Origin of the sequence: Pseudomonas sp. VA159-2 (genome assembly GCF_024126635.1) — a bacterium.
Taxonomy (GTDB): domain Bacteria; phylum Pseudomonadota; class Gammaproteobacteria; order Pseudomonadales; family Pseudomonadaceae; genus Aquipseudomonas; species Aquipseudomonas muyukensis.
In genome coordinates this window covers 114699-228156 of the sequence record NZ_JAMYBV010000008.1, presented here as the reverse complement: position 1 = coordinate 228156, position 113458 = coordinate 114699, and the positions used below count along the sequence as shown (strand labels likewise).

The 113458-nt window shown below is 65.5% G+C and carries 101 protein-coding genes and 1 tRNA gene (2 of these 102 only partly in view); 51 read left to right on the top strand and 51 right to left on the bottom strand.

The features are described 5' to 3' along the window. The 4 genes from NJG22_RS10735 to NJG22_RS10720 all read left to right on the top strand — a co-directional run. Positions 1-319, top strand: the final stretch of a protein-coding gene (locus tag NJG22_RS10735) for a response regulator transcription factor (RefSeq protein ID WP_253094429.1). Its footprint begins 365 nt before the window's first position; the window shows 319 of its 684 coding nt (coding positions 366-684); its start codon lies beyond the left edge, outside the window; the stop codon is at positions 317-319. After that, positions 316-1638 carry an ATP-binding protein gene (locus NJG22_RS10730; protein WP_253094427.1) on the top strand — a complete coding sequence of 441 codons (1323 nt, stop codon included), beginning with the start codon at positions 316-318 and terminating at the stop codon, positions 1636-1638. The genes NJG22_RS10735 and NJG22_RS10730 overlap by 4 nt, the downstream gene beginning before the upstream one ends. A 196-nt stretch (positions 1639-1834) precedes the next feature. Next, the gene (locus NJG22_RS10725) at positions 1835-3232 is read left to right on the top strand and encodes an aspartate aminotransferase family protein (protein WP_253094426.1); all 1398 of its coding nucleotides are present in this window, start codon (positions 1835-1837) and stop codon (positions 3230-3232) included. Positions 3233-3349: 117 nt separating this feature from the next. Next, complete coding sequence (locus tag NJG22_RS10720) at positions 3350-4972, top strand: twin-arginine translocation signal domain-containing protein (RefSeq protein WP_253094425.1); 1623 nt, start codon at positions 3350-3352, stop codon at positions 4970-4972. Positions 4973-5086: 114 nt separating this feature from the next. Here NJG22_RS10720 and NJG22_RS10715 read toward each other — a convergent pair whose 3' ends face one another. Genes NJG22_RS10715 through NJG22_RS10705 form a run of 3 tightly spaced genes read right to left on the bottom strand, consistent with a single transcriptional unit; the run spans position 5087 to position 9632 of the window. After that, positions 5087-6484 carry an efflux transporter outer membrane subunit gene (locus NJG22_RS10715; RefSeq protein WP_253094424.1) on the bottom strand — a complete coding sequence of 466 codons (1398 nt, stop codon included), beginning with the start codon at positions 6482-6484 and terminating at the stop codon, positions 5087-5089. Positions 6485-6487: 3 nt separating this feature from the next. Then, on the bottom strand, positions 6488-8452 hold the full coding sequence (locus NJG22_RS10710) for a MacB family efflux pump subunit (RefSeq protein ID WP_253094423.1): 1965 nt from the start codon (positions 8450-8452) through the stop codon (positions 6488-6490). 1 nt (position 8453) lies between these two features. Next, positions 8454-9632 carry an efflux RND transporter periplasmic adaptor subunit gene (locus NJG22_RS10705; protein ID WP_253094421.1) on the bottom strand — a complete coding sequence of 393 codons (1179 nt, stop codon included), beginning with the start codon at positions 9630-9632 and terminating at the stop codon, positions 8454-8456. 152 nt (positions 9633-9784) lie between these two features. Here NJG22_RS10705 and NJG22_RS10700 point away from each other — a divergent pair, with 152 nt between their 5' ends. From NJG22_RS10700 to NJG22_RS10680, 5 genes are all read left to right on the top strand, one after another. Beyond that, positions 9785-10327: a sigma-70 family RNA polymerase sigma factor gene (locus tag NJG22_RS10700; protein WP_290444713.1), complete on the top strand. Its 543-nt coding sequence runs from the start codon at positions 9785-9787 to the stop codon at positions 10325-10327. 168 nt (positions 10328-10495) lie between these two features. Continuing rightward, positions 10496-10981, top strand: coding sequence for a histidine kinase (locus NJG22_RS10695; protein ID WP_253094417.1), 486 nt, complete (start codon positions 10496-10498; stop codon positions 10979-10981). Between the two features lie 58 nt (positions 10982-11039). Beyond that, entirely contained in the window at positions 11040-12365 is a 1326-nt protein-coding gene (locus tag NJG22_RS10690) for an MFS transporter (protein WP_253094415.1), read from the top strand. Between the two features lie 89 nt (positions 12366-12454). Beyond that, entirely contained in the window at positions 12455-12751 is a 297-nt protein-coding gene (locus tag NJG22_RS10685; RefSeq protein WP_253094413.1) for a type II toxin-antitoxin system MqsR family toxin, read from the top strand. A 1-nt stretch (position 12752) separates the two neighbouring features. Further along, positions 12753-13154: a type II toxin-antitoxin system MqsA family antitoxin gene (locus NJG22_RS10680; protein WP_253094411.1), complete on the top strand. Its 402-nt coding sequence runs from the start codon at positions 12753-12755 to the stop codon at positions 13152-13154. 59 nt (positions 13155-13213) lie between these two features. On the opposite strand, the gene NJG22_RS10675 is transcribed toward NJG22_RS10680, so the two are convergent. After that, positions 13214-14878, bottom strand: a complete 1665-nt coding sequence (locus NJG22_RS10675) for an electron transfer flavoprotein-ubiquinone oxidoreductase (RefSeq protein WP_253094409.1) — start codon at positions 14876-14878, stop codon at positions 13214-13216. A 544-nt stretch (positions 14879-15422) separates the two neighbouring features. On the opposite strand from NJG22_RS10675, the gene NJG22_RS10670 reads away from it, so the two are divergent. The 6 genes from NJG22_RS10670 to mqo all read left to right on the top strand — a co-directional run bounded on the left by NJG22_RS10670 (position 15423) and on the right by mqo (position 21147). Continuing rightward, a complete protein-coding gene (locus tag NJG22_RS10670) occupies positions 15423-16172 on the top strand; it encodes an electron transfer flavoprotein subunit beta/FixA family protein (protein ID WP_134691771.1) in 750 nt (249 codons plus the stop codon). Further along, positions 16173-17102 (top strand): FAD-binding protein, encoded by a 930-nt coding sequence (locus NJG22_RS10665; protein WP_253094407.1) that lies wholly within the window; start codon positions 16173-16175, stop codon positions 17100-17102. Between the two features lie 89 nt (positions 17103-17191). Next, complete coding sequence (locus NJG22_RS10660) at positions 17192-18013, top strand: transporter substrate-binding domain-containing protein (RefSeq protein ID WP_253094404.1); 822 nt, start codon at positions 17192-17194, stop codon at positions 18011-18013. Between the two features lie 9 nt (positions 18014-18022). Beyond that, positions 18023-18376, top strand: coding sequence for a DUF4398 domain-containing protein (locus NJG22_RS10655; protein WP_217853719.1), 354 nt, complete (start codon positions 18023-18025; stop codon positions 18374-18376). Beyond that, on the top strand, positions 18373-19179 hold the full coding sequence (locus NJG22_RS10650; protein WP_253094402.1) for an OmpA family protein: 807 nt from the start codon (positions 18373-18375) through the stop codon (positions 19177-19179). Before NJG22_RS10655 ends, NJG22_RS10650 begins: the two co-directional genes overlap by 4 nt. A gap of 399 nt (positions 19180-19578) precedes the next feature. After that, the gene (gene mqo, locus NJG22_RS10645; protein ID WP_253094400.1) at positions 19579-21147 is read left to right on the top strand and encodes a malate dehydrogenase (quinone); all 1569 of its coding nucleotides are present in this window, start codon (positions 19579-19581) and stop codon (positions 21145-21147) included. 48 nt (positions 21148-21195) lie between these two features. Here mqo and NJG22_RS10640 read toward each other — a convergent pair. Next, a tRNA-Pro gene (locus NJG22_RS10640) sits at positions 21196-21272 on the bottom strand. A 79-nt stretch (positions 21273-21351) separates the two neighbouring features. After that, positions 21352-21573, bottom strand: coding sequence for a YgdI/YgdR family lipoprotein (locus tag NJG22_RS10635; RefSeq protein WP_134691765.1), 222 nt, complete (start codon positions 21571-21573; stop codon positions 21352-21354). Positions 21574-21748: 175 nt separating this feature from the next. Here NJG22_RS10635 and moaB point away from each other — a divergent pair, with 175 nt between their 5' ends. Together moaB and glp are read left to right on the top strand one after the other, a co-directional pair. Beyond that, positions 21749-22288, top strand: coding sequence for a molybdenum cofactor biosynthesis protein B (gene moaB, locus NJG22_RS10630; RefSeq protein WP_253094398.1), 540 nt, complete (start codon positions 21749-21751; stop codon positions 22286-22288). A 16-nt stretch (positions 22289-22304) separates the two neighbouring features. Then, the gene (gene glp / locus NJG22_RS10625) at positions 22305-23492 is read left to right on the top strand and encodes a gephyrin-like molybdotransferase Glp (protein WP_253094449.1); all 1188 of its coding nucleotides are present in this window, start codon (positions 22305-22307) and stop codon (positions 23490-23492) included. On the opposite strand, the gene NJG22_RS10620 is transcribed toward glp, so the two are convergent. Both NJG22_RS10620 and NJG22_RS10615 read right to left on the bottom strand, forming a co-directional pair. Further along, positions 23481-24713, bottom strand: a complete 1233-nt coding sequence (locus tag NJG22_RS10620) for a glycosyltransferase family 4 protein (RefSeq protein ID WP_253094396.1) — start codon at positions 24711-24713, stop codon at positions 23481-23483. The genes glp and NJG22_RS10620 overlap by 12 nt on opposite strands. Positions 24714-24776: 63 nt before the next feature. Further along, positions 24777-26231, bottom strand: a complete 1455-nt coding sequence (locus tag NJG22_RS10615; protein ID WP_253094394.1) for a mannose-1-phosphate guanylyltransferase/mannose-6-phosphate isomerase — start codon at positions 26229-26231, stop codon at positions 24777-24779. Positions 26232-26503: 272 nt separating this feature from the next. Here NJG22_RS10615 and yegS point away from each other — a divergent pair, with 272 nt between their 5' ends. After that, entirely contained in the window at positions 26504-27391 is an 888-nt protein-coding gene (gene yegS / locus NJG22_RS10610) for a lipid kinase YegS (RefSeq protein WP_253094392.1), read from the top strand. Here yegS and NJG22_RS10605 read toward each other — a convergent pair. The 3 genes from NJG22_RS10605 to NJG22_RS10595 all read right to left on the bottom strand — a co-directional run bounded on the left by NJG22_RS10605 (position 27375) and on the right by NJG22_RS10595 (position 29801). Then, on the bottom strand, positions 27375-28034 hold the full coding sequence (locus tag NJG22_RS10605) for a response regulator transcription factor (protein WP_253094391.1): 660 nt from the start codon (positions 28032-28034) through the stop codon (positions 27375-27377). The genes yegS and NJG22_RS10605 overlap by 17 nt on opposite strands. After that, positions 28024-28920 carry a sensor histidine kinase gene (locus NJG22_RS10600; RefSeq protein WP_253094390.1) on the bottom strand — a complete coding sequence of 299 codons (897 nt, stop codon included), beginning with the start codon at positions 28918-28920 and terminating at the stop codon, positions 28024-28026. The genes NJG22_RS10605 and NJG22_RS10600 overlap by 11 nt, the downstream gene beginning before the upstream one ends. Before the next feature lie 368 nt (positions 28921-29288). Then, positions 29289-29801 carry a histidine kinase gene (locus NJG22_RS10595; RefSeq protein WP_253094389.1) on the bottom strand — a complete coding sequence of 171 codons (513 nt, stop codon included), beginning with the start codon at positions 29799-29801 and terminating at the stop codon, positions 29289-29291. Positions 29802-30141: 340 nt separating this feature from the next. On the opposite strand from NJG22_RS10595, the gene NJG22_RS10590 reads away from it, so the two are divergent. Then, positions 30142-31077, top strand: a complete 936-nt coding sequence (locus NJG22_RS10590; protein ID WP_134691757.1) for a chemotaxis protein CheV — start codon at positions 30142-30144, stop codon at positions 31075-31077. 55 nt (positions 31078-31132) lie between these two features. Next, a complete protein-coding gene (locus NJG22_RS10585) occupies positions 31133-31936 on the top strand; it encodes an MOSC domain-containing protein (protein ID WP_253094388.1) in 804 nt (267 codons plus the stop codon). Between the two features lie 98 nt (positions 31937-32034). Here the strand turns inward: NJG22_RS10585 and NJG22_RS10580 are convergent, their stop codons facing one another. After that, positions 32035-33963 carry a transglycosylase SLT domain-containing protein gene (locus NJG22_RS10580; RefSeq protein ID WP_253094387.1) on the bottom strand — a complete coding sequence of 643 codons (1929 nt, stop codon included), beginning with the start codon at positions 33961-33963 and terminating at the stop codon, positions 32035-32037. Between the two features lie 207 nt (positions 33964-34170). Here NJG22_RS10580 and NJG22_RS10575 point away from each other — a divergent pair, with 207 nt between their 5' ends. Next, the gene (locus NJG22_RS10575) at positions 34171-36099 is read left to right on the top strand and encodes an ATP-binding cassette domain-containing protein (protein WP_253094386.1); all 1929 of its coding nucleotides are present in this window, start codon (positions 34171-34173) and stop codon (positions 36097-36099) included. Positions 36100-36173: 74 nt separating this feature from the next. Here the strand turns inward: NJG22_RS10575 and NJG22_RS10570 are convergent, their stop codons facing one another. Beyond that, positions 36174-36614 carry a universal stress protein gene (locus tag NJG22_RS10570; protein ID WP_217853731.1) on the bottom strand — a complete coding sequence of 147 codons (441 nt, stop codon included), beginning with the start codon at positions 36612-36614 and terminating at the stop codon, positions 36174-36176. Between the two features lie 109 nt (positions 36615-36723). Here NJG22_RS10570 and NJG22_RS10565 point away from each other — a divergent pair, with 109 nt between their 5' ends. The 7 genes from NJG22_RS10565 to NJG22_RS10535 all read left to right on the top strand — a co-directional run bounded on the left by NJG22_RS10565 (position 36724) and on the right by NJG22_RS10535 (position 44992). Beyond that, complete coding sequence (locus tag NJG22_RS10565) at positions 36724-37161, top strand: hypothetical protein (RefSeq protein ID WP_253094384.1); 438 nt, start codon at positions 36724-36726, stop codon at positions 37159-37161. Positions 37162-37637: 476 nt separating this feature from the next. Continuing rightward, positions 37638-39785 carry a fatty acid oxidation complex subunit alpha FadB gene (gene fadB, locus NJG22_RS10560; protein WP_253094383.1) on the top strand — a complete coding sequence of 716 codons (2148 nt, stop codon included), beginning with the start codon at positions 37638-37640 and terminating at the stop codon, positions 39783-39785. Between the two features lie 31 nt (positions 39786-39816). Then, on the top strand, positions 39817-40992 hold the full coding sequence (gene fadA, locus NJG22_RS10555; protein ID WP_253094381.1) for an acetyl-CoA C-acyltransferase FadA: 1176 nt from the start codon (positions 39817-39819) through the stop codon (positions 40990-40992). Between the two features lie 78 nt (positions 40993-41070). Further along, positions 41071-41322, top strand: a complete 252-nt coding sequence (locus NJG22_RS10550; protein WP_253094379.1) for a DUF1653 domain-containing protein — start codon at positions 41071-41073, stop codon at positions 41320-41322. A gap of 100 nt (positions 41323-41422) precedes the next feature. Continuing rightward, positions 41423-44032, top strand: a complete 2610-nt coding sequence (gene topA, locus NJG22_RS10545) for a type I DNA topoisomerase (RefSeq protein WP_253094377.1) — start codon at positions 41423-41425, stop codon at positions 44030-44032. Between the two features lie 158 nt (positions 44033-44190). After that, positions 44191-44706, top strand: coding sequence for a DUF6586 family protein (locus tag NJG22_RS10540; protein WP_253094375.1), 516 nt, complete (start codon positions 44191-44193; stop codon positions 44704-44706). Positions 44707-44758: 52 nt separating this feature from the next. After that, positions 44759-44992 (top strand): hypothetical protein, encoded by a 234-nt coding sequence (locus tag NJG22_RS10535; protein WP_023630868.1) that lies wholly within the window; start codon positions 44759-44761, stop codon positions 44990-44992. Positions 44993-45055: 63 nt separating this feature from the next. Here the strand turns inward: NJG22_RS10535 and sulA are convergent, their stop codons facing one another. Next, complete coding sequence (gene sulA, locus NJG22_RS10530; protein WP_253094374.1) at positions 45056-45532, bottom strand: SOS-induced cell division inhibitor SulA; 477 nt, start codon at positions 45530-45532, stop codon at positions 45056-45058. A 13-nt stretch (positions 45533-45545) separates the two neighbouring features. Next, positions 45546-46154, bottom strand: coding sequence for a transcriptional repressor LexA (gene lexA / locus NJG22_RS10525; protein WP_253094372.1), 609 nt, complete (start codon positions 46152-46154; stop codon positions 45546-45548). A 219-nt stretch (positions 46155-46373) separates the two neighbouring features. On the opposite strand from lexA, the gene NJG22_RS10520 reads away from it, so the two are divergent. Beyond that, positions 46374-47078 (top strand): TetR/AcrR family transcriptional regulator, encoded by a 705-nt coding sequence (locus tag NJG22_RS10520; protein ID WP_253094369.1) that lies wholly within the window; start codon positions 46374-46376, stop codon positions 47076-47078. Between the two features lie 170 nt (positions 47079-47248). After that, positions 47249-48247: a beta-N-acetylhexosaminidase gene (nagZ, locus tag NJG22_RS10515; protein ID WP_177414228.1), complete on the top strand. Its 999-nt coding sequence runs from the start codon at positions 47249-47251 to the stop codon at positions 48245-48247. Positions 48248-48312: 65 nt separating this feature from the next. On the opposite strand, the gene NJG22_RS10510 is transcribed toward nagZ, so the two are convergent. From NJG22_RS10510 to mfd, 3 genes are read right to left on the bottom strand one after another with little or no spacing between them, the layout of a single operon-like run. Beyond that, the gene (locus NJG22_RS10510) at positions 48313-51633 is read right to left on the bottom strand and encodes a DEAD/DEAH box helicase (RefSeq protein ID WP_253094367.1); all 3321 of its coding nucleotides are present in this window, start codon (positions 51631-51633) and stop codon (positions 48313-48315) included. A 4-nt stretch (positions 51634-51637) separates the two neighbouring features. Next, on the bottom strand, positions 51638-52195 hold the full coding sequence (locus tag NJG22_RS10505) for a CsiV family protein (RefSeq protein WP_253094366.1): 558 nt from the start codon (positions 52193-52195) through the stop codon (positions 51638-51640). A gap of 9 nt (positions 52196-52204) precedes the next feature. Beyond that, the gene (mfd, locus tag NJG22_RS10500) at positions 52205-55654 is read right to left on the bottom strand and encodes a transcription-repair coupling factor (protein ID WP_253094365.1); all 3450 of its coding nucleotides are present in this window, start codon (positions 55652-55654) and stop codon (positions 52205-52207) included. A gap of 168 nt (positions 55655-55822) precedes the next feature. Here mfd and NJG22_RS10495 point away from each other — a divergent pair, with 168 nt between their 5' ends. The 3 genes from NJG22_RS10495 to sthA all read left to right on the top strand — a co-directional run bounded on the left by NJG22_RS10495 (position 55823) and on the right by sthA (position 60111). Beyond that, a complete protein-coding gene (locus NJG22_RS10495) occupies positions 55823-57286 on the top strand; it encodes a glyceraldehyde-3-phosphate dehydrogenase (RefSeq protein ID WP_253094364.1) in 1464 nt (487 codons plus the stop codon). A gap of 228 nt (positions 57287-57514) precedes the next feature. Next, complete coding sequence (locus tag NJG22_RS10490; protein ID WP_253094363.1) at positions 57515-58513, top strand: FAD:protein FMN transferase; 999 nt, start codon at positions 57515-57517, stop codon at positions 58511-58513. Positions 58514-58716: 203 nt separating this feature from the next. Then, positions 58717-60111 carry a Si-specific NAD(P)(+) transhydrogenase gene (sthA, locus tag NJG22_RS10485; protein ID WP_217853745.1) on the top strand — a complete coding sequence of 465 codons (1395 nt, stop codon included), beginning with the start codon at positions 58717-58719 and terminating at the stop codon, positions 60109-60111. Positions 60112-60159: 48 nt separating this feature from the next. Here sthA and NJG22_RS10480 read toward each other — a convergent pair whose 3' ends face one another. Together NJG22_RS10480 and NJG22_RS10475 are read right to left on the bottom strand one after the other, a co-directional pair. Continuing rightward, a complete protein-coding gene (locus NJG22_RS10480; RefSeq protein WP_217853746.1) occupies positions 60160-60876 on the bottom strand; it encodes a glycerophosphodiester phosphodiesterase in 717 nt (238 codons plus the stop codon). A gap of 30 nt (positions 60877-60906) precedes the next feature. After that, complete coding sequence (locus NJG22_RS10475; RefSeq protein WP_253094362.1) at positions 60907-61491, bottom strand: PilZ domain-containing protein; 585 nt, start codon at positions 61489-61491, stop codon at positions 60907-60909. A gap of 93 nt (positions 61492-61584) precedes the next feature. Here NJG22_RS10475 and NJG22_RS10470 point away from each other — a divergent pair, with 93 nt between their 5' ends. The 3 genes from NJG22_RS10470 to NJG22_RS10460 all read left to right on the top strand — a co-directional run bounded on the left by NJG22_RS10470 (position 61585) and on the right by NJG22_RS10460 (position 64833). Then, entirely contained in the window at positions 61585-62835 is a 1251-nt protein-coding gene (locus NJG22_RS10470; protein WP_253094361.1) for a lipoprotein-releasing ABC transporter permease subunit, read from the top strand. 7 nt (positions 62836-62842) lie between these two features. After that, positions 62843-63526: a lipoprotein-releasing ABC transporter ATP-binding protein LolD gene (gene lolD / locus NJG22_RS10465; RefSeq protein WP_253094359.1), complete on the top strand. Its 684-nt coding sequence runs from the start codon at positions 62843-62845 to the stop codon at positions 63524-63526. A 62-nt stretch (positions 63527-63588) separates the two neighbouring features. Next, on the top strand, positions 63589-64833 hold the full coding sequence (locus NJG22_RS10460; protein ID WP_253094358.1) for a lipoprotein-releasing ABC transporter permease subunit: 1245 nt from the start codon (positions 63589-63591) through the stop codon (positions 64831-64833). Between the two features lie 57 nt (positions 64834-64890). On the opposite strand, the gene NJG22_RS10455 is transcribed toward NJG22_RS10460, so the two are convergent. Together NJG22_RS10455 and NJG22_RS10450 are read right to left on the bottom strand one after the other, a co-directional pair. After that, entirely contained in the window at positions 64891-66237 is a 1347-nt protein-coding gene (locus NJG22_RS10455; protein ID WP_253094447.1) for a heavy metal sensor histidine kinase, read from the bottom strand. Next, complete coding sequence (locus NJG22_RS10450; protein ID WP_253094350.1) at positions 66234-66914, bottom strand: heavy metal response regulator transcription factor; 681 nt, start codon at positions 66912-66914, stop codon at positions 66234-66236. The genes NJG22_RS10455 and NJG22_RS10450 overlap by 4 nt, the downstream gene beginning before the upstream one ends. A gap of 156 nt (positions 66915-67070) precedes the next feature. On the opposite strand from NJG22_RS10450, the gene NJG22_RS10445 reads away from it, so the two are divergent. Then, the gene (locus NJG22_RS10445) at positions 67071-67589 is read left to right on the top strand and encodes a cupredoxin family protein (RefSeq protein ID WP_253094349.1); all 519 of its coding nucleotides are present in this window, start codon (positions 67071-67073) and stop codon (positions 67587-67589) included. Between the two features lie 68 nt (positions 67590-67657). Then, positions 67658-68488, top strand: coding sequence for an NADPH-dependent 7-cyano-7-deazaguanine reductase QueF (gene queF, locus NJG22_RS10440; RefSeq protein ID WP_217853753.1), 831 nt, complete (start codon positions 67658-67660; stop codon positions 68486-68488). Between the two features lie 32 nt (positions 68489-68520). On the opposite strand, the gene NJG22_RS10435 is transcribed toward queF, so the two are convergent. Then, entirely contained in the window at positions 68521-68784 is a 264-nt protein-coding gene (locus NJG22_RS10435; protein WP_253094346.1) for a DUF4404 family protein, read from the bottom strand. A 124-nt stretch (positions 68785-68908) separates the two neighbouring features. After that, a complete protein-coding gene (locus tag NJG22_RS10430) occupies positions 68909-69460 on the bottom strand; it encodes a phosphonoacetaldehyde phosphonohydrolase-related protein (RefSeq protein WP_253094344.1) in 552 nt (183 codons plus the stop codon). A 189-nt stretch (positions 69461-69649) separates the two neighbouring features. Between NJG22_RS10430 and NJG22_RS10425 the strand changes: the two genes are divergently transcribed. Next, positions 69650-70357, top strand: coding sequence for a VacJ family lipoprotein (locus tag NJG22_RS10425; protein WP_253094343.1), 708 nt, complete (start codon positions 69650-69652; stop codon positions 70355-70357). Positions 70358-70420: 63 nt separating this feature from the next. On the opposite strand, the gene NJG22_RS10420 is transcribed toward NJG22_RS10425, so the two are convergent. Next, positions 70421-70720: a PilZ domain-containing protein gene (locus NJG22_RS10420; RefSeq protein WP_217853757.1), complete on the bottom strand. Its 300-nt coding sequence runs from the start codon at positions 70718-70720 to the stop codon at positions 70421-70423. A gap of 270 nt (positions 70721-70990) precedes the next feature. On the opposite strand from NJG22_RS10420, the gene rssB reads away from it, so the two are divergent. After that, a complete protein-coding gene (gene rssB, locus NJG22_RS10415) occupies positions 70991-72175 on the top strand; it encodes a two-component system response regulator RssB (RefSeq protein ID WP_253094342.1) in 1185 nt (394 codons plus the stop codon). Next, positions 72172-72654 carry an anti-sigma factor antagonist RssC gene (gene rssC / locus NJG22_RS10410; protein WP_134691725.1) on the top strand — a complete coding sequence of 161 codons (483 nt, stop codon included), beginning with the start codon at positions 72172-72174 and terminating at the stop codon, positions 72652-72654. The genes rssB and rssC overlap by 4 nt, the downstream gene beginning before the upstream one ends. Before the next feature lie 75 nt (positions 72655-72729). Here rssC and NJG22_RS10405 read toward each other — a convergent pair whose 3' ends face one another. The 3 genes from NJG22_RS10405 to dusA all read right to left on the bottom strand — a co-directional run bounded on the left by NJG22_RS10405 (position 72730) and on the right by dusA (position 76895). Further along, a complete protein-coding gene (locus NJG22_RS10405; RefSeq protein WP_253094341.1) occupies positions 72730-74583 on the bottom strand; it encodes an alkaline phosphatase D family protein in 1854 nt (617 codons plus the stop codon). Positions 74584-74777: 194 nt separating this feature from the next. Next, positions 74778-75698, bottom strand: a complete 921-nt coding sequence (gene tal, locus NJG22_RS10400; protein WP_253094340.1) for a transaldolase — start codon at positions 75696-75698, stop codon at positions 74778-74780. 189 nt (positions 75699-75887) lie between these two features. Beyond that, on the bottom strand, positions 75888-76895 hold the full coding sequence (dusA, locus tag NJG22_RS10395) for a tRNA dihydrouridine(20/20a) synthase DusA (protein ID WP_253094337.1): 1008 nt from the start codon (positions 76893-76895) through the stop codon (positions 75888-75890). A 263-nt stretch (positions 76896-77158) separates the two neighbouring features. Between dusA and NJG22_RS10390 the strand changes: the two genes are divergently transcribed. Continuing rightward, entirely contained in the window at positions 77159-77995 is an 837-nt protein-coding gene (locus NJG22_RS10390) for an aminoglycoside phosphotransferase family protein (protein ID WP_253094329.1), read from the top strand. A 122-nt stretch (positions 77996-78117) separates the two neighbouring features. Here NJG22_RS10390 and NJG22_RS10385 read toward each other — a convergent pair whose 3' ends face one another. Then, positions 78118-78735, bottom strand: a complete 618-nt coding sequence (locus tag NJG22_RS10385) for a LysE family translocator (RefSeq protein WP_253094327.1) — start codon at positions 78733-78735, stop codon at positions 78118-78120. A gap of 664 nt (positions 78736-79399) precedes the next feature. Here NJG22_RS10385 and NJG22_RS10380 point away from each other — a divergent pair. Together NJG22_RS10380 and NJG22_RS10375 are read left to right on the top strand one after the other, a co-directional pair. Beyond that, on the top strand, positions 79400-79798 hold the full coding sequence (locus tag NJG22_RS10380) for a hypothetical protein (protein WP_253094319.1): 399 nt from the start codon (positions 79400-79402) through the stop codon (positions 79796-79798). A gap of 147 nt (positions 79799-79945) precedes the next feature. Then, positions 79946-82156, top strand: a complete 2211-nt coding sequence (locus NJG22_RS10375; RefSeq protein WP_253094311.1) for a TonB-dependent siderophore receptor — start codon at positions 79946-79948, stop codon at positions 82154-82156. 130 nt (positions 82157-82286) lie between these two features. On the opposite strand, the gene NJG22_RS10370 is transcribed toward NJG22_RS10375, so the two are convergent. The 9 genes from NJG22_RS10370 to NJG22_RS10330 form a co-directional block, all read right to left on the bottom strand. After that, positions 82287-83651 carry a SidA/IucD/PvdA family monooxygenase gene (locus NJG22_RS10370; protein ID WP_253094309.1) on the bottom strand — a complete coding sequence of 455 codons (1365 nt, stop codon included), beginning with the start codon at positions 83649-83651 and terminating at the stop codon, positions 82287-82289. A gap of 75 nt (positions 83652-83726) precedes the next feature. Then, on the bottom strand, positions 83727-84176 hold the full coding sequence (locus NJG22_RS10365) for a GNAT family N-acetyltransferase (protein ID WP_253094307.1): 450 nt from the start codon (positions 84174-84176) through the stop codon (positions 83727-83729). Between the two features lie 15 nt (positions 84177-84191). After that, on the bottom strand, positions 84192-84626 hold the full coding sequence (locus NJG22_RS10360; RefSeq protein WP_253094305.1) for a VOC family protein: 435 nt from the start codon (positions 84624-84626) through the stop codon (positions 84192-84194). Continuing rightward, a complete protein-coding gene (locus NJG22_RS10355) occupies positions 84619-86304 on the bottom strand; it encodes a non-ribosomal peptide synthetase (protein ID WP_253094303.1) in 1686 nt (561 codons plus the stop codon). The genes NJG22_RS10360 and NJG22_RS10355 overlap by 8 nt, the downstream gene beginning before the upstream one ends. Before the next feature lie 11 nt (positions 86305-86315). Further along, positions 86316-87242 (bottom strand): 3-oxoacyl-[acyl-carrier-protein] synthase III C-terminal domain-containing protein, encoded by a 927-nt coding sequence (locus tag NJG22_RS10350; RefSeq protein ID WP_253094294.1) that lies wholly within the window; start codon positions 87240-87242, stop codon positions 86316-86318. Between the two features lie 112 nt (positions 87243-87354). Further along, positions 87355-87831 (bottom strand): cupin domain-containing protein, encoded by a 477-nt coding sequence (locus tag NJG22_RS10345; RefSeq protein WP_253094292.1) that lies wholly within the window; start codon positions 87829-87831, stop codon positions 87355-87357. A 103-nt stretch (positions 87832-87934) separates the two neighbouring features. Continuing rightward, a complete protein-coding gene (locus tag NJG22_RS10340) occupies positions 87935-88507 on the bottom strand; it encodes a biliverdin-producing heme oxygenase (RefSeq protein ID WP_253094290.1) in 573 nt (190 codons plus the stop codon). Between the two features lie 110 nt (positions 88508-88617). After that, positions 88618-89403: a sulfite exporter TauE/SafE family protein gene (locus tag NJG22_RS10335; protein WP_253094288.1), complete on the bottom strand. Its 786-nt coding sequence runs from the start codon at positions 89401-89403 to the stop codon at positions 88618-88620. 260 nt (positions 89404-89663) lie between these two features. Beyond that, the gene (locus NJG22_RS10330) at positions 89664-90266 is read right to left on the bottom strand and encodes a helix-turn-helix domain-containing protein (RefSeq protein ID WP_253094287.1); all 603 of its coding nucleotides are present in this window, start codon (positions 90264-90266) and stop codon (positions 89664-89666) included. 111 nt (positions 90267-90377) lie between these two features. Here NJG22_RS10330 and NJG22_RS10325 point away from each other — a divergent pair, with 111 nt between their 5' ends. The 3 genes from NJG22_RS10325 to NJG22_RS10315 all read left to right on the top strand — a co-directional run bounded on the left by NJG22_RS10325 (position 90378) and on the right by NJG22_RS10315 (position 93055). Beyond that, positions 90378-91538: an FAD-dependent oxidoreductase gene (locus tag NJG22_RS10325; protein ID WP_253094286.1), complete on the top strand. Its 1161-nt coding sequence runs from the start codon at positions 90378-90380 to the stop codon at positions 91536-91538. Continuing rightward, positions 91528-91905 (top strand): RidA family protein, encoded by a 378-nt coding sequence (locus NJG22_RS10320; protein ID WP_253094285.1) that lies wholly within the window; start codon positions 91528-91530, stop codon positions 91903-91905. Before NJG22_RS10325 ends, NJG22_RS10320 begins: the two co-directional genes overlap by 11 nt. An 85-nt stretch (positions 91906-91990) precedes the next feature. After that, positions 91991-93055, top strand: coding sequence for a hypothetical protein (locus tag NJG22_RS10315; protein WP_253094284.1), 1065 nt, complete (start codon positions 91991-91993; stop codon positions 93053-93055). Positions 93056-93209: 154 nt separating this feature from the next. Here the strand turns inward: NJG22_RS10315 and mcpA are convergent, their stop codons facing one another. Continuing rightward, entirely contained in the window at positions 93210-95096 is a 1887-nt protein-coding gene (mcpA, locus tag NJG22_RS10310) for a methyl-accepting chemotaxis protein McpA (protein WP_217848557.1), read from the bottom strand. 151 nt (positions 95097-95247) lie between these two features. Further along, positions 95248-96126, bottom strand: coding sequence for a LysR family transcriptional regulator (locus NJG22_RS10305; RefSeq protein WP_253094283.1), 879 nt, complete (start codon positions 96124-96126; stop codon positions 95248-95250). A 102-nt stretch (positions 96127-96228) separates the two neighbouring features. Between NJG22_RS10305 and NJG22_RS10300 the strand changes: the two genes are divergently transcribed. Next, complete coding sequence (locus NJG22_RS10300) at positions 96229-96657, top strand: PACE efflux transporter (RefSeq protein WP_217848553.1); 429 nt, start codon at positions 96229-96231, stop codon at positions 96655-96657. 203 nt (positions 96658-96860) lie between these two features. Here NJG22_RS10300 and NJG22_RS10295 read toward each other — a convergent pair whose 3' ends face one another. Both NJG22_RS10295 and NJG22_RS10290 read right to left on the bottom strand, forming a co-directional pair. Further along, complete coding sequence (locus tag NJG22_RS10295; protein ID WP_253094278.1) at positions 96861-97856, bottom strand: hypothetical protein; 996 nt, start codon at positions 97854-97856, stop codon at positions 96861-96863. Positions 97857-98020: 164 nt separating this feature from the next. Then, a complete protein-coding gene (locus NJG22_RS10290; protein WP_253094277.1) occupies positions 98021-98464 on the bottom strand; it encodes a GNAT family N-acetyltransferase in 444 nt (147 codons plus the stop codon). A gap of 89 nt (positions 98465-98553) precedes the next feature. Between NJG22_RS10290 and NJG22_RS10285 the strand changes: the two genes are divergently transcribed. Beyond that, positions 98554-99120, top strand: coding sequence for an isochorismatase family protein (locus NJG22_RS10285; RefSeq protein WP_253094276.1), 567 nt, complete (start codon positions 98554-98556; stop codon positions 99118-99120). A gap of 88 nt (positions 99121-99208) precedes the next feature. Here NJG22_RS10285 and NJG22_RS10280 read toward each other — a convergent pair whose 3' ends face one another. The 4 genes from NJG22_RS10280 to NJG22_RS10265 all read right to left on the bottom strand — a co-directional run bounded on the left by NJG22_RS10280 (position 99209) and on the right by NJG22_RS10265 (position 102523). Continuing rightward, entirely contained in the window at positions 99209-99895 is a 687-nt protein-coding gene (locus NJG22_RS10280; RefSeq protein WP_217848547.1) for a GntR family transcriptional regulator, read from the bottom strand. A 20-nt stretch (positions 99896-99915) separates the two neighbouring features. Then, entirely contained in the window at positions 99916-100617 is a 702-nt protein-coding gene (locus NJG22_RS10275) for an FCD domain-containing protein (RefSeq protein WP_253094275.1), read from the bottom strand. 70 nt (positions 100618-100687) lie between these two features. After that, a complete protein-coding gene (locus tag NJG22_RS10270; RefSeq protein WP_217848543.1) occupies positions 100688-101998 on the bottom strand; it encodes a C4-dicarboxylate transporter DctA in 1311 nt (436 codons plus the stop codon). 210 nt (positions 101999-102208) lie between these two features. Next, positions 102209-102523, bottom strand: coding sequence for a helix-turn-helix transcriptional regulator (locus NJG22_RS10265; RefSeq protein ID WP_253094274.1), 315 nt, complete (start codon positions 102521-102523; stop codon positions 102209-102211). Between the two features lie 276 nt (positions 102524-102799). On the opposite strand from NJG22_RS10265, the gene NJG22_RS10260 reads away from it, so the two are divergent. Beyond that, positions 102800-104365, top strand: a complete 1566-nt coding sequence (locus NJG22_RS10260; RefSeq protein WP_253094273.1) for a PAS domain-containing methyl-accepting chemotaxis protein — start codon at positions 102800-102802, stop codon at positions 104363-104365. Between the two features lie 12 nt (positions 104366-104377). Then, complete coding sequence (locus NJG22_RS10255; RefSeq protein ID WP_253094271.1) at positions 104378-106102, top strand: GGDEF and EAL domain-containing protein; 1725 nt, start codon at positions 104378-104380, stop codon at positions 106100-106102. A 95-nt stretch (positions 106103-106197) separates the two neighbouring features. Here NJG22_RS10255 and NJG22_RS10250 read toward each other — a convergent pair whose 3' ends face one another. From NJG22_RS10250 to NJG22_RS10230, 5 genes are all read right to left on the bottom strand, one after another. Continuing rightward, complete coding sequence (locus tag NJG22_RS10250) at positions 106198-110991, bottom strand: DUF6543 domain-containing protein (RefSeq protein WP_253094269.1); 4794 nt, start codon at positions 110989-110991, stop codon at positions 106198-106200. 87 nt (positions 110992-111078) lie between these two features. After that, complete coding sequence (locus tag NJG22_RS10245; protein WP_253094267.1) at positions 111079-111570, bottom strand: Lrp/AsnC family transcriptional regulator; 492 nt, start codon at positions 111568-111570, stop codon at positions 111079-111081. 13 nt (positions 111571-111583) lie between these two features. Next, positions 111584-112402, bottom strand: a complete 819-nt coding sequence (locus tag NJG22_RS10240; RefSeq protein WP_253094266.1) for an ATP-binding cassette domain-containing protein — start codon at positions 112400-112402, stop codon at positions 111584-111586. A gap of 4 nt (positions 112403-112406) precedes the next feature. Then, the gene (gene hisM / locus NJG22_RS10235; RefSeq protein WP_253094264.1) at positions 112407-113120 is read right to left on the bottom strand and encodes a histidine ABC transporter permease HisM; all 714 of its coding nucleotides are present in this window, start codon (positions 113118-113120) and stop codon (positions 112407-112409) included. Further along, positions 113117-113458, bottom strand: the 3' end of a protein-coding gene (locus tag NJG22_RS10230; protein ID WP_253094262.1) for an ABC transporter permease. The gene runs 366 nt beyond the window's last position; 342 of the gene's 708 nt are visible here — the last part of the coding sequence; the start codon falls outside the window, past its right edge — the gene reads right to left on this strand; it ends in the stop codon at positions 113117-113119. The genes hisM and NJG22_RS10230 overlap by 4 nt, the downstream gene beginning before the upstream one ends.

The window sequence follows — 113458 nt, the reverse complement described above, 5'->3', positions numbered from 1 at the left end:
GGCGGTGAACGCCATCGAGCACGGCCCGCTCAGCTACGACCCGAGCAGTTGCCTGGCGACCCTGGCTGGGCAACCCGTCGACCTGTCGCGCCGCGAGCAGGCGCTGTTGCAGGCCTTGTTGCAGAACCCCGGGCGGGTGCTTTCCAGCGAGCAGCTCAAGGATTGCGTGTATGGCTTCGGCGACGAGGTCGAAAGCAACGCGCTGAACGTGCATATCCATCACCTGCGGCGCAAGCTCGGCAACAGCATCGTCGAGACCGTGCGTGGCCTTGGCTATCGCCTCGGCCCGGCCCAGGCCCCGCAGGAGGGCGCATCATGAGCCTGCGGGTACGCCTGTCGCTGATCCTCGGCAGCGTCTTCATCGTCATCTGGGTGCTGGCCGCCGCCTGGATGCTGCGCGACCTGCGCCAGCAGATGATGTTCTCTCTCGACCAGCGCCTGGTCGCCTCGGCGCGGATGGTTGCCGGGTTGATCGACCAGCTGCCGCAGCCCTTGGCCGCCAAGGGCCAGGATGCGCATTTCGCCGCCGATCAATTCAGCGTGCCGGACGGCATGGCGTGCCAGGTCAGTTCCCTGCGCGGCGAAATCCTCGCCAGCAACCACAAGCACGACGGCAGCATCGATGACGGGCGCAGCGGCTTTCGCGACCAGACCATCGACGGCGCCTCGTGGCGTACCTTCACCTACAACCATGGCGATGTGCGCATCACCACCGCCGACCGGCACCAGGAACGCGAGGCGCTCAACCAGTCGATCTTGCTGGCAGCCTCGGCGCCGGTGCTGATGGCCTTGCTCGGCAGCCTGGGGTTGTTGTGGATCGGCCTGGGCAAGGGCCTGGAGCCGCTCAACCGCATGCGCGACGCGTTGCGCCGGCGCCGCGCCGACAGCGTCGAGCCGTTGCAGGTGGCGGGCCTGCCCAGCGAGCTGCAGCCGCTGCTCGCCACCCAGAACCAGCTGTTCCTGCGCATCGCCCAGACCATCGAGCGCGAGCGGCGCCTGACCGACGATGCCGCCCACGAGCTGCGTAGCCCCTTGACGGCGATCAAGACCCACCTGCAAGTGGCGCGCATGACCGATGGCGCGGTGCGCGAGCAGGCGCTGGCGTATGCCGAGCAGGGCACCGATCGCATGCACCGCACCCTGGAGCAGCTGCTGATGCTGGCGCGGGTCGAGGGCAGCCTGTCGTTCGACGACGGCGTGCAGTGCAGCGCCGAGCAGGTGGCCTTGCAGGCAGTGCAGGATGCCGGTGGCGGTGACAACCGGCGCATCCGCCTGCACCTGCCGGACGAGGCTACCCAGGTCTACCTGGGCATGCCGGCACCGCTGGCGGTCGCGGCCTTGCGCAACCTGCTGGACAACGCCTTGCGCCATGGCGGTGATGCCGAGGTGGAACTGGCCGTGCAGGCGCGGGACGGGCAGGTCGGCTTCATGGTTCGCGACCATGGCCCCGGGATTGCCGAGGAAGATCTTGCGCACCTGACCGAACGCTTCTGGCGCCATGGCCAGAGCGGTGGCTGCGGCTTGGGCCTGGCGATCGTCCAGGCCATTGTCCAGCGTTGTGCCGGCACCTTGCGCTTCGACAGCCAGGCCGATGGCTTGCGGGTGTGGCTGCAAGTGCCGGCCCGCCCGGTGGTCTAGGCTCTGTTCGTACAGAGCCTGAGCAGATACAGGGCGCGGGCTTGCCCGCGCCACGGCGATCATCGCCACAATAAATCCCACGCCAAGCGCTAAATCCGCACCTCGCCAAAGCGTTCTCCAAGCGATAACAACCCGACACACATCCGGTGACAGGAAGCGTGGCGGGCACATTCGCTTGCTTGCGAGGGTTTTCCCGATGTCGACCGCTTCCAGCCTTGCCCAGGCACTGCCGGCTACCGCGCCGCGCGCCTTGTATGAGTTCGAGCCATCAGCGCTGCTGCTGCGCCAGCAACAGCAGGAGTCCAACGCCCGCAGCTACCCGCGGCGCATCCCCCTGGCGCTCAAGCGGGCCCGGGGCATCTACGTCGAGGACGTCGACGGGCGCCAGTTCATCGATTGCCTGGCCGGCGCCGGTACCCTGGCCCTGGGCCACAACCACCCGGTGGTGATCGATGCCATCCAGCAGGTGATCGCCGACGAACTGCCGCTGCATACCCTGGACCTGACCACTCCAGTCAAGGACCAGTTCGTCCAGGACCTGTTCGGCCTGTTGCCCGAGGCCTTGCGCCGCGAGGCGAAGATCCAGTTCTGCGGCCCCACCGGCACCGATGCGGTGGAGGCGGCGCTCAAGCTGGTGCGCACCGCTACCGGGCGCAGCACGGTACTGGCGTTCCAGGGCGGCTACCACGGCATGACCCAAGGCGCCCTCAGTCTGATGGGCAGCCTTGGGCCGAAGAAACCGTTGGGCGCGCTGCTCGCCAGTGGGGTGCAGTTCCTGCCCTACCCCTATGACTATCGGTGTCCGTTCGGCCTGGGCGGCGAGGCTGGCGTGCGCGCCAACCTGCATTACCTGGAGAACCTGCTGAACGACCCGGAGGCCGGGGTGGCCCTGCCGGCGGCGGTCATCGTCGAGGTGGTGCAGGGCGAGGGCGGCGTGATCCCGGCGGATATCGAGTGGTTGCGCGGCCTGCGGCGGATTACCGAGCAGGCGGGGGTGGCCTTGATCGTCGACGAGATCCAGAGCGGCTTTGCCCGTACCGGCAAGATGTTCGCCTTCGAGCACGCCGGCATCGTGCCGGACGTGGTGACCCTGTCCAAGGCCATTGGCGGCAGCCTGCCGATGGCGGTGACGGTCTACCGCGACTGGCTGGACACCTGGTCGCCCGGGGCGCACGCCGGCACTTTCCGCGGCAACCAGATGGCCATGGCCACGGGCTCGGCGGTGATGAAGTACCTGGTCGAGCAGCGCCTGTGCGAGCACGCCGAGGCCATGGGCCAGCGCCTGCGTGGGCATCTGCAGCGCCTGCAACAGGACTATCCGCAACTGGGTGACATCCGTGGCCGGGGCCTGATGCTCGGCGTCGAGCTGGTGGACCCGGCCGGCACCCACGATGCCCTGGGGCACCCGCCGGCCTGCCGCACCCTGGCGCCGAAGGTGCAGCGCGAATGCCTGCGCCGTGGCCTGATCCTCGAGCTGGGTGGCCGGCATGGCGCGGTGGTGCGCTTCCTACCGCCGCTGATCATCAGTGCCGAGCAGGTCGACGAAGTCGCCGGGCGCTTTGCCGAGGCGCTGCGCGCCGCCGTGGCGGGCTGAAGGATTCGGGGGCCGGCTGCGGCCCCGTGTTTCCAAGTTTGGGCGGTAAATTTCCATACGCCTGGTACGTCCTAGCTTGGGTAGAAGCCGCGTCACGCGGAGACGGATTGAGGCGCAATGACAATTTCTCGACGAGGATTCATCGCCGGGTTGGCCGTGGCGGGCGCCACGGGCACGGCGGCCTATTACGCGCACAAGCAACTGACCCATGACCCTGAGGACGATATCGTCACCCCTGGCGAGGCCAGCGTGGAGTTGGCCGACTACAGTGGCCAGGTGCTCGCGGACCTGCTGCGGGGGGTCTGGGACATCCGTTTCGAGGGCGCCGATGCGGGCCTGGACGGTGTGCCCGGGCAAGGTGTCGAGATGTTCCTCGACATCGCCACCAAGGGCCGCGGCCTGCGCGGCTTCGTCGACCAAGGTGAGCGCCTGCGCGGCGAGGGCGAACCCGCCTACCGGGTGCTTGGCGACCTGGTGGGGGCCAGCACCGGCGAGGTGCGCTGGCGCTTGATGAACCAGCAGGGTGGCCCCAGCTACGAATGCGTGGCCAGCCTCGACGAGGTCTGGGGCAGTTTTGCCAACGCCGGCAGTGGAACCCTGAGCGGGCGCCTGCAGCGCCTGGACCGGCCATTGACCCTGCCGTTGCCGGACAGCCGCTTCGTCGCGGTCAAGCGCCTGTTCCCCGAGGCGCGTGAGCGCATCCCCTACACCCCACAGATGCAGGCGTGGGTGATCGGCGCCGAGCACCGGCTGTTCCATCAGCTTTGGCATGCCACGCGCGACAAGTGGCACCGCTTGCCGCCAACCAAGCAAGACGCCCTGCGCGGCCTGGGTTGGCAACCTGGCCCACGGGACCGCGAGCGCGATGCCCGCGGGCCGCGCAAGCACCGCAATGGTTCGGGGATCGATTTCCTGTTCATGCACCGGCACATGCTGATGTATGCCCGCACCCTGCAGGACTTGCCATCCTGGCCACGCTTCCCGCTGCCGCAGCCGAGCGTCGAGCTCGACCGCGCAGGCTTTGCCCGTTATCACGACAACCACGACGGCCAGCGGGTGCCGCCCGGCTGGCAGGCGCCTGGTGACCAGGCCTACGGGCAGTGGGTGGGGGCGATCAAGGCCGGCGAGACCTATTGCAGCAACTTCCAGGTGTGGGAGTCGCAGTATCAGGACCCGCTGTACCTGTCGAAGCTGTCGCTTGGCGCGTTTGGTTCCGAGCTGGAGATGAACCTGCACGACTGGCTGCACATGTGCTGGGCCTCGGTGCCACGCGACCCGCTCAGTGGCGCACCGGTGCCGTTTGCCCGTGATCCGGCGGACTTTGCCGCGCGTTGGTTCGGACGCGAGAACGACTTTCTCGGCGATCCGTTCTCATCCCACGTCAACCCGGTGTTCTGGGGCTTCCACGGCTGGATCGACGACCGAATCGATGACTGGTTCCGCGCTCACGAGCGGTATCACCCTGGGCAGGTCCGGCGTTTGGAGGTCAATGGTGTGCCGTGGTTCGCGCCTGGCCGCTGGGTGGAGGTCGACGACCCTTGGCTGGGGCCGGACACCCATGGTTGCAGCACCCAGCCGGGCATGCGTGCGGGCAAGTCGGTGGAGATGGACGTCGAGGTCATGAAGCTGGCCTTGCGCATTACCTTTGGCGAGGACGACAAGATCGCGCCATTGCTGCGCAAGGTGCCCCAGCGCCCCTGGTACGCACGGCATCTGTCGCTGAAGAACATCGTGACCTGAAGCCAGGCACGCAGGAGGTTCGCCGGCAAGCCGGCGCCTTCAGGCCCGCGCCGCCCCCGCCCCTGTAGGCGCCAGCCTTGCTGGGGAACCAGGCGACGTGCTGCGCAGCCTTCCTTACTCTACTTGCCACCCCCCGCCCAGCGCCTTGTACAACGCCACGCTGCCCTGCAACCTCGCCAGGCGCAATTGGGCCTGCTGGTCCTGGGCCAGGTACAGCGTGCGCTGGGTCTCGAGCACGCTGAGCAAGGTCTCGGCGCCGGCGCCATAGCGCTGTTGGGCCAGGTCGAAGGCAATCCGCGCCTGGTCGACTTCCTGATCTTGCCACTGGCGTTGCCGCTCGACGCCGCTGATGGCGTTCAATGCCTTCTCGACATCGGCGAAGCCGGCCAGGATGCTGCCCCGGTAGTCTTCGAGCAGTTCCTGCTGGCGGGCGTTGGCCAGGTCGCGCGAGGCGCTGAGGCGGCCGTTGTTGAAGATCGGCGCGGCGAGCCCGGCGGTGAGGGTGTAGTAGGGGCTGTCGAACAGGTTGGCGAAGGTTCGCGCACCGCTGCCGACATCGGCACTCAGCACCAGGCGCGGCAGCATGGCGGCCCGGGCCACCTGGACGTTGGCGCTGGCCGCGGCCAGCCGGGCCTCGGCGGCGGCGATGTCCGGGCGGCGGCCCAGCAGCTCGCTGGGCACGCCACTGCCGATCCCCGGCCAGCGCAGGCCATCGAGCGTCTGCACGCTGGCGGGCAGGGCCTGGACCGGCTCGCCGAGCAAAGTGGCCAGGGTTACCCGGTTGTCCTGCCAGCGCTGTTCCAGCAGTGGCACCTGGCGCTCCTGGGCGGCCACCAGGCTGCGTTGCTGGGCCAGTTCCAGGCGCGTGGCCGAGCCTGAGCGTTCACGGGCGCTCACCAGATCCAGCACCTCGCGGGCATTGCCCAGGTTAAGGCGGGCGATGCGCAGTTGCTGCTCCAGGGCCAGGCCTTGCAAGTAGCTGTCGGCGACCGCGCTGACCAGGGTCAGCTCCACGGTCTGGCGGTCGAAGCGGCTGGCGTCGAGGCTGCGCAGGGCGCTGTCGCGGGTCGCGCGCAGGCCGCCCCAGAAGTCGATTTCGTAGCTGGCGCTCAGGCGCGTGCCGAACGCGGTGCTGGTGCGTTCGCTGCTGCTGGCGTCGAGTTGGTCGTTGCCGTTGCCGCGCAACAGGCGCTGGCGGCTGCCATTGAGGCCCAGTTGCACCTCGGGCAGCAAGGGCGCGCCGGCGATCACCGCGCTGGCCTGGGCCTGGCGCACCCGCGCGGCGGCGGCGGCCAGGTCATGGCTGTTGTGCCGCGCGCGTTCGACCAGGCGGTCCAGTTCGTCACTGGCGAAGGCACGCCACCAGTGCTGGTCGGGCAAGGGGCGCGCGGCGTGGGCGGGGCCCTGCCAGCTCGGCGGGGTGTCGATGTTCGCCGCCGGTGGCGGCGGGGTGCTGCAGGCGGCCAGGCACAGGCTCAAGGTCAACAGGCTGAAGCGGCTTGGAAATGTCATGGGCTATTCGCTGGTAAGGGCCTTGACCGGGTCGAGGCGGGCGGCCTTGCGGGCCGGCATGAAACCGAACACCACGCCGGTGATCACCGCGCAGGCGAAGGCGCCGAGCATGGCGGGCAGGGCGAAGGCCACGGCGATATCGGCCAGCAGCAAGCCGCCGCCGATGACCAAGGCCAGGACGATACCGGTCACCCCGCCGACCATCGACAGCATCACCGCCTCGGTGAGGAACTGGCGCAGGATGTCGCGTTGGCGGGCGCCGGTGGCCATGCGGATACCGATTTCCCGGGTGCGCTCGCGCACGGTCATGAGCATGATGTTCATCACGCCGATACCCCCGACCAGCAGCGAGATCGCGGCGATCGCCCCGAGCATCAGCGACAGGCTGTTCTGGGTGCGGGCCTCGGCCTGGATCAGCGCGGCATCGTTGGTCAATTCGAAATCGTGGCGGCCCTGGTGGCGCTGGCGCAGCAGGCGGTCGATGGCCTGTTCGGTCTCGGTCACGCGGGCGGAGTCCTGGGCGGCGATGGCAATGTATTCCGGGTCGCGGCTGCCGAACAGGCGGATGGCCGCGGCGGAGTAGGGCACGGCGATGCGCTCGTCGGCATCCTGCTGGCCGGAGCTGGCGCCCTTGGCCACCAGCACGCCGACCACCTGGAAGGGCACGTTGCCGATCAGCAGGTACTGGCCCAGCGGGTTGCTGGTGGGGCCGAACATCTTGTCGCGCACCTTGGCGCCGATCACTGCCACCGCCGCGCCGCTGGCTTCGTCGGCCTCGCTGTAGAAGCTGCCTTCGACCACCGGCCAGTTGAAGATCTCGGGGAACGCCGTGTTGTTGCCGCCGACGTAGAACTGCTGGCTGTTGTTGCCCTGGCGCACCATCAGCTTGTCGCCGATCACCGGCATGACCTGGCGGACCTGCGGCAGCTCGCCGATGGCCGCGACATCATCGAGGGTGACGATGCCGGCCGGTTCCTGCTGGGTGGCCTGCTTGCCGTTGAGGTAGAGGATGTTGGAGCCGAACGCGGCCATCTGCGCCATCACCTGGCGCTTGCTGCCCTCGCCCACGGCCAGCATGACCACCACCGAGGCCACCCCGATGACGATGCCGAGCAAGGTCAGGGCGGTGCGAAAGCGATTGATCCACATGACGCGCCAGGCCGCTTGCAGTGCCTCGAGCAGCTCGCCTTTCCAGGCGCCCCTGAGGGAAGCGCCGCGGTCCAGGCGCTGGCGCAGGTCGTCGGCTTGCAGGCGTTGGTTGGCGGTCACTGCTGGCTGGTCGGTGGCCGAGTCGCTGAGCACCTGGCCGTCGCGTACTTCGATGACCCGCTGGGCACGGGCCGCGACCTCGCGGTCGTGGGTGATGAGAATGATCACATGGCCTTGGCTGGCCAGCTCGTCGAGCAGGGCCATGACCTCGGCGCCGCTGTGGCTGTCGAGCGCGCCGGTGGGCTCGTCGGCGAGGATGATATGCCCGCCGTTCATCAGGGCGCGGGCAATCGACACCCGTTGCTGCTGGCCGCCGGACAGCTGGTGCGGGCGGTTGCCGGTACGGCTGGCCAGGCCCAGGCGCGCGAGCAGGGCGCGGGCGCGGGCATGGCGCTCGGTAGGTGGCGTGCCGGCGTATATGGCCGGCATCTCGACGTTTTCCTGAGCGGAGCCGGCGGGGATCAAGTGATAGCCCTGGAACACGAAGCCGAAGGCTTCGCGGCGCAGCCAGGCCAGCTCGTCGCTGTCCAGCTCGGCCACGTCGCGGCCGGCGAAGTGATAGCTGCCGGCGCTGGGCCGGTCAAGGCAACCAAGGATGTTCATCAGGGTCGATTTGCCGGAGCCGGACGCGCCGACGATGGCGACGAACTCGCCCGGGTGGATGCTCAGGCTGACGCCGCGCAACACCTCCACTTGCGGCGAATCGACACCGCCGTAGACCTTGCGGATGTCGCGCAGCTTGATCAGGGGCGTGGGCATGTCAACCTCCGCTGGCGGCAGGGCTGCCGATGACCAGGCGCTCACCTTCGTTCAGGCCTTCGAGGATCTGCACCCGCAGCCGGTCGCTGAGGCCCGTGCGCACCTGGCGCGCCTCGATCTTGCCCTGGCGGTTGAGCACCTGGGCCAGGCGCAGGCCATCCCCGGGGCTGTCATCCAGCGCCGCCAGCGGGGCGCTCAGCACCTGGCTGGCCTGGCCGGCGACAAAGAACACCTGGCTGGTCATCTCGGCCATCAGGGCGCCGTCGGGGTTGTCGACATCCAGCAGCACGGTGTACTGCACCACTTTGCTGCCAGTCGTGCCGGCGCTGGCGCTGGCCGGGCTGCCGCTGCCCTGGCTGGCCTGCTCCAGGGGCTTGGGCGGGATCGGCAGGATCTGCCGCACGCGGCTGGTCCAACGGCGCTTGCCGCCGGCGAGGGTGGTGAAATAAGCGGTCATGCCCGGCGTGACCTTGCCGATATCGGCTTCGGATACCTGGGCCCAGACCGTCATCGGCGAGAGCTTGGCGATGCGCAGGATCAACGGCGTCTGTTGCTGGGCGTTGAGGGTCTGGCCCTCGCGGGCGTCCACCGCCACCACGGTGCCGCTCATCGGCGCATAGATGCGGGTGTAGCCCAGTTCGGCTTCGTCGCTGCGCAGGCTGGCCTGGGCCTGGCGGATCTGCGCCTGGTACATGTCGATGCGCGCCTGGGTCACCTTGAGCTGGGCTTGCGCTGCTTGCAGGTCTTCCTGGCGGGTGGCGCCGGCCGCGGCCAGGTCGCTTTGGCGCCGGTGCTGCTGCTGGGCCAGTTGATACTGGGCGCGTTGCTCGGCGAGCTGGGCCTTGAGGTTCTCGATCGAAAACCGCCCGGCGTCGAGCTTGGCCTGCTGCGTGGATGGATCGATTTCCACCAGCAACTGGCCCTGGCGAACTTCGTCGCCGGCTTCGACATGCAGCTTGCGGATCTGGCCCGAGGCCTGGGCGCCAACGTCGACGTAGCGGCGTGGCTGCAGGGTGCCCAGGGCGGTGACGCTGCTTTCGATGTCGGCGCGGGTCACCGGCACCGTGCTGACCGGTGCGCCGCCCAGTGGCAGGCTCTGCCAGGCCACCAGGCTGCCGAGACCGAGCAGGCCAAGGGTGCCGAGCAGTATCCGGCGGCGGGGAGTGGATGTGCGTGTCATGCGGGCTTCCAGCCGGAGGGAAGGGCGAGTGCCGCGTCGAGGGCGGCACGCTCGGGGTCTGACGGTAAACGAACCCGGGCCGGCATGATTTAGCGCAAGGGAGGGGCGATCGGTGTGTTGCTGAGAATAATTATAATTTGTAAGATCGCACGCTGACATCATCCAGACCCGCTTCCCAGCCAGGTCCGCGCTCGAGCAGGGAGGCGCCAGGTGCCATCGTGGAACATTACTATCGCGAATTGGTGAACTTTCTCAGCGCCCGCCTCGGCAGTCGCCAGGCCGCCGAGGACGTCGCCCATGATGCCTACCTGCGGGTGCTGGAGCGTACCGCCGGCGAGCAGATCGAGCACCCCCGCGCGTTCCTCTACCGTACGGCGCTCAACCTGGTGGTCGATCGCCATCGGCGCCACCTGGTGCGCCAGGCCGAGCCGCTGGAAGTGCTCGACCAGGACGAGCGCTGGCATACCCCGGCACCGGTGCAAGGCATGCAGCATGACCAGCGCCTGGCCTTGATGCAGCAGGCCCTGGACGAGCTGAGCGCGCCTTGCCGCGAGAGTTTCCTGCTGCGCAAGCTCGAGGGCTTGTCCCACAGCCAGATCGCCGAGCGCCTGGGCATCTCCCGCAGCCTGGTGGAAAAGCACATCGTCAACGCCATGAAACACTGCCGGGTACGCATGCGCCATTGGGAGTCATGAGCAGGTCGCAGGACTGTGAAAATTCCGTGAGCCGGCGGCTTGATTTCTAGTTGTTTCACGACAACTATCAAGAAAGACCCTGCGCGGGCGATTCGCCCGGCGCTGCCCGCACGGGCGCAGTATGGTCATGGAGCCTCGTTCTCTCACCTCACTGCTCAGGCCCGTACGATGCCCAATAAAGCCATGCGCATTCTCATCGCCGACGAGCATCCCGAGCAGCGCTTGCAGCTGGAGCGGATGCTCAATGGCCTGGGCTACTACCGGATCGCTCCTGTCGACAGTTTCGACGACCTGCAGCGCCTGGTGCACAGTGCCCTGCAGCCGTTCAACCTGCTGATCGGCAACATCGAGCTGGCCAGCCATGCCGGCGTCGACCTGGCGCGGTTCTGCCGGGTCAGTTCGCAGATCCAGCACGCACTGCTCTACCACGCGCCGCACCTCAAGGTGCCGAAGGTGGCGCCGAACGATCGTCATGCGGTGAGCATCAGCCTGCCGCGCGCACCCGACAGCGAGGCCTTGGAGTCGTTCATGGCGATCATCGACCTGCCGGTGCTGGTTGGCCAGCTACCTGTGCCGGCGGGGCTGGCCGCCAGCCCCGGCTATGCGCGCCGGCGCAGCGGCCTGGCGCCGACGGTGTTCAGCCGCAGCTCCTGAGCCGTCAGGGCGGGCTTTTGCTATCCTCTTGGCCTTTTGCCAAGTTGCGGAACCTGCCATGACTGCCATCGATACCGCCCGCCCGCCCCGGTTCAGCCGCGGCGACCACCGAACCCTGGGTCTGGCGGCACTGGGCGGCGCCCTGGAAATCTACGATTTCATCATCTTCGTATTCTTCGCCCTGACCCTCAGCCAGCTGTTCTTCCCGCCCGAGATGCCCGAGTGGCTGCGCCTGCTGCAGAGCTTCGGGATCTTCGTCACCGGCTACCTGGCGCGGCCACTGGGCGGCATCCTCATGGCGCATTTCGCCGATCACCTGGGGCGCAAGCGGGTGTTCAGCCTGAGCATCCTGATGATGGCCCTGCCGTGCCTGCTGATCGGGGTGATGCCGACCTATGCCGACATCGGCTATGCCGCGCCGCTGATCCTGCTGGCGTTGCGAATCCTGCAAGGCGCTGCGGTCGGCGGCGAGGTGCCCAGTGCCTGGACCTTCGTCGCCGAGCATGCGCCGGCGGGGCGGCGGGGCTATGCACTGGGCTTCCTGCAGGCCGGGCTGACTTTCGGCTACCTGCTCGGAGCGCTGACCGCAACCTTGCTGGCGCAACTCTACACGCCCCAGGAAATTCTCGATTACGCCTGGCGTTATCCGTTCCTGCTGGGTGGCGTGTTCGGTGTGATTGGTGTCTGGCTGCGTCGCTGGTTGGGTGAAACGCCGGTGTTCCTGGCCCTGCGCGAGCGCCAGCAACAGCCGGTGGCATTCCCCTTGCGCAGCGTGCTGGCCGAGCATCGCCGAGCGCTGATCCCGGCGGCGCTGCTGACCTGCGTGCTGACGTCGGCGGTGGTGGTGCTGGTGGTGATCACCCCGACGGTGATGCAGCAGCGTTTCGGCATGACAGCCGGGCACACCTTCGCCTTGAGCAGCGTGGGCATCGTCTTTCTAAATATCGGCTGTGTGCTGGCCGGGTTGCTGGTGGACCGCATCGGCGCCTGGCGCGCGTTGATGCTGTACAGCCTGCTGTTGCCGTTGGGTATCGGCGTGTTGTACGCCAGCCTGGTCGGGCAGTGGGGCATGACTTGGCTGGCCTACGCCCTGGCGGGGCTGTGCTGCGGGGTGGTGGGGGTGGTGCCGTCGGTGATGGTCGGGCTGTTCCCGGCGCAGATCCGCGTGTCGGGGATCTCCTTCACCTACAACGTTGCTTATGCGTTGTGGGCGAGCACTACACCGCTGGCGCTGATTGCGCTGATGCCGTGGAGCCCGTGGGTGTGTGTCGGATTTTGTCTGATCATGGGTAGCGTGGGGTTGCTGACGGCGTTGTATTTCGCGCGTCGCGAGCCGTTGGTCTTCGCAGCGGAGCCTGTGCCGATCATGTGTGGTGACAAATGAGCCGATAACGGCTGGCGGGTGGTGGGGCAGACTTCCGGGTGGTGGCTATTGGGAATCCCTATTAGCCTAACCTTAAAGGTTAATTTCTCATGGAAAAGAGAACGCCGCATTGCCCGTTGGAGCGGGTACGAGTTCTGCTGAGGGAGGGGAAGGTGCGCTCGACACGAGCCGCGATTCAGGGCGCCCACAAGCTGGGCCTTCGACCTCGACAGATCCTCGATGTCATTCAAGCGCTATCGCCTTCTGATTTTTATAAGAGCATGACGACCTATCAGGACCACAGGGTTTGGCAGGACGTTTATCACCGACCGACCGAGCTCGGCTGGATTTACGTGAATTTAACGGTCGTCGATGACGTGCTGGTCGTGTCTTTCAAGGAGCTTTGAAATGAAATGTCCAGTGTGTGGAGGCGCGGAACTGATTGCCCAGTATCAGGACATGCCTTATCGCTATAAGGGCCAAGATACGGTGATCCCCGATGTGTTCGGGAATTATTGCCCGGATTGCGGCGAAGCGGTGCTGAGCATGGAAGAGGCGGAGCGCATAAGCGATCTGATGCAGGCATTCGACCGGCAGATCAATGCCGCGGTTATCGATCCGGGTTTCATCGTGGCCGTACGCCGAAAGTTCGATCTGGACCAGCGTGAGGCCGGTGAAATCTTCGGCGGTGGCGTCAATGCCTTTTCCCGCTATGAAAACGGCAAGACCCAACCACCGGTCGCGCTGATCAAGCTGCTCAAGCTACTTGACCGCCACCCCGAACTGTTCGAGGAAGTACGCAGCGCCTGAGACGAAAAAGCCCCCGGGCCGGATGGCCAGGGGGCATTTCGTTGCTATCAGGGCAGGGCTTACATGTTCGGGTAGTTCGGCCCGCCCGCGCCTTCAGGGGTGACCCAGGTGATGTTCTGGGCTGGGTCCTTGATGTCGCAGGTCTTGCAGTGCACGCAGTTCTGCGCGTTGATCTGGAAGCGCTTGTTGCCGTCTTCCTGGGTGACCACTTCGTACACGCCGGCCGGGCAGTAGCGCTGCGCCGGTTCGTCGTACAGCGGCAGGTTGCTGGCGATCGGGATATTCGGGTCGGTCAGCTTCAGGTGGCAGGGTTGTTCCTCTTCATGGTTGGTGCTGGAGAGGAATACCGAGCTGAGCTTGTCGAAGCTGAGCTTGCCGTCCGGTTTCGGGTACTCGATTTTCTGCGAGTCGGCGGCGAGCTTCAGGCAGGCGTAGTCCGGCTTGGTGTCGTGCAGGGTGAACGGCAGCTTGCCGCCGAACCAGTTCTGGTCGACATAGTTGAACGCAGCGCCCAGCAGCGGGCCGAACTTGTGCATCGCCGGGCCGAAGTTGCGGCTGGCGAACAGTTCTTCGTACAGCCAGCTGGCCTTGAACGCGCTGACATAGCCATTGAGCTGGTCGCCACCCTCGCTGCCGGCGATCAGGGCATCGGCCACCGCGTCGGCGGCGAGCATGCCGGATTTCATCGCGGTGTGGCTGCCCTTGATCTTGGCGAAGTTCAGGGTGCCCAGGTCGCAGCCGATCAACGCGCCGCCGTTGAACACCATCTTTGGCAGCGAGTTGAAGCCGCCTTTGCAAATGGCGCGGGCACCGTAGCTGATGCGCTTGCCGCCTTCGAGGTACTGACTCATCACCGGGTGGTGCTTGAGGCGCTGGAACTCGTCGAACGGCGAAAGGTAAGGGTTGGCATAAGACAGGTCGACGATCAGGCCGACCACCACCTGGTTGTTCTCCAGGTGATAGAGGAACGAGCCGCCGGTATTGTCCTTGCTCATCACGTCCAGCGGCCAGCCAGCGGTGTGCACCACCAGGCCTTGCTCGTGCTTGGCCGGGTCGATTTCCCAGATTTCCTTGAGGCCGATGCCGTAGTGCTGCACATCGGCTTCGTTGTCCAGGTCGAAGCGCTTGATCAGCTGCTTGCCGATGTGGCCGCGGCAGCCTTCGGCGAACAGGGTGTACTTGGCGCGCAGTTCCATGCCCGGGGTGTACAGGCCGTCCTTCGGGTTGCCTTCGCGGTCGACGCCCAGGTCGCCGGTGACGATGCCGCGGACCACGCCGTTTTCATCGAACAGCGCCTCTTGCGCGGCGAAGCCCGGGTAGATTTCCACGCCCAGGTTCTCGGCCTGCTGGGCCAGCCAGCGGCACAGGTTGCCCAGGGAAATGATGTAGTTGCCCTGGTTGTGCATGGTCTTGGGCACGAACAGGTCGGGGACCTTGGTCGAACTGGCGGCATCCTTGAGTACATAGATGTCGTCGCGCTTGACCTCGGTGTTCAGCGGCGCGCCTAGCGCTTTCCAGTCGGGGAACAGTTCGTTCAGCGCGCGCGGTTCGAACACCGCGCCGGAGAGAATGTGGGCGCCGACTTCGGAGCCTTTCTCGACCACGCAGACGCTGATCTCGCTACCGGCTTCGGCGGCCTTCTGCTTCAGGCGGCAGGCGGCAGACAGGCCCGCCGGGCCTGCGCCGACGATGACCACGTCGAATTCCATGTATTCGCGTTCCACAGGTTCTCTCCTACTCAAGGCTCATCGCTGTTGCTTGTCTTTTATGGGTGTTCACGGTCACGCGCGGCATGCAGGTGCTGTAGCTTCGCAGGTGACGGACTACACCGTCTTGTCTTGGCCGCGCATTATATCTACACCACTTGGCGGGTCCAATACAAACGTTTGTTTGAATTTGCCGGAGGCCCGTAGAATCACAGGTAGGCGGCTGGAGGCTGGCCAATTTGCCGTATTGACCGGATTGGGTGTTACGGTCAAGATACGAGCGCTTTCGCGTTCGCCGTAGGCTGACCGTCGGGCGCAGGTGCACCCCTAAAGACCAGGCGTGGAGCAAGGTTTACGGGCCGAATCGGGTGTTGTAGTGGAGTCTACACGCCGCGACAGGAAATGACCCGCGGGTTTTGCCCGGTAAAGGTCGCAACAGGACTGATCGGTCACTTGAACCTTGCCGGTGTCGACACGTTTTTAGAGGTGCCCTTGTACCCACGCGCATTCGCCGGGCAGTCCCCAGGCGATCTTCTTTTCACCGGAGAGTAACGAGGAATCCATGAAGGTTCTTGTAGCTGTCAAACGAGTGGTCGACTACAACGTCAAGGTTCGCGTCAAGGCGGACAACTCCGGCGTCGACCTTGCAAACGTCAAGATGTCCATGAACCCCTTCTGCGAAATCGCCGTGGAAGAAGCCGTGCGCCTCAAAGAGAAGGGCGTGGCGAGCGAAATCGTCGTCGTCAGCATCGGCCCGACCGCGGCGCAGGAGCAACTGCGTACCGCCCTGGCCCTGGGCGCCGACCGTGCCATCCTGGTCGAGGCCGCCGACGAGCTGAACTCGCTGGCCGTGGCCAAGGCGCTGAAAGCCGTTGTCGACAAGGAGCAGCCGCAGCTGGTGATCCTCGGCAAGCAGGCCATCGACAGCGACAACAACCAGACCGGCCAGATGCTGGCCGCGCTGACCGGTTTCGCCCAGGGCACCTTCGCCTCCAAGGTCGAAGTGGCAGGTGACAAGGTCAACGTCACCCGTGAAATCGACGGCGGCCTGCAGACCGTCGCGCTGAACCTGCCGGCGATCGTCACCACCGACCTGCGCCTGAACGAGCCGCGCTACGCGTCGCTGCCGAACATCATGAAGGCCAAGAAGAAGCCGCTGGAGACCCTGACTCCGGACGCGCTGGGCGTATCCCTCGCCTCCACCAACAAGACCCTGAAAGTCGAAGCGCCGGCTGCCCGCAGCGCCGGTATCAAGGTCAAGTCGGTGGCCGAACTGGTCGAGAAGCTGAAGAACGAAGCGAAGGTAATCTAAATGACTATCCTGGTTGTCGCTGAACACGAGAACGGTGCCGTAGCCCCGGCCACCCTGAACACTGTCGCCGCTGCCGCCAAGATCGGTGGTGATATCCACGTGCTGGTCGCAGGCCAGAACGTCGGTGGCGTCGCCGAGTCCGCCGCCAAGATCGCAGGCGTTGCCAAGGTGCTGGTCGCCGACAACGCGGCCTATGCCCACGCCCTGCCGGAAAACGTCGCGCCGCTGCTGGTCGAGCTGGCCAAGGGTTACAGCCACGTGCTGGCCCCGGCCACCACCAACGGCAAGAACATCCTGCCGCGGGTAGCCGCGCTGCTGGATGTCGACCAGATCTCCGAGATCATCGCGGTCGAGTCCGCCGACACCTTCAAGCGTCCGATCTACGCCGGCAACGCCATCGCTACCGTGCAGTCGAACGCTGCGGTCAAGGTCATCACCGTGCGCACCACCGGCTTCGACGCCGTGGCCGCCGAAGGTGGCTCGGCCGCTGTCGAAGCTGTCGCTGCCGCTCACGATGCCGGCAAGTCGGCCTTTGTCGGCGAAGAGCTGGCCAAGTCCGATCGCCCTGAGCTGACCGCCGCCAAGATCGTCGTTTCCGGCGGCCGTGGCATGGGCAACGGTGACAACTTCAAGCACCTCTACGCCCTGGCCGACAAGCTCGGCGCGGCGGTCGGCGCCTCGCGCGCCGCGGTCGACGCAGGCTTCGTGCCGAACGACATGCAGGTCGGCCAGACCGGCAAGATCGTCGCGCCACAGCTGTACATCGCCGTTGGTATTTCCGGCGCGATCCAGCACCTGGCCGGCATGAAGGACTCGAAAGTGATCGTCGCGATCAACAAGGACGAAGAGGCGCCAATCTTCCAGGTTGCCGACTACGGCCTGGTCGCCGACCTGTTCGAAGCGGTACCGGAGCTGGAAAAGCTGGTCTGATCCGCCTGCTTCACTTATAAAGAACCCGGCCCGCCCTTGGCGGTCCGGGTTTTTTCATGGCTGTCGTTGCGCAGGTGGGGAGTGGTTGCATGGTGTTTCGTTCGAGCAAGGGGATGCTGGCCTGCGCCTTGGCGCTGCTGTCGAGCCCGGTATGGGCATTGGGCAAATGCGAAACCCTGGTGGCCACCGGCAGCCCGGATGCGCCGCCGTATTCCTGGCAGGACCCGCAAGACCCGAAGCACCTGATTGGCGCCAATGTCGACTTGTTGCGCCAGGTGGCCGATGAATTGGGCCTGAAGGTCGAGGTGCTGCACGCCGGCAAGCGCGAACAGGCGCTCGACGAGGTGCGCAGTGGGCGCATCGACCTGCTGCTCGATACGCCGATGCAGGTCGCTCAGTTGACCGCCCTGGACTATATCCATCCGGCCTTGCAGCTCAACGAATACCTGGTCTGGACCCGCCACGACGCGGTACTGGAGTTCAACGGCCCGGCCGATCTGGCCCAATACCGCGGCGGGCTGTCGGACAAGGCGCGGCTGACGCCGGCCTTCGAGGCTTTCGCCAAGGCCCAGCTGAAGCTTGCGCCGGCGCAGAACCTTACCCAGGCGTTCCAGAAACTGGTGCTCGGCCAGGTCGACTATGTGCTTGCCGGCCGTTACTCCGGCATGGCCATGGCCCAGAGCCTGGGGGTGAGCGACGACCTGATCGCCCGGGGCTTGCCGGTGGACCGGCCAGGCCTGTACCTGGCGGTGTCGCATAACTCGGCATGCAACGACAGCTGGTTGCGCGGACAACTGGCGAAAAAGCTGACAGAATTGCCGATCTCCGGGGCGAGCGAGGCTGTGCTGCAGCGCAATGTAGAGCGCTGGAAAGCGCAGATGCAGGCGTCGCAGGGCGCCCCCAAACAGTAGGAAGAGTGCGTGAGAACCCAACCCCTGATGCTTGCCCTGGCCATGCTTGGCCTGGCCGGTTGTGCCAACGATCCGGCACCTAATGAACAGTTGCGCCTGTCCGAGCAGGCCCTGGAGCAGGCCAAGGCCGTCGGTGCCACCGAACAGGTGGTGGAATTCAAACTGGCCGAAGACAAGCTGGCCCGCGCCAAGAGCAACATGCTCAGCGAGCGCTACCGTGATGCGCGCATGCGTGCCGAGCAGGCTGAGCTGGATGCGCGCCTGGCCGAGGCGCGGGTGCTGAATCAGAAGAGCGAGGAGCAGCTGCAGGTCATGCAGTCGCGTATCAAGCGCCTGCGCAAGCAATTGGAGGTGCAGCCATGAGCCGCCTCAAGCCCATTGCCCTGGCGCTGTTGGCCCTGGCCGGCCTGCAGGGGTGCGCCAGCCAGCGCAGCGAGTCGTCGCTGGAAGATGCCAGTGCGGCGTTCCAGAAGGTCAAGGACGACTCCGATGTGTTGCGCAGCGCGCCGCGCGACGTAATTCGTGCGGGTGAATCCTTGGGGCGTGCCGAACGCCTGGCCGGCTATGTAGGCACCGGCAGCGACGTACGCCACTACGCTTATCTGAGCCAGCGCTACAGTGAGATCGCCCGCGAACACGCCAACCTGGCATTGAGCCAGGAGCGCCTGAGCAAGCTCGACCTGGAGCGCCAGCGCCTGCAACTGGCGCTGCGCGAGGCCAAGCTGGCCAGCGTGCAGCAGCAGGGCAAGTTCGTCGAGGCGCAAATCGCCGCGCTGGCCTCCGAGCAGACCGATCGTGGCCTGGTGATGACCTTGGGCGATGTGCTGTTCGACACCGGCCAGGCGGAGCTGAAGAACTCGGCAAGCCGCACGGTGCTCAAGCTGGTGCAGTTCCTTCAGCTCAATCCGCGGCGGGTGGTGCGGATCGAGGGCTATACCGACAGCACGGGGGCGTCCGAGGACAACCTCAAGCTGTCCCGGGATCGAGCCCAGGCGGTGGCCGATATGCTGGTCGACCTGGGTGTCGACGAAAAGCGTATCCAGGTCGAGGGCTATGGCGACCAGTACCCGGTGGAGGCCAATGCTTCGGAGCGGGGCAGGGCGCAGAATCGTCGGGTCGAAATCGTTTTCTCCGACGACAAGGGCAAGCTCGCCCCGGCGCGATGAGTCCTTTGCCGAGGCGTCGGAGCGGCCGGAAAGGGTCGCCAGGCGCCCGGCCAGTCCAAGTCGACCGCCAATTCCCAACACCTTGAAAGGGATGGCGCTCCAGGTGCAAGCAGGCCCGCAGCGGTCGGCATCGGCCCGACCTCTGCGCGCGTGTTTTCTGCCTGGAAAGAGCGTCATGCGGGCGGGGCGAACGAGTCCCCCTGCTTGTAGCTACGCGCGCGATAGTTGAGCGGGCGCAAGATACGGGGGAAACCCGCCAGCCAGGCACTCGTATCTACCTCTTGTTTGGCGGTTTATCGCCATGTCTTCCAGCGCTTCGCCCCAGCAACAGGGGCCAAAACCGGTTGGCACGATCTTCGCTGTCGCCCCCGCGTCAACACCCTCAACCGGAAAGATCCAATGAAGAAATTCCTGCTGACGCTCCTGTGCCTGGGCGTCATCGGTTGCTCCAAGCCCGCCGCCCCGGAAAAGACCGTCGATGTCCTGCTGATCGGCGGCGGTATCATGAGCGCAAGCCTCGGTACCTACCTCACCGAGCTGGAGCCTGCGTGGAAAATCGCCGCCTACGAGCGCCTGGGCCAGGTCGCCGAGGAAAGCTCCAATGCCTGGAATAACGCTGGCACCGGTCATTCGGCCTTCTGCGAGCTGAACTACACCAGCCTCGCCGAGGACGGCAGCATCGATATCAGCAGGGCCGTCACGGTCAATGAACAGTTCGAGGTGTCCAAGCAGTTCTGGGCCTACCAGGTCGAGCAGGGCGTTCTGAGCAACCCGCCTTCGTTCATCAACAACGTGCCGCACATGAGCTTTGTCTGGGGCGATGAAAATATCGCCTTCCTGCACAAGCGCGTCGCGGCGCTGCGGCACAGTTCACTGTTCCGCGGCATGGAAATTACCGAGGATCATGAGCAGATCCGCAAGTGGGCACCGCTGGTGATGGAAGGCCGTGATCCCGGGCAGCAGGTCGCCGCCACGCGGATGGCCATCGGTACCGACGTCAACTTCGGCGAGATCACCCGCCAGCTGTTCGCCTCGATGACCCGCAACCCCAACGTCACGCTGCACCTGGGCCATGAAGTGCGCGAGATCAAGCGCAACGACGACGGTAGCTGGCACGTGGTGGTGGCGGACTTGGCCAAGGGCGGCCGTGAAGCGGCAGTGAAGGCGCGCTTCGTCTTCATCGGTGCTGGTGGCGGCGCCCTCAAGCTGCTGCAGAAGTCCGGCATCCCCGAAGCAGAAGGTTATGCCGGCTTCCCGGTCGGCGGCCAGTTCCTGATGACCGACAACCCGGACCTGGTGGCCCGCCACCAGGCCAAGCTGTACGGCAAGGCGTCGGTCGGCGCGCCGCCGATGTCGGTGCCGCACCTCGACACGCGGATGATCGATGGCAAGCAGGTGCTGCTGTTCGGTCCGTTCGCGACGTTCTCCACCCAGTACCTCAAGCATGGCTCGCTACTGGACATGTTCGCCGCGCTGACCACCCACAACATCGGCCCGCTGCTGCATGCCGGTCTCGACAACGTTGACCTCGGCAACTACCTGATGGGCCAGTTGACGCTGAATTTCGATGACCGCATGGCAGCGTTGCGCGAGTACTTCCCCAACGCCAAGGGCGAGGACTGGAAACTGCTGCAGGCCGGCCAGCGCGTGCAGGTGGTCAGGAAAGACCCGGTACACGGTGGTGTGTTGCAGTTCGGTACCGAGGTGGTAGCCGCGCAGGATGGCAGCATCGCCGCGCTGCTGGGCGCCTCGCCCGGCGCCTCGACCGCTGCGCCAATCATGCTTGGCGTGCTGGAGAAGGCCTTCAAGGACCGTATCAATACCCCGGCATGGCAGGCCAAGCTCAAGGAAATTCTGCCAAGCTACGGCCAGCAGCTGAACAACGACCTCGAGCTGACCAACAAGGTTCGCGAATGGAGCAGTGCGCGGCTGCAACTGCTGCACGTACCGGTACTGCCGGAAGCTTGATGCCGCAGGCAACAAAAAGCCCGCGCGAGGCGGGCTTTTTGTTGGATGTGGTCGGAGAGACAGGATTCGAACCTGCGGCCTTCTCGTCCCGAACGAGACGCGCTACCTGGCTGCGCTACACTCCGATGTCCGAAATGCTACTGCATCGATTTTTTCAACGCAACCCCTTGTTGCAAAAAGGAGTTGCGCCGAAAAAGGCCTGGATCACAGCTCCTTGACGGTACGGATCTGGTCCTTGTTGATGCGCGCGCGCTTGCCGTCGAGCTGCTCGAATTCGTAGAAGCCGGAGTCGTCATCGTACTTCGGCGTGTCCACCGCCTGGATTTCGCGACCGTCGTTCAGGGTAATGACGGTAGGCGAGGCGCAGCCGGCGAGGGCGCCCAGGCCCAGGGCAAGCAGGAAGGCGGGTAGGGTCCGTTGGATCATCGTGTTTCTCCAGTGCAATGGTGCTAGATGACATTAAGACGCAGGGCGTCCACGCAAGTTCCTTGCAAAGTGCAGCATAGCGCCATCGCCGGGGCATTGACCAAGAACAAGGCCGCGTTCGTTGGCGCTGGCCTGTGATATAACAACGCACATTCCCCCCGCGTGACGGACCCCCATGAAAGCCAAGGCTGATACCCCCTTCGTGCCGCTGAACATTGCCGTGCTCACGGTCAGCGATACCCGCACCTTCGACACCGATACCTCCGGCCAACTGTTCGTCGATCGCCTGAGTGCCGCGGGCCACCGCCTGGCGGCGCGGGTGCTGCTCAAGGACGACCTGTACAAGATCCGCGCCCAGGTTGCGACCTGGATCGCCGATGACCAGGTGCAAGTGGTGTTGATCACCGGCGGTACTGGCTTCACCGGCCGCGACAGCACCCCGGAAGCCGTGGCCTGCCTGCTGGACAAGCAGGTCGAGGGCTTCGGCGAGCTGTTCCGGCAGATCTCGGTGGCCGACATCGGCACCTCCACCGTGCAGTCCCGTGCCCTGGCCGGCCTGGCCAACGGCACCCTGGTCTGCTGCCTGCCGGGCTCGACCAACGCCGTGCGTACCGGTTGGGATGGCATCCTCGCCGAGCAGCTGGACGCCCGCCACCGGCCGTGCAATTTCGTCCCGCACCTGAAGCAGGCAGCGGCCTGTGACAGCCGTGGTTGAGGTGGCCCGGCCCCTGATGCCGGTTGAACAGGCCCTGGAGCGCCTGCTGGCGCTGGCCGACAAGGCGCCCATCGGCGAGACCGAACACGTAGCGCTGGCCGAGGCCGAAGGGCGGGTCCTGGCCCATGAGCTGGTAGCCGGCCTCGACCTGCCGCCCTGGCCGAACAGCGCCATGGACGGCTATGCCCTGCGCCTGGCCGACTGGCACGGCGAGGCGCTGCCAGTGAGCCAGCGTATCTTCGCCGGGCATGCGCCACAGCCCCTGGAGCCTGGTACCTGCGCACGGATCTTCACCGGCGCGCCGCTGCCGGAAGGCGCCGACTGCGTCGAGATGCAGGAAAACACCGAGGTGCTCGCCGATGGCCGGGTGCGTTTCCTCGAAGCCTTGGCGGCGGGGCAGAACGTTCGCCCCAAGGGGCAGGAAACCCGTGTTGGCGAACAGGTGATGAGTGCTGGCACGCGGCTTGGGCCGATCCAGCTCGGGTTGGCCGCGACCCTGGGCTTCGGTACGCTTGAAGTGCGGCGCCGACCCCGGGTGGCGGTGCTGTCGACCGGCGATGAACTGGTCGAGCCAGGCCTGGCACTGGGGCCTGGGCAGATCTACAACAGCAACCGACGCCTGCTGGTCAGCTGGCTGCAACGCCTGGGCTGCACGGTAATCGACGCCGGCATCCTTGCGGACGATCTGGAGCGCACCCGCCAGTGCCTGGCCGGGTTGGACGATGTCGACCTGATCCTGTCCACCGGTGGCGTGTCGGTGGGCGAAGCTGATTTCCTCGGCCTGGCCCTGCGCGAGGCCGGTGAGCTGGCGCTGTGGAAGCTGGCGATCAAGCCGGGTAAGCCGCTGACCGTCGGCCATTATCAGGGTGTGCCGGTGATCGGTCTGCCGGGCAACCCGGCCTCGACCCTGGTCACCTTCGGCCTGCTGACCCGGCCCTACTTGCTGCGCCGACTGGGTGTGGCCCATGTCGCACCACTGCGCTTCAGTGTGCCGGCGGGCTTCGACTGGCCCAAGGCCGGAACACGCCGCGAGTACCTGCGGGCGCGCATCGAGGACGGTCGCGTGCGCGTCTACAAGAACCAGAGCTCCGGCGTACTGCGCAGCGCGGCATGGGCCGATGGCGTGGTGGAAGTGCTTGAAGGCACGACGCCGCAACAGGGCGATGCGGTGGCCTTCATCCCGTTCAGCGAGTTACTTGGCTAGCGCGCCGGCGGCCGCGGCGCCGGCCGGTGCCAGCTGGGTCAGGCGCATGTGCACGTTCTCCAACTGCTGGGCGGCGACGCTCCAGTCATGCCGCTGGCGGGCGAACTGGCGCCCGGCCTCGCTCAGTTGGCACATGCGCCATGGCTGGTTGAGCAGTTGGGTGACCAGCAGTGCCAGTTGGCCGCTGTCGTCGCTGCCCAGGTAATGCTCGCCGTTGTTCATGGCCAGGCCGGAGGCACCCTTGCTGGTGGTGATCACCGGCAGCCCGGCGGCCATGGCCTCGAGGATCTTCACCTTGGAACCGCCGGCATGGCGCAGCGGCGCGAAGAACAGCGCCGAGCGCCGTTGCAGCTCGCGCAGGTCGGGACGATAACCCACCCATTCGATGCGCGGGTCGTTCCAGTGCAGCTTCCAGCTGGCTGGCAGGGCGTGACCGGCAATGGCCAGGCGCACCGCCGGATTGCTCATCCACACCTGGGGCAGAATCTCCTCCAGCGCCCATTCGATGGCCTCCAGGTTGGCGCCGTACTCGAAGTTGCCGACGAACAGCAGGCGCTGGCTGTGCGGGGTGGGGCGTACATCCTGGTAGTGGTCGCAGTCCACGCCATTGACCACCACGTTCACCGGGCGTCCGCTGATCTGGCCGATCAGCTCGGCGTCGTGGGTGCTGACCGCTACCACCTCGGTGGGCTGGCGCAGCACCCGTTGCTCCCAGCGCCGGTAGCGCCAGCGGTCGAAAGCGTTCAACGGGCGTAGCCACAGGGGCAGGCGGTCATGGCAGGCGGCCCCCATCACCGATTCCAGGTAATGCTCGCTGAGCATGTAGGGCAGGCCGCGGGCCTGCAAGGCCTTCTCGAACGGCTGGAAACTGTAGCTGTGCTCGATCTGGATCACGTCCCAGGGTTCGTCCAGCAGTTGCTCGAAGCGGTGCCGCAGGCAGGGCGCCAGGCCGTTGATAATGGCGCGCATGGGGTAGTCGATGATCGGCGAGGCCAGCAGGTTGAGCGGGCTGTGCAGTGCCCGCCGGGGCAGCACGATCAAGCGTTCGACGAAGGGGGCCAGGGCCTCGCGCGCAGCCTCGCCCAAGGGGACTTTGGACTGCACCAGCAAGGTGATCCGGTGGCCGTGCTGGGCCAGGGCGCGCAGCAGGTAATATTGCCGGGTCTTGCTGCCGCTGGTGGTTGGCCAGGGCAGGTAGGGCAGGGTCCAGAGTATGCGCATGAGCCGGAGTCCTCGCGGTTGGCCGGTTGTCGGCCCTGGATGGCAAGGCGCGCCCACTGGCCGTCACCCGAGGGCGGTGGCCGGGGCGCGTCCATAGATATCAGTAAAGCGTACGATGTCGTCTTCGCCCAGGTACTCGCCGCTCTGCACCTCGATCATTACCAGGTCGATCACCCCCGGGTTGGTCAGGCGATGGCTGCGGCCGGGCTTGATGAAGGTGGACTCGTTGGTGTCCAGCAAGAACTCCTCCTCGCCGTTGGTCACGCAAGCCATGCCGCTGACCACGATCCAGTGCTCGCTGCGGTGGTGATGCATCTGCAACGACAACGATTCGCCGGGGCGCACCCTGATGCGCTTGATCTTGAACCGCGGCCCTTCCTCGAGCACGGTGAACAGGCCCCAGGGACGAGTCACGGTACGGTGCAGGCGATAGGCATCATGGCCCTGACGCTTGAGCTGCTGGGCGATCAGCTTGACCTCCTGGCTGCGCGCGGCGTCGGCGATCAGCAACGCGTCAGGGGTGTCGATGACGATCAGGTTGTCCAGGCCCACGGCGCCGACCAGGCGCCGGGGCGCATCGATGTAGCAGTTGCTGACGTCGTGCAGCACGGCTTCGCCGTTGCACTGGTTGCCTTGCTCGTCGGCCGGGCGCAGCTCGCGTACCGCTTCCCAGCTGCCGATGTCGCGCCAGCCGATGTCGCAGGGCACCACGGCCACTTGGCGGGAACGCTCCATCAGCGCGTAGTCGATGGACAGGTCGGGGGCTTGGGCGAAGTGCTCGGCGTCCAGTTCCACCTGCAGGTCGCCAGCACCTGCCTTGACCTGGCTGGCCTCCAGGCATTGGTCCATGCTGAGCATGACCTCGGGTGCGTGGGCCTGCAGTTCGCTCAGCAAGGTGCCGACGCGCAGGCAGAACATGCCGGCATTCCACAGGTGCCGACCGTCTTTCAGATAGCCGAGCGCCGTGTCGGCGTTGGGCTTTTCGACGAAACGCGCAACCTGATAGGCATGCTCGTTGAGCGCTTGGCCCTGTTCGATGTAGCCAAAGCCGGTCTCGGCGCGTGTCGGCAGCAGGCCGAAGGTGGTCAGCCAGCCCTGGCAGGCCAGTTGCCGGGCGTGTTCGACGGCCTGGTGGAAGGCATCCTGGTCCTGCACCAGGTGATCGGCGGGCAGTACCAGCAGCAGGCTGTCCTCGCCGTACCGGCGGGCACAGTGCAGGGCTGCCGCGGCGATGGCTGGGGCGGTGTTGCGGCCGAAGGGTTCGAGGATGAAGTCCAGCGCCAGGCCCTGGGTGCCAAGCTGGCGATATTCGTCCTGGGTGCGGAAGTAGCTATCGCGGTTGGTCACCGTGAGCAGGCGTTCCACGCCAGGCAGGGCGCGGGCCCGGCTGAAGGTTTTCTGCAGCAGGCTCATGCCGTCGGGCAAGCGCATGAACGGCTTGGGCATGGCCTCGCGGGACACCGGCCACAATCGGGTGCCGGCACCGCCAGCGATGATGCAAGGGATCAGGACGCTCATAGTCACAGTCTCGAATCGGGGCGCTGTCGCGCAGCGCAAATACAAGGGAATCACGACCTGTCAGGTATTCGATGACAGAAAGTCAATAAAATGACTTTTACGAGCGGCATCGTCCATGAAGGCCAAATATTTGTCGAATGATGCACCTGTGGCCGCTACCTTTCAATGGTGGTTGTAGGAATTCGCGCTGTTGGGTGTGGGTTGTGGAGCAATCTGCACGCTTGAGTTGTCGAGATTGCGGTAGGGCTTTTCCAACAACAGGGAGCATGACGATGCAGCATTCCAAGGCACTGCTGATCCTGCATGGCAAGCAGGCCGGCAACGACGAAGTGCGCCTGGCGGTGGGCCAGTTGCGCGAGCGGGGCTGGACCCTGGACGTGCGCCTGACCTGGGAGGCCGGTGATGCCCAGCGCCTGGTCGAGGAGGCCTTGGTCGCCGGTTATGGTCATGTGGTGGCCGGTGGTGGCGACGGCACCTTGCGCGATGTCGCCGAAGCCATGGGGCAGGCGGCGACCGAGGCTAGCCTGGTGTTGTTGCCGCTGGGCACGGCCAATGATTTCGCCAGGGCCGCTGGCGTGCCGCTAACGCCACAGGCGGCGCTGGACTTGCTGGAGCAGCCGGCACAGGCTATCGACCTGGGGCGGGTGGGTGACCAGTTGTTCCTGAACATGGCCACCGGCGGCTTCGGCAGCCAGGTGACCGCCAATACCTCGGAAGACCTGAAGAAGGTCTTGGGCGCGGCGGCCTATCTGTTCACCGGCCTGTCACGTTTCAGTGAACTGCAAGCCGCCTCGGTGGAGCTGCAAGGGCCGGATTTCCACTGGCAGGGGGAGTTGCTGGCGTTGGGTATCGGCAACGGCCGCCAGGCCGGGGGTGGCCATGTGCTGTGCCCGGAGGCCAAGGCCGATGATGGCTTGCTGGATATCGGCATCCTGCCGGCGCCGCAAGAGATGGCCGGCGCGCTGCGTGACCTGCTGGCCGGCGAGGGCCTGTTCGTGCGGGCGCGGCTGCCATGGGTGGAGATCAAGAGCGCCCAGGGTCTGGACATCAACCTCGATGGCGAGCCCTTGCAGGCCGACAGCCTGCGCTTCGAGGCGGTGCACCGCGCCTTGCGCGTGCACCTGCCGGCGGACTCGCCGCTGCTCAGTCGTCCAGGCTGATGATCCGTTCGCGCACGGCGAACAGCACCAGGCCCGCCACGTCGTAGATCTGCAGGCGCTTCATGATCTGCGAGCGATGGGTTTCAACGGTCTTGATCGACAGCCCCAGGCCGCTGGCGATCTCACGGGTGGACTTGCCGCGCACGATCAGGCGCAGGATTTCCAACTGGCGCGCCGTCAGGTTGTGGCGGTCGTCGCTGGGCTGCTTGCCGCTCTGGGCGCGCAGCAATGCCTGGTTGATCACGGTGTGGGCGATGGCCGGGCTCAGGTAGCGCTCGTCGCTGCGCAATGCCGCCAGGGCCTGCTCCAGCTCGGTGGCGGTGGTGTCCTTGAGCAGGTAGCCGTGGGCGCCGCTTTCCAGGGCACGCATGATCAGGTCCGGGTCGGTGTGCATCGACAGGATCAGCACCTTGCACAGGCAACCGTTTGCGCGCAGTTGCGTGAGGGCGTCCAGGCCGCTGGTGGTGCGCATGGAAATATCCAGCAGGACGATGTCCGGATCCAGGCGCAGGACATGCTCGAGCAACTGGCCACCATCATCGGCTTCGCCGATCACGGTGTAGCCGGGAATGTCCGAGACCAATGCCCGCACGCCTGCGCGAATCAGGGAATGGTCGTCTACCAGCAGTAATCTACAGGTCATCGGGGGCAGGGGTCCTGGCGCGTTCCTGGCTGCGTGGCGGCCAGGGGAAAAGTACATCGATTCGGGTGCCCTGGCCGGGCTGGCTGGTGATGCTCAGGCTGCCTTGCAGGGCGGTCACCCGTTCCTGCATGCCGGCCATGCCGCGCTGGCCGGCGTCGGCCGGGGCCGGCTCTGGCACGAAGCCGTCGCCATCGTCCTGGATCGACAGGGCCAGGCCTGCCGGCGTGCGCTGCAGGCGAACCAACAGGTTGCGCGCGCTGGCATGGCGCAGCATGTTGGTGACCGCTTCCTGGGTAATGCGGAACGCGGCCATGGCCACATCGTCGTTGATGCCGCCCAGGCGCTGCTGGCATTCCAGGCTCCAGTGCACCTCGGTGTTTTCCAGGGTGCGCAGCAGGTGCGCGCGCAGGCTCGCCTCCAGGCCCAGGCTGGCCAGCTGGCGTGGATTGAGGATGGCCGAGACGTCGCGGACGTTGCCCAGGGTCTGCTCCAGGGTGCTGCGCAGGGTCGCGCAATGCGCTTGCAGCTCTGTCGGTACCCGGCGTTGCAGCCAGTCGACCTGAAGCTTGGCGGCAGTAAGGAGCTGGCCGATGTCATCGTGCAGTTCGCGGCTCAGGCGCTGGCGTTCGCTCTCCTGGACCTGGAGCATGCGGGTGGCAAGTTCCGCCGGGCGCAGGTTGATCGAGCGCGCCCAGTGCCGCAGGTGCCAACCCGCGCCGATCATGGCCGCCAGTTGCAGCAGCAACAGGCTGGCCGAGAGCGGCAGGGTTTGCAGGTAGCACACCAGGTTCGCCACCAGCGAGGCGACGCACAGCAACACTGTCGTCCAGCGCAGCAGGGCAACTCTGGAGCGGCAACGCTGGAGAAACTTCAAGCGTGGGAGCATAGATAGGGAAGCCACTGAGTTATTGCTGATGAAAGCATTGCACATGCCCAACCCGGGTGACTGACGTCCCGTTTTGCATAAAGCACTGGGGGCGCAACCAATCGCCCGCTGTTCAACGGTGCGCATGTTCGAAAGCGCGCATGTTATCACTTCGATTGAATTTGGTCGCGCAGGGATAACTGCTTGAAACCTCGGATTTTCCGGGCTGTGGCGAATCGAATGGGCGGGTGTGAGGCTAGCAGAGTGCCATTATTAAATGATGTTTCCAAAGTGGCTGGATCAACTAAGAATCAACGCCGGAAAAACATTTTGAAAAACTTGAGTCAACTTGGCAAGTTGTGGCGCCTTATTTGTCGCGGGTCACTCGCTTAGTGCGGGCGCTCAGGTAGGGCCGGGGCGTGTGGGCTCTGTCGGTCGCCGGGGTGCGGGTGGGTGCAAAGGCTGCCCGTCGCATGGCACGGCGCGCACAATTGTCCACCCGGTTGCCCCAGCAGGCCGGCCAGTTCGCCCAGCAGCAGTTGCTGTTCCTCGGGGTCCATGTCCAGCCGGCCGCAGTGCGGGTCGACCAGCTCCAATTGCCAGGCCAGCAGGGTCAAGCAGGCTGCCAGCGCCGGCAGGGCGGGGCCGTGCAGGTGTTGTTGGGCGCAGGCGGGGGCCAGCAATTGCTGCAGGGTGCGCGTGTAGTGGGCGACTTCGACCAGGCCAAGTGCGTCGGCGCGCATGGCCAGGGTGTCGAGGCTTTCGTTGAGGCAGTGGCAGGCGTCGGCGTCGTTGTCGATCAGTTCCAGGTGCAGCAGGCACTCCTGGGCCCTGGCCAGCAAGACCTGCGCATCTTGCAGGAAGTCCTGCACGGCGCCGTTGTGCAGTGGCGTGCTATCCATCATGGCTCCCCGGCGTCAGGGATTGGCCACACCAAGATGATCGCTAGCAAAAGCCTGACTCCGTTCATGCATTGAGAATGGCGTCACATTAATGGCTAATGGATATCGCGAACATCAGGTTGCACCCGATTGCTACTAGGGGTTTCCCTGATGCAGATTCAGGTGGGCTGCTCGTCGGGGGGGGGGGGCGCAAGGTCGGCGTGGCAGCAGTAAAGCATGATGGTAAAATGATATCAATCACCCTGCATGGCTTTTTCCATCAGGGGTCAAGCTGGGGCAGCTTCCGCCGATACAGGGCTGATGCAACCACTTTTTCCGACTCAAGCCTGGGGGCTGTGCAATGGCAGGCATTCTCGACACGGTAGACCAACGTACGCAACTGGTGGGTGAGAACCGCCTGGAAATTCTCATGTTCCGCCTGGCCGGCCGCCAGTTGTTCGCCATCAACGTCTTCAAGGTCCAGGAGGTGCTGCAACTGCCCAAGCTGACCCTGATGCCACAGCGCCACGCCTTCGTCTGCGGGGTGGTCAACCTGCGTGGCCAGACCCTGCCGGTGATCGACCTGTCCCAGGCGATCGGCATGCGCCCACTGCAACCTGGGCCGGACAGCACCATCATCGTCACCGAATACAATCGCTCGGTGCAGGCCTTCCTGGTGGGTGGCGTCGACCGCATCGTCAACATGAACTGGGAAGCCATCATGCCGCCGCCGACCAGCGCCGGCCGCCAACACTACCTCACGGCGATCACCAAGGTCGACGAGAAGCTGGTGGAAATCATCGATGTGGAAAAGGTACTGGCCGAGATCGTGCCTTACAGCGCCAAGGTCTCGCGCGACAAGCTCGAGGACCCGCTGCTGGCCCGCGCGCGCGGCCGCGAAGTGTTGCTGGTGGACGACTCCAGCGTGGCCCTGGCGCAGCTGCGTGAAACCCTGTCGCAACTGGGGGTGAAGCTGCATACGGCCAGCGACGGCCTCAAGGCGCTGCGCCTGCTCAAGGGCTGGGCCGATGCTGGGGAGGATGTCTGCGAAAAACTGTTGATGGTCTTCACCGATGCCGAAATGCCCGAGATGGACGGCTACCGGCTGACCACCGAAATCCGCAACGACCCGCGCCTGCGTGGCCTGTACGTGGTGCTGCACACCTCGCTGTCGGGCAGCTTCAACGAATCGATGGTGAAGAAGGTCGGTTGCGACAACTTCCTTTCCAAGTTCCAGCCGGATCGCCTGGTGGAGGTGGTGCGCCAGCGCTTGAGCCTGGATCACGCCGCAGTGTAATCGCCGCCCGCCTGCGTATAAGCTTGGCGTTTCGACTGGCGCAAGGCGGGCAAGCATGTTTCTGAGCGCGTTGTATCGTTATCCGGTGAAGTCGGCGCAGGCGCAGAGCCTGTCGGCATCGCCCGTGGGCAACATGGGGTTGGACGGTGACCGGCGCTGGCTGGTGGTGGAGGCGGAGAATGGCCGCTTCCTCACGCAGCGGGCCTGGCCACGGCTCGGACAGATCAGCGCCAGCTATGGCGCCGAGGGTCAGTTACTGCTGGCCGCGCCGGGGCAGGCCGCGCTGGAAGTGCCGGTGCCGGGCGCCGATGACGACCTGCGCGGCGTCACCATCTGGCGTGACACGTTGCGCGTGCCCGATGCGGGCGATGCGCCAGCGGCCTGGCTCAGCGAGCTGCTGGGCAAGGCGGTGCGGCTGGTGCATTGCCCGCAGCAACGGGCCCGCTACCTGCCCAGCGGCTATGGCCTGAACAGCGACCGCGCGGCATTTCCCGATGGTTTTCCGTTGCTGCTGATTGGCCAGGCTTCACTGGACGAGCTCAGCCGTCGGGTTGGTCGGCCGATGGAGATGCTGCGTTTTCGTCCCAACCTGGTGGTCGAAGGCGCCGAAGCGTTCGCCGAGGACCGCTGGAGGCGCATTCGCATCGGTGGCATGACCTTTCGTGTGCTCAAGCCGAGCGTGCGCTGCATCCTCACCACCCTCGACCCTGCCACCGGCGAGCGCAGCGCCGACCGGGAACCCTTGACCACCCTCAAGACATTCCGCGAGCGGGAAGGGGATGTGCTGTTTGGCCAGAACCTGGCAGTGGATGGCGAGGGTGAGCTGAAGGTGGGGATGGCGGTTGAGGTTGTCGAGTAGGGCAAGGTGTTGGGCGATAGTCTTGCCGTGCTCTTGAGATCGAGCGCCGCCCGCGCGGCGCTCGATCCGATAGGTGCTACAGCGTTTACGGTGAACGATCACATATCGTCGAAATACCGCTCATGCCAATCCACCAGCGGTTGCGGTGAATTGAGCTTCTGCCCATAGATGACCGAATACGACAGCACGTTCTGCACGTACTGGCGGGTCTCGTCGAACGGAATCGACTCAACCCACACATCGAAGCTCAGGTGCTTGGCGCCCTTGAGCCACTGGCGCACCCGGCCTGGGCCGGCGTTGTAGGCCGCCGAGGCCAGTACCCGGTTGCCGTTGAACTGGCTGTGCACCTGGCTCAGGTAGGCGGCGCCGAGCTGGATGTTCTTGTCCGGGTTGAGCACCTGTGCCGGCGAGGCCAACGGGATGCTGAACTTGCGCGCGGTCTCCTTGGCGGTGCCCGGCATCAGCTGCATCAGGCCGCTGGCGCCGACGCTGGAGCGGGCATCCTCCATGAAGGCGCTCTCCTGGCGGGTAATGGCGAACACCCAGCTCGAATGCAGGCCGCGAACCTTGGCCTCGCGCACCAGGGTGTCGCGGTGGGCCATGGGGAAGCGGATATCCAGGTCGTCCCAGTACTGCGCCTGGCTGATGGTGCGAATGGCCGGGAAGTACCAGCGCATGTCGTAGGCCAGGCGCGCCTGGGCGACCATCTCGTCACGGTTGAAGTGGCGGCTGACGTGGTACCACTCGCGGCGGCCCTCGACGATCTGGCCGCGGGCATGGAACTCCAGGGCGCGGCGCACACCGGGGGTGTTGCGCACCTTGTTGATCACCGCCTGACTCAGCATCAGCGGCTTGTTGTTCAGCTGGTAAGGAGTCTGCGCCCGGTCCGCGGCGAGGAAGCCGTAGAAGTCGCGTTCGCGGGCCACGGTCTTGTACAGCAGCGGAATTTGCGGGTTGTTCGGTTGCGCCAGCTCCAGGCTGCGCGCCTGCCAATATTTCCAGCGGTTGCTACTGGCCAGGTCCTGGGGCAGGCGCTGGGTCAGCTCGTAGGCGTCTTCCCAGCGGCCCAGGCGCAGCAGCAGGCGCATGCGCCATTCGCTGACGGTGTTGTCGCGCAGCTCGGGGTCGTAGCGGGTCATCAGCTCGAGGGCGCGCGGGTCGTAGCGGCGGGCCAGGGTCAGGCCGATCTCGCGGGCGATGGCGACTTTCTCGTCGCGGGAGAAGTGCATGCGCTGGGCGTAGTCGTCGAGCAGCGCCATGGCCTGTTCGGGATTCTGCCGGGCCAGGCGGCGCAAGCCAAGGCTGACCACGTCCGACATGGCCTCGTTGACCGGGGTGAAGCGCGAGGGCTGGTTGAGCAGCTCTGGCTTTTGCGCCACGTCGAGCAGCAGCTTGCCTTGCGGACCGAGGGTGGGGAGGGTTTTCACCAGGTTGTTGGCCAGGCCGTAGTTGCGCGCCTGGGCCGCCAGTTTGGCGCGCTGCCAGCGCTTGGCCTCGGTCAGCTGGCCTTCGGCGGCCCACAGCGCGAACAGGGTGTCGCAGGCGGTGGGCTGCGACTTGCCGACGTTCCACAGTTTTTCCGCCGTGGCGAAGCCTTCGGCGCGCAGGCCGTGGCTGAGCTGGTACTGGCCGTTGAGGCAGTCCAGTTCGGTGAAGTTCAGCTTCGGGTCATAGTACTTGGTGAAAGTGTTCCATTCGCCGCGCTCGGCCAGCCAGCGCAGCCAGCGCAGCTTCATCCAGTTGGCCTGGGGCAGGTCGCCATGGGCGGCGAGGAAACCTTCGATCTCCTGGTTGCTGGCGTTTTTCAGGCGCGCGGTCAGTTCGTCGTAGGTCAGGTATGGCGTCAGTGGGTAGTCGCGTAGCGCCTGGGCGTAGCGCAGGTACGGGCCCTTGTCGCCCTTGGCCAGGGCGCGCTTGGCCTCGTCGTAGTACTGGCGTTGTTGGCTGAGGTCGGCGGCCTGTGCGGCACTCGCGGCGGTGGCGGTGAGCAGCAGGGCGGAAGCAAGTTGTAACAGGCGGCTGCGCATGATACGTCCGGGCAGTTGAACCAGTGAGAGTGACGGCGGAGCCAGCACTGTTGGGTATTACTGCCTAGCTTAGCCGGTTGCCGGGGAGCGGTGAAAGCACTGTGCTTGTATCGAGTTGTTATCCGACGCCGGGCAGCGGGAAACGTGTCGCTGATGCCGTGGCGGGGCAAGTCAGGTAGAATGCGCGCCCGGTTTTTGGAGAAGATCATGACCCTGCTCAAATTAAGCGATGTGTCCCTCGCATTCGGCGCCATGCCGCTGCTGGACAAGGTTTCCTGGCAGATCGCCCGAGGCGAGCGGGTGTGCATCATCGGCCGCAACGGCACGGGCAAGTCGAGCATGCTGCGCCTGGTCAAGGGCGAGCAGAAGCCTGACGACGGCGATATCTGGCGTGCCCCAGGGCTGAAGATCGGCGAGTTGCCGCAGGAACTGCCGGTGGCCGACGAGCGCTCCGTGTTCGACGTGGTGGCGGCAGGCCTGGACGGCGTCGGCGAGCTGCTGGCGCAATACCACCACCTGAGCCAGAACATCCACGGCGATGAAGACCTGGACAAGCTCATGCATGTCCAGCACGAGCTGGAGGCCCGTGACGGCTGGCGCTTGCAGCAGGTGGTCGAGAGCACCCTGAGCCGCCTGCAACTGCCGGCCGACAAGACCCTTGCCGAACTGTCCGGTGGCTGGCGCCGCCGGGTGCTGCTGGCCCAGGCGTTGGTGTCCGAGCCCGACCTGCTGCTGCTCGACGAGCCGACCAACCACCTGGACATCGGTGCCATCGCCTGGCTTGAAGAGGCCCTGAGCGGTTTCAACGGCGCCGTGCTGTTCATCACCCACGACCGTTCCTTCCTGCAGAACCTGGCTACGCGCATCCTCGAGCTGGACCGTGGCGGACTGATCGACTGGAACGGCGACTACGCCAGCTTCCTGGTGCACAAGGAGGCCGAGCTCGCCGCCGAGGCCACCGCCAATGCGCTGTTCGACAAGCGCCTGGCCCAGGAAGAGGTGTGGATCCGCCAGGGCATCAAGGCCCGGCGCACCCGCAACGAAGGCCGCGTGCGCGCGCTCAAGGCGCTGCGCGTCGAGCGCGGCGAGCGCCGTGAGCGCCAGGGCAAGGCCAATATCCAGATCGAGGTGGCGGACAAGTCTGGCAAGCAGGTGATGCTGCTCGAGGATGTCAGCTTCGCCCATGCCGGTGGGCCGAAACTGGTCAAGGACTTCTCCATGGTGCTGCAGCGCCAGGATCGCATTGGCCTGCTTGGTGCCAACGGCACCGGCAAGACCACCTTGCTCAAGCTGATGCTCGGCGACCTGGAGCCGACCAGCGGCAAGGTCGAGCGCGGTACCAAGCTGGAAGTGGCGTATTTCGACCAGATGCGCCACCAGCTCGACCTGGAAAAGACCGTCATCGACAACCTCGCAGAAGGCCGCGACTTCATCGAGATCGATGGCCAGAACCGCCACGTGCTCAGCTATCTCGGCGATTTCTTGTTCAGCCCGCAGCGTGCCCGTACCCCGGTCAAGGCGCTGTCCGGTGGTGAGCGCGCGCGCCTGCTGCTGGCCAAGCTGTTCAGCAAGCCGGCCAACCTGCTGGTGCTGGACGAGCCGACCAACGACCTGGATGTCGAAACCCTCGAGCTGCTCGAAGAGGTGTTGTCCAACTACAAGGGTACCGTGCTGATGGTCAGCCACGACCGGGCCTTCCTCGACAACGTGGTCACCAGCACCCTGGTGTTCGAAGGCGAAGGGCGCGTGCGTGAGTATGTCGGTGGCTACGAGGACTGGATTCGCCAAGGTGGTTCGCCCAAGCTGCTGGGCGTGACCGAGAGCAAGGGCGGCAAGTCCGAGCTCAACAGCGCGGTGGTCGAGAAGGTGGCCGAGCCGGTTGCGCCGGCCGCAGTCGCCGCGGCGCCTGACGCTTCGAAGAAGAAGCTCAGCTACAAGTTGCAGCGTGAGCTGGAAATGCTGCCGGGGCAGATCGACGCGGTGGAGCAGCGCATGGCCGAGGTGCAGGAAGAAGTGAGCGCTGCCGATTTCTATCAGCGGCCGATTGCCGAAACCTCGGCGGTGCTGGCCAAGCTCGAGAAGCTGCAAGGTGAGCTGGATGCGCTGGTGGAGCGCTGGGCCGAGCTCGAAGGCTGAGTAATGCTGTTGGCCCGTGCGCCGGCAAGCCGGCTCCTGCGAGGTTTGTGCAGGCGCCGGCTTGCCGGCGAAGCTTATTCTTTCTTCAGTAGGCGTACTGCCAGCACATCGCAAGGCGCGCCGTGCAGCACGTCGTTGGCGGTGGAGCCCAGCAGCAGGGCCAGGCCATGGCGGCCATGGCTGCCGACCACGATCAGGTCGCACTTCTGGTCCTTGGCCAGCTGGTGGATTTCCTGGCGCGGCTGGCCGTAGACCAGGTGCGAGTCGCCTTTCTTGATGTCCGGATACTTGTTGAACAGGCGCTCCATGCGTTCCTTGGCCTGGTCGAACTGTTGCTGCTGCAACTGCGACAGGTCCATCGGCACGTCGCCGCCGAAGGCCATGGCCATGGGCTCGACGATATGCACCAGGGAAACCTTGGCGCCGGTAGGTTCGGCGAGCTTCATGGCGCGCTTGATCACCGGGTCGCATTCTTCGGTCAGGTCGACAGCGACCAGAAGATGTTCGTAGGACATGTGAGTACTCCTGACAATCGCGATAGTAGAAGTATGGTCGCTTTCGTGCGGGGCGTTGGTGAAACCTGGATAACCCGCTCATTTGCAACGCTTTATAAGGTCTACAGATATGACGGTATGGCTGGTGGTGTCAATCCTTGCGGTGATGCTCAGCCCGCTTGCCTGGCTGCGCCAGTCGCGCAGGCAGGGCGAGCAGATGAACCTGCGCCTTGAAGCGCGGCGCATGGGCCTGGCCATGCAACTGGCACCCCAGCAGTGGCCGCACTGGCTCGAAAACGAGCCGCCAAGCCCCTGCCCGCAGTACCACCGGGCGCGCCGCCGTGGGCACGTGGACAGCTGGTGCTATTGGCAGATCACCCCGGGTGTGTGGTGGAACCAGTGGCGCGAGCCATGCGAGGACGCGCGTCTGGTCGAGGTCTTCGCGCGGTTGCCCGCCACGGTGTACAAGGTCGAGGCCGACAGCCGCATGATCGTCCTGTACTGGAGCGAGCGGGGCGATAAATCTGTTTTGCAGGATATTGCCTGGTTCTTCGACAGCCTCGCCTGACCCGTCCGTAAACGCACCGCGCCGCGCCAGAGCTGAACAGCTTTGGCGCGGCGCGGTGCGTTCTGCTGCGCAGAAAAAGGCCAGGCAGGCCGGAAACACTTGCAATCACAGGCAGTGTAGCCAGCGCCGTCCGGTGCGTTTAAATAATTGCAGCCGCCGTCGTTCGCCGATGGTCTATCGCTGACATGAATGATCGGCAATCACTTTCATCATGTTTCCTGCCCAGCGGGTAGAAGATGACTGGAAAGTCGCGTTTTCAAGGTGCGCGGGAGCATTTGACAACGTCGATCTTTTCGGAGAATGTGTGCACACCCAAATCAAACGGGCGTATGAATTGAGCGTTTGTATGTCAGACGGCTCTTACGAATCCCGATTAGCGCGCCGGCGGGTGTGCCTGGGGAGGGGATCGGAACCACCGGCCCTTTCGCCAGTGATCGGCGTGTACAGTTCAGCTTCCATATCGTGGAGATCAGTTGATGATTTACGAAGGTAAAGCCATCACGGTTAAGGCTCTTGAAAGCGGCATCGTCGAACTGAAGTTCGACCTCAAGGGTGAGTCCGTCAACAAGTTCAACCGCCTCACTCTGAACGAGCTGCGCCAGGCAGTGGACGCGATCAAGGTCGATGCGTCGGTCAAGGGCGTGATCGTCAGCAGTGGCAAGGACGTGTTCATCGTCGGCGCCGACATCACCGAGTTCGTCGACAACTTCAAGCTGCCCGAGGCCGAACTGGTCGCCGGCAACCTGGAAGCCAACCGCATTTTCAATGACTTCGAAGACCTGCAGGTGCCGACCGTCGTCGCCATCAACGGTATCGCCCTGGGGGGCGGCCTGGAGATGTGCCTGGCCGCCGACTACCGGGTCATGTCCAGCACTGCCAAGGTCGGCCTGCCGGAAGTCAAGCTGGGCATCTACCCAGGCTTTGGCGGCACCGTGCGCCTGCCGCGCCTGATCGGTTCGGACAACGCCATCGAATGGATCGCCTCGGGCAAGGAAAACCGCGCCGAAGACGCCCTGAAGGTCGGCGCCGTCGATGCCGTGGTCACCCCCGAGCTGCTCCAGGCCGGTGCCCTGGACCTGGTCAAGCGCGCCATCAGCGGCGAGCTCGACTACAAGGCCAAGCGCCAGCCGAAGCTGGAAAAACTCAAGCTCAACGCCATCGAGCAGATGATGGCCTTCGAGACCGCCAAGGGCTTCGTCGCCGGCCAGGCCGGCCCGAACTACCCGGCCCCGGTAGAAGCCATCAAGAGCATCCAGAAAGCCGCCAACTTCGGCCGCGACAAGGCCCTGGAAGTCGAGGCCGCCGGCTTCGCCAAACTGGCCAAGACTTCGGTCGCCGAAAGCCTGATCGGCCTGTTCCTCAATGACCAGGAGCTCAAGCGCAAGGCCAAGGCCCATGACGAGATCGCCCGCGACGTGAAGCAGGCCGCCGTGCTCGGCGCCGGCATCATGGGGGGCGGCATCGCCTACCAGTCGGCAGTCAAGGGTACCCCGATCCTGATGAAGGACATCCGCGAGGATGCCATCCAGCTGGGCCTGAACGAAGCCTCCAAGCTGCTCGGCAAGCGCGTCGAGAAGGGTCGACTGACCCCGGCGAAAATGGCCGAGGCACTTAATGCCATCCGTCCGACCCTGTCCTACGGCGACTTCGCCAACGTCGACATCGTCGTCGAAGCCGTGGTCGAGAACCCGAAGGTCAAGCAGGCGGTGCTGGCCGAGGTGGAAGGTCAGGTGAAGGATGACGCCATCCTCGCCTCCAACACCTCGACCATCTCCATCAACCTGCTGGCCAAGGCGCTCAAGCGCCCGGAAAACTTCGTCGGCATGCACTTCTTCAACCCCGTGCACATGATGCCGCTGGTGGAAGTGATTCGTGGCGAGAAGTCCAGTGACGTGGCGGTCGCCACCACCGTGGCCTACGCCAAGAAAATGGGCAAGAACCCGATCGTGGTCAACGACTGCCCGGGCTTCTTGGTCAACCGTGTGCTGTTCCCGTACTTCGGCGGCTTCGCCAAGCTGGTCAGCGCGGGTGTCGACTTCGTGCGCATCGACAAGGTCATGGAGAAGTTCGGCTGGCCAATGGGCCCGGCCTACCTGATGGACGTGGTCGGCATCGACACCGGCCACCATGGCCGCGACGTGATGGCTGAAGGCTTCCCGGACCGCATGAAGGACGAGCGCCGCTCGGCCGTCGACGCCCTGTACGAGGCCAACCGCCTGGGTCAGAAGAACGGCAAGGGCTTCTATGCCTACGAGACCGACAAGCGCGGCAAGCCGAAGAAGGTCGCCGACGCCACGGTGCTCGACGTGCTCAAGCCGATCGTCTTCGAACAGCGTGAAGTCAGCGACGAAGACATCATCAACTGGATGATGATCCCGCTGTGCCTGGAGACCGTGCGCTGCCTGGAAGACGGCATCGTCGCCACTGCCGCCGAAGCCGACATGGGCCTGGTCTACGGCATCGGCTTCCCTCCCTTCCGCGGTGGCGCGCTGCGCTACATCGATGCGATCGGGGTCGCCGAGTTCGTCGCACTGGCCGACAAGTACGCCGACCTGGGGCCGCTGTACCACCCCACTGCGAAGCTGCGCGAAATGGCCAAGAACGGCCAGCGCTTCTTCAACTGAGCGCCCAACGAGCTAGAGCGAGAATACTGATATGAGCCTGAATCCAAGAGACGTGGTGATTGTCGACTTCGGTCGCACGCCGATGGGCCGCTCCAAGGGTGGCATGCACCGCAACACCCGTGCCGAGGACCTGTCCGCGCACCTGATCAGCAAGCTGCTGGAGCGCAACGACAAGGTCGACCCGAAAGAGGTCGAGGACGTGATCTGGGGCTGCGTCAACCAGACCCTGGAGCAGGGCTGGAACGTCGCGCGCATGGCCTCGCTGATGACCCAGATCCCGCACACCGCCGCGGCGCAGACCGTCAGCCGCCTGTGCGGCTCGTCGATGAGCGCGCTGCACACCGCCGCCCAGGCGATCATGACCGGCAACGGCGACGTGTTCGTGGTCGGTGGCGTGGAGCACATGGGCCACGTCAGCATGATGCATGGCGTCGACCCCAACCCGCACCTGTCCTTGCACGCCGCCAAGGCTTCCGGGATGATGGGCCTCACCGCCGAGATGCTCGGCAAGATGCATGGCATCACCCGTGAGCAACAGGATCTGTTCGGCCTGCGTTCGCACCAGCTCGCCCACAAGGCAACGATCGAAGGCAAGTTCAAGGACGAGATCATCCCGATCCAGGGCTACGACGAGAACGGCTTCCTGAAGGTCTTCGACTACGATGAGACCATTCGCCCGGAAACCACCCTTGAGGGCCTGGCGTCGCTGAAACCGGCGTTCAACCCCAAAGGCGGTACCGTCACTGCTGGTACCTCGTCGCAGATCACCGACGGTGCTTCGTGCATGATCGTCATGTCCGGCCAGCGCGCCATGGACCTGGGGATCCAGCCGTTGGCGGTGATCCGTTCGATGGCCGTGGCGGGTGTCGACCCGGCGATCATGGGCTACGGCCCGGTGCCAGCCACGCAGAAAGCCCTCAAGCGCGCGGGCTTGAGCATCGCTGACATCGACTTCTTCGAGCTCAACGAAGCCTTTGCCGCACAGGCCCTGCCGGTGCTCAAAGACTTGAAAGTGCTCGACAAGATGGATGAGAAGGTTAACCTGCACGGCGGCGCCATCGCCCTGGGCCACCCGTTCGGTTGCTCTGGTGCGCGGATTTCCGGCACCCTGCTCAACGTCATGAAGCAAAATGGCGGTACCCTGGGCGTTGCCACCATGTGTGTCGGCCTGGGCCAAGGCATCACCACTGTCTTCGAACGCGTCTGATCGCGTTGCGGGACAGCAGCCGGGGCCTCGTGCCCCGGCTTTTGTTTTTTACAGGATTTGTTCAAGAGGGCGAGCGACATGCAGATACAACCTGGTGTGTACCGGCATTACAAAGGCCCTGAGTATCGCGTGTTCAGCGCGGCGCGCCATTCCGAGAGCGAAGAGTGGATGGTGTTCTACCAGTGCCTGTATGGTGATTACAGTTTCTGGGTCAGGCCGCTTTCGATGTTCCAGGAGTCCGTCGAGGTTGACGGCGAGCAGGTGCCACGCTTTGCTTTGGTCAAGGCCGAAGAAGGCTTGCCTGAGCAGCATGGCAAGGCGCACGAGTGATAGACCGCGCTTGACCTCACTCTTTTGCCACTATATATAGCGGTGCCGCGTCTGGCACCTGACGCGTTTTTCATCTTCAGATTCAGGAATACTCCGATCCATGGGCAAATCGCTGGTCATTGTGGAATCCCCGGCCAAGGCCAAGACCATCAACAAGTACCTGGGCAGCCAGTACGTGGTGAAGTCGAGTATCGGCCATATCCGAGACCTTCCCACCAGCGGTTCCGCCAGTGCGAGCAAGGAACCGGCGGCCAAGCGTGGCAAGGCGGCGGCCGAGGCCCCGGCCCTGTCGCCGAAGGAAAAGGCCCGGCGCACCCTGGTCGCGCGCATGGGCGTCGACCCTGAGGCGGGCTGGAAGGCCAAGTACGAGATCCTTCCTGGCAAGGAAAAGGTGATCGAAGAGCTGCGCCGCCTGGCCAAGGATGCCGACACCATCTATCTCGCAACCGACTTGGATCGCGAGGGGGAAGCCATTGCCTGGCACCTGCGCGAAGCCATCGGGGGTGACGACAGCCGCTACAAGCGCGTGGTGTTCAACGAGATCACCAAGAAAGCCATCCAGGAGGCGTTTTCCCAGCCGGGCGAACTCGATATCGATCGGGTCAATGCCCAGCAGGCTCGGCGCTTCCTTGATCGCGTGGTGGGCTACATGGTCTCGCCGCTGTTGTGGGCCAAGATCGCCCGCGGCCTTTCGGCCGGCCGCGTGCAATCCGTGGCGGTGAAGCTGGTGGTCGAGCGTGAGCGCGAGATCCGTGCGTTCAACCCGGAAGAATACTGGGAAGTCCACGCCGACCTGGGTACCGCAAAGAACGCCAAGGTGCGTTTCGAGGTGGCGCGCCAGCAGGGCGAGGCCTTCAAGCCGCTCAACCAGGCGCAGGCGATGGCCGCGCTGGAGCAGCTCAAGTCGTCGAGCTACAGCGTCAGCAAGCGCGAAGACCGGCCGACCAGCAGCAAGCCTTCGGCGCCCTTCATCACCTCCACCCTGCAGCAGGCCGCGAGCAATCGCCTGGGCTTCGGGGTCAAGAAGACCATGATGATGGCCCAGCGTCTGTACGAAGCCGGCTACATCACCTATATGCGTACCGACTCGACCAACCTGTCGACCGACGCCGTCGAGATGGCCCGCAGCTACATCGAGAACGAATTTGGCAAGCAATACCTGCCGGCCGCGCCGATCGTCTACGGCAGCAAGGAAGGGGCACAGGAGGCGCACGAGGCGATCCGCCCGTCCGACGTCAACACCCACCCGACCAAGCTCAGCGGCATGGAACGTGACGCCGAGCGCCTGTACGAGCTGATCTGGCGCCAGTTCCTGGCCTGCCAGATGCCGCCTGCGCAATACCTGTCGACCAGCGTCACCGTGGTGGCCGGCGACTTCGAGCTGCGCGCCAAGGGCCGTATCCTCAAGTTCGACGGTTATACCCGTGTACTGCCCCAGCAGAGCAAGCCGGGCGAGGACGACGTGCTTCCGGAAATGGCCCAGGGCGAGGTGCTCAAGCTGATTCAGCTGGACCCGAGCCAGCACTTCACCAAGCCGCCGGCGCGCTTCACCGAAGCCAGCCTGGTCAAGGAGATGGAAAAGCGCGGTATCGGTCGCCCGTCGACCTACGCGGCGATCATCTCGACCATCCAGGACCGCGGCTACGTGACGCTGCACAACCGTCGCTTCTACTCCGAGAAGATGGGCGATATCGTCACCGAGCGCCTGTCGGAGAGCTTCGCCAACCTGATGGACTACGGCTTCACCGCCGGCATGGAAGAGAACCTCGACGATGTGGCCCAGGGCGAGCGTGACTGGAAGAACGTCCTCGACGAGTTCTACGGCGATTTCAGCAAGAAGCTGCTGACCGCCGAGTCCAGCGAACACGGCATGCGTGCCAACCAGCCGACCCTGACCAATATCCCGTGCAAGGAATGCGGCCGGCCGATGATGATCCGCACCGCGTCCACCGGTGTGTTCCTTGGCTGCTCGGGCTACAGCCTGCCACCGAAGGAGCGTTGCAAAGCCACCGTCAACCTGGTGCCGGGCGACGAGATTGCCGCCGACGACGAGGGTGAGTCGGAGTCGCTGGTACTGCGTGGCAAGCACCGTTGCCCGATCTGCGCCACGGCGATGGACGCCTACCTGCTCGACGAAAAGCACAAGCTGCACATTTGTGGTAACAACCCGGACTGCGCCGGCTACGAGATCGAGGAAGGTAGCTACCGCATCAAGGGCTACGAAGGGCCGAGCCTGGAGTGCGACAAGTGCGGCAGCGAGATGCAGCTCAAGACTGGCCGCTTCGGCAAGTTCTTCGGCTGCACCAATCCTGCGTGCAAGAACACCCGCAAGCTGCTCAAGAGCGGCGAGGCGGCGCCGCCGAAGATGGACAAGGTGGACATGCCCGAGCTCAAGTGCGAGAAGGTCGATGACACCTACGTGCTGCGCGATGGTGCCTCGGGGCTGTTCCTGGCCGCCAGCCAGTTCCCGAAGAACCGTGAGACGCGGGCACCATTGGTGCTGGAGATCGTGCCGCACAAGCATGAGATCGATCCGAAGTACCACTTCCTCTGCGACGCACCGCAGAAGGATCCGGATGGTCGTCCGGCGGTGATCCGCTACAGCCGCAAGACCAAGGAGCAGTACGTGCAGTCCGAGGTCGATGGCAAGCCGACCGGCTGGAAGGCGTTCTTCGATGGCAAGGCCTGGAAAGTCGAAGACAAGCGCTGATCCAGGCTTCACGCTAATCGCGGGGCAAGCCCGCTCCCACAAGGCTCGAACGAAGCCTGTGGGGGCGGGCTTGCCCCGCGAGCGTTTGTGCTTGCGGTAGGGCGGGCCAATCCCCGACACTGCGGTATCGCCTTGCTGCTCATGGGAGGTCATCGAACATGGCCCAGGAACGCTACACCCGCACCAACCAGAAATTGTTCTTCGCCGGCCTTGCCCTGGAATCCATGGCCAGGGCCGAACAGAGCCAGGCGCTGAATGCCCAGGGCCTGATCCAGGCCGAGCGCGAGTCGGCGCTGTTCCACCTGTACGGTGGGCTGTTGGGCCTGTGCCATGAGATCGCGGGTTTCTACCGCTTGCCAGTGGCGGCCACGGTCGAGCAGGCCCTGGCCGAAGAAGCACTCAACAGCATCGCCATTCCCGAGGTAGGCGAAATGCTCGAGCTGGTCAGCCAACGGGAAACCTGGCTGGCGCAGCTGCTGGCGGCTTATGCCGATTTGTTCCGACCACCGGTCGCGAAGAAAACCGTCAAAACCGACGTCACCCAGCCGCTGATACAAGCCGTCAGCCTCGACGAACCCGAGCCGGTCGCGCTTTCCCGGGACGCGTTGCAGGCTTGGCGACAGGACCTCAAGGACTTGGTAAGGCGATTCCGCGACGCGCTCAGTGAGTGCTGACAGCTTCCATGGCTGGTACAATGCTGGCCTTTCGTGAAAAGCAGGCCCCTATATGTCAACGTCCTTTCTAGAAATTGTCGAGTTACCTGATGGCCGCATCGAGCTGCGCCGCGCCGAGGATGAAGGTTCCCTGGTAACCCTGGATTTCTCAGAGGATGCCAAGGCATTCCTGCAAGGACAGCATGTGGAAGTGGCCAAGGCCATGCTTAGCGTTGGCGTACAAATGGCGGGGCGCCTGGTGGAGGGCGACTTCGAGCGTGAAGAAGGGCCGCGCGTGCTTCACTGAGTCGCTGCAGACGCCACGTCAGCGGCTGCGGATTTCAAGCATTTGACAGGCAAAGCCTGAACATCAGCCGAGGCGGATGTTCAGGCTTTGTGCGTTTCCGAGGGCGGCGGCGCGCAGCAGTTGCTGGCGTGCGCTGCTGCTGACGCTGGGGAACCAGCTGACCACGGTATGGCTGTGGCCCAGGCGCAGGGCTTCGCAGGCCAGTTGCAGCGGGGTTTGCTTGCCGCCGGGTTGCAGGATGAGGATGCGCTCGCGGTTCAAGCCCGCCTCGCGCAGCCAGGCTTGGGTCAGGCTGCCAGGCGGGGCGATCAGGGTCAGCCAGCGGCTGTCGTCTTCTTCGCTGAGTTCGCGCAACACGGGCGCCAGCAGGCTCTGGCAATGCCCCGGGGCGCCGCGCAGGGCCAACTCGCTGTACAGCTCCGGCTGGCTGCTTTTGCGCGGCGTGCTGCCGGGCTTGAGCCCCGGCAGCACCGGCTGGGCGAGGAAGGCCTCGAACAGCGGCAACTGGGCGGGTGTGTGCGTGTGGGTGAAAGGCTGCATGACGCCTCCTGGATCAGCGGCGCAGAACGCCGACGCTCAAGCCCTCGATCACCAGCTCCTGTTCCTTCAGGTCGACTTCGATGGGGGCGAATTCGGGGTTTTCGGCGATCAGCCAGACCTTGTTGCCTTCGCGCTTGAAGCGCTTGACGGTCACTTCATCGCCGATACGGGCCACCACCACCTGGCCGTTGCGGGCTTCGCGGGTGGTGTGCACGGCGAGCAGGTCGCCGTCGAAGATGCCGATGTCCTTCATGCTCATGCCGTGTACGCGCAACAGGTAGTCGGCGCGGGGATGGAAGAAGGCCGGGTTGATGTTGCAGGATTCCTCGATGTGCTGTTCGGCGAGGATCGGCGCACCGGCGGCGACCCGGCCGATGATCGGCAGGCCGTTGTCTTCGTCCTTCGGCTCCAGGCCTGGGATGCGGATGCCGCGCGAGGCGCCGGGGGTCATCTCGATGGCCCCTTTGCGAGCCAGGGCCTTGAGGTGCTCCTCGGCGGCATTGGGCGACTTGAAGCCCAGCTCCTGGGCGATCTCGGCGCGGGTCGGCGGGAAGCCGTTGGCCTCGAGGCAGCGTTTGATGAAAGCCAGAATCTCGGCTTGGCGTGGCGTCAGTTTCAGCATGGGCGAGGGCTCTGTCTTTTTATACAGTGACTGGGATTATATACAGTGCCGGGCGCTCTGCAAGCTACTTGCTGCAAGAAATAGCCAGCCCTGGGCCTGTCGTGTCGCTTGCAGCTTGCAGCTTGGCGCATTTAAATGGCGACCGGCCGGTCATCCCACCTTGACAGGGACAGCCTTGAAACGTATGTTTCAAACAACTGTTTGTCAGGCGGAGTAGTCATGGCCCAATCGGAAACCGTAGAGCGCATCCTCGATGCGGCGGAGCAGCTGTTCGCGGAGCGCGGGTTCGCGGAAACCTCGTTGCGCCTGATCACCAGCAAGGCCGGGGTCAACCTGGCGGCGGTGAACTACCACTTCGGCTCCAAGAAGGCCCTGATCCAGGCGGTCTTCTCGCGGTTCCTCGGCCCGTTCTGCGCCAGCCTGGAGCGTGAGCTGGAGCGCCGCCAGGCGCGTCCGGAGCAAAAGGCCAGCCTTGAAGAGCTGCTGGAAATGCTGGTCGAGCAGGCGCTCGCCGTGCAGCCGCGCAGCAACAACGACCTGTCGATCTTCATGCGCCTGTTGGGCTTGGCCTTCAGCCAGAGCCAGGGCCACCTGCGGCGGTACCTCGAAGACATGTACGGCAAGGTGTTCCGTCGCTACATGCAGCTGGTCAACGAAGCCGCCCCGCGTATCCCGCCACTGGAGCTGTTCTGGCGCGTGCACTTCATGCTCGGCGCGGCGGCATTCAGCATGTCTGGCATCAAGGCCCTGCGCGCCATCGCCGAGACCGATTTCGGCATCAATACCTCGATCGAGCAGGTGATGCGCCTGATGGTACCGTTCCTCGCCGCCGGCATGCGCGCCGACAGCGGCGTCACCGACGAGGCCATGGCCTCGGCGCAGCTGCGCCCGCGCAGCAAGACCAGCGCCCCGGCCAAGGTCTGAGCACTGGGCGGGGCAGGGCGCTTCGGCTAAGCTAGCGTCCATGCCTGAAACGCCTCGCGCCGCACGACCTGCCGGCGCGCTTCCCGCCACACTGAACCATCGGGCCCAACGCGGTCCGATGGCAGTGTGCGCCCTGGATTTCCAATGAAGGACTCCCTATGACTGTCAGCCTGCAAGGCTCCCTGATGGTGGATATCGCCGGTAAATGGCTGACCGCCGAAGATCGCCATCTGCTGCGCCAGCCCGAAGTGGCCGGCTTGATCATCTTTGCCCGCAACATCGACAGCCCGCGCCAGGTGCGCGAGCTGTGCGCGTCGATCCGCGCCATCCGTCCCGAGCTGATCCTGGCGGTCGACCAGGAGGGTGGGCGGGTCCAGCGCCTGCGCCAGGGTTTCGTGCGCCTGCCCGCCATGCGCGCGCTCGCCGACAACGCCAACGCCGAGTACCTGGCCGAGCAGTGTGGCTGGCTGATGGCGACCGAAGTGCTGGCGGTGGGCCTGGACCTGAGCTTCGCCCCGGTGCTGGACCTCGATCACCAGCGCAGCGCCGTGGTCGGCAGCCGCGCCTTCGAGGGTGATCCGCAGCGCGCCACCGCGCTGGCCGGCGCGTTCATTCGCGGCATGAATGCCGCCGGCATGGCCGCTTGTGGCAAGCATTTCCCAGGGCATGGCTGGGCCGAGGCCGACTCGCACGTGGCGATCCCGGTGGACGAGCGCAGCCTGGAGCAGCTGCGCGCCGTGGACCTGGTGCCGTTCAGCCGCCTCAGCGGGCAGTTGGCGGCGGTGATGCCGGCGCATGTCATCTACCCGCAGGTGGACAACCAGCCCGCGGGCTTTTCGCGTCGCTGGCTGCAGGACATCCTGCGCGGCGAGCTGGGTTTCGACGGGGTGATCTTCAGCGACGACCTGTCGATGGCTGGCGCGCATGTGGTGGGAGATGCTGCCAGCCGTATCGAGGCGGCGCTGAGCGCGGGCTGCGACATGGGCCTGGTGTGCAACGACCGGGCGGCGGCCGAGCTGGCATTGAGCGCGGCGCAGCGCCTGAAGGTCAAGCCGTCGCCGCGGATCGCGCGGATGCGTGGACAAGGCTTTGCCCGCACCGATTACCGCCAGCAGCCGCGTTGGCTGGAGGCGCTGGGGGCGTTGCAGGAAGCGCAACTGGTCGATTGACCTGGCCGCCGCATCGCCGGGCAAGCCCGCACCCACGAGGCCCTGGAGCGCGTGGGCGCGGGCTGTTATCTACTACTTCGCTTGCCCGGCAGCGGCGCGAACAGCGCCTCGATTTCCTCGTCGCCCAGCCGCCATTGCCCGGCTTCCCCGCCATCGAGCAGGCCCGCGGCCAGCGCGGCCTTTTCTTGCTGCAATAACTGGATTTTCTCCTCCACGGTGCCGCGGGTGATCAGCTTGAAGACGAACACCGGCTTGTCCTGGCCAATGCGGTAGGCGCGGTCGGTGGCCTGGTTCTCGCTCGCCGGGTTCCACCAGGGGTCGTAGTGGATCACGGTATCGGCGGCGGTCAGGTTCAGCCCGGTGCCACCGGCCTTGAGGCTGATCAGGAACACCTCGCTGTCACCATTCTGGAACTGCTGCACCGGAGTGCGCCGGTCACGGGTGTCACCGGTCAGCAGGCTGTAGCGGATGCCGCGCTTCTCCAGCTCCGGCTCGATCAGCGCGAGCATCGAGGTGAACTGCGAGAACAGCAGGACCTTGCGCCCTTCGCTGAGCAACTCCTCGAGCATCTCCAGCAGGCTGCCCAGCTTGCCCTTGTCGGCGAAGCTGCCCTTGGCCTCGGCGCTACCCTTGACCAGGCGCAGGTCGCAGCACACCTGGCGCAGCTTGAGCAGGGCGTCGAGGATGATGATCTGGCTGCGTGCGGCGCCATTGCGGGCGATCTCGTCACGGACCTTCTTGTCCATCGCCACGCGCACCGCCTCGTAGGTATCGCGCTGGGCGTCGCTGAGCTCGACCCAGTGGACCATCTCGGTCTTGGGCGGCAGTTCGGTAGCCACCTGTTCCTTGGTGCGGCGCAGCAGGAACGGGCGGATGCGGCTGGCCAGGTGGGCCATGCGCTCGGTGTCGCCGTGGCGCTCGATCGGCGTGCGGTAGTCGTGGCTGAAGCGCTTGCTGTCGCCGAGCCAGCCGGGCAACAGGAAGTGGAAGATCGACCAGAGTTCGCCGAGGTTGTTTTCCATCGGCGTGCCGGTCAGGCACAGGCGCTGGTTGGCCTGCAGCTCGCGCACGGCGCTGGCGGCCTTGCTGGTGCTGCTCTTGATGTTCTGCGCCTCGTCCAGCACCAGCAGGTGCCAGGCTTGCGCCTTGAGGTGCTCGAGGTCGCGCGGGGCGAGGGCATAGGTGGTCAGCACCAGGTCGTAGTCGGCTAGCTTGGCGAAGTGCTTGGCCCGGCCGGGGCCGTGCAGGGCCAGCACGCGCAGGCCGGGGGCAAAGCGCTGGGCTTCGTCGAGCCAGTTGGGCACCAGGCTGGTGGGCATCACCGCCAGCGCCGGCTGGGTCAGGCGCCCGGTTTCCTTTTCCAGCAGCAGGTGGGCCAGGGTCTGCAGGGTCTTGCCCAGGCCCATGTCGTCGCCGAGGATGCCGCCGGTGCCCATCTCGCGCAGCGCCTGCAGCCAGTTCAAGCCCTGCTGCTGGTAGGGGCGCAGGGTGGCGTTGAGCCCTTTGGGCGGCGCCACCTGCAGGTCGCGGGCGTCACGCAGGCGGCGGCCCAGGTCGCGCACATGGCTACCGCCTTCCCAGTGCAGGGGCAACTGGTCGATATCGTTCAGACGCGCGGCGTCGGCGCGCTCCAGGCGCACGCTGGGGCCGACCGCGTCTTCGTGCAGGTACAGCTCGCCGAGGGTGCCCATCAGGGCCTTGATCCGCCCATAGGGCAGGGCCACGCGCAGCGCCGGGCTGTCGTGGCGGGCGCGGTTGAGGTCGATCAGCAGGTGCTCGTCGTCATTGCGCCGGGCCAGCTCGCTGGGGCGCAACAGCTCGGGGCTGGCGCGCAGCAGCTGCAGCACGATCGGCAGCAGGCTGTGGCGCTGGCCGTCGACGACGATGCCCAGCTCCAGGTCGAACCATTCATGCCCCGGCGCTTCGTCGATGGTGGCGTACCAGTCGTCGACCTCGTGCAGGTTGAAGGCGAAGTCGCGGTGGGTGTCGATTATCCACCCGGCCTCGCGCAGGCGTGGCAGACCCTCGCGGGCGAAGCGCAGCCAGGCCTCGTCGTCGGGCAGTTGGTACATCTCGCCGGCGCTGTCGGGCAAGGCCTTGCTCTGGCGGGTGGCCGGCTTGAAGCCATGCTCGCGCAGCGCCTTGCGCAGCGCCTGTTCGGCTTGGGGCTGGCGGCGGATGCGTTGGCTGGTGGTGCCGACCAGGCGGCTCAGCGCCTTGTCGTCGGAGCCGCTGGCGCGCAGGCCGTCGTAGTCGAACGACAGCGCCGCGCGGTGTTGCATCTGCCGTTGCATGCGCCCGGTCTTGGGCGTGTAGGCACTGAATTCGAGGCTGCCCAGCGCCAGGTGGGGCACCGGTTCGATGCCCTCGAGCTGTTCCTGCTGCACGCTGGTGGGAGTTGGCAACTGGTGATTCAGGGCGTTGAGCTTGTGGCTGAGGGGCACGATGAGGTGTTCCGGTACAACGGGTGCGAGGGACAGCTGCAGAGCAGTGTGCGGGTCCAGGTCATGGCTGACGGTGCCGATCTGTTGGGTCTCGATATCGAAATAGAACAGCGGTATCAGCGCCAGTATGCACTCCAGCGGCTGCTCGGCGCTGTACCACCTGCCCCGGTAGTCGCCGCTGTCCAGGCGTACCCAGCGGAACTGCGCCTGACGCTCAGGGCCCTGGCGCAGCAGTGGCAGTTCGTCGACGAACATCAGGCGTCCGGTATCCAGCACCCGTTGCAACAGCTCGCCCCCTTCATGTCCCTTGAGGGTGTAGCCACGTTCCTGGCCGTAGGGGGCGTTCTGCGCGGACAGTTGGCGCAGGATGCGCAGATCTTCTTCCTTGACGAACTTCGGCGGCTCGTAGAGCAGTTCGTAGAGCGACTGCACCCGGCTGTAGCGGATGCCGTGTTCTTCGCGGGTGCCCTTGCGCACGCGCAGCACGCAACTGTTGTGGTCTTCGTCGAGCTGCAGTTGATAGCAGACCATGCGCCCGCGTTTGTCTTCTGCCGCTTGCTGTGCCGGCTCTGGTCGCTCCAGGCCCTGCAGCCACTGTTGCAGATGATGGGGCAGTTGATCGCTGGCCGGTGGGGCGCCCTGGTAGCTGTTGGCCACGGTGAAGAGCGCGGCGGCGCAATGCTTGCAGTTGTGGCCGACCGGGCATGAGCAATTGCCGCGCACATGGCATTGTCCAGAAGGGCCGGCCGTCATGATGATCCGCTGGCTGTAGACATTGCCGCCGCTGCCCAGGCAACTGGCCACGATGCGCGAATCGCCGTGGGATTGGATCTTCACCAGCCCCTGCTCGGCGTAGCGCTCGCCCCGTTGCAGGGTGGCAGCGGAAAAGTCGCGCTTCCAGCTTGGATTCTCGGCGGCCAGTTTCTGCACGTCGGCGTTCACGGCATCACGGCTCCATTTCCGGGTCCGGCAGCGGTATCTTGCGCGCGCCGGCCGGCGACACCTTGAGCAGCACGGCCAGGTGCCCGCCGTCGAGGAAGGTCAGTTGGCCGGCCTTCATGTTGCTGTTGCTCTGCTTGAATTGCTCGCTGCGCAGCACGCTGCCGTTGTCGTCGAGCTGATTGACCCAGAGGTTGGCGTCGACGGCGATGAAGCGGTTTTCCTTGATGGTCAGGTTGCCTTCGATGGGAAAGTGGCCGAACTGCCCTTCACCGGCGCTCAGGGCGACGCTGTCGCCGTCCTGTTGCCAGGCCTTGTGCAGCAGTACGGTGTAGTCGGCGGTGGCCTGCAGGCGGGTGGCCTCGTCGCCGAGGGCGGTCGGGCGCTCGGCGCCCTGTTCCAGGCGGGGCGCGCCGGCGCTCCAGTTTTCCGGGGCGAACGGGCTGGTGATGGCCGGCACGGCGTTCTGCCGCAGCAGGAGCATTTCCACCTGATAAGGGCCTGCGGCGAAGGCTGCCGGGGTGAGCAACGCCAGCAGCAGGGGCAGGCAACGGATGGCACGCATGGAGCTTCCTTAGTTCGGTTGTGGGGCGAGACGCTCGAACAGCGCCTCCAGGGTGTTGAAGCGTTCTTCGGGGCGTTCCATCGGCACCAGGAAGCGGAACTGGGTTGCGCCTTCGAACTTGTAGCGTTTGGGCTGGCCCTGGATCAGCTTGATCAGGGTCAGCGGGTCGACCGGTGTTTCGGCCTCGAACTCCAGCTTGCCGCCGTTGGGGCCGGCGTCGACCTTCTTGATGCCGAGCTTTTCCGCCTGCAGCTTGAGCAGGGTCAGGCGCATCAGGTTCTTGGTCGGCTCCGGCAGCAGGCCGAAGCGGTCGATCATCTCTACCTGCAGGTCCTTCAGGCCCTCTTCGTCGGTCGCCGAGGCGATGCGCTTGTACAGGATCAGGCGCGCGTGCACGTCGGGCAGGTAGTCCTCGGGGATCAGCGCCGGCAGGCGCAGGTTGATCTCCGGGCCGCCGCCCAGCGGCTGCTCGAGGTTCGGCTGGGCGCCCTTGCGGATGGCCTTGACCGCGCGCTCGAGCATTTCCATGTACAGGGTGAAACCGACGGCCTGGATCTGCCCGCTCTGGCCCTCGCCGAGCAGTTCGCCGGCACCGCGGATCTCCAGGTCGTTGGTGGCCAGGACGAAGCCTGCGCCCAAGTCCTGGGTGTTGGCGATGGCCTCCAGGCGTTTCTCGGCATCGCTGCTGATCTGCTGGCGCGGGGGCGTCAGCAGGTAGGCGTAGGCCTGGTGGTGGCTGCGTCCGACCCGGCCGCGCAACTGGTGCAACTGGGCCAGGCCGAACTTGTCGGCGCGCTCGATGACGATGGTGTTGGCACTCGGCACGTCGATGCCGGTCTCGATGATGGTCGAGGCGATCAGCACGTTGAAGCGCTTGTGGTAGAAGTCGCTCATCACCTGTTCGAGTTCGCGTTCGCGCATCTGCCCGTGGCCGATGCCGATGCGCGCCTCGGGGACCAGCTCGGCCAGTTCCGCGGCGCATTTCTCGATGGTCTTGACGTCGTTGTGCAGGTAGTACACCTGGCCGCCGCGCAGCAGCTCGCGCAGCAGCGCCTCCTTGACCGTGCTCTTGTTCTGCTCCATGACGAAGGTGCGCACCGACAGGCGCCGTGCCGGCGGGGTGGCGATGATCGACAGGTCGCGCATGCCCGCCACCGCCATGTTCAGCGTGCGCGGAATCGGCGTCGCGGTCAGGGTGAGGATGTCCACCTCGCTGCGCAGCGCCTTGAGCTGTTCTTTCTGGCGCACACCGAAGCGATGTTCCTCGTCGATGATCGCCAGGCCCAGGTCCTTGAAGCGCACATCGTCCTGCAGCAGCTTGTGGGTGCCGATGAGGATGTCGATCTTGCCTTCGGCCAGCTCCGCTGCGGCGCTGGCGACTTCCTTGGCCGACTTGAAGCGGCTCATCACCTCGACCTTCACCGGCCAGTCGGCGAAGCGGTCGCGGAAGCTGTTGTAGTGCTGCTGGGCGAGCAGGGTGGTGGGCACCAGCACCGCCACCTGGCGGCCGCTGTGCACGGCGATGAAGGCGGCGCGCATGGCCACCTCGGTCTTGCCGAAGCCGACGTCGCCGCAGACCAGGCGGTCCATGGGCTGGCCGGCGAGCATGTCGGCGCGCACGGCCTCGATGGCAGCCTGCTGGTCGGGGGTTTCCTCGAACGGGAAACCGGCGCTGAAGGTGGCGTAGTCGGCGGCCGGGTCGGCGAAGGCATAGCCCTTGCGCGCGGCGCGGCGGGCGTAGATGTCGAGCAGCTCGGCGGCGACGTCGCGCACTTGCTCGGCGGCCTTGCGCTTGGCTTTTTGCCAGGTTTCCGAACCGAGCCGGTGCAGCGGCGCCAGGGCGTCGTCGCTGCCGGTGTAGCGGGCGATCAGGTGCAGGTTGGCCACCGGCACGTAGAGCTTGGCGTTTTCGGCGTACTCGAGGGTGAGGAACTCGGCGGCCTGGCCGTCGATCTCCAGCGTGGCCAGGCCCAGGTAACGGCCGACACCGTGGTCGATGTGCACCACCGGGGCGCCTTCGCGCAGCTCGGTGAGGTTCTTGATCACCGCGTCGTTGGCCGCCTCGCCGCGTTTCTCGCGGCGCCGGCGCTGCATCACGCGCTGGCCGAACAGCGGGCTTTCGGCAACCAGGGCGATGGCCGGGTCTTCCAGCAGCAGGCCGTCGTCCAGCGGCGCGATGGTGATCGCCAGGCGCGCCTTGCCGGTGACGAAGTCGGCCCAGTTCTCGACCGTCTGCGGGCGTACCTTGAGGCGCTCGAGCAGCTCCAGCAGCACTTCGCGCCGGCCGGCGGACTCGGCGGTGAACAGCACCCGGCCACTGAACTGGTCGAGGAAGTTCGCCAGCTCCGCCAGCGGCTGGTTGGCCTTGGCCTCGATCGCCAGGTTGGGCAGGGCGCGGGCCGGGAAGCGCTCGCGGCCGGCGCCGGCGTCGAGTTCCTCGCTGCTGACCACCACCCGCGGCCATTGCTTGAGGCGGGCGAAGCAGTCCTCCACCGGCATGAACAGCTCGGCCGGCGGCAGCAGTGGGCGGGTCAGGTCGCCGCGGCGCTCTTCATAGCGCCCGCGCACATCGTTCCAGAAATGTTCGGCGGCCTGCTCCACGCCAGGCAGCGAGAACACCTGGGTGTCTGCCGGCAGGTAGTCGAACAGGGTCGCGGTTTCTTCGAAGAACAGCGGCAGGTAGTACTCGATACCGGCCGGGATGATGCCGCTGGTGAGGTCCTGGAAGATCGCGCTGCGCCGGAAGTCGACGTCGAAGCGTTCGCGGAACCGCGCCTTGAAGCGGGTCACCTCGTCCTTCTGCATGGGGAACTCGCGGGCCGGCAGCAGGCGTACCGAGTCGACCTTGTCGATCGAGCGCTGGCTCTCCGGGTCGAAAGTGCGCAGGGTTTCGATCTCGTCGTCGAACAGGTCGATGCGGTACGGCTGCTTGCTGCCCATGGGGAACAGGTCGATCAGCGCGCCGCGCACGGCGAACTCGCCATGCTCGTACACCGTGTCGACGCAGCGGTAGCCGCTGGCTTCCAGGCGGCTGCGCATCTGTTCGACGTCGATCTTCTGGCCGACGTCCAGCACCAGGCTGCTGCCCAGCAGGAAGCGCGTCGGCGCCAGGCGGTGCAGGGCGGTGGTGATCGGCACCACGAGGATGCCGTGGTCCAGCTCCGGCAGCCGGTAGAGGCTGGCGATGCGCTGCGAGATGATGTCCTGGTGCGGCGAGAACAGGTCGTAGGGCAAGGTTTCCCAGTCGGGGAACGGCAGCACCGGCAGCTCGGGCGCGAAGAAGCGCAGCTCTTGCTCCAGGCGGTCGGCGGCCTGGCTGTCGGCGGTCAGCAACAGGGTGAAGCGACCAGCGGTACTGGCCGCCTCGGCGACGGCCAGGCTCAAGGCCGCGCCGGGCAGGTTGCCCCAGGTTTGTTTGCCGGCCGTGGCCGACAGTTTCGGTAGGCGCAGAACTGACACGGGAGATTGGACTCCAAGCGTTGCGGCAAAGAGACCGATTGTACCGGTGAGCGGGCGCGCTGTCAGGCTTGTGAAGGGCGTGGCGGTCGCCTCTGGCGCCGGCGACAGGCGCTCATTGCCCGATACGCCGCGGGGCGTCATAATGTAGCCCCTTTTTTGTTCCCCTACATGTGGAAGGTTACCGTGACTCAGAAGCCCGACCAGTGTCTTGGTGAGTGGATCGATCGTGAAGCCCTGGCTGAAGCGATGATCCCGCTTATCGGTCAGCTCTACCGCAACAACAACGTGGTGAGCTCGATCTATGGCCGCAGCCTGATCAACCGTTCGGTTATCTCGATCCTCAAAGCCCACCGCTTTGCCCGTCACCGTCAAACCGACGAGACCGAGCTGTCGGTCCACGAGACATTCCCGCTGCTCAAGGCCATGAGCGAGCTGAAACTGGGCGCCGCTTCGGTCGACCTGGGCAAGCTGGCCAACAAGTTCAAGGCCCAAGGCAATGGTCGCAGCGCCGAGCAGTTCGTCCGTGACGAACTGGCCGACGTGGTGGGGCAGCAGAACGCCAGCGCACGCAAGGGCACCGATGTCGTCCTGTACGGTTTCGGCCGTATCGGCCGCCTGCTGGCGCGCATCCTCATCGAGAAGACCGGTGGCGGCGACGGCCTGCGCCTGCGCGCCATCGTCGTGCGCAAGGGCGCCGAGAACGACCTGGTCAAGCGCGCCAGCCTGCTGCGTCGCGACTCGGTACACGGTCCGTTCGACGGCACCATCGTCATCGATGAAGCCAACAACACCATCACCGCCAACGGCAACCTGATCCAGGTGATCTACGCCAAGAGCCCGAGCGAAGTCGACTACACCCAGTACGGCATCAACGATGCGCTGATCGTCGACAACACCGGTGTCTGGCGTGACGCCGACGGCCTCGGCCAGCACCTGGCCTGCCCGGGCGCTGCCCGCGTGATCCTCACCGCACCGGGCAAGGGCGCGCTGAAGAACATCGTGCACGGCATCAACCACGGCGACATCAGCGCCGACGACAAGATCATCTCGGCGGCGTCCTGCACCACCAACGCCATCGTGCCGGTGCTCAAGGCCATCAACGACCAGTACGGCATCGTCAACGGCCACGTCGAAACCGTTCACTCGTTCACCAACGACCAGAACCTGATCGACAACTTCCACAAGGGCAGTCGCCGTGGTCGCGCCGCGCCGCTGAACATGGTCATCACCGAGACCGGTGCCGCCACCGCTGCCGCCAAGGCGCTGCCGGTGCTCAAGGGCAAGCTGACCGGGAACGCGATCCGCGTACCGACGCCGAACGTGTCGATGGCCATTCTCAACCTGAACCTGGAGAAGGCCACCAGCCGCGAAGAGCTCAACGAGTACCTGCGCCAGACCGCCATGCACTCGGAGCTGCACAAGCAGATCGACTACGTCAGCTCCCAGGAAGTCGTCTCCACCGACTTCGTCGGCTCGCGCCACGCCGGTGTGGTCGACGCCGAGGCGACCATCTGCAACGACAACCGCGTTGTCCTGTACGTCTGGTACGACAACGAGTTCGGCTACAGCTGCCAGGTTGTACGCGTGATGGAAGACATGGCCGGTGTGAACCCGCCAGCGTTTCCACGCTGATCCGCTTGTAATGCGTTGAGAAAACGGGAACCTTCGGGTTCCCGTTTTTTTTTGCTCCTCGCATCAGTGCGATCGTTGTAGGAGCGGCCTTGTGTCGCGAAAGGGCCGCAAAGCGGCCCCAGGTTTTCAACGTCACTGCCACAATTGCCGGGGCTGCTGTGCAGCCCTTTCGCCACACAAGGCCGCTCCCGCACCGTCCGCGCAGGCCGGTCAACCGAGAGATCCATATTGCGCACCGTTCTTCTGTTCTGCCTGTTGTTGCTGTCAGCCTGCAACCAAGGCCCCACCCTCGAGCGCTTCGGCGGCCCGACCATGGGCAGCAGCTACAGCATCCAGTACGTGCGCCAACCCGGCGGCCCGGCGCCCGAGCAGGTGCAAGCCGAGGTCGAGGCCATCCTCCAGGCCATCGACAGCCGTTACTCCACCTATCGTGGCGACTCCATCGTCAGCCGTTTCAACCAGTTACCGGCCAACCAGTGCCTGGTCATCGACCGCGACATGGGGACGCTGCTCCGTTTCGCTCAGCAGTTGGCCGAGCAGAGCCAGGGGGCCTACGACCTGACCGTCGAGCCGCTGCTCGACCTCTGGGGCTTCGGCCCCCAGGCGCGCGAGTTGCAGGTGCCCGAACCGCAAGCCCTGGCCCGGGTGCGCCAGCGTGTCGGCTATCGCCACCTGCGCCTGGCGGGCGACACCCTGTGCAAGGACGCCCCCATCGAGCTGGACTTCAACAGCATCGCCGCCGGCCATGCCGTCGACCTGATCGCCGCGCGCCTGCAGGCCCTGGGTATCGACAATTTCCTTGCCGAAGCCACCGGCGAGCTCAAGGCGCTGGGCCGCAAGCCTGACGGCAGCCCCTGGCGGGTGGCCCTGGAACTGCCCCGCGAGGACCGCCAGGTCGCCCGCCAGGTCATCGCCGTGCACGGGTTGGCGGTATCGACCTCGGGTGACTATCGGCATTATTTCGAGGACAATGGCCGGCGCTATTCGCACACCTTCGATGCCCGCCTCGGTCGTCCGGTCGGCCATGACCTGGCGGCGGTGACGGTGCTCGACGCCAGCGCGCTGCGCGCCGATGGTTATTCGACCTTGTTGTTGATCCTCGGGCCGCAACAGGGTTGGGACTTCGCCATGGCCCATGGCATTGCCGCCGTGCTGGTGACCCGCAGTGGGGGTGGCTTCGTCTCCCGTTCCACGCCTGCGTTCGAGCGGGCGCTGAAAGACGAGTGAAAGGCAAGCCACGGATGATCGCCGCCAGGGACCCGGTGGAACCACATGTAGTGCAGGCAACAGTGGCCTACGACGCGACCAAGGGTTAATGTGCGCGGCGTTCACGCTTGATTAGACTGCACCCGAATTTTCTCATGGCGCCCAGTCGCCATGATCGCGCCCCGCGGCCACCCGGCCGGCGGGCCAGTTCTGAAGGAGTACGCATGGCTGTCTACAACTACGACGTAGTGGTGCTGGGTTCCGGCCCGGCCGGTGAGGGCGCGGCAATGAACGCCGCCAAAGCAGGGCGCAAGGTGGCGATGGTCGACAGCCGTCGCCAGGTCGGTGGCAACTGCACCCACCTGGGCACCATCCCGTCCAAGGCGCTGCGTCACTCCGTGCGGCAGATCATGCAGTTCAACACCAACCCGATGTTCCGCGCCATCGGCGAACCGCGCTGGTTCTCCTTCCCCGATGTGCTCAAGAGCGCCGAGAAGGTGATCAGCAAGCAGGTGGCCTCGCGCACCGGCTACTACGCGCGCAACCGCGTCGATGTGTTCGTCGGCACCGGCAGCTTCGCCGACGAACAGACCATCGAAGTGGTCTGCCCCAACGGCGTGGTGGAAAAGCTCAACGCCAAGCACATCATCATCGCCACCGGCTCGCGCCCGTACCGCCCGGCCGACATCGACTTCAACCACCCGCGGGTCTACGACAGCGACACCATCCTCAGCCTCAGCCATACCCCGCGCAAGCTGATCGTCTACGGTGCCGGGGTGATCGGTTGCGAATACGCCTCGATCTTCAGCGGCCTGGGCGTGCTGGTGGAGCTGGTCGACAACCGTGGCCAGTTGCTGAGCTTCCTGGACTCGGAAATCTCCCAGGCGCTGAGCTACCACTTCAGCAACAACAACATCACCGTGCGCCACAACGAGGACTACGATCGCGTCGAAGGCCTGGACAATGGCGTGATCCTGCACCTGAAATCGGGCAAGAAGATCAAGGCCGACGCCTTGCTGTGGTGCAACGGCCGTACCGGCAACACCGACAAGCTGGGCCTGGAGAACATCGGCATCAAGGTCAACAGCCGTGGCCAGATCGAGGTCGATGAGACCTACCGCACCAGCGTGGCGAACATCTACGGCGCCGGTGACGTGATCGGCTGGCCGAGCCTGGCCAGTGCCGCCCACGACCAGGGCCGTTCGGCTGCCGGCAGCATCGTCGACAACGGCAGCTGGCGCTTCGTCAACGACGTGCCGACCGGCATCTACACCATCCCGGAGATCAGCTCGATCGGCAAGAACGAGCAGGAACTGACCCAGGCCAAGGTGCCGTACGAAGTGGGCAAGGCGTTCTTCAAGAGCATGGCCCGCGCACAGATCGCCGGCGAGCCGCAGGGCATGCTGAAGATCCTGTTCCACCGCGAGACCCTCGAGGTCCTCGGCGTGCACTGCTTCGGCTACCAGGCCTCGGAGATCGTGCACATCGGCCAGGCGGTGATGAACCAGCCGGGCGAGCTGAACAACCTCAAGTACTTCGTCAACACCACCTTCAACTATCCGACCATGGCCGAAGCCTATCGGGTGGCCGCCTACGACGGCCTGAACCGGCTTTTTTGAGCGGCTCCGGCCGGTGGCCTGAGCCGGTCGGGGAGACCGATTTCAGCCCTACCCGAGGGTGGTCTTGGCCAAACCGGGAAAGTCTGTGATCAGGCTGTCCACGCCAAAGTCGGCGAGCCGGCGCATCAGCGCCGGTTCGTTGACCGTCCACACCGACACGTGCAAGCCCTGGCGCTGCGCCTTGATCAGGCGCTCGGGGGTGCACAGCGTCCAGTTCAAGGCGAGCATCTCGCAGCCGTAGTTCTGCGCGACCTTCAGCGGGTCGAGCCAGGCGTATTCGGCCACCAGGCCGCGCTTGACGTCCGGCACCAGCTCCTGGGCGGCGCCCAGCACTTCCCGTGAGCTCGAGGTGATGGTCACCTTGTCCAGCAGGCCATGCTGCTGGGCCAGCTCGCGAATCGCCAGCACGGTGCTGGCGGCGCGGGTGCGCGAGGCGCTCTTGACCTCCAGTTGCCAATGCTCGAACGGGCACTTCTCGAACAGTTCCTCCAGCCGCGGGATGGGGCAGGGCTGCACATGGCCTGGGCCGCCTTTGCGCGCATCGTAGGTGACCAGGTCGGCGGCGCTGTGCTCGACCACCTTGCCGCGCCGGCCGGTGGTGCGCTTGAGGGTCGGGTCGTGGATCACCATCAGCTCGTTGTCGGCCGACAGGTGCAGGTCGAGTTCGCAGCGGTTGACGCCGTGCGCCAGGCACTGGCGGAAGCTCTGCAGGGTATTCTCGGGTGCTTCGCCCTTGGCGCCGCGGTGGCCGTAGATAAGGGTCACGTTCGTTCCTTCAAATTCAGGTGAAAGGGCTCAGGACGCGGGGTCGTTCTGTTCCAGTGCCTGGCGCCGCTGCTGTTGCTGGCGTTGCAGGATATAGCGCGCCAGCAGCTGGCGCTGGGCGTCGGTCATGTCGGTGAACTCGGTGCCCACCTCGAAGCCGCCCTCGGGGCGCGGATCGCAGTGGGTGACCCGGCCGCGCAGCAGCAGGCCGTGGGCGCGGGGCATCAGCACCATCTTCACTTTCACCCGGGTGCCCGGGGCGATCTGCTGGTGCTGGGCGAACTCGATGCCGCCTTCGGAGATGATGACCGGTTGCGGCTGGCCGATCTCGCCGATCAGCGTCTGCGCGACCACGGCGCTGAGCAGGTCGAGGCGCTTGTTCTGCGCACGCAAAAAGGCGGCGAGGGTACGGTCCTTCTCGCTCAGCTGGCGCAACAGGTGCTGTGACTCGAAGTCGGACAGGTGTAGTTCGCTGAGCAGGTTGAACAGCTCGGAATCATCCTGCAACAGTTCTGTTTCAAGGGCTTCGGCCGCGCTGAGGGGGCTGATTTGGAGTGCGATCCGATCTTCGATGCGGTAGTATTCGCGGCGATCTTCTTCGTCTAATGTCGTCATGGCGAACCCAAGGTTACGGCGGTGGTCCGAGTGTAAAGCCGCCGTAGGCGCCTCGCCACAAGGACGTTCCCTTTCATCCGAACAAGCCCCGACATGTTCAGACCTCTATTCGTATTCATTGGTACGCGCTACACCCGTGCCAAGCGTCGCAATCACTTCGTCTCGTTCATTTCGCTCACCTCGATGATCGGCCTCGCCCTGGGCGTGGTGGTGATGATCGTGGTGCTCTCGGTGATGAACGGTTTCGACCACGAGATGCGTACCCGCGTGCTGGGGATGATCCCCCACGCCACGCTCGAGACCGGCCAGCCGATCGACGGCTGGCAGGCCCTTGCCTCTAAAGTAAAGCAGAATCCGCAGGTGCTGGCGGTTGCGCCCTTCACCCAGATGCAGGGCTTGCTGACCCACGATGGCAAGGTGCAGAAGGTGCTGCTCAACGGCGTCGACCCGGCGCGCGAGCGCGAGGTGTCGATCATCGACCACTTCGTCCAGCAGGGCAGCCTCGACAAGCTGGCGCCGGGCGAGTGGGGCATCATGATCGGCGACAAGGCGGCGGCCAAGCTTGGCGTCGGCATCGGCGACAAGCTGACCTTCGTCGCCCCCGAGGTGAGCGTCACCCCGGCGGGCATGTTCCCGCGCATGAAGCGCTTCACCGTGGTCGGCACCTTCCACGTTGGTGCCGGCGAGATCGACGGCTACCTGGGCATCACCAACATCGCCGACCTGTCGCGCCTGCATCGCTGGAAGGCCGACCAGGTACAAGGCATCCGCCTCAAGTTCGACGACCTGTTCCAGGCCCCGCGCGCTGCCTGGGACATCGCCCAGCAGCTGGGCGAGCAGGAATTCTACCCGCGTGACTGGACCCGCACCCACGGCAACCTGTACCAGGCCATCCGCATGGAAAAATCCATGATTGGCCTGTTGTTGCTGCTGATCGTGGCGGTGGCGGCGTTCAACATCATTTCCACCCTGGTGATGGTGGTCAACGACAAGCGCGGCGATATCGCCATCCTCCGCACCCTGGGCGCCACGCCGGCACAGATCATGGCCATCTTCATGGTCCAGGGCACGGTGATCGGCGTGGTCGGCACCCTGATCGGCGCCGTGCTGGGCATTTTCGGCGCGCTCAACGTGAGCGCGGCGATCGCCGGCATCGAGACCCTGATCGGGCACAAGTTCCTCAATGCCGACGTGTACTTCATCGATTACCTGCCGTCGCAGCTTCAGGCCCAGGACGTCTACATGGTCTGTGGCGCGGCGCTGGTCCTGAGTTTCTTCGCCACCCTGTACCCGGCCTGGCGCGCTTCGCGCACCCAGCCGGCAGAGGCGCTACGTTATGAGTGAGTCGCGCATGAGTGATAAAGCCGTGTTGAGTTGCCGCAACCTGGGCAAGAGCTACGAGGAAGGCCCGGAGTCGGTGCAGGTGCTGGCGGGGTTGAACCTCGAACTGCGGCCCGGCGAGCGGGTGGCCATCGTCGGCAGTTCCGGCTCGGGCAAGAGTACCTTGCTCAACCTGCTCGGTGGCCTGGACACGCCCACCGAGGGCAGCGTCTGGCTGGCTGGCGAAGAATTGTCGGCGCTGGGCGAGCGGGCCCGTGGCCTGCTGCGCAACCGCGCGCTGGGCTTCGTCTACCAGTTCCACCACCTGCTGGCGGAGTTCACCGCCCTTGAAAACGCCTGCATGCCGCTGCTGATCGGCAAGACGCCGATCAGCGAAGCCCGCGAGCGCGCCGAGGCGCTGCTCAAGCGCGTCGGCCTGGGCCATCGGCTCAATCACAAGCCGGCCGAGCTGTCCGGCGGCGAGCGCCAGCGTGTGGCGATCGCCCGCGCCCTGGTCAACCGCCCGGGCCTGGTGATGCTCGACGAGCCCACCGGCAACCTCGACCACCACACCGCCCAGGGTATCCAGGAGCTGATGCAGGAGCTGTCCAGCCACTCGCAGACGGCGTTCCTGGTGGTAACCCACGACCTCAACCTGGCGCGGCAGATGGACCGTGTGCTGCGCCTGGAAGACGGGCATCTGGTGGCGATCTGAATCGCCTGCGCGGGGCGCCGTGAGGGCGCCCCGGTTCACTTCTCTGTTGGGTGTACCTGTACATGTTCAGACCCTTGCCCTTGTTCATCGGTGCTCGCTACACCCGTGCCAAGCGCCGCAATCACTTCATCTCGTTCATCTCCATGACCTCGATGATCGGCCTGTCGCTGGGCGTGCTGGCGATGATCACGGTGTTGTCGGTGATGAACGGCTTCCAGCGCGAGATGAGCTCGCGCGTGCTCGGCCTGGTGCCGCATGCCGCGATCCTCGGCGAGCAGCCGCTGGACGACTGGCGCCAGGTCGCCAGGGCCGCCGAGGGCAACCCGGCGGTGATCGCCGCCGCGCCGCTCACCGAGATGGAAGGCATGCTCTCGTACAAGGGGGCGATGCAGCCGATCCAGGTCGCCGGCATCGATCCGGCCGAAGAGGGCAAGGTCTCCATCGTCACCCAGCACATCGTCCAGGGCAGCCTGCAGGCGCTGGTGCCGGGCGAGTTCGGCGTGGTCATCGGCGAGCTCACGGCCCGGCGTTTTCGCCTGAATACCGGCGACAAGCTGACCCTGATCGTGCCGGAGATCAGCAAGGAACCGGGCGGCATCACCCCGCGCATGCAGCGCCTGACGGTGGTCGGCATCTTCAAGGTCGGCGCCGAGCTGGATGGCTCGCAGGCCTATATCCATGTCGCCGACGCCGGCCAGATGCAGCGCTGGGCGCCAGGCCAGGTGCAGGGCGTGCGCCTGAAATTGCACGACCTGTACGCCGCGCCGCAGGTGTCCAAGGCGATTGCCGCGGGCCTTGGCCAGGGCTACCGCGCCGATGACTGGTCGCACACCCAGGGCAGCCTGTTCAGCGCCATGAAGATGGAAAAGACCATGATCGGCCTGCTGCTGATGATGATCATCGCGGTGGCGGCGTTCAACATCATCGCCACTCTGGTGATGGTGGTGAACGACAAGGGCGCCGACATCGCCATCCTGCGCACCATCGGCGCGACGCCGGCGCAGATCATGGGCACGTTCATGGTCCAGGGCAGCCTGATCGGCATCGTCGGCACCCTGCTCGGCGGGGTGCTGGGGGTGGTCCTGGCGCTGAACGTGAGCGCGGTGGTCGGTTGGCTCGAACGGGTCAGCGGGCAGCACATCTTCACCTCCGACATCTACTTCATCAGCAGCCTGCCGTCCGAGTTGCAATGGGGTGATGTGGCGATCATCTGCGTGGCGGGGCTGGTGATGAGTTTCCTGGCGACGATCTACCCGGCGTACCGCGCTTCGCAGATCGAACCGGCGATGGCGTTGCGTTACGAGTAAGGCAGGGGGCGCTTGGCGCCCCTCGCCGGCTTGCCGGCGAGGGCTGAGCAGCAGCCCCTACGCAGGCAACTCGATCACGAACCGCGTCCATCCATCTTCACATTCCGCCCGAATCTTCCCACCGTGCGCCTGCACGATCGAGCGGGTGATCGCCAGCCCCAACCCTGCATGCTCGCTGCTGCCTTCCTGGCGCGCCGGATCCGCCCGGTAGAAGCGGTCGAACAATCGCTCCAGCATTTGCGGCGCAATCGCGGGCCCAGTGTTGGCCACCACGATGTGCAGCCCTGGCTCCAGGCTTACCCGGATCTCCCCACCGGCAGGGGTAAAGCGCAGGGCGTTGTCCAGCAAGTTGGACAGTGCCCGGCGCAACATGTGCCGGTCGCCTTCGGTGTGGGCTTGGCCCTCGCGCAGCAAGCGCACCTCGGCATCTTCGGCCAGCGGCGCGTAGTACTCCAGCAGCGCATCGGCCTCCGCGGCCAGGTCCAGCGGCTGGCGGCTGGGCATCAGCAGGCCGTGGTCGGCCTTGGCCAGGTAGAGCATGTCGTTGACCAACTGGGCCATCCATTGCAGTTCTTCAAGGTTGCCGTGAAGGGCTTCACGGTACTCTTCCAGGCTGCGCGGACGGGTAAGGGTGACCTGGGTGTGGGTGAGCAGGTTGGACAGCGGTGTGCGCAGTTCGTGGGCGATATCGGCGGAGAATGCCGACAGGCGCTGGAAGGCATCGTCCAGGCGTTGCAGCATGGCGTTGACCGTACCGGCCAGCTTGGCCAGTTCCTCGGGCATTTCGGCGGCCGGCAGGCGGGTGGTCAGCGAGCGGGCGTTGACGCTGGCGGCGACCTTGCCCATCTGCCGCAACGGCTGCAGGCCGCGGCGCGCGGCCCAGGCGCCGAGCAGCGCGGTGACCAGTGCCGACAGCCCGACAGTGAGCCAGATCAGCCGCTGCATGCCTTGCAGAAAATGCTGGTGGTGAGTGATATCGAGGAACAGAGTCAGTTGCGCCGAACCGGGTTGGCCATCGTGCAGCGGCGTGCTCAGGCTGCGGTAGTCGATGCCCTGGCTGTGCAGGGTGGCCAGGCCGCTATGCTCGGGTGCCGGCGGCAGCGCGCCACGGCTGGCGAACCAGGACGTGCCGTCGGCGCCACGCACGCGCAAGGCCAGGTCGGACTGGTGGCTCAGTTCGTTGAGCAGCGCTGGCAGGCGCGGGGCCAGCTGCGCCTGGCTGTCGACGCCGTCGAGCAAGCTGCGCATCAGCGACAGCCGGCCGCTGAGCAGTTGCTGGTCGAGCTCGACGAAATGCTGGGCGCTGGCCCGGCTGAACAACAGGCCGGCGCCCAGCGACACGGCCGCGGTGCAGGCGGCGAACAGCAGGGCCAGGCGGCTGCCGAGGGACAGGCGGCGCATCAGTCCTGGCGCTCCTCGAGCACGTAGCCCATGCCGCGCACGGTATGGATCAGCTTGGCCGGGTGGCTGTCGTCGATCTTCAGGCGCAGGCGGCGGATCGCCACCTCGATGACGTTGGTGTCGCTGTCGAAGTTCATGTCCCACACCTGCGAGGCGATCAGCGACTTGGGCAGCACCTCGCCCTGGCGGCGCAGCAGCAGTTCGAGCAGGGCGAACTCCTTGGCGGTCAGGTCGATGCGCGCCCCGGCGCGTTCGGCGCGGCGGCGGACCAGGTCCAGGCGCAGGTCGGCCAGGCTCAGGCAGGTGTCCTGGTTGGCGCTGGCACCCCGGCGCAGCAGGCTGCGCACCCGGGCCAGCAGCTCGGAGAAGGCGAAGGGCTTGACCAGGTAGTCGTCGGCGCCCAGCTCAAGGCCGTGCACGCGGTCCTCGACGGCGTCGCGGGCGGTGAGGAACAGCACCGGCGTGTCCAGCCCGGCCTGGCGCACGGCCTGGAGAATCTGCCAGCCGTTGCGCCCGGGCAGCATCACGTCGAGGATCAGCAGGTCGTGGTCGCCGGTCAGCGCCAGGTGTTGGCCGCTGTCACCGTCGTTGGCCAGCTCGGTGGCGAAGCCGGCCTCGCTCAGGCCCTGGCTCAGGTACTGGCCGGTCTTGGCCTGGTCTTCGACGATCAGCAGTTTCATGGCGGTCCTTGTTCCAGGGGGCGTGGTGATGGAAATGATACGTGACGATCCGCCGGCCTGGCCAAGCTGACAAAGTTGTAATCTTGCGGTCAGCCAGCTGCCAGCCAGCCTTTTCGACAATGGCGCCACTTTCGCTGCAATGATCCGGAGTCATCCATGAAACACCTGTTGCTCACCGCCGTGCTCACCTTTGCCAGCCTGCCCACCTTCGCTGGCGAGGCCAAGCCCTTGGCCTTCGGCGAGCCGGCCCCGGCGGCCAAGGCCACCCGCACCGTCGAAGTGCTGCTCAAGGACATCGCCTTCGAGCCCAAGAGCCTCAAGGTCAAGGCCGGCGAGACCGTGCGCTTCGTGCTGATCAACCAGGGCCAGTTGCCCCACGAGTTCAACCTGGGCGACAAGGCCATGCACGCCGAGCACCAGAAGGAAATGGTCGCCATGCAAGGCAAGCTCTTCACCGCTGGCATGAATCACGAAGGCATGGACCATGGCCAGATGGACCACAGCCAGATGATGGGCGGCGGCCACGGCCATGACACTGGCAACACCGTGCTGGTGCAACCTGGCCAGCGCGCCGAGCTCACCTGGACCTTCCACAAGTCGGCGCCCATCGAGTTCGCCTGCAATGTGCCGGGCCATTACCAGGCCGGCATGGTCGGGCCGCTGACCATCGAGTGAGATCCGCTCCAAGGCGGGGTGCAAAACCGGTAGACTAGGGGCAATTTCGAACCTTCAGGTCAGTTTCCATGCATCCCGCCGCCGAACATTCCCCGCTGGGCAAGTCCAGCGAATACATCGCCACCTACACCCCCGCGCTGCTGTTCCCCATCCCGCGCCTGGCCAAGTGGGCCGAGTTGGGCGTCAGCGGCGAGGCATTGCCGTGGCAGGGCGTGGACTTCTGGAACTGCTTCGAGCTGTCCTGGCTATTGCCCTCGGGCAAGCCAGTGGTGGCCATCGCCGAGTTCGCCATCCCGTGCGACTCGCCGAACATCATCGAATCCAAGTCGTTCAAGCTGTACCTCAACTCGCTGAACCAGACCGTGTTCGCGTCGCTGGCCGAACTGCAGGCGTGCCTGGTGAAGGACCTGTCCGCCGCGGCAGGCAAGCCGGTGGCGGTCAAGGTCAGCACCCTGGCAGAGGTCGAGGCCCAAGGCGTGACCGCCTTGCCGGGCCTGTGCATCGACGCGCTGGATGTGAGCATCAGCAACTACGAGCAGCCGCAACCGGAACTGCTGCGTTGCTCCTCGGAGCGCGTGGTAGAAGAGACGCTGCACAGCCACCTGCTCAAATCCAACTGCCCGGTCACCGGCCAGCCAGACTGGGGCAGCGTGGTGGTGAGCTACAAGGGGCCAGCGCTGGACCCTGCCAGCCTGCTGACCTACCTGATCAGCTTCCGCCAGCATGCCGACTTCCACGAGCAATGCGTGGAGCGGATCTACCTGGACCTGAAGAACCTGCTGCAGCCCGAACACCTGACGGTGTATGCGCGCTATGTGCGTCGTGGTGGCCTGGATATCAACCCGTACCGCAGCACCGCGGCGATCAGCCCGCAGAACCTGCGGTTGGTGCGCCAGTAATGTAATGGGGCCGCATTGCGGCCCTGGTTTTTTCAGATACCCATGCTGTGCAGCGAGTTGACGATGCTGCGCAGGGTCGCCGTCAGGTCGGGGTGATCGGCTTCGAAACGTTCGATGGCGAGGTTCACGCCGTCGACCACGTTGTTGTCCTGGGTCGCCTCCTCGAGTTTGATCTGGGCTTCGATCTGCTGCATCAGTTCGCGCAGGTGGTCGCGCTCTTCCAGCGAAAGTGGTGGATTGCGGTCCAGTTGCTCGCGCAGGCTATCGAGTTGCTCTTGCAGTTCGCGGGCAGGCATTGTTTCTTACTCCATCAATGACTTGGCAAGGCATGGACCTCAGCGAAGCGGCAAAGGTTCGGGCCTGTCTTCTAGCGTAATCCACCTGCCGGCGCTTTGCATGACCCGTATCAACGGGGACGTATCAGGGTTTCTCGCCCTTGTGCCGGCGTTGGGCGATGTCCGCCAGGCAGGCGTCGAGGGCTTCGAGGTGGTCGATCACCGAGTGCACGCCCAGGCCGTACAGCGCCAGGGTGGCCTTGCCGCGGGCCCGCTCCTGTTCTTGTCGGCTCAGCGCCTGCCATTGCGCCGACGCCTGCTCACAGGCCGCCAGGCCCACGGTCCACAGCCCGGCGTTCAGGCCCGATTGCAGCAGCCGTGGCTCGCCACTGACCAGCACGCAGCCGTCCAGGCGTTGGCTGTGCAGGCTCATCAAGGCTTGCCAGCAGGCGTTTGGCGCCGGCCACGAGCTGCCGTTGACCGGGTGCCCCGGCAACCACTCGGGCAGCACGCCAGTCCAGCGCTTGCCCTGGTTGCTGCTGAGTTCGTCGAGCCAGATGCACGGCACCCGGCGCGAGCGCAGGCGGGCCAGCGAGTCGAGGGCGCCGGGGGCGGGCAGGGGCGTGCCGTTCGCGGTCTGGACCAGGCAGCCGCGCAGGCCGAACAGCACGGCGGTGAAGGCGGGTGCGTCTTGCATGGCAACGTCCCTGAAATAGCCCCCACGCTAGCGCGCCCATGTTACCGGTAGATGACCGCAACAGTTGTTCACATAATCTTGACGGAGATGTGTAAAACTACGCCTCAGCTAGTAAGCCATTATACTTGCGTCCAATTCAGCAACGCGCCAACGGCCGTTGCCGCCGTGAAATCCGATGGAGAAACATCTATGCGTAGGATCGGTGCCGGAGTGCTCGAGCGAGTCACCCAGGCCTGTGTCTGCGCCAGCTTGCTGCTGGCGCCCGTGGCGGCTACCCAGGCGGCCACCGAGGAAGATCCCTGGGAGTCGGTCAACCGACCGATCTTCAAGTTCAACGATACCCTGGACACCTATGCCCTCAAGCCGTTGGCCAAGGGCTACCAGGCGGTCACTCCACAGTTCCTCGAAGATGGCATCCACAACATCTTCCGCAACCTGGGCGATGTCACCAACCTGGCCAACGACGTGCTGCAGCTCAAGCCGCACGCGGCAGGGGTGGATACCGCGCGGCTGATCGTCAACACCACCTTCGGCCTGGGTGGTTTCTTCGATGTCGGCACCAAGATGGGCCTGCAGCGCAACGACGAGGACTTTGGCCAAACGCTCGGCTACTGGGGCGTGCCCAGCGGGCCGTACGTGGTCATCCCGTTCCTCGGCCCAAGCACCGTGCGTGACGGCCTGGCCAAGTACCCGGACACCTACACCGAGCCCTACCGCTACATCGACCATGTGCCGACGCGCAACTCGATCTTCGCCCTGGAGGTGGTCGACACCCGCGCCAGCCTGCTGTCGGCGGAGAAGCTGATCCAGGGTGACAAGTACATCTTCCTGCGTAACGCCTACCTGCAGAACCGCGAGTTCAAGGTCAAGGACGGGCAGGTCGAAGACGACTTCTGACCACGTCGGTCAGGTCATGGGGCTGCAAGGCAGCCCCATTTGTTCGGGTGAATGTGTAACGGCTTAATGCATGGCCAGGATGCGCAAGCCGAAGCGCTGGGCGCCGCCCGGCTGGTCGGCGATCCATACCACCTCAGTGCTGGCATGCAGCCCCGCAAGGGCCGTGTGCTCGGAGTCGATGCGCACCTCGAGGCGCTCACCCACCTGGAAACGCCGCGGCGCCTGCACCTGCATGCCGCTGCTGGAAAGGTCGATGCACACGGCGCTGATCACCTGGTCGGCTTGCAGCAACTGGACCTCGGCATCGATACGCATGCGAATGAAATCGCGTTTTTCGCTGTAATCCACGGGGTGCTGGGACATGCTTGCATCCTTTCATCAGATTGCGCGGGTCGGCTTTCTTATAACGCCGGGTGATTTGCCCTGTAAAGTGCAGGGAAGTCTACCTGCCCATGCTTGAAACGCCAGGCGGATGGGAGTACCGTCAGCGCCTTACAGGGCACCTCACTATTTGCCGGACCAGTCTTCTTGTCCTACAACTCAGATAGAGAGTGGCTAGAGAGCATTCCAGTAGCCGTCTGTCGGTCGTTCCGCAGCCGCTACGCCAACCCAAATCTGGCGCCGTTCGCCCACATGCAGAAACCCAGTGCAACGCTGCTGATCATCGATGACGACGACGTGGTCCGTGCCAGCCTCGCCGCCTATCTGGAAGACAGCGGTTTCAGCGTCCTCCAGGCCGGCAACGGCCAGCAGGGGCTCCAGGTCTTCGAAGCACGCCAGCCCGACCTCGTGATCTGCGACCTGCGCATGCCGCAGATGGGCGGCCTCGAGCTGATCCGCCGGATCAGCGAGCTGGCCCCGCAGTTGCCGGTGATCGTGGTGTCCGGTGCCGGGGTCATGAGCGATGCGGTCGAGGCCTTGCGCCTGGGCGCGGCGGATTACCTGATCAAGCCCCTGGAAGACCTCGCCGTGCTCGAGCATTCGGTGCGCCGCGCGCTCGACCGCGCGCGGCTGGTCCTGGAAAACCAGCGCTACCGCGACAAGCTCGAGGCCGCCAACCGCGAACTGGAAGCCAGCCTGCACCTGCTGCAGGAAGACCAGACCGCCGGGCGCCAGGTGCAGATGAACATGCTGCCGGAAAACCCTTGGGTGGCCGGTGAGTTCGCCTTCGAGCACCAGATCATCCCATCGCTGTACCTGTCGGGCGACTTTGCCGATTATTTCCGCGTGGACGAGCGGCGCATCGCTTTTTACCTGGCGGACGTATCCGGCCACGGCGCTTCGTCGGCGTTCGTCACGGTGCTGCTCAAGTTCATGACCACGCGGCTGCTGTTCGAATTCAAACGCAGCGGCAAGATGCGCGAGTTCAAGCCTTCGCAGGTGCTCAGCCATATCAACCGCGGGCTGATCAACTGCAAGCTGGGCAAGCATGTGACCATGGTCGGTGGCGTCATCGACGAGGACACCGGCCTGCTCACCTACAGCGTCGGCGGCCACTTGCCGCTGCCGGTGCTGTATACCCCGGGCCAGGCCCGCTACCTCGAAGGCCGCGGCTTGCCGGTCGGGCTGTTCGACGAGGCCAGCTACCAGGACCAGGTGCTGGAGCTGCCGCCGCAGTTCAGCCTGACCCTGATGTCCGATGGCATTCTGGACCTTTTGCCGGGGCACACACTCAAAGATAAGGAAGCGACCTTGCCGGAAATCGTCAAGGCAGCGGGGGGTAGCCTGGAGGGGCTGCGCCAACGATTCGAATTGGCTACGCTTGGGGAGATGCCGGATGATATCGCCCTATTGGTGTTGAGCAGGAACCTTGAATGAGTACCGGTAGAATCCAGTTCGCCGAACAAAGCGGGACCTTCGTTCTGAAATTTGTCGGTGAAGTGCGCCTGACCCTGTGTTCGGCGCTGGATGCGACGATCGAGAAGATCTTCACCGCGCTGAACTTCTCGGCCATCGTCATCGACCTGACCGAAACCGAGAGTATCGACAGCACCACCCTGGGCCTGCTGGCCAAGCTGTCGATCCTGTCCCGGCAGAAGGTCGGCCTGCTGCCGACCGTGGTGACCACCAACCCCGACATCTCCCGCCTGTTGCAGTCCATGGGCTTCGACCAGGTGTTCAACATCGTCGACCGCCCGGTGCCGTGCCCGGAGTGCCTGACCGACCTGCCCTCGCAGGACCAGGACGAAAGCGTGGTGCGCTCCAAGGTGCTGGAGGCGCACAAGATTCTCATGGGCTTGAACGACTCCAACCGCGAAGCCTTCCATGACCTGGTGCATGCGCTGGAACGCTCCTGATCCTGCCGACGCCATCGGGTAAACCTGCAGGAACGATTGTATTCAACGCCGGTGCGGGCCTGCCCCGCGATAGCGTCAATCCTGGATGAACGCCGTTGCTGGCGAGCCATCGGCATTGAGCTGGTACACCCGCGCCGGTCGCCCCTGCTCATCGAAGAACACCTGCCCCAGGCCCGCGCTGTTCCACAGGCGCTCCCCGGCCTTGCTGCGGCTCGGTATGCGCGGCACCACCTCCATCTCCCGACGCTGGGTAAACCAGTTCAGCGGCGAGCGCGGCGAATACAGCCAGCGGTTGAGCCGGTCGAGCACATCCAGCAGGCGCCGCGGAAACTCGTTCTTGATGCCGCTGCTGGTCACCTGCCACAGGTGCGGGCTGCGCTGGCGATGGCGGATCAGCACCTGATAGACGAACGAGTAGTGCACGTCGCCCGACAGCACCACGTAATGCCCCGGCGTGCGCGAATGGCGGAAAATGTTGAGGATCACCTGCGCCGCGCCGCGGTGGGCCATCCAGTTCTCCGCATCCACCAGCAGCGGATAGCCCAGGGCGCTGAACAGCCGCTGGACGGTCTCGATCAGCTTGACCCCGAAGATCGGCGCCGGTGACACGATGATCGCCGAAGGATGGTCCAGCAGCGCCTGCTGCAGTTCGCTCAGCGCTTCCCAGTCGAGCAGGCCCGAGGGCTTGGCCAGGTTGCTCTCGCTGCGCCAGCGGCGGGTGCGGGTATCCAGCACCAGCAATGGCGGATTGCTCGGCAGTGCGTATTGCCAGCCCTGGAAACGCAGCAGTTCGCCGATCAGTGCGTCGCGCTCGTCGCTCAACCTTAAGCATTGCTCGACCAGCGGCGCGCAGCCGTCCGGGTCGTTGCCCCAGCCCTGGCACAGCAGGTAGCCGAGCAGGGCGTTGCCGATGATGCGCCGCGAGAACGGGTGGCCATAGGCGGTCTGTTCCCACTGCGCCGACAGGTTCCAGTCGTCGGTGATGTCGTGGTCGTCGAAGATCATCAGGCAGGGCAGGTGGGCCATGACCCGCGCCACCTGGCCCAGGCCCTCGGCGAAGCCCGCGACGAGCGGCTGCTCGGCGCGGTAGCGGGCCTGGCGCTGGGCGGTCAGGCCGGGGGGCATGTCCATGGTCACCAATGCCCATGGTTGCGGCGACCACACCAGCAGGTACATGGCCATCACCTCGGCGAAGGTCACCAGGTGGTTGTCGGCGTTGCTGGAGGAGAAGATCGGCTTGCGCTTGCCGCCGAAGAAGCGCTCGCGCAGGGTCTCGTTGCCTTCCTGGGCCGGCAGCAGGTCGGCGCGGTGGTAATAGCAGGCCGGGTGGCGATACAGCGCCGCGCCACTGTCGACCAAGGCCCCGTCCAGGGCTTCGTCGAACAGCCCCAGGCGCTCGATCAGCTGATGGATGGCACGCAGCATGGGGCCGGCGACATCGTCGGCGTAGACCTGGTCGCCGCTCATCAACAGCACGGCGGGGCGCTCTGCAGGGGCTGGGCCGGCCGCGAGCAGGCGGTCGGCGCACAGCAGGCCGTCGGCGGCCGGGTGATGAGGCTTGCGGCAGGAGCCGTGGAGCACCTGGTCGAGGCGTTCGCGCAGCACGAAGCTCGGGCGGCTAGCCTTGGGGTAGAGCAGGTGCGGGGCCCAGTCGGCGATGCCCTGGCCGTTGGCCAGGCGCAGGTCGTATTCGAGGGCCACGTCGCTGGGTAGCGGCTGATCGAAGTGGATGTCCAGCAGGTGGATGAAGGCGTGCGTACCCACAGCGACCACCTGGCAGCGCGCCGTGGCGCCGATGCCGGCCTGATCCAGGATAAATTCGGCTTGCAGCGGTTGCGAGCCGACCAGCCAGATCGCCAGGCGCTGTGGCTCCAGGCGGCGCAGTAGCGGGCCGGCAAGGACAAGGGGGAGGGTGGCGCTGGGGATCATCTAAGGCTCGGCTTTGTCTGGAATGACGCTATCGCGGGGCAAGCCCGCTCCCACAGGTTGTGGGGAATGTGACGTATTGATTGTCGGAGCGGGCTTGCCCCGAGATGGCGTTGTCGGCCAATCCAACGAAAAACGGGCGGAAAATGCTGTGCATTTACCGCCCGTCGATCAAGCCGAAGATGTATCAGGCTTTGTCAGCCAGCCATCAACGCTTCCAGCTTCTCCTGGTCCCGAGCGAACTGGCGGATGCCTTCGGCCAGTTTCTCGGTGGCCATGGCGTCCTCGTTCATCGCCCAGCGGAACTGGCTTTCGCTCAGCACCTGCTTGGCCTCGCCGGCATTGCCCGGGGTGAGGATGCGCGGCAGCGCGCCCTGGTCGTCGGCCAATTGCTGCAACAGCTCGGGGCTGATGGTCAGGCGGTCACAGCCGGCCAGTTGTTCGATCTGGCCGATGTTGCGGAAGCTCGCGCCCATGACCACGGTGTCATAGCCGTTGGTCTTGTAGTAGTCATAGATGCGGGTGACCGATTGTACGCCTGGATCCTCGGCGCCGACGTAGTCCTTGCCGGTGCTCTTCTTGTACCAGTCGTAGATGCGCCCCACGAACGGCGAGATCAGGAACACCCCGGCGTCGGCACAGGCCTGGGCCTGGGCGAAGGAGAACAGCAGGGTCAGGTTGGTCTGGATGCCTTCCTTTTCCAGCTGCTCGGCGGCGCGGATGCCCTCCCAGGTGGAGGCCAGCTTGATCAGCACGCGGTCGCGCTTGATGCCTGCGGCGTCGTACAGCTCGATCAGCTGGCGGGCTTTTTTCAGCAGCGCCGGCTCGTCGAACGACAGCCGTGCGTCCACCTCGGTGGAGATGCGCCCCGGGATGACCTTGAGAATGCCCGAACCCACCGCCACGGCGAACTTGTCGCAGGCCAGGTCGACATTGCCCTTGGCGTCGGCCTTGACCTGCTTGAGCAGGTCGGCGTACCCCGGGATGGCCGCCGCCTTGAGCAGCAGCGAAGGGTTGGTGGTGGCGTCGACCGGCTTGAGGCGGGTGATGGCGTCGAGGTCGCCGGTGTCGGCAACCACGGTGGTGAACTGCTTGAGTTGTTCCAGCTTGGAGGTCATGGGCGTGCTCTGTCCTGTGCAATGACTCGACATTACCCGAGCCCCGACGGCCACTCAAGGCCCGTCGCAGGCGGATCGGGAAAGCCCCCGCAGGCAGCGTGCCCCACGATGGGCTGCGAAGCAGTCCCGGCTAACGCCGGGCCTGGCGAAAGGCTCTCCCTTCGAGTGCCAACTCCGCCCCAGGTTCCCTCAGCGCCCTTGCAGCAGCTCGGCGGCCTGGTCCAGCACCTGCAGCGGCTCGCTGGCCTTGTGGATATCCGCCGACAGCAACTGGCGGAAGCGCCGCGCCCCCGGGAAGCCCTGGCCCAGGCCGAGGATATGCCGGGTAACGTGATGCATCGCGCCGCCGCTTTGCAGGTGCGCGACGATATAGGGGCGCAGTTTCTCCATGGCCTCGGCGCGGCTGACCACCGGCGCCGTGCTGGCGAACAGTTGCTGGTCCACCTCGGCCAGCAGGTACGGGTTGTGGTAGGCCTCGCGGCCGAGCATCACGCCGTCGAAGGTCTGCAGGTGGTTGCGGCATTCGTCGAGGGTCTTGATACCGCCGTTGAGCACCAGCTCCAGCTCGGGGAAGTCGGCCTTCAACTGCGCCGCGACGTCATAGCGCAGCGGCGGGATCTCGCGGTTTTCCTTGGGCGACAGGCCCTCGAGGATGGCGATGCGGGCATGCACGGTGAAGCTGCGGCAGCCCGCGTCGCGCACCTGGCCGACGAAATCGCACAGCTGGGCATAGCTGTCGCGGCCGTTGATGCCGATGCGGTGCTTGACCGTGACCGGAATGCTCACGGCGTCCTGCATGGCCTTGACGCAGTCGGCCACCAGCGCCGGGTGGCCCATCAGGCAGGCGCCGATCATGTTGTTCTGCACCCGGTCGCTGGGGCAGCCGACGTTGAGGTTGACCTCGTCGTAGCCAGCCGCTTCGGCCAGGCGTGCGCAGGCGGCCAGGTCGGCCGGCACGCTGCCGCCCAGTTGCAGGGCCAGCGGGTGCTCGGATTGGTCATGGCGCAGGAAGCGCTGGGCGTCGTTGTGCAGCAAGGCGCCGGTGGTGACCATTTCGGTGTAGAGCAGGGCGTGCTGGGAGAGCAGGCGCAGGAAGAAGCGGCAGTGGCGGTCGGTCCAGTCCATCATGGGTGCCACGGAGAAGCGGCGGGATGGCTCGGGGCGCGGGGCTGTAGGTGTAACGGCTTGAGAATGCATAAGTGTGCGGGACGAACTCAGCGAAGCCAGGCGGTGGCGCGCGCTGGCAGGCGATGGGAAGAGTGAATGGTTGCCAGTTTACCAAGCGTGAGGGGATTCGTCCGAACCGATCGGCGACAAGGTGTCGTTAAGCATCGGTGCAGCGTGTGGCTATTGCCCCGATATGCCAGGTCTGCGGCCTGATTGAAAGGGCGTCTTGCGGGTCGGCATGCCGCTCGATCTGTGTTGCAATGCCTTCGAGCGCGAGCAGAGGTTGGCTATAAGTGAGTGATGAAACCCTATATGACCAGTACCTGAAACGGTGGGGCCTGACCGTCGATGGGGGGGCGTTCGTTTCATTGAACGGCAATCTTCTCCCGGTTCGCCAGGGCGACACGCCTGCCATGCTGAAAATCGCCCGATCACCGGAGGAGCGGGCCGGTAGCCGGTTGATGGCCTGGTGGGCGGGTGTGGGTGCGGCTCCCGTGCTGGCTCACGATGACCAAGCGTTGTTGATGGTGCGTGCGCAAGGCGCGGCATCGCTTGCACAGATGGTCGCAGGTGGCGGGGATGACGAAGCCACGGGCATCCTCTGCGCGGTGCTGGCCCGTCTTCATGCACCGCGCCCGGCATTGGCACCGGTGCTGGTGCCATTGGCGCAATGGTTCACGGCGCTTTGGGGCGCGGCGGCGGCTCACGGTGGGGTGCTTGAACACAGCGCAAGGGCGGCGCGGGCGCTTTTGGCTGCTCCGCGCGATGTGGTGGTGCTGCACGGCGACATCCATCACGGCAATGTGCTGGATTTCGGGGCGCGCGGTTGGCTTGCCATCGATCCCAAGGGGCTATGCGGCGAGCGAGGTTTCGACTACGCCAATATTCTCTGCAACCCGGACGATGCCAGCGCGCTGGCACCGGAAAGCTTTGCCCGGCGGATTGCGATCATCTCGGACGTTGCCGGGATTGACCGTCACAGGCTTTTGCAATGGGTGCTGGCATGGGCTGGGTTGTCGGCAACCTGGATGATCGAGGATGGTCTCGAACCGGGCAGCAGGCTTGAGGTGGCCAGGCTGGCCGCTTCGGCGCTTGGCCTTGATAGCGGCGTGCAGGTTTCTTCTGACTGAGCCCTTGCACACCGCGTGTGGGGGCTGTGCTCATCGTGCTCGCGCCCTGACATCGCGCTACCTGGCCCGCCCTCTTCGCCGGCAAGGCCGGCTCCTACATGATGGCCGAGGCCTTTCGTACACTAGCCCCATGAATGAAGCGTCATGTAGACGGCAAGCCCTATAAAAGTCAGTCCAACGGCAATGTTGAAGGTGAAGCTATGCTTGACCAGCAGGCTTTTGCAGTACTTCATGAAGTAAGCATAAACCAGGTGAATTGCCAGGGTTATGGATAGCAGCAAAACCAATAGCCAGGCCATCTGTGGGGCGGTATCTTTGCTTGGGTCGATGAATACCGGAAAGAATGAAGTGAAAAAGAGGAGGGTCTTCGGGCTGGCAAAGGTGACTAATGCGCCGTGCCTGAAGTTCCTCCAGTTCCCGCTGTCGTCGCTGCCGCTGATGATGTCTACACCTTTGTGGGCATACCTTATTGATAAAAGTCCCAAGTAGCCGATGTAGAGGACGCCAATTAGTTGAAGCAGGATAAACAGGGTTGGCGCGGCAATCAAAATGGCGGCCACGCCTGTCAGGGCGATAGCCGCCATTGCCAGCATGCCGGCCTGAATACCTAAAATGACTGGGATTGACCTGCGCCATCCTAGAAACGCGCTATAGGTTATGACACTGATGGTGCCTGGCCCTGGGGTGGCTGCAGCCACGGCGCAAGTCAAAAGGTAAGTGAGGAGCGCTGAACCCAGCATTATGGATGACCTGGCAGGGGTGAGCTTAACATCATGGTCATCGGCCAGTTCAGGACCAGTCCGGTGTTGATTTCGCGCACGCCCAGAAACGCTTTAGCGGACCATATTGTTCTTCTTGTGCGCTATCACCGATTGAAGTTGTTCTATGGAAGGGGAGGTGACATACCGTAGCCCTTGCTCGTCTATCGCTTTGGCAATAGGGAAGCTAAAAAACCTGATCCGGCACCGACCTCTAAAATTCTATCGCCCCTCGCGCGCGCGTCGGCAAACTCATAATCTACACTGCTGGCATCCAGGTACCTGACAAATCCTTCCGTGGCTTGCATTAGCGCTACGTCCGTTGGCGCGCTCCTGGCCATTTATTAGCGCATTGGGTGGTGTCTTTCAAGCTTGTTATAATATCGCCCATTCAGTTAGTTGGTTCTCCAGCGCAAGGCTTATCCTTTCGGTGTGCGAGGTTTATCATGACCGAAGCGGATGACTTGGGTGCAGCACGATAGCCTGGACCTTCAATTCGTAGATCCTTAGGACTTTGCTTGTCCTCTTTCTCTCTATTCACGCATGGGCCACCCAACGGGTTGCACAGATCCCTCGCGCTTCTTAGCATGCGCCCCTCCGCCCACGGCCATGCGGGATCAATGGCCGATTCAAGGATCATGGACGCATGTTGTCGTTGTTCTCCCGTTTGCTGCTCCACGCACTGGCCTGCGTGGCGTTTCCCTACCTGCTGGCGCTGGGCTTCGACCTGTATCGCCAGCAGGTCGGCCCACCGTTGGCCCGCGGTGTCGGCGTCGGGCTGGCCACGATGCTGGTGTTCTACACCTTCGTGTTCTTCAACCTGCTGATGGTGGCGATCCCACGCCTGGTGATCCGTTGGGCGCTGACGGGCCTGCTGGCAGTGCTGGTACTGGTCTATTTCAACCCCCATCACCCCGTGCGCGCCCTGGGCTTTACCGCCGTCTGCCTGGCGCTGTGCGCAGCGGCGATCCTGCTGACGGGGCCGTTGACGGCCTTGCTGCGGGTGGCGCTCCAGCGCTGGAGGCGGGCGGGGCGCAACCTGTAAATTTCGTAAATAAGATTTAAATGCAGATGAGAATATCTATATTTACCATCCCTGACGGTTCCCCAGGCCCTGCCTGAGTAATCGGTGGGCGAGGGGCCTGCCGGTACGGGGCCCTGCCATACGCCCACGCTTTCAGGAGATGTACCGATGCAACCGAGCACCTCGCCCCGCCGCCTGGCCCTGGCGCTGATGACCCTGGCTTCACCGACCCTGGCCCTGGCGGCCGTGGAGGTCGAGGACAAGCGCGGTGGCGCGCTGGTGATCGAGGACACCTTGGTCACCGCCGAACGCGAGGCGCGCCAGGCCCTGGGTTCTTCGATCATCACCGCCGAGGACATCCAGCGCCGGCCGCCGGCCAACGACCTCTCCGACATCATCCGCCGCGAGCCGGGGGTCAACCTCACCGGCAACAGCGCCAGCGGCGCGCGGGGCAACAACCGGCAGATCGACCTGCGCGGCATGGGCCCGGAAAACACCCTGATCCTCATCGACGGCAAGCCTTCGAGCGCGCGCAATGCCGTGCGCTACGGCTGGAACGGCGACCGCGACACCCGCGGCGAAACCAACTGGGTGCCGGCCGAGGCGGTCGAGCGCATCGAGATCCTGCGCGGTCCGGCGGCGGCGCGCTATGGCTCCGGCGCCATGGGCGGGGTGGTCAACATCATCACCAAGCGCCCCACCGATGAGCTCAAGGGCAGCCTCAACCTGTATACCCAGATGCCCGAGGACAGCGCCGAGGGCGCCAGCCGCCGGGCCAACTTCAACCTCGGTGGCGGGCTCACCGACAATCTCGGGTTCCGTGTCTATGGCGGCCTGGCCAAGACCGACGCCGACGACCTGGACATCAACGCCGGGCACGCCAACAGTGCCCTGGCCGCCGGCCGCGAAGGGGTGCGCAACAAGGATATCAACGGCCTGCTGAGCTGGAAGCTCAACGACGAGCACCGCCTCGAGGCCAGCGCCGGCTACAGCCGCCAGGGCAACCTCTACGCCGGCGACACCATGAACAGCAACGGTGGCGGCAATATCGGCCTGATCTCCAGGCTGTATGGCCACGAAACCAACGTCATGCAGCGCAACACCTACGACCTGACCCACCTGGGCGACTTCGCCTGGGGCACCAGCAAGACCGTGCTGGCCTACGAGTACGTGCGCAACTGGCGCCTCAACGAAGGCCTGGCCGGCGGCCCGGAGGGCTCGATCAACGACAGCGGCGCGGCCCTGTCGCGGCTGCGCAACACGCGCCTTAGCAGCGAGGTCAACCTGCCGTTCGCCCTGGGCAGCACCGAGCATGTGTTGACCCTGGGCGGCGAGTACCTCTACGAAACCCTCAACGACCAGGGCTCGTTCCGCCCACAGAGCTTCGACCCCAGCGGCACTGGCAACGATGCCATCGTCGGCTTCAACCGCGCCGAGACGAAGATTAACGCCCGCAGCCATGCGCTGTTCGTCGAGGACAACATCATCGTCGGCGACACCACCATCACCCCGGGCCTGCGCTTCGACCATCACGACAGCTTCGGCGACAACTTCAGCCCGAGCCTGAACCTGGCGCATCGACTGACCGAGCAGTGGACGGTCAAGGGCGGTATCGCCCGCGCCTACAAGACGCCCAACCTGTACCAGGCCAACCCCAACTACCTGCTCTACAGCCGTGGCAACGGCTGCAGCGTGCAGCAGGCCAACTCGGGCGGCTGCTACCTGCAGGGCAACGCCGACCTCAAGCCGGAAATCAGCGTCAACAAGGAGATTGGCCTGGCCTACGACCAGGGTGACTGGCGTGCCAGCGCGACGTACTTTCGCAACGACTACCAGAACAAGATCATCGGCGACACCGATGTGCTCTACACCATCAACAGCGGCCGCCGCGTGACCCAGTGGGAAAACGCCGGCAAGGCGCGGGTCGAAGGGATCGAGGGCAACCTGTTCGTCGAGCTGAGCCCGACCCTGGACTGGAATACCAACCTGACCTGGATGCTCGATAACGACAACCGCGAAACCGGCGAGCCGCTGTCGGTGATCCCGCAGTACACGGTCAACACCAGCCTCGACTGGCAGGCCACCGACCAGCTGTCGTTGCAGGTGGCCGGTACCTGGTACGGCAAGCAGAAGTCGCCGACCTACAACTACCGCACCCAGGAGCAGTACGACAGCCAGGCGCAGCAGGATGTCGAGGCCTATGGCCTGGTGGACGTCAGCGCCGGCTATCGTTTCAACGCCACCTACGATGTGCGCCTGGGGGTGAACAACGTCTTCGACAAACAGATCCTGCGTGGCGGCAACGCCAGCAGCTCGGGGGCCAACACCTACAACCAGCCGGGCCGGGCGTTGTTCGCGGCGTTGAACATCTCGTTCTAAGGCCGGCGCGCCTCCAGTGGCAGCGGCCTTACCCGCGAACACCGGCGCAGCCGGTGCCATGCACCGCGTCGGCTGGTTCGCCAGCAAGGCTGGCTCCTACAGAGGGGCGTCTGCGCGAGGTCGGTCCCCCTCAGGCCCGTGCGGGATTGCCGTGCAGGGCCTTGACCTCGGCCTCGGCCCCCGGCAACCACTGCGGGGCGATGCCGAAGGTCTGGAACACGTTGCGGTTGCGCAGCTGGTAATGCTCGGTGCCGGTCAGGTGGTTGATGATGCTGGCGCTGCGCAAGGCACCCATGGCCAGGTCGGGCGCGCCGACGCCGTGGGAGTGGATCTCGGCGTTCTGCACGTAGATCCGCCCCTTGATGTGCCCTGAGGTCTTCAGGGTGTAGTCGCGATTCACCGCGGCATGGCCCTTGCTGTCGAACTCCAGCCATTGCTCGAGGCTGCGCAGGAACGGCGGGAACACATAGTCGTAACCGGTGGCCAGCACCAGCGCGTCGGTGTCGAAACGAAACCGCTTGTGCATGTCCAGCTGGCGGAAATCCAGGGCCAGGCGCTGGCCATGGCTGTCGATGCGCTCAAGCTCGCTGCGCGACTGCAGCACCACCGGCACGGGTTTGTCGATCGATTGCAGGTACAGGCAGTCGTAGATGTCCTTGATGGTGTCCAGGGAAATGCCCTTGTACCAGTGGCTTTGCCCTTGCAGCGCCGCCAGGCGGCTGTGCTCGGGCAGGGCATGGAAGTGCTCGGCGTAGTCCGGGGAAAAATGTTCCGAACCGAGCTTGGAATACTCCATCGCGATGAAGCCGCGGCTGCGCGACAGCCAGTTCAGCGCGTAGCCATGGCGCGGCTGCTCGCGCAACAGGTCGAGGAAGATCTCCGCGGCGCTCTGGCCACTGCCGACGATGGTGATGTCGCGCCGGGTCTGTAGCGCCTGCTTGTTCTGCAGGTAGGCGCTGGAGTGGATGCAGTTGCCTTGGCCCATCGCCGCGTCGGCCATGGCCGGCCAGGTCGGCTCGGTGCCCACCCCCAGCACCAGGTTGCGCCCGCGATAGGTCAGTTGCTGCTGGCTGGCCAGGTCGAGCACCGTCAGGTGGAACATGTCGTCGATCACTTCCAGCGCCACCACCCGCGAGCCGAAGCGGATGTTGTCCATCTGCTCGCTGACCCATTGGCAGTAGCGGTTGTACTCGACCCGCGGCGCGTAGAAGCTCTCGTAGGAGCAGAACTGGTGCAGGCGACCCTGCTCATGCAGGTAGTTCAGGTAGGTGAAGCGGCTGCGCGGTTCGACCATGGTCACCAGGTCGGCGGTGAACGGCACTTGCAGGGTGGCATCGCCGATCAGCATGCCGGCATGCCACTCGAAGCGTGGCTTGGCTTCGAAGAACAGGCTGGCGACCTGCTCCAGCGGTTGCAGCAAGGCGCAGAGCCCGAGGTTGAACGGGCCGACCCCGACCCCGAGCAGATCGTAGATGCGATCAGTTGAATGTTTCACGTTGGAGTTTCCATGCCCTGGCTGCCGCTGGCAGCCGTATTCCTTGAACTGAACAGCGCCCAGTGGCCCTGCGCCTCAGTCGTTCAACATCTGGTGGTAGGTGATGAAGTCCTGTTCGGCTTCATAACCCAGCGACTCGTACAAGGCCTGCGCCGCTGTGTTGCTGCGCGCGGTGTCCAGGCTCAGGCGCTGGGCACCTTCGGCCTTGAAGGTGGCGCTGAGGTGGTTCATCAGCGTGCGTGCATGGCCGCCGCGGCGGGCGCGGGGCACCACGAACAGGTCGTACAGCCAGTAGAAACGCTTCATCGCCAGCGAGCAGGTGGCCGGGTACAGCTGGGCGAAGGCGAGCGCCTGGCCGCTGTCGTCCAGCAGCAGGAAGATCCGCGAGTTGCCGGTTTCCAGGTTGTTTTGCAGAAACGCCCGGGCGGTGGCCAGGTCGTCGGCCTCTTCGTAGAACATGCGGTACTGGTTGAACAGGTCCGCGGCGGCATCGAGGTGTTGCAGGTCACAGGCAATGACGTTCATGGCGTGGTCTCGTATTCAGTGGATCTGGCCGATTTCGATCTGCACGTTGTTGATGTCGCGGAAGAAGAACGCCCGGTACCCTTCCAGCTCGCGGGCGGTGTAGGGCTGCTCGGTGGTGGGGGTGATGCCCATGGCCTTGACCCGCGCGAACACCTCGTCGATGTTGTCGACCATGAACGCCAGGTGGATGCCACCGGAGTCGTTGTGCTGGGAAATGATATGACGGCCCTTGGAGCTGTGATGCTCGATCAGCTCGAAGTCGCGCTGGCCGATGCGCACCATGCACGAGGTGTAGTCCGGCTTGTGCACATTGATGACCTGGCCCACGCCATCGCCGCTGATGCGTACCGCCTCTTCGTAGACTTCCACGCTGGTCAGCTGGCGGTAGAAGGCCAGGGTTTCTTCGATGTTCAGGACGGTGAGGCCTACGTGGTTGAGTGTCTCAAGCATGATGACTGGCTCCGGCTTCAAGGGTGTGGGTGAGGAAGGCAAGGGTGGGGGTTTCGAGGAAATCGATGAAGTCGACCAGTTCGCCGAACTCGGTTTCCACCGCAGACAACAGGTGCATGATGTTGATCGACGAGCCGCCTAGGGCGCGGAAGTCCGACGCCGGGCCCAGCGAGGCCAGCGGCACCTGCAATTCGTTGGCCCAGAGCTCGGCCAGGCGCGCGAAGGTGTCGCCGTGGTCTTCGCTGCAGGCTTGCGCTTGCTCGGCCGGAACCTGAGCGGGCAACTGGCCCAGGTCGACCTTTCCGTTGGGCTTGTAGGGCATGGCCGCCAGGCGCACCACCTGCTGGGGCACCTTGTAGTCCGGCAAGTGCTGGCCCAACTGGTCGCGCAGCTGTTGGCTGCTCAAGGGCGCTGGGGCGACGATATAGGCCACCAGCCCGGCCTGCGGGTCGGCGGTCACCGCCACTTCCTGGTAGCCCAGGCGCTGCAGCGCCGCTTCGATTTCCTCCAGCTCGATACGATAGCCGCGCACCTTCACCTGCCGGTCGAGGCGGCCGAGGAAGTGGATTTCGCCGTCGGCGCCGCGCTGCACCAGGTCACCGCTGCGGTACAGCCGCGAGGCGTCCAGGGCCGGCAGGCTGATAAAGCGCTCGGCGCTGCCGGCAGGGTCGTCCAGGTAGCCGGCGGCCAGGGCCAGGCCGGCGATATGCAGCTCGCCCTGTTCGGCCGGGCGCTGCTGTTCGTCGAGCACATGCAGGCGCACGCCACCGATCGCCTGGCCGATGTTCTGCGCGGCGGTGTTGGCGTTCATGCGCTTGCAGCTGACCAGCACCGTGGCCTCGGTCGGGCCATAGAGGTTGTACAGGCGTCGGCCCTGCGACCAGGCCTCGATGGCGCGCGGGTGACAGGCTTCGCCGCCGGTCAGCACGGTGGCCAGGCTGGGGAAGCGGGCGGGGTCGAAGATGGTCAGCAGCGGCGGCGGCAAAAACGCCTGGGTCACGCCGTGGCGGGCGCAGAAGGCCGCCAGCGCGGCTTCGGACATCCGCTCCTGGTCGCTGGCGATGCACAGGGCGGCGCCGCTGAGCAGGGTCGGGAAGATATCCAGCACCGAGGCATCGAAGTTGATGGTCGAGTACTGCAGCACCCGCGCGCCTGGGCCCAGGTCGAAGGCGGCGATGGCCCAGTCGACCAGGTTGAGCAGGCTCAGGTGAGTGACGCTGACCCCTTTCGGGCGCCCGGTGGAGCCCGAGGTGAAGATGGTGTAGGCGATGTCGCTGGCAATGCTGGCCGCTGGCGCAGGGGCGGGGAGGTCGGCCTGGCCATGGGCTTGCAACCACTGCGGGGTCAGCACCAACGCGCAGCGGCAGCGTTCGCGCAACTGCTGGCGGCTGTCTTCGTTCAAGGCCGGGTCGATCGGCACATAGCTGGCGCCCGTGCGCAGGATGGCCAGCAGCGCGACATACAGGTCGATGCCCTTGCCCAGGGACAGGCCGATCTTGTCGGTGGGCGCGATGGCCCGGCCATGCTCGCGGGCAACCTGGTCCTGCAACTGCGCCGCTATGGCCTCGACCCGGGCCAGCAGCCCGGCGTAGTCGAGCTGTTGCTCGCCGGCAATCAGGGCGGGTTGGCGCAGGTGGCGCTGGGCGCTGGCGTACAAGCGCTGGATTACGCAAGTCATCGGCGCGGCCCTCAGGCGTCCAGGCGCGTGACCAGGCACGCCCCCAGCTGGAACGGCCCGGTGCTGAACAGCAAGGCATGCTCGCCCGCTTGCAGCGTGCCTGCGCTGTGCAGGTGGCTGAGGTTGATCAGGTTGTCGGCGCTGAAGCAGTGGGCATGGCGGGCCAACGGCGCGGTCACCGCCTTGCTGAAGCTGATACCGGCCAGCTGGCAGAACAGCCGGGTCGCCTCGAGGGTGTAGTTGTTGCAAATGAAATGCTGCACGGCACGCGGGGCGAGCTCGGCTTGCTGGCAGGCCTGCTTGACCAGCGCGGCGATGCTGCGCATGTCGGTGTCGTTGGAGAAGTGCTCGATCTGCTCGGTGTTGGCGCTGTACTGCACCTTGCCGCGCAGGGCGTACTGCATGCGCGTCGGCTCGCGGCTGACAACGCAGGCCGCGGCAGCGTCGCCGGTGACGTAGACGAAGTCGCTGCCCTCGCCATACACCCGTTGCAGAGCCTCGCCGGCCTGGTCGAAGGTGACCAGCAGCACCTGCTCGGCCTCGCCGCTGGCAGTCAGCGCCGCGGCCAGTTTCAGGCCGGCGTGAAAGCCTGCGCAGCCGGCCAGGCCGACGCTGTAGAACGGCACGGTCTGCATGTGCAGGGTGCGGCCGAGCTCGGCGAGCCACTGGGCGTCGAGGGTGTTCTGGGCATCGAGCTGGCCCGATACCAGCAACACCGCGTCGATGTCGCCGGGCTGGCGGCCACTGTCGGCCAAGGCACGGGTCACCGCGCGGGTCAGCAGCTCCCAGGGCTGGCCAGGGTGATGGGAAAAACAGCGCACGCCATTGGCTGCCGATTGCAGCAGCGCCCGTGTCTGTGGCGCCATCTGCGCCGCTTCGATGTCCACGGCTTGGCCGGTTTCACAGGCGATGCCGCCCAGGTAAACGGTTGGGGTCACGATTCGCTCATCTTGTTCAAAGGGTGAAGGCAAGCCCGCGCCAGCGCTGCCGATGGGGTGCGAGCGCAGGCACCCGGCGCCGGGTGGCGGCGGGTGTGGGGTTATCAGTGGGTCAGTCTTTCCAGTACAGCGGGTGGCGGACCGTCACCTTGGTGATGGTGGCCGGCTGTTTCCAGATGCCCTTGAAACCTTGCGGCAGGACAAAGGTATCGCCGGCCTGGTAGAGCTTCTGGGTGCCATCGGCTTCGCTGATCTGGACTTGCCCGCTGATCAGCTGGATGACTTCGGTCTCGGGCCAGCCGTGCAGTTGCAGTTCCACCGGCGGGATTTCGCAGACCTCGACCGCGGCCTGTTCACCGGGGGCGGTGAAGGGCGAGAGGCAGCGGTAGCTGTAATGGGTGCCCTTGAGCGCCGTATAGAATTCGGAAGTGTCCGGGGTGGTCACGGACGGCACGCTGGCCGGCACGCTGCGCGGGATCGACAGGGTGCTGGGGGATGGCGCTGCAGGGGCACTGCCGGTGCTGGCGAAAACGGCCGAACTGGCGGCGAGCAACACACAGGCGAGAGGGATTGCGGACAGGCGAGACACGCGTATTGCCTCCTTGGCAACTCTTATTCTTCCATGGGCTTTTCAAAAAAAAGCACGCGAAGATAGTCTGCTGGCAAAGCGATGTCAAACGCCTGTGGCGGCGCTAGTCGAGCAAGGTGTTGCGTTGCTCGAGCCAGTGCTCGAAGCAATCGAAGGTGGCCACTGCGGCCTGCAGCGCCCGGGCTTCGCTGTCGGGCTGGTGGGCGAAGGCGCCGAGCCGGCCGAGGAAGCTGCGCCAGTGCGTGCCGGTCAGCGGGCCGTAGACGTCGAGAAAAGCGCCGCCGCTGGCCGCGTCGATGCCCAGGCGTTCGGCCATGGCCTGCTTGAGCACCTGGCCGCCGAGGGTGGAACCCTCGAGCACGTACATCACCCCCAGGGCACTGGCCTCGTCGTCGATCCGCGGCAGCTGCTGGCAGCGCGGCAAGGCCTCGACCTCGACGCCAAGGGTGCGCAGGTCCTGGGCCAGGGCGGGTGTCTTGGCGCGCTCGCGTCCCTGGTAGCCGGCCAGGCTGGCCTCCAGTGGCGCGTGGAAACCGTGGTAGGCGGCCATCAGGTCGCGGTAGCGCGCCAGGTCGAAGCCTGCGCTGAAAAACGGCAGGCGCGCCTCCAGCCGCTTGTGGCTGGCACGGGTGGCTTCGCGCAGGGCGAGCAGCAATGATTGGGGTGTATCAGGCATGGCTGGGACATCTGGCGGACGAGGGCCGATAGTGACAGATTGCTACCTGTCTGTCCTGGCCTGCCTGCCGGCGCACACCGGCGCAGCCGGTGTCTCCATCACCCGTCGCCTCAGAACGCCAGTTTGTAGCCGATCAGCAACAGCATGGTCGCCAGGCACGGTCGCAGCACCCGGTCGGAGATGCGCCCGGTCAGGTGGCTGCCCAGGTAGATCCCCGGCAGCGAACCCAGCAGCAGGTAGCCCAGCAGCGACCAGTCCATGTTGCCCATGCCGGCATGGCCCAGGCCGGCGACCAGGGTCAGCGGCACGGCGTGGGCGATCTCGGTGCCGACCAGGCGGCGGGTGACCAGGAACGGGTAGAGCAGGAACAGCGCCACGGTGCCCAGGGCGCCGGCGCCGATGGAGGTGAGGGTGACCATCACCCCCAGCACCACGCCGGTGACCACGGTGAGGGTATTCAGGGTGCGGTCGCTGAGGTGGTAGTGATCGCTGGCGTGCTTGCTGGCGAAGGCCTGCAGCTTGGACTTGAACAGGATCGCCAGGGCCGTGAGGATCAGCACCACCGCCAGGCCTTGCTTGATGATGGCGTTGAGCGCCGAGGTGTCGGCGTGCAGGGTGCTGAGAAACCATAGGGTCAGGGCTGCCGCGGGCACGCTGCCCAGGCTCAGCCAGCCGGTGATCTTCCAGTCGATGTTCTTGTTGCGGCCATGCACCCAGACGCCACTGGCCTTGGTGATGGCGGCGTAGAGCAGGTCGGTGCCCACGGCGGTGGCTGGGTTGATGCCGAACCACAGCAGGATCGGGGTCATCAGCGAGCCGCCGCCGACGCCGGTCATGCCGACGATGAAACCGACAACCAGCCCGGCAATGGTGAAACCGAAAGAACCTACATCCATACGCTACTCGACGCCCAGCTTTGCCCGTGATCGGATGCTGCCCAGCATATAGATTTTTTTATAGCCAAATAGACTTGTTCGTTATTAGGTTATAACCGTTCGCTGGCAGCCTGCGTCTCTTCCTGTAGGAGCGGCCTTGTGTCGCGAAGGGCTGCGCAGCGGCCCCAGGATTTCAGTATTAGGCAAAGATCGGCGGGGCCGCTGCGCAGCCCTTTCGCGACACAAGGCCGCTCCTACAAGGGATGGGTAACCCCAGATCGTCAACGATCGGTCATCACCACCATCACCTGCGCATCGCCGCCATCCTCGCTCTCCGACAGGTAGATATGCCCCACCTGGCTGTCGAAATAGGCGGTCTCCTGCGGGCCGATGCTCACCGCCTCGCCGGTCTCGAACTCGATGCGCACCCGCCCGCTGATGACCATGGCGAACTCCTGCCCAGGGTGGCGGATGTAATCGGCGAACTGGCCGCGTTCGCGGGCGATGATGCGGGCATAGGCCGGGGTCATGCGCCGTTCCGGGAAAGCCCCGGCGAGCGGGTAGTAGTCGTAGGTGCCGGTGGCGTAACCGGCCACGGTGCTCAGCGAGTCGACCACCACGCTGGCCGTTTGCGCCGCCACGCTCGGGCTGCTGGCGCGAAACAGCTGGGCGATGTCCAGGTTCAGCGCGCGGGCGACCGCGGCCAGTTTCTCGTAGCTTACCGACACCTGCGCCAGCTCCATCTTCGACAAGGTCGACAGCGGCACGCCGCTTTGCGCCGACAGTTGCTTGAGGGTCATCTGCCGGCGCTTGCGCAGCTGGCGCAGACGCGCGCCGACCGCGCTGCGGTCGAGTTGGGGGCCGGTGGCTGGGGTGTCGGGCATGGGGTACTCGGGCAGGTCTTTGGTCGGGCATCTTACCGTGTCGGCTTGCACAATCCGAAATTCTCATATATTAGAATTCTCACAAATGATAATTAGCTTGCAGGAACGCGCATGGGACCGATCCACGACACCTTGATCATTGGCGCCGGCATTGCCGGTGCTTCCCTGGGCTACCGCCTGGCCGGCCAGCGCCAGGTGCTGATGCTCGAGCGCGAGGCGCAGCCGGGCTACCACTCCACCGGGCGCTCGGCGGCGATGTTCATGGAGGCCTACGGCACCCCGCAGATCCAGGCGCTGACCCGCGCCAGCCGGGCGTTCTACCAGCAGCCGCCGGCGGGCTTCTGCGAGCATCCGTTGCTGGAACCGCGCGGCTGCCTGTATGTGGCCGACCTTGCGCAACGCGACCTGCTGGAGGCGACCTACGCGCAGAACCTGGCCAACGGCACCGCCGTCCGCCTGCTCGACCGCGAGGCGGCGCTGGCACTGGTGCCGAGCCTGCGCGGTGAACGGCTGGCCGGGGCGGTGCACGAAACCGGCGCCATGGACCTGGATGTGCATGCCCTGCACCAGGGCTTCCTGCGCGGGTTCCGCCAGGCCGGTGGCGAGCTGCGCTGCAACGCCGAAGTGGCCCGGGCCCATTACCTGGACCCGCTCTGGCATATCGAGCTGGCCGATGGCAGCCGACTGCGCGCGCGGCAGTTGGTCAACGCCGCCGGGGCCTGGGCCGACCAGGTGGCCGAGCAGTGCGGCGTGGCCAGGGTTGGCCTGCAACCCTGCCGGCGCAGCGCCTTCACTTTCCCCGGCCCCGCCCAGCACGATTTCGGCCGTTGGCCGGCGGTGATCGGGGTCGACGAGAGCTTCTACTTCAAGCCCGACGCCGGCCAGTTGCTCGGCTCACCGGCCAACGCCGACCCGGTCGAGCCCCAGGACGCCGCCCCGGAAGAACTGGACCTGGCCCTGGGCATCTACAACATCGAAGCCATGACCACCCTCGAGATCCGCCGCCCGAGCCACAGCTGGGCGGGCTTGCGCTCGTTCGTCGCCGACGGCGACCTGGTGATCGGCTTCGATCCTGTGGCACCGGCGTTCTTCTGGCTGGCCGCGCAGGGCGGTTATGGCATCCAGTCCGCCGCCGGGGCCTCGCGCCTGGCCGCCGACCTGCTGCTGGGCCAGCCGCTGTGTGCCAGCCTTGTCCGCCAGGGCGTCGAGCCTGCTCGGCTGTCCCCGGCACGTTTCAGCCAACCTTCCATGGAGACTACCCATGAGCAATGACATCCAGCGTTTTCCCAGCAGCCTACCGTTTCCTTTCTCCCGCGCGGTGAAAGCCGGTGGCTTCCTGTTCCTGTCCGGGCAGATCCCGATGAACGCCGATGGCGAGGTGGTCAAGGGCGATATCCAGGCCCAGACCCGCGCCGTCTGTGAGCGTATCGGCGAGAGCCTGGCAGCCTGCGGCGCGGGTTTCGACCAGGTGGTGAAAGCCACCGTGTGGCTGTCGGACATGAGCCACTTCGCCGGTTTCAACGAGGTGTACAAGGCATTCTTCGGCGCGGCGTTGCCGGTGCGTTCGACCGTGGCCTCGGCGCTGGCGCTGGGGGTGGATGTGGAAATCGAGGTGCAGGCCTATCTCGGCCAGGCGTGAATGATCCAGGGCCGCGCCGCGGCCCATCGCCGGCAAGCCGGCTCCTACCCTGAGCGCGATACAACAATAAGAACCAGAGGTGCACATGCAAGAGCAGCTGAAGATCGCCGGCGCATTCGTCGGCGTGATCGTGGGGGCGGGCTTCGCGTCCGGGCGGGAACTGCTGTTGTTCTTCGTCGATTTCGGCCTGTGGGGCCTGGTCGGCGCGCTGGTCAGCGCCGCCTTGTTCACCTTCCTCGGCATGGCCCTGGCCGGGTTGGGCAACCGCCTGCGGGCCACTTCGCACAAGGCCGTCATCGAGGCCATCTGCGGCCGTCACCTGGGCCGTTTCGTCGACTGGCTCATCACCTTCTTCATGTTCGGCGTGACCGTGGTCATGCTCGCCGGGGGCGGCGCCTTGCTCGAGCAGCAGTTCGGCATTCCGGCGCTGGCCGGTAGCGTGCTGGTCACCGTGCTGGTGGTGGCCATCGTCTGCCTGGAGGTGCAAAAGGTCATGGTCGCCATCGGCGCGATCACCCCGCTGCTGATCCTGGTGGCGTCGGCCATCGCCTTGTACGCCGTGTGCAGCCGCAGCCAGAGCTTCGCCGCCCTCGACCAGCTGGCCAGCCAGCAGGTGGCCGGCGCGCGGCACTGGTTGCTCGGGGCGTTCCTGTATGTGTCCTACAACATCGTCGCCGGGGCGCCGATCCTGGCGATCCTTGGCGGCTCGGCGCGCACGGGCCGGGTGGCGGTGGTCGGCGGCCTGCTCGGTGGCGCGGCGCTGGGCGGCTTGATGCTGGTGATGAGCGCGGGGTTGCTGTCGCGCCTGGACAGCGTGGCCGCCTTGCCGATGCCGATGCTGTCGATTGCCAGCGAGGTGTCGCCGCTGCTGGGGTTGCTGATGTGCCTGATCATCTTCGGCATGATCGTCAACACCGCCGTGGGCACGCTGTTCTCGTTCCTGTCGCGGCTGCTGCCGGCAGGCACGGCGAAGTTTCGCTGGGCGGCGGTGGTGACCGGGGGCGTGGGGTTCGCGTGCAGCCTGGTGGGGTTCATCAGCCTGGTCGGGCAGGTGTATCCGCTGTTCGGCTACCTGGGGCTGGTGCTGATGGTGGCGGTGCTGGTGGGCTGGCTGCGGCGGGGTAAAGCGGGGAGGGTGGCGGTGGTTTGACCGGCGTCTACGCCGGCAAGGCCGACGCCTACACGGGATTGCTGTAGGAGCCGGCCGGCCACCGCGTCGCCTGGGTTCGCCAGCAAGGCTGGCTCCTACGGGTTGCAGGGTCGCGACTGCCGTAGGAGCCGGCCTTGCCGGCGAAACCGGTGGCTTAGATGCGGAAGCTGCCCACCAGCTGCTTCAGGCGCCCGGCCTGCTGGCTCAGGGCGTCGCAGTGGCGCAGGGTTTCGTTGAGGTTCTCCACCCCTTGCTGGTTCAGCGCGTTGATCTGGGTGATGTCCAGGTTCAGGCTCTCGACCACGGCGGTCTGTTCCTCGGTGGCGGTGGCCACCGACTGGTTCATGCCGTCGATCTCGCCGATGCGCTGGGTCACGCTGGCCAAGCGCTCGCCGGCCTGGTTGGCCACCTGCACGGTCTGCTCGCTGGACACCTGGCTGGTGTTCATGGTGTGCACCGCCTCGCGCGAGCCCACCTGCAGGCTGGTGATCATGCGGTGGATTTCTTCGGCCGATTCCTGGGTCCGGTGGGCCAGGTTGCGCACCTCGTCGGCGACCACGGCGAAGCCACGGCCGGCTTCACCGGCACGGGCCGCCTCGATCGCGGCGTTGAGCGCCAGCAGGTTGGTCTGCTGGGAAATGCCCTTGATCACGTCGAGGATCTTGCCGATCTCGTCGGTGCTGGCGTTGAGGGTCTCGATCTGCTCGCACGACTCGCTGATGCGCTCGGACAGCGCGGTCATGGCGCTGATCGCTTCCTCGACCACCTCGCGGCCACCGTTGGCCTGCTCGCTGGCGCCGCTGGCGTGCTGCGAGGCATCGGCGGCGTTGCGGGCGATTTCCTGGGTGGCGGCGCCCAGCTCGTTGATCGCCGCGGCGACGCTGTTGGTGCGCATGCTCTGCTCTTCGGAGCCAGACAGCGAGGCGTTGGAGGCGCCGACGACTTTTTCCGACAGGTCGTGGACCAGGCGGGTGGCCGAGGACACTTCGCTGATCGAGGCGTGGATACGCTCGACGAAGCGGTTGAACGAGGTGGCCAGTTCGCCGAACTCGTCCTTCTGCTCGACGGTCAGGCGGCGGGTCAGGTCGCCTTCACCTTCGGCGATGTCCTGCATGGCGCGGCCCATGGTGGTCAGCGGACGCATCAGCACCGGGATCAGCAGGCCCAGCAGGCCGGCGATGACGGCCACGGCGATGAGCATGGCGATGATGGCCGAGGTGCGGAACTGGCTCAGCGGGGCGTAGGCCTTTTCTTTGTCGATCGATAGGCCGATGTACCACTGTGCCGACGGCAGGCCGTCCACCGGGGCGAAGGAGATGATGCGGTCCTTGCCATCGAGGCTGACTTCCTGGATGCCGGTTTCCACCCGCAGCGGCGAGCCTGGGTAGATGTCCTTGAGGTTCTTCATCACCCGGTCCTTGTCCGGGCTGACGATCACCTGGCCATTACGGTCCACCAGGAACGCGTGGCCCAGGCCACCGAAGTCCACGGCATTGATGATGTCGACCAGGGTGTTCAGGCTCAGGTCGCCGCCGACCACGCCGATCAGCTCGCCGCTGGACTTGGCCTTGACCGGCATGGCGATGGTCACCACCAGGCCACCGACCGCGGCCATGTAGGGCGGGGTCAGCATGGTCTGGTTGGCGGCCACGGCCTGGGTGTACCAGGGGCGCTGACGCGGGTCGTAGCCGTCAGGCATCTTGGCGTCGGGGCGCTGGGTGAACAGGCCGGTGTTCTGGCCGAAGTAGGTGAACTGGAAGTTGCTGGTGTACGACGGCTGGTCGACCAGCCCCGGCACGTTGTTGCCAGCGCCTTGCTGGGCGATGTCCTGGGCCAGGTTTTCCAGCACCAGGATGCGCCCGCTCATCCAGTTCTGCACGCTGCTGGCGGTTTGCGCGCCAGCCTGACGCACCGACGACTCGATGTTCTGGCGGATGGTGTTGCGTTGCAGGTAATCGTTGTAGAGGGTGAACAGCGCGAAGGCCAGGACCACGACGGCGCAGGCACTGAGCAGGATCTTGTGGCGGAATTTCAGGTTCATGTTTCGAGACCTTGAGCCAGTGAAAGGAGGGCGCCGCGCGCTTGTGGCACGAGTGGCGGGACCTGTTGCCACGGTTATCGGCCGCTTTTGAAAAATGTTGAAAGACTAAATGTCGCAGTTGTTGGCGGATACGCCATAAGGCCGTGACAAATTATTGCGGCGACAGCAAGCCGACCAAGGCCCGGGCGGCTTGGCCGAGGGGTTGCTGCTTGAGCCAGAAGGCGTGTACCGGCAGTTGCAGCTCGTTGCGGGTGTTCTGGAAGCGCAGGCGCACCAGGCGCCCGGCGGCCAGCGCCGGGGCGATTCGCGACAACGGCAGGTCGCCCCAGCCCAGGCCGGCCTCGACCATCTGCACCGCCAGGTCGAGGCTGTCGGTGCGCCAGTGCGAGGTGCCGATCAACGAGCGGGGGTCGGACAACGGCAAGTCGCGGCTGCGGACCAGGATCTGGCGCAGGCTGACCAGGTCCTCGAGGTGGCGGATACGCCCTTCGCGCAGGGCAGGGTGGTGGGGCGACAGGGTGGCCACCAATGATTCCATGGCGATGTACTGGAAGCTGCGCCGGGCATCGACCTGCAACCCGGCAAAGGCCAGGCACAGGTTGACCCGGCCGCTGTCGAGCAGTTGCAGGGCCTCCTCCTGGGGCGCGGCCAGTAGCTCGATGTCCAGCAGTGGGTAGCGCTCGCCCAGGCGGCTGATGGCCGTGAGCAGCGGGCGTTGGTCGATATCCGGCACCACTGCGATGGCCAGGCTGCTTTCCAGCCCGCGGGACAGCTCCAGGGCATGCACCTGCAGCAGCCCCAGTTGCTCGGCGATCAGCCGCGCGTGGGGTTCCAGGGCCTGGGCCTGGGCGGTGGGGCGCGCCTCGCGTGAGCCGCGCAGGAATAGCGGGTAGCCAAGCTCCGCCTCGAGGTTGCCGATGGCCATGCTGACCGCCGAGGGCACGCGCCCGCAGGCCCGGGCGGCAGCGGAAAACGAACCGCGGTCGAGCACCGCGAGGAAGAGCAGGATGGTGTCGCTGGAAAAGTTCATGGCAGTCTCCTTTCAGTAAATCTGAAAGCTGCCAACTTTTTCTGTCAAGACCATTGATGCATCCTGCGCGTCTTTCGTGAACCCGGCAGTCAAGGTAAACCCGTGCAAGGACTCAAACGCAAACTGGTCTACGTGACCTTCTATGAACTGATCGGCCTGTGCATGTCGACCCTGGGGCTGGCCTACCTGTCCGATACCCAGGCCTCGCACACCGGCCCCCTGGCGGTGATGATCACCACCATCGCCATGGCCTGGAACTTCATCTACAACAGCCTGTTCGAGTACTGGGAAAGCCGCCAGGCCACCCGCGGGCGCAGCGTGGCGCGGCGGGTGGCCCATGCGGTTGGTTTCCAGCTGACCCTGGTGGTGTACCTGATCCCGCTGATCGCCTGGTGGCTGGGCATGAGCTTGCTGGAGGCGTTTGTGGTGGACCTGGCGTTCATCATCCTGATCCCCTGCTACACCTTCCTCTACAACTGGGCGTTCGACCGGATCTTCGGCCTGCCGACCTCGGCCATGGCGGCGGCCTGACACAGTCTGTAGGAGCCGGCTTGCCGGCGAACACCGGCGTTGCCGGTGCCATCCACCGCGTCGCCTGGCTCGTCAGCAAGGCTGGCTACGGACATTGCAGGGCCGCAACCGGCGATCTTTGCATAAGGGCTGAAATCCTGGGGCTGCTGCGCAGCCCTTTTCGCGACGCAAGGCCGCTCCTACAGGAGCGTGTCGGCTTCGGCTCAGGGCGCTCGGTTGCCCAGCAAACTGTCCTCCACCTGCCCCGACAGGTAATACACCCCGGCCATGGCGCCGCTCTGGCGGTTCTCCATCAGCTCCCGCCATTCCTGGTTCAGCGCCACATTGAGGATCACCCGCAACTGCTCGACCATCTGTGGCTGTTCACGGTCATGGGTGATCAGCCCGTAACCGGTTGCCGCCACCGAGATCAACGCCCCCGCCGCCTTGCCCACTGCGGCGGCGATGGCGCTGGCCGCGCCACGCGGGGCCAGCGTGGCACCGAGCTTCTCGCTGGCCTGGGTGGCCACCGACGACAGCCCTGCCTCGGTCTGCCCGGGCGCCTTGGCGGCCTGCTGGTGCAGGTGCTGGCGCAGCGACTGCCAGGCCGGTTGCTGGGCCAGCGACTGGGCCCGCAGCAGTTGATAGAGCGAGGCGTTGCGCGCCGGCGGTGGGCCCAGGGCGATGATCGGGATGCGGTTGAGGCGCTGGCTGAACTGCTCGGGCGGGGCGTTGTAGCGCTGGATGATCGCCGGCAATTGCTGGCCGAGCAGTTGCAGGTACAGCTCGCTGGCGCGGTCGCGAATGCCTTCGGGGTTGATCTGCTCGGCCACCGGCTCGATCACTCGCTGGCGGTATTGCTCCTGCAGGTACAGGCCCAGGCGTTTCTCCGGCGGCGCCTGGCCGTTGCCGCTGTTCATCTTGTACCAGGCCACCTTGAGGGTGAGCCATTGCTGGGTCCAGTAGCCGGTGAACCAGGGGATGAAATCGTTCTCGGTACGTTGCTGCACCTGCGCTTTCCACACCCGCATCGAGCGCCGGGCATAGTCGTTGGCCGAGCCTGCGGCGGCAACCGAGGCCTCGACGATGTCCTGGTCGATGCGCTGCCACACGGCTGGCGGCAGGTTCTGCGGCGGCGGCGGGGCGGGCGGGCGTTTGCCGGCGCAGCCGGCCAGGGCCAGCAACAGGCACAGTAGGACAATCACCAGGCTGGGTTTCACGCCGACGGCCTCCCAGAAAAGGGGCTATCGGCAGTATAGGTTTGTCCTGCTGGACGGGGCGCCAGACAAGCCCGCTCCTACCGATACTGGGCAATACCGGTAGGAGCGGGCTCGCCCTGCGATGGGCCGCAGAGCGGCCCCCTTTGCAGGTTGGCAAGGCATGTTCAGTGCTCCAGTTTCAGTTGCAGCAATGGGTAGGGGTCGCCTTGGCCATCGACTTCGCTGCGCCCGGCCTGGACGAACCCGTGCTTCAGGTAGAAGCCCACCGCCTGCGGGTTCTGCTCGTTGACATCGACCTCCCGCACGCCCAGCTCCTCGATCACCTGGGCCAGCAGCGCCTTGCCGATGCCCTGGCCCCCGCACGCCGGGTCGACGAAGAGCATTTCCAGCTTGCCGTCATGCACCCCGGCAAAGCCCTGGATCTGCCCCTGGGCATCGCGCCAGGCACGCAGCTGGACAAAGCCCAGGTACTGCTCGCGCACCAGCGGCTTCAAGCGCTCGACATAGCCCTCGGGGAGAAAGTCATGGGTCGCCCGCACCGAGGCTTCCCAGAGATCGGCAAGCCGATCGAAGTGTTCCGCGCCAACTGGCGCGATGCTGTGGTTCATAAGCCCTCCAAGGCTCTGTGGTGGAAACGCCGGGCAGGGTACGGCATTGCGCTATGCTCGGCACTTCTCTTGCGACCTTTGGAGCGCCGATGACCCTTGCCGATGCCCTGCTGCTGGTGGATGTGCAGTGCGCGTTCATGGAGGGCGCCGATGCGGTGCCTGCACACCTGGCCTTGCAGGCGAGCATCGCCCGCCTGCTGGCCCGCGCCCGCCAGGCCGGGGTGCCGGTGATCTTCCTGCAGAACGACGGGGCGCCCGGCAGCCCGGACGCCCCGCACAGCGCGGGCTGGCAACTGTACTTCGCGCCTGTCCGGGGTGAGCACGTAGTGGTCAAAACCGAGGACGACGGCTTTGACGAAACCGAACTGCAAGCGCTGCTGAATGCGCTTGGCGTTCGCCGGCTGGCCCTGTGCGGGTTGCTTTCGGACATGTGCCTGGCCGCCACCGCGCGCGCCGCGCTGCAACGGGGGTTCGATGTGCTGCTGCCCCACGATGCCCATGCCACCTATGACGTGCCGCCGGGGCCGGGCGGCTCGCCAGGGGTGCCCGCCGCCCTGGCGGCGCGGGCGGCGGAGTGGTCGCTGGGTGACCAGGTGCAGATCCTGGCCGGGGTCGACGCCCTGGGGTTCAGCGCGGCCAGCCCGACTGGCGGATGATGCGGCACAAGGTGCCGGGGCGCAGCGTCGAGGCCCTGCAGTGCGCGCCACTTTGCTGGTGCAGGCCGAGCACGTGGTGGCGCAAGCGCTACGCGCAGCCGTTCTGATCGAGGTCGAGCTTGGCTTCCAGGCGGTCCAGATGCTCGTGCATCAAGGCCAGGGCGCAGGCCTCGTCGGCGCGCTCCACCGCATCGATGATCGCCGCGTGCTCCTGCCAGGCGCAGTGCTCGCAGCAGGGTGACTCATAGCGGGCGATGATCAGCGAGGTCATCGGTACCAGGCCGTCGAGAAAGCGCGCCAGCGGTGCGTTGGCGGCCATTTGCGCAAGCTTCATGTGGAACTCGCCGCCCAGGCGAATGGCCGTGCAGCGCTCGCCGCGCTCATGGTGCTGGCGCTCGCGTTCGACCAGTTGGCGCAGTTGGCGGATCTGCGCCGGGCGCGCGCGCTGGGTAGCCAGGCCGATCAGCGTGGTCTCGGCCAGGCGCCGGGCACTGAGCACCTGGCGCGCCTGCTCGGGGTCGGGCGCGGCCAGGTGCGCGGTGTGGCTGGGGCGTTGCACCACCACCTGCTGATCGGACAGGCGCCCGAGCACCCGGCGGATCACCGTGCGGCTGACGCCGAAGGCGTTGCCCAGCGCCTGCTCGGGCAGCGGGCTGCCCGGCGGCAGGCGCTGTTCGAGGATGGCGTCGAACAGCCGGGGGTAGATCTGCTCGGCCGACAGGCGGGTCTCGCCGACGCCGAGCAGGGCAGGCAGGTGGGGGGCGCAGGCGCTCATGGTCGCTCTCCTTCTTTTATTCAGGTGCCGGGGTGGTCGTCCGGGATGTTCAGGGCAATGCCCATGCGCTGGCCCTCGGCGAGGATGTGCCGGCGCATCTGCAGGCTGGCCAGGGCGCTGTTGCGCTCGCGGATGGCCCGCACCACCGCCTCGTTCTCGCTCAGCCGCGCGGCCAGGTGCTCGGGCGAATTGCGCAGCATCTCGGCACTTTGCTTGAGGGCGTTGCCGGTCTGTTGCACCACGCTCTGGAAGATCGGGTTGGTGGTCAGGGCGAACAATGCCTCGTGGAAAGCGATGTAGGCGTTGACCCCGGCCTCGTGGTCCTGGGCCTCGAGGGCTTCGCGCAGGTCCATCAGGGTCAGGCGCAGTTGGCCGATGTCCTGGCTGCCGGCCGATTGCGCGACCAGGCCGGCGATGAAGGGTTCGAGGGTGTAGCGCAGTTCGAGCACGTCGGCCAGGCTGGCCGCGGCAACGGCCTCCGGCTCCTGGGCCTGGGCGGCGTCGGCCTCGAGCACCAGCACGCCCTTGCCCGGCAGCGAGCGCACCAGGCCCAGGGTTTCCAGCACGATTACCGCCTCGCGCAGGCTGGGGCGGCTGATGCCCAGTTGCTCGGCCAGCTCGCGCTGGCCGGGCAGCATGTCGCCGCTGCGCCACTGGCCACGGGCCAGGGCCTGGCGGAGTTTCTCCACCACTGAATTGACTACGGTCGACGAGCTGATCACGGTTCGCTCCTTGGTTGACGTGGCATCTTGGCGCAAGGCCGGCCGGCGCGGGGCGCCGGCGGCCAAGGGCTTAGAATTCCTGTTGATGGGGTTGGCCCTGCTTGCGGCTGGCGGGGGCGAAGCCCGGCTTGTTGGCCAGCACATTGTTGGCCCGCTCCAGGTCGATGTCCTTTTCCCAGCGGGCGATGGCCACGGTGGCGACGCAGTTGCCGATCAGGTTGGTCAGCGCGCGGCCGATGCCCATGAACCAGTCCACCGCCAGTACCAGCACCAGGCCCACCACCGGGATCGCCGGCACGGCGGTCAAGGTGGCGGCCAGGATCACCAGGGCCGAGCCTGGGATGCCATGAGCCCCCTTGGAAGTCACCAGCGACACCAACAGGATGGTCAACAGGTCGGTCATCGCCAGTGGCGTGCCGGTGGCGTTGGCGATGAACACGATGGCCAGGGTCAGGTAGATGGAGAAACCATCGAGGTTGAACGAGTAGCCGGTGGGGATCACCAGGCCGACGGTGGAGCTGCCGATGCCCAGGTGTTCGAGCTTGCGCATCACCTGCGGCAGCACGGCATCGGAGGAGGCGGTGCCGAGGACGATGGACAGCTCTTCGCGCAGGTACTTGATGAACGGCAGCAGCTTGAGGCCCGACAGGCGCATGACGGTGCCCAGCACGATCAGCACGAAGCCGGCGCAGGTCAGGTAGAACAGCGCCACCAGCCCGCCCAGGTGCTGCAACGAGCTCAGGCCGTACTTGCTGGTGGTGAAGGCGATGGCGCCGAACACGCCGATCGGCGCCAGGCGCACGATCATGCCCATGATGCGGAAGATCACATGGCTCAGCTCGTTGATCAGCCGCGAGATGCCCGAGGCCGATTCGCCCACCAGGTTCAGGGCGCTGCCGAACAGCACCGAAAACAGCAGGACCTGGAGGATATTGTTGTCGGCAAAGGCGCCTACCACCGAGGTGGGGATCAGGTCCATGAGGAAGGTGGTGGTGCTGTGGATGTGCGCGCCGCGTTCGGCCAGGGCGCCGGCATCGCTGCTGGAGAGCTGGTCGAGGTGGATGTTGGCGCCGCTGCCGATGCCGCTGGTGAAGGCGAACACCAGGCCGATCACCAGGGCCAGGGTGGTCAGCACTTCGAAGTAGATCACCGATTTGAGGCCGATGCGCCCGACTTTCTTCAGGTCGCCGGCGCCGGAGATGCCGCTGACCACCACGCAGAACACGATCAGGCCGATGAGCATCTTGATCAGCTTGATGAAGCCGTCACCGAGGGGTTTGAGTTGCAGGGACAGGTCGGGGAAGCTCAGGCCGCAGACAACGCCGAGGGCGAGGCCGAGCACCACCTGGAGGAAGATCGAACGCGAACACCATTTGAGCATGGGAGGAGTCTCTGGTCGGTGTCCTTGCCCCCCAAGCCACACGGAGCGAAAGAGTGCAGGACTTAATTATTGTGGTCTTACCGGTTTGTTCACTGCGAGGGTCATGAAACGCCGAAAATTCCGACATTGCAAGGGATTTTGGCCTGACCGGTCTGACCAGTGGTGGCGCATCGACCCAGGGTTTGCTCTAGCGTGGTGCGTGGCGGGATTTCAGGGTTTGGCCAGGACCTGATCGACGGCGGCGATCAGCTTGCCCAGGTCCTTGGGCGGGGCGTTATGGATGACACCGAACAGATAGGCACGCTGCTCTTGCTCGTCGTCGGGCTCGACGAAGAAGGCTTTGGGCTTGACCCCCAGCGCCTCGGCAAAGCCCAGCAGGGCCTCGACGCTGGGGGTATAGGTGCCGGTTTCGAAGCGGCTTATGGTCTTGGGGTCGAAGCCGGTGCGCTCGCCCAGTTGTGCCTGAGTGAAGCCCGCCAGTTTGCGGTAGCGGCGCAGGGCAGGGCCTAGACCTGTTCTCGTCATCGCTTAATTCCCATTTAGAATCAAGCACTTAACGATATATGGCGATATAGCGCAACGCCATGATCCATCACCTTTGTTTGCAAAATGTGATGGAGTTCGTAGAATTGGCCGCTTTGATTGATCAGTCATTCAAGTGATTGTCCAGGGCGATCCGGCCAAGTGCCGGCCCATGAGCCTGCGTTGTCGGACATTGGAACTGATCCACGATGAACGGTTCCGGCGCCCCTGGCTTTCTGGCAGGCAGGTCGTCGGGCCGTGTATGAATGGAGTCTCAGCGTGCGTCAGAACCTGCCGGTCAACCCGGTCGAGCAAAGCTTCCCCGAGCACCAGCGGCTCATTTCGGCGACCGACACGGCCAGCCTGATTACTTATTGCAACGCCGAATTCGCCGCCATCAGCGGCTACAGCCAGGACGAGCTGATCGGCAGCCCGCACAACCTGGTGCGCCATCCAGACATGCCCGAGGCAGTGTTCGAACTGATGTGGCAGTACCTCAAGGCAGGCCGCAGCTGGATGGGCATCGTCAAGAACCGTTGCAAGAACGGCAATTTCTACTGGGTCAATGCCTACGTCACGCCGATCCTCGAAGCCGGCCGGGTGGTCGGCTACGAGTCGGTGCGGGTGTCCCCGACCCGCGCGCAGGTGGCCCGGGCCGAGGCCCTGTATGCCCGCTTGCGCCAAGGCAAGGCGGCGCTGTCGCCTGGCCGGCGCCTGGCCCTGCTCGGCCGTGGCCTGACGGTGCCCCTGGCGGGCGGCGCGCTGGCGGTCGGCGCCAATCAGCTGTGGCCGGGCCTGCCCGCCCAGGGGCTGACCTTGGCGCTGTTCGCCGGTGTCGGGCTGTGGGCCCAGAGCCGCATGGGCCGGCACCTGCGGGGTATCGTCGAAGGCGCCGACAACACCTTCGGCGACCCGGTGGCGGCGCTGACCTACAGCGACCTGGCCGGTGCCGCCGGGCAACTGCAACTGATCCTGATCAGCGAGGAGGCGCGGCTGAAGACCGCGCTCACCCGCCTGAGCGACCTGGCCGCGCAGATGGCCGGGGCTGCCGAGGACGCCGGGCGCCTGTCGCGGGGTACCGAGACGGCCTTGCTGGAACAACGCGCCGAAACCGATTTGACCGCCACCGCGATGACCGAGATGGCCGCCTCGATCGGTGAAGTCGCCGGGCACGTGCAGTTGACCGCCGAGCAGGCCCAGACCGCGCACTTGCTGGCCCAGCAGGGCAGCCAGGTGGCCGATGCCACGGGCGCGGCGATCCATGGCCTGGCCGCTACGGTCGGGCAGATCAACCAGGCGGTCAACGACCTGGCCGGTCAGACCGGTGCCATCGCCGAGGCCGCCGGCATGATCCGCGCCATCGCCGAGCAGACCAACCTGCTGGCGCTCAATGCCGCCATCGAGGCCGCCCGGGCCGGCGAGCAGGGCCGCGGCTTCGCGGTGGTGGCCGACGAGGTGCGCGCCTTGGCCGACAAGACTCGCCAGTCCACCTTGCACATCCAGAGCATCATCGACAGCCTGCGCGGCGGCGCCGAACAGGCGGTGAACATCGCCAGCCAGGGTATCGCTGGCGCCGAGCAGGGCGTGACCCAGGTGGCCCTGGCCCAGGAGGCCTTGCAGGGGATTCGCCATGCCGTGTCGCGGATCAGCGACATGAGCCAGCAGATGGCTGCCGCCGCCCAGCAGCAGTCGGCCGTGGCCGAGGATGTCTCGCGGCAGATCAACGGCGTGGCCGGCACTGTCCAGCAGAGCGCCCGCAGCGCCAACGCCGCCGCCTCGCGCGGTACCGAGCTGGAGCAGGTGTGCGCCGGCTTGCGCGCGTTGGTGGAGCGCTTCAACCGCTAGGTTGCCAAGGATATGGACGACAACTATCGCGCGGCCGTGGATGCGGCCGCGATCTTTTCCGAGACCGACCTGCGCGGTTGCATCACCTATGTCAACCAGCAGTTCTGCAGCATCTCCGGCTACAGCCGCGAGGAGCTGCTGGGGGCGAACCACCGCATCCTCAATTCCGGCCTGCACGAGCCGACGTTCTTCCTCGACATGTGGCGCGCCCTGGCGGCGGGCCGGGTGTGGAAGGGCGAGATCTGCAACCGCGCCAAGGACGGCTCGCTGTACTGGGTGGACAGCACCATGGTGCCGCTGATCGATCCGCACACCAACAAGGTGCGCAAGTACGTGTCGATCCGCTTCGACGTCACCGAGAAGCGCCAGCTGTTGCACACCCTGCAATGGCGCGTGGGCCACGATGTGCTGACCGGCCTGCCCAACCGCGCCTATCTTTCCGACCTGCTCAACCAGGCCCTGGCCTTTTCCCGGCGCGAGAGCATTCCGCTGGCGGTGTGCATGCTCGACCTGGACGGTTTCAAGGCGGTCAACGACGGCTATGGCCATGCCACCGGCGACCTGCTGCTGGTGGAAGTGGCCCAGCGCCTGCAGAGCATCCTGCGCGGTGGCGACGCGGTGGCGCGGTTGTCGGGCGATGAGTTCGTGCTGATCCTGCGCCATATCGACGGCCCGCAACAGCTCGATGCCGCGTTGCAACGGGTCTTGCGCGCGCTGGCCGCGCCCTATGTGGTGCGTGAGCAGGTGTTGAGCCTGAGCGCGAGTATCGGCGTGACCCTGTTTCCCCAGGACGACGACGACGCCGACGCCCTGGTGCGCAATGCCGACCAGGCCATGTACGTGGCCAAGCAGCAAGGGCGCAACCGCTACCATGTGTTCGATGTGTCCCAGGCGCTGGAGCTCAAGGCCACCCACCAGACCGTGGCGCGAGTGCGCCGGGCCTTGCGCCAGGGCGAGCTGTGCCTGCACTACCAGCCGAAGGTGAACATGCGCAGTGGCCAGGTCATGGGCTTCGAGGCCTTGCTGCGCTGGATGCACCCGTCCAAGGGGCCGGTGCCGCCGGGGGACTTCCTGCCGCTGGTGGAGCAGACCGACCTGATCGTCGAGCTGGGCGAGTGGGTCATCGACCAGGCGTTGCAGCAACTGCAGCAGTGGCAGTTGTCGGGGCGTGACTGGTCGTTGAGCGTCAACATCGCTGCCCGCCAACTGCAGCGCGGCGATTTCGTCGAGCGCCTGGCGCGGTTGCTGGGGCGTTATCCCGGTGTCGACCCGGCGCGGCTGGACCTGGAAATCGTCGAGTCGGTGGCCATCGACAACCTGCCCCGGGTTGGCCGCTGCCTGGATGCCTGTCGGGCACTGGGCGTGCGCTTTTCCCTGGACGACTTCGGCACCGGCTACTCCTCGCTGAGCTACCTCAAGCGCCTGCCGGCGCAGACCATCAAGATCGACAAGTCGTTCGTGCGCGACATTCTGCGCGACCAGGATGACCTGGCCCTGGCGGGGGCGGTGATCGGCCTGGCCCGCGCGTTCGGCCGCGAGGTGGTGGCCGAGGGGGTGGAAACTGTCGAGCACGGGCAGGTGTTGATGGGGTTGGGCTGCGAACTGGCGCAGGGCTACGGGATCGCCAGGCCGATGCCGATGCCGGTGGAGGCGTTGGCGCAGTGGGTAGCCGCCTACCGCCAGCCTGTGCAGTGGCAGCGAGGCGCGCCGGCAAGGCCGGTGCGCTCGTACCTCTGAAGGTTGAAGGGTATGGGGGCGGGCTTGACGGCACTCTTCCATCGCCGGCAAGTCCGCTCCCACGCCTTGAGCAGCGTTTGAGCGGGGCTGCTGGGTTACTGCGGATTGGCCTGGACCATGGTCGTGGTCAGTTGCCGGAACAAGGCGAGCCTGGCGGTGTCGCGGCTGCTCAGCAGCAGTTCGGCAATGCGAGGGTAAAGCGTGGTCTCATTTGCATAGCGGTTCGACACCAGGTCGATCCGTTGCAGTACCCCCTCGATACGCCAGGTCAAACTGGGTGCTTCTTGCTCTAGCGCCTGTATGAACGCGGCAGGGACGGTTGAGCCCAGATAGGCGCCGGAGGCCGGGCCGGCCTCGCTGAGGCTGTCGAAGTATTCCGAGGCGCCCGCCCAGGTCTGCTCGAAGGCTTCGAACGTCTGGGGCTGCAGGCGCTGCAACCAAGTACGCCAGAACGCTTGGTCGATCGCCCAGTCGATCAGGCGCGGCCCATCGCTGGCGGCCTGCACGGTGCTGGCCAGCTGTTGCAAGGTGGGCTCGCTCAGCCGTGCCAGATAGTCGAACGCGATTTCCTCCGGTTGTGGCGGCAGGCCGAGGGATTCACGCAACTGCATCCGTGCATGCAGGGCTATTTCCACTTCGTCGAGCAGGTAGTTCGCCTCGCTGAGGCTGGCGTCACTGATATCGTCGCCCGCCACCAGCGACGGCAAGACGGCGCGTCCCTCTTGCAGGGCTTGGCGCCGGGCCACCCGGGTGTTGTACAGGTCACCGATCTGGGCATCGAGCAGACGCTGGCGGAGCATGCCCCTGGCACAGGCGACGGCCAGCTGATCATTGGTGTGGCCTGGGCTGGCATGATTGGCGCTATGCCAGGTGATGACCTCGGCCTCGACCTGCTGGAACAGCAGGCTGGTCTGGTCAACGCATCCTTGGCCTGCATCGTTGATCAGGTCGTTGAGCTGTTGTTGCAATTGCGCCTGGCCCCAGGTTTCGCTGGATGTCTGGGCGTTGACCAGGATTTGCAGCACCTGTTGCATGCGTTGACGCAGGACCGTCGGGTTGCGCTGATACTCGACCGTGCCGGGCAGGCGCTGGAGCAACTCGTACAAAGGGGACCATTGTGGGTCAGGCGCAGTGTCGGCGATGTGGTCGAGCAGCGCCTCGGGCCAACCTTGCGACCATTGCGGCGGGGTGCCCGCATAGGCGGGGGTCTCAAGCCCGGCAGCGTTCAGGCGTTCCAGGGCCGGCTCGGTGAATGGGTTGTCCTGGAAGGAAAAGAACAGATTGTCTTCTCCTGCGCGAATGGCTCGGGCGAAGCTGCTATCGGTCAGGTCGGGCACATCGCTCAGTGCGTTGCGGCTCAAGTCCAGCTCGCGCAGCGCCAGGGGCTGTTGATCGAGCAAGGGTTGCAAGCCGATGGGCCATGTATCGATGCCGGTGCTTTCCAGGTCCAGCTCCTGCAGTTGCGTCCAGCCGGTAACATTCGGCGTCAGCGCCAGTGGGTTTTCACTCAACGACAGCCGGCTCAAGCGGTGCAGGCCGGCCAGGGCATCGCGCGCGGCCTCGTCCAAGCTGATCTGGTTCTGGCCAAGCAACAATACGCGCAGCGAAGGCCAGCGCTGGAGCGCCTGGAAATGGACGGCACCCAATACCAGCTCGTTGGCATCTGCCTGAAAGGTGCTGAGCCCGGGTAGCCTTGCCAAGTGCTCGAGGGTCCCTACCGACAAGGTGTCGATCGCGGCGGTGAGACTCAGGTGGTTCAAGCGGGTCAGCTGGCCCAGGATGTTCCGTGCCGTATCGTTGTCCAGTTCCAGCCGGTTTTCCGAGACATCCAAGGTATCGAGCAAGGGCAGTTCACTCAGGGATGCTGGCAAGGCCGTCAGCGCGTTCTCCGTCAGGTCCACGTAGCGTACTTGTGGGAAGGCTCGCAGGAAGTTGTTCAGGTTGGCGGTTTCAGGGTGCGCCAGCCCGTTCACGGTCAGTTGCCTGACGTGAGGCAGTTGCACGGGCAAGGTCGGTAGTTCATCCACGTGCAGGCCATGAATGAGCAGCACAACGTAGTCGAAATGGGCGATCGTGTCAGGTGGGTTCTGCCGTCGCCAGGCTGTGCGGATACGTTCGGCCATGACGCCGCGATAGACCCGACGTTGATCCAGTGCGCCGACCGCGATGCCGTCGGCATCGTTGGTCCAGCGCCGCAGGCTTTCGTCGAGCTGACGGTAGTCGCTGCGCAGTTGCTCCAGCAGGCGTGCGAACGCACCGGGGGCAGGCCCCGCCTGCTCGCGAAGGCTGCTGCGCAGCAGTTCCCGATTGTCCTGTGGCGAGGCGGGGTAGAGCTGGTCGAATAGCTCGTCCTCGGTCAGCCATCCTTGCACGCCACGGCCGCTGAGCCTGTAGCCCAGGCGCCTGGTGCCGGGCAAGCGCGTCGGCAAGCGATACAGCGGGCGTACCGGTGCCATGCTCAGGTCCCGGGCCGTTTGCTGGCGATCGTTAGCGGCACGCTCGAACAGTGCGTCGCGCAGTTGGTCTGATTCATGGGTCTGCAGGCCGAGGGCTCTGCGTTCGCTGTCGGGCAAGGCCTGCAGAATGGCTTGGAACAGGTCGCTGGTGTTGGCCAGCGGTTGATTGTGCTCATCACGTGGCTCGTAGTGGTCGGCGCAACGCCAGACGGACTTGACCGTCTGGCCTGATTCGCCGGCGACATGCTGCAACTGGCCGTTCTCCCATAATTCGAGGCGTACCTCACCCGACCAGCCCGGCAGGCGTTGCAAGGTTTGCATCACCAGTCGATCTCGGTCCAGCGCGCTGCCTGTTTCCAGGTAAAAGCGCGCCAGTGCCTTGTTGATGCGGGCCTCGCGCAGGTAGCGGCGTGCCTTCTCGGCCAGTGCGATCGGTACCCGGGCGGTACTGCTCAACTGCTCGAGGGCCTCGGGGCTGGCCTGGGCGAGGATCTCGTTGCAGGCCCGCTCGCTCAAGCCAGGGAAGTCGCGGCGCAGTACCTGGCTGCCTGGTAGCGCGCTGGCTTTGCTGTACTTGGCTGCGCTAGAGAAGCTTTCGAAACTGTCGACCAGCAAGGCCGGCAAGGGTTGCCGGTCGGTCAACGCCCGACGCATGGCGGCACTGTCATAGCCACTGCAGCGCAGGGCCAGAGTTTGTCGAGCGAGGGGCGTGTTGATGGGGCCCATCTGTTCAAGCAGGCGTTGTTCGCTCCACCCTAGGGGCCGCTCGTGGTCCAGCAACCAGCGTTGCTCGTCAGTGCCGCGCAGGGCCGGGCGATGGCGCATGCCAGTGGCCTTGCTCAGGCGCCATTGGCCCGAAGTGTCCCGTTCGAGCGGATAGCACTGTCCCTGGCGTTGCAGCCAGCTTTGTCCGTTCCAGCGAAACAGGCCGTCGCTGCCGGGCTGGGTGCTGGCAGGCCAGGGTTGCGCGCGAGCGAAGGGCGAGAGATCGCCTTGCCACAGGCGTTGGCGGCCACGCTGCTCAACCGGCAACCAGTCATGCAGTACGCCCTGGCCCTGGACGAGCACGCCGGCAGCGCCGAGTGCCGCGACCTGGGCCAGATTCTCCAGGACATCGAACAGGTGCTCCATGGCGCCTTCGATGTCCCCTTCGTTGGCCGCATGCACGCCGTCGAGAAACTCACCGACCAACTGTGCGCCGCCGACCACCAGCATCACTTCGCCAAGCGCCGGAACGAAGAAGGCCGCGATATTGAGCACGGTCATCCCCAGGCCCAGCCAACCTTCGATGCGTGCTCGCAACGCGGCAGCATCGCGCTGCGCTACCGGTACCGCCAAGGTGGCGGCATCGGCCAGCTTGCGTTCGACCTGAATACGCGCCCTCGCCTGGAAGGCATTGCCCGACCAGGGGGTGAAACGCATTGGCAGGCGGGCGTTCTTGTCCAGCGTCTCTTGCCACAGGTCGGTAGGGGCGGGGAACAACCGCTTCAGCCAGCTGAAGCGCTGACCCTTTTCCACGACCGGCACTGTGCGCTGCACGCTGGCATAGGGGTAGCGCGGGTACAGCGCGCCGCGCAGTCGGGCGACGAACTGGGCCTGTTGCGCATGCGTGACGAAGCGGCTGAAGAAAACCCGTTCCTGATGTTGCCACAGCGCTTCGGTCAGTGCCTTGCCCAGTGCCCGCATGGACGGATATTGGCGCACCGGTTGGGCATGGCCGGGCAGGTACAGCAGGCAGGGCTCGTCTGCCTGCAGGGGTTCGCGGCGCACCACCAGCGGGCCGTCGAGAGGGATATCGAACAGGCTCAGGTAGCCGCATTGCAGGCGTCGCGTCTGGCCCGCTTGCGTTAATTCGACAGTATTGGCCAAGGCTGCCTCACCCAACTGTTCGCCCAGGGTATCGAGGCGCCCCTGCAGGCGCGCCTGAGCCAGCTCGGCGGCGAATGCGGCATGGTCCTGTTGGCGTAGCAGGGTACGGAAGGCGTCGTTGTCGATATGCTCGCTGAGATGGTTGAAGTAACGTTGGCCCAGGTCGAGGTTGCGCACGCCCTTGACGAAGCGTTCAGCGTCGAGCCCGAGCGGGCTGTTCGGGGTGCCGGCACGATACAGCTTGACCTTTGCACCTTCGTCGAAGTTCTGTAGGGCCGCCTCCAGCCAAGGCATCTCGCGACGTTCGTCAATATGCCAAAGCAGGGCGTTGTCCAGGTCCGGCAGGGCGGCGCCAGGGAACCAATGCGCGAGGGCGGCTTGCAGCAGTGGACGGCAGAAAGTCTCGATGCCTTGCACAGGCTTGAGCGCCTGGGCGAGCTGGCGGCTGGCGCGATAGCTGGCGAGGGTGCGTTGCTTGAGGCGGGCACGTTGTTCGGGGCTGGCTTGCTTGTGCCAGTCGGGATGCTGCCGGGGGATGAAGCTCAAATGCGTGGACAGGGGCATGGCTGCTCTCCAGTGGGGAAAGCAGCGAGGCTAGCGAGGTTGGCCGGCCGCGACGGGGTAGCGGGTTACCACCGTCCGGCGTGCGGGCTACAGCTGTGGCGCGGTGCTTTTGACCGCTGCCAGCTCCGGGTGCGCCACCAGCTTGTCGATGTGCAGCTCGTCGTTGTTCATCCAGGTCTCGGTCAGCACCCGGTAGTGCTCCATGTCGCGGCAACGCATGCGCAGGCTGTAGTCGAAATGCCCGCTGATCAGCTGGCATTCGTAGACTTGTGGGCAGGCCCGCACGGTCGCCTCGAAGGCCCGCTGCGCCGACCGACCGCTCTGGTTGGACAAGGCCACTAGTACCAGCAGCGACAGGCCCGGGGAGACCTGCTGCAGGTCGATGATCGCCCCGTAACCGCGAATAACCCCGCGCCGCTCCAGCTTGCGCACCCGTTCCAGGCAGGGCCTGGGGGTCAGGTGCACGAGGGTGGAGAGCTTTTCGTAGGTGATCCTTCCCTGGTGGCGCAGCACGTCGATGATGGCTTCATCGATGCGATCCAGCGGTGCTGCGACGGGTGTGGTGGCCTTGATATCCATAGGCGGCGTGATTTCACTTCAGACGATTGGAGAGGAACTGGCGCAGGCGCTCGCTCTGTGGCCGGTCGAGGATTTCGGCGCTGCCATGCTCCTCGACCAGGCCCTGGTGCAGGAACAGCACCTGGCTCGAGACCTGGCGGGCGAAACCCATTTCGTGGGTGACCATGAGCATGGTACGTCCTTCCTCGGCAAGCGTCTGTATCACCTTGAGCACTTCGCCGACCAGCTCCGGGTCCAGCGCCGAGGTGGGTTCGTCGAACAGGATGATCTCCGGTTCCATGGCCAAGGCCCGGGCAATCGCCACGCGCTGTTGCTGGCCGCCGGAGAGAAACGCTGGGTACTGCTCGGCGGCCCGCGCCGGCAGGCCGACCTTGTCCAGGTACTTGCGCGCCCGTGCCTCGGCTTCGCCAGCGCTGATGCCCAGCACCTTGCGCGGGGCCAGGCAGATGTTCTCCAGCACCGTCAGGTGGCTCCACAGGTTGAAATGCTGGAACACCATGGCCAGGCGCGTGCGCAGGTTATGCAGTTGCGCCGCGGGCGGGGTGCGGGTGCCGGGGTGGATCGCCAGGGTCTGGCCGTCGAGGGTGATGCTGCCGGCATTGGGTTGCTCGAGGAAGTTGATGCAGCGCAGGAGCGTGCTCTTGCCCGAGCCGCTGGCGCCGATCAGGCTGATCACGTCGCCCTTGCGCGCGTTCAGCGAGACGCCCTTGAGCACCTGGTGCTCGCCGTAGTGCTTGTGCAGGTCCTCGACGCTGAGCTTGATCGCGCCGGCATGGCTGTGCGCGCTCGGGGCCTGGGCGAAGGAGGGGAGTGGCAGTGCGGTAGCGGTCATGGGGTCAGCCTCGGGCAGGGTCAAGGAAGCGCATCCAGCGCCGTTCGGCCATACGCAGCAGGCCGACCAGGGCGAAGGACAGCAGCATGTACAACAGGGCGGCCATGCCGAAGGCCTGGAAGGTGAGGAAGGTCGCGGCGTTGGCGTCGCGGGCCACCTTGAGGATGTCGGCGACGGTGGCGGTGAAGGCCAGCGAGGTGGCATGCAGCATCAGGATCAGCTCGTTGCTGTAGGCCGGCAGCGAGCGGCGCAGGGCAGCCGGTAACACCAGGAACAGGTTGAGCCTCCAGCCGCGCAGGCCATAGGCCTGGGCCGCCTCCAGCTCGCCGGCGGGCAGGTTGCGGATGGCCCCGGCGAAGATCTCCACGGTGTAGGCGCAGGTGTTGAGCACGAAGGCCAGCAACGTGCAGTTGAGCGCATTGCGCAAAAACTGGTCGAGCAGGGCATGCTCGCGCACCACCTGCAGGCTGTAGAGCCCGGTATAGCAGATCAGCAGCTGGATATAGAGCGGCGTGCCGCGGAATACCAAGGTGTACAGCTGCACCGGCAGGCGCAGCCACGCATGGCGCGAGGTGCGTGCCAGGGCCAGCGGCAGCGACAGGGCCAAGCCCAGCAGCATGCTGGCCAGGAACAGCCACAGGGTCATGGCCAGGCCCGACAGCCCGTTGCCGTCGGTATACAGGTAGGCCAGGCCGTATTGCTGGAGGAGTTCGATCATCGCGCCAGCTCCTTGATGCCAATGTTGTAACGCCGCTCCAGGCGCCGCAGCAGATGGTTGGAGAGGGTGGTGATCAGCAGGTACACCAGCCCGGCCAGGCACAGGAAGAACAACACCTGGTTGGTGCTCTTGCCGGCGTTCTGCGCGGCCTTGACCAGGTCGGCCAGGCCGATGATCGACACCAGCGCGGTGGACTTGAGCAGTACCAGCCAGTTGTTGCCCAGCCCCGGCAGGGCGAAGCGCATCAGTTGCGGGAACAGCACCAGCCGAAACCGCTGTGCGCGGCTCAGGCCATAGGCGGTGGCGGCCTCCAGCTGGCCGGCCGGCACGCTGAGGAT

What these genes read in the sequence shown, in the direction of transcription:
- NJG22_RS10730 (WP_253094427.1), top strand. Translation starts at nt 316, where the DNA reads ATGAGCCTGCGGGTACGCCTGTCGCTGATCCTCGGCAGCGTCTTCATC.
- NJG22_RS10725 (WP_253094426.1), top strand. Translation starts at nt 1,835, where the DNA reads ATGTCGACCGCTTCCAGCCTTGCCCAGGCACTGCCGGCTACCGCGCCG.
- NJG22_RS10720 (WP_253094425.1), top strand. Translation starts at nt 3,350, where the DNA reads ATGACAATTTCTCGACGAGGATTCATCGCCGGGTTGGCCGTGGCGGGC.
- NJG22_RS10715 (WP_253094424.1), bottom strand. Translation starts at nt 6,484, where the DNA reads ATGACATTTCCAAGCCGCTTCAGCCTGTTGACCTTGAGCCTGTGCCTG.
- NJG22_RS10710 (WP_253094423.1), bottom strand. Translation starts at nt 8,452, where the DNA reads ATGCCCACGCCCCTGATCAAGCTGCGCGACATCCGCAAGGTCTACGGC.
- NJG22_RS10705 (WP_253094421.1), bottom strand. Translation starts at nt 9,632, where the DNA reads ATGACACGCACATCCACTCCCCGCCGCCGGATACTGCTCGGCACCCTT.
- NJG22_RS10695 (WP_253094417.1), top strand. Translation starts at nt 10,496, where the DNA reads ATGCCCAATAAAGCCATGCGCATTCTCATCGCCGACGAGCATCCCGAG.
- NJG22_RS10690 (WP_253094415.1), top strand. Translation starts at nt 11,040, where the DNA reads ATGACTGCCATCGATACCGCCCGCCCGCCCCGGTTCAGCCGCGGCGAC.
- NJG22_RS10685 (WP_253094413.1), top strand. Translation starts at nt 12,455, where the DNA reads ATGGAAAAGAGAACGCCGCATTGCCCGTTGGAGCGGGTACGAGTTCTG.
- NJG22_RS10680 (WP_253094411.1), top strand. Translation starts at nt 12,753, where the DNA reads ATGAAATGTCCAGTGTGTGGAGGCGCGGAACTGATTGCCCAGTATCAG.
- NJG22_RS10670 (WP_134691771.1), top strand. Translation starts at nt 15,423, where the DNA reads ATGAAGGTTCTTGTAGCTGTCAAACGAGTGGTCGACTACAACGTCAAG.
- NJG22_RS10665 (WP_253094407.1), top strand. Translation starts at nt 16,173, where the DNA reads ATGACTATCCTGGTTGTCGCTGAACACGAGAACGGTGCCGTAGCCCCG.
- NJG22_RS10660 (WP_253094404.1), top strand. Translation starts at nt 17,192, where the DNA reads ATGGTGTTTCGTTCGAGCAAGGGGATGCTGGCCTGCGCCTTGGCGCTG.
- NJG22_RS10650 (WP_253094402.1), top strand. Translation starts at nt 18,373, where the DNA reads ATGAGCCGCCTCAAGCCCATTGCCCTGGCGCTGTTGGCCCTGGCCGGC.
- mqo (WP_253094400.1), top strand. Translation starts at nt 19,579, where the DNA reads ATGAAGAAATTCCTGCTGACGCTCCTGTGCCTGGGCGTCATCGGTTGC.
- NJG22_RS10635 (WP_134691765.1), bottom strand. Translation starts at nt 21,573, where the DNA reads ATGATCCAACGGACCCTACCCGCCTTCCTGCTTGCCCTGGGCCTGGGC.
- moaB (WP_253094398.1), top strand. Translation starts at nt 21,749, where the DNA reads ATGAAAGCCAAGGCTGATACCCCCTTCGTGCCGCTGAACATTGCCGTG.
- glp (WP_253094449.1), top strand. Translation starts at nt 22,305, where the DNA reads ATGCCGGTTGAACAGGCCCTGGAGCGCCTGCTGGCGCTGGCCGACAAG.
- NJG22_RS10620 (WP_253094396.1), bottom strand. Translation starts at nt 24,713, where the DNA reads ATGCGCATACTCTGGACCCTGCCCTACCTGCCCTGGCCAACCACCAGC.
- NJG22_RS10615 (WP_253094394.1), bottom strand. Translation starts at nt 26,231, where the DNA reads ATGAGCGTCCTGATCCCTTGCATCATCGCTGGCGGTGCCGGCACCCGA.
- yegS (WP_253094392.1), top strand. Translation starts at nt 26,504, where the DNA reads ATGCAGCATTCCAAGGCACTGCTGATCCTGCATGGCAAGCAGGCCGGC.
- NJG22_RS10605 (WP_253094391.1), bottom strand. Translation starts at nt 28,034, where the DNA reads ATGACCTGTAGATTACTGCTGGTAGACGACCATTCCCTGATTCGCGCA.
- NJG22_RS10600 (WP_253094390.1), bottom strand. Translation starts at nt 28,920, where the DNA reads ATGCTCCCACGCTTGAAGTTTCTCCAGCGTTGCCGCTCCAGAGTTGCC.
- NJG22_RS10595 (WP_253094389.1), bottom strand. Translation starts at nt 29,801, where the DNA reads ATGGATAGCACGCCACTGCACAACGGCGCCGTGCAGGACTTCCTGCAA.
- NJG22_RS10590 (WP_134691757.1), top strand. Translation starts at nt 30,142, where the DNA reads ATGGCAGGCATTCTCGACACGGTAGACCAACGTACGCAACTGGTGGGT.
- NJG22_RS10585 (WP_253094388.1), top strand. Translation starts at nt 31,133, where the DNA reads ATGTTTCTGAGCGCGTTGTATCGTTATCCGGTGAAGTCGGCGCAGGCG.
- NJG22_RS10580 (WP_253094387.1), bottom strand. Translation starts at nt 33,963, where the DNA reads ATGCGCAGCCGCCTGTTACAACTTGCTTCCGCCCTGCTGCTCACCGCC.
- NJG22_RS10575 (WP_253094386.1), top strand. Translation starts at nt 34,171, where the DNA reads ATGACCCTGCTCAAATTAAGCGATGTGTCCCTCGCATTCGGCGCCATG.
- NJG22_RS10570 (WP_217853731.1), bottom strand. Translation starts at nt 36,614, where the DNA reads ATGTCCTACGAACATCTTCTGGTCGCTGTCGACCTGACCGAAGAATGC.
- NJG22_RS10565 (WP_253094384.1), top strand. Translation starts at nt 36,724, where the DNA reads ATGACGGTATGGCTGGTGGTGTCAATCCTTGCGGTGATGCTCAGCCCG.
- fadB (WP_253094383.1), top strand. Translation starts at nt 37,638, where the DNA reads ATGATTTACGAAGGTAAAGCCATCACGGTTAAGGCTCTTGAAAGCGGC.
- fadA (WP_253094381.1), top strand. Translation starts at nt 39,817, where the DNA reads ATGAGCCTGAATCCAAGAGACGTGGTGATTGTCGACTTCGGTCGCACG.
- NJG22_RS10550 (WP_253094379.1), top strand. Translation starts at nt 41,071, where the DNA reads ATGCAGATACAACCTGGTGTGTACCGGCATTACAAAGGCCCTGAGTAT.
- topA (WP_253094377.1), top strand. Translation starts at nt 41,423, where the DNA reads ATGGGCAAATCGCTGGTCATTGTGGAATCCCCGGCCAAGGCCAAGACC.
- NJG22_RS10540 (WP_253094375.1), top strand. Translation starts at nt 44,191, where the DNA reads ATGGCCCAGGAACGCTACACCCGCACCAACCAGAAATTGTTCTTCGCC.
- NJG22_RS10535 (WP_023630868.1), top strand. Translation starts at nt 44,759, where the DNA reads ATGTCAACGTCCTTTCTAGAAATTGTCGAGTTACCTGATGGCCGCATC.
- sulA (WP_253094374.1), bottom strand. Translation starts at nt 45,532, where the DNA reads ATGCAGCCTTTCACCCACACGCACACACCCGCCCAGTTGCCGCTGTTC.
- lexA (WP_253094372.1), bottom strand. Translation starts at nt 46,154, where the DNA reads ATGCTGAAACTGACGCCACGCCAAGCCGAGATTCTGGCTTTCATCAAA.
- NJG22_RS10520 (WP_253094369.1), top strand. Translation starts at nt 46,374, where the DNA reads ATGGCCCAATCGGAAACCGTAGAGCGCATCCTCGATGCGGCGGAGCAG.
- NJG22_RS10505 (WP_253094366.1), bottom strand. Translation starts at nt 52,195, where the DNA reads ATGCGTGCCATCCGTTGCCTGCCCCTGCTGCTGGCGTTGCTCACCCCG.
- NJG22_RS10495 (WP_253094364.1), top strand. Translation starts at nt 55,823, where the DNA reads ATGTGGAAGGTTACCGTGACTCAGAAGCCCGACCAGTGTCTTGGTGAG.
- sthA (WP_217853745.1), top strand. Translation starts at nt 58,717, where the DNA reads ATGGCTGTCTACAACTACGACGTAGTGGTGCTGGGTTCCGGCCCGGCC.
- NJG22_RS10475 (WP_253094362.1), bottom strand. Translation starts at nt 61,491, where the DNA reads ATGACGACATTAGACGAAGAAGATCGCCGCGAATACTACCGCATCGAA.
- NJG22_RS10470 (WP_253094361.1), top strand. Translation starts at nt 61,585, where the DNA reads ATGTTCAGACCTCTATTCGTATTCATTGGTACGCGCTACACCCGTGCC.
- lolD (WP_253094359.1), top strand. Translation starts at nt 62,843, where the DNA reads ATGAGTGATAAAGCCGTGTTGAGTTGCCGCAACCTGGGCAAGAGCTAC.
- NJG22_RS10460 (WP_253094358.1), top strand. Translation starts at nt 63,589, where the DNA reads ATGTTCAGACCCTTGCCCTTGTTCATCGGTGCTCGCTACACCCGTGCC.
- NJG22_RS10450 (WP_253094350.1), bottom strand. Translation starts at nt 66,914, where the DNA reads ATGAAACTGCTGATCGTCGAAGACCAGGCCAAGACCGGCCAGTACCTG.
- NJG22_RS10445 (WP_253094349.1), top strand. Translation starts at nt 67,071, where the DNA reads ATGAAACACCTGTTGCTCACCGCCGTGCTCACCTTTGCCAGCCTGCCC.
- queF (WP_217853753.1), top strand. Translation starts at nt 67,658, where the DNA reads ATGCATCCCGCCGCCGAACATTCCCCGCTGGGCAAGTCCAGCGAATAC.
- NJG22_RS10435 (WP_253094346.1), bottom strand. Translation starts at nt 68,784, where the DNA reads ATGCCTGCCCGCGAACTGCAAGAGCAACTCGATAGCCTGCGCGAGCAA.
- NJG22_RS10430 (WP_253094344.1), bottom strand. Translation starts at nt 69,460, where the DNA reads ATGCAAGACGCACCCGCCTTCACCGCCGTGCTGTTCGGCCTGCGCGGC.
- NJG22_RS10425 (WP_253094343.1), top strand. Translation starts at nt 69,650, where the DNA reads ATGCGTAGGATCGGTGCCGGAGTGCTCGAGCGAGTCACCCAGGCCTGT.
- NJG22_RS10420 (WP_217853757.1), bottom strand. Translation starts at nt 70,720, where the DNA reads ATGTCCCAGCACCCCGTGGATTACAGCGAAAAACGCGATTTCATTCGC.
- rssB (WP_253094342.1), top strand. Translation starts at nt 70,991, where the DNA reads ATGCAGAAACCCAGTGCAACGCTGCTGATCATCGATGACGACGACGTG.
- rssC (WP_134691725.1), top strand. Translation starts at nt 72,172, where the DNA reads ATGAGTACCGGTAGAATCCAGTTCGCCGAACAAAGCGGGACCTTCGTT.
- NJG22_RS10405 (WP_253094341.1), bottom strand. Translation starts at nt 74,583, where the DNA reads ATGATCCCCAGCGCCACCCTCCCCCTTGTCCTTGCCGGCCCGCTACTG.
- tal (WP_253094340.1), bottom strand. Translation starts at nt 75,698, where the DNA reads ATGACCTCCAAGCTGGAACAACTCAAGCAGTTCACCACCGTGGTTGCC.
- dusA (WP_253094337.1), bottom strand. Translation starts at nt 76,895, where the DNA reads ATGCATTCTCAAGCCGTTACACCTACAGCCCCGCGCCCCGAGCCATCC.
- NJG22_RS10385 (WP_253094327.1), bottom strand. Translation starts at nt 78,735, where the DNA reads ATGCTGGGTTCAGCGCTCCTCACTTACCTTTTGACTTGCGCCGTGGCT.
- NJG22_RS10380 (WP_253094319.1), top strand. Translation starts at nt 79,400, where the DNA reads ATGTTGTCGTTGTTCTCCCGTTTGCTGCTCCACGCACTGGCCTGCGTG.
- NJG22_RS10375 (WP_253094311.1), top strand. Translation starts at nt 79,946, where the DNA reads ATGCAACCGAGCACCTCGCCCCGCCGCCTGGCCCTGGCGCTGATGACC.
- NJG22_RS10365 (WP_253094307.1), bottom strand. Translation starts at nt 84,176, where the DNA reads ATGAACGTCATTGCCTGTGACCTGCAACACCTCGATGCCGCCGCGGAC.
- NJG22_RS10360 (WP_253094305.1), bottom strand. Translation starts at nt 84,626, where the DNA reads ATGCTTGAGACACTCAACCACGTAGGCCTCACCGTCCTGAACATCGAA.
- NJG22_RS10355 (WP_253094303.1), bottom strand. Translation starts at nt 86,304, where the DNA reads ATGACTTGCGTAATCCAGCGCTTGTACGCCAGCGCCCAGCGCCACCTG.
- NJG22_RS10340 (WP_253094290.1), bottom strand. Translation starts at nt 88,507, where the DNA reads ATGCCTGATACACCCCAATCATTGCTGCTCGCCCTGCGCGAAGCCACC.
- NJG22_RS10335 (WP_253094288.1), bottom strand. Translation starts at nt 89,403, where the DNA reads ATGGATGTAGGTTCTTTCGGTTTCACCATTGCCGGGCTGGTTGTCGGT.
- NJG22_RS10330 (WP_253094287.1), bottom strand. Translation starts at nt 90,266, where the DNA reads ATGCCCGACACCCCAGCCACCGGCCCCCAACTCGACCGCAGCGCGGTC.
- NJG22_RS10325 (WP_253094286.1), top strand. Translation starts at nt 90,378, where the DNA reads ATGGGACCGATCCACGACACCTTGATCATTGGCGCCGGCATTGCCGGT.
- NJG22_RS10320 (WP_253094285.1), top strand. Translation starts at nt 91,528, where the DNA reads ATGAGCAATGACATCCAGCGTTTTCCCAGCAGCCTACCGTTTCCTTTC.
- NJG22_RS10315 (WP_253094284.1), top strand. Translation starts at nt 91,991, where the DNA reads ATGCAAGAGCAGCTGAAGATCGCCGGCGCATTCGTCGGCGTGATCGTG.
- mcpA (WP_217848557.1), bottom strand. Translation starts at nt 95,096, where the DNA reads ATGAACCTGAAATTCCGCCACAAGATCCTGCTCAGTGCCTGCGCCGTC.
- NJG22_RS10305 (WP_253094283.1), bottom strand. Translation starts at nt 96,126, where the DNA reads ATGAACTTTTCCAGCGACACCATCCTGCTCTTCCTCGCGGTGCTCGAC.
- NJG22_RS10290 (WP_253094277.1), bottom strand. Translation starts at nt 98,464, where the DNA reads ATGAACCACAGCATCGCGCCAGTTGGCGCGGAACACTTCGATCGGCTT.
- NJG22_RS10285 (WP_253094276.1), top strand. Translation starts at nt 98,554, where the DNA reads ATGACCCTTGCCGATGCCCTGCTGCTGGTGGATGTGCAGTGCGCGTTC.
- NJG22_RS10280 (WP_217848547.1), bottom strand. Translation starts at nt 99,895, where the DNA reads ATGAGCGCCTGCGCCCCCCACCTGCCTGCCCTGCTCGGCGTCGGCGAG.
- NJG22_RS10270 (WP_217848543.1), bottom strand. Translation starts at nt 101,998, where the DNA reads ATGCTCAAATGGTGTTCGCGTTCGATCTTCCTCCAGGTGGTGCTCGGC.
- NJG22_RS10265 (WP_253094274.1), bottom strand. Translation starts at nt 102,523, where the DNA reads ATGACGAGAACAGGTCTAGGCCCTGCCCTGCGCCGCTACCGCAAACTG.
- NJG22_RS10255 (WP_253094271.1), top strand. Translation starts at nt 104,378, where the DNA reads ATGGACGACAACTATCGCGCGGCCGTGGATGCGGCCGCGATCTTTTCC.
- NJG22_RS10250 (WP_253094269.1), bottom strand. Translation starts at nt 110,991, where the DNA reads ATGCCCCTGTCCACGCATTTGAGCTTCATCCCCCGGCAGCATCCCGAC.
- NJG22_RS10245 (WP_253094267.1), bottom strand. Translation starts at nt 111,570, where the DNA reads ATGGATATCAAGGCCACCACACCCGTCGCAGCACCGCTGGATCGCATC.
- NJG22_RS10240 (WP_253094266.1), bottom strand. Translation starts at nt 112,402, where the DNA reads ATGACCGCTACCGCACTGCCACTCCCCTCCTTCGCCCAGGCCCCGAGC.
- hisM (WP_253094264.1), bottom strand. Translation starts at nt 113,120, where the DNA reads ATGATCGAACTCCTCCAGCAATACGGCCTGGCCTACCTGTATACCGAC.